This window comes from Lachnospira hominis (ex Hitch et al. 2025) (genome assembly GCF_040096395.1).
In the GTDB taxonomy this organism is placed as follows: domain Bacteria; phylum Bacillota; class Clostridia; order Lachnospirales; family Lachnospiraceae; genus Lachnospira; species Lachnospira hominis.
Window position 1 is genome coordinate 1 of the sequence record NZ_JBBMES010000001.1, and the last position, 115,343, is coordinate 115,343.

The 115,343-nt window shown below is 36.5% G+C and carries 100 protein-coding genes, 3 pseudogenes and 1 other annotated feature (1 of these 104 running past the window's edge); of the genes and pseudogenes, 87 read left to right on the top strand and 16 right to left on the bottom strand.

Annotation, left to right across the window (positions count from 1 at the left end):
- The 7 genes from WMO38_RS00005 to WMO38_RS00035 form a co-directional block, all read left to right on the top strand.
- A partial coding sequence (locus WMO38_RS00005; protein ID WP_349160846.1) for a DUF2651 family protein occupies positions 1–219 on the top strand: 219 nt, incomplete at its 5' end.
- Between the two features lie 115 nt (positions 220–334).
- Positions 335–772, top strand: a complete 438-nt coding sequence (locus WMO38_RS00010) for a radical SAM mobile pair system MarR family transcriptional regulator (protein ID WP_015567822.1) — start codon at positions 335–337, stop codon at positions 770–772.
- Entirely contained in the window at positions 769–1,458 is a 690-nt protein-coding gene (locus tag WMO38_RS00015) for a radical SAM mobile pair protein A (protein ID WP_186837509.1), read from the top strand. The genes WMO38_RS00010 and WMO38_RS00015 overlap by 4 nt, the downstream gene beginning before the upstream one ends.
- A complete protein-coding gene (locus tag WMO38_RS00020; RefSeq protein WP_186837510.1) occupies positions 1,446–2,354 on the top strand; it encodes a radical SAM mobile pair protein B in 909 nt (302 codons plus the stop codon). The genes WMO38_RS00015 and WMO38_RS00020 overlap by 13 nt, the downstream gene beginning before the upstream one ends.
- Before the next feature lie 25 nt (positions 2,355–2,379).
- Positions 2,380–2,823 (top strand): GNAT family N-acetyltransferase, encoded by a 444-nt coding sequence (locus WMO38_RS00025; RefSeq protein ID WP_349160848.1) that lies wholly within the window; start codon positions 2,380–2,382, stop codon positions 2,821–2,823.
- 309 nt (positions 2,824–3,132) lie between these two features.
- On the top strand, positions 3,133–3,948 hold the full coding sequence (locus tag WMO38_RS00030; protein ID WP_349160850.1) for a class I SAM-dependent methyltransferase: 816 nt from the start codon (positions 3,133–3,135) through the stop codon (positions 3,946–3,948).
- A 49-nt stretch (positions 3,949–3,997) separates the two neighbouring features.
- Positions 3,998–4,891, top strand: coding sequence for an AraC family transcriptional regulator (locus WMO38_RS00035; protein WP_186837512.1), 894 nt, complete (start codon positions 3,998–4,000; stop codon positions 4,889–4,891).
- Positions 4,892–4,915: 24 nt separating this feature from the next.
- Here the strand turns inward: WMO38_RS00035 and WMO38_RS15270 are convergent, their stop codons facing one another.
- Positions 4,916–5,341: a hypothetical protein gene (locus WMO38_RS15270; RefSeq protein ID WP_435390966.1), complete on the bottom strand. Its 426-nt coding sequence runs from the start codon at positions 5,339–5,341 to the stop codon at positions 4,916–4,918.
- A 53-nt stretch (positions 5,342–5,394) separates the two neighbouring features.
- Positions 5,395–5,469: pseudogene (locus WMO38_RS00045) on the bottom strand (GyrI-like domain-containing protein); the annotation flags it as partial.
- A gap of 134 nt (positions 5,470–5,603) precedes the next feature.
- Between WMO38_RS00045 and WMO38_RS00050 the strand changes: the two are divergent.
- Both WMO38_RS00050 and WMO38_RS00055 read left to right on the top strand, forming a co-directional pair.
- Positions 5,604–5,825, top strand: coding sequence for a hypothetical protein (locus WMO38_RS00050; protein WP_117963126.1), 222 nt, complete (start codon positions 5,604–5,606; stop codon positions 5,823–5,825).
- A complete protein-coding gene (locus WMO38_RS00055; protein WP_186837513.1) occupies positions 5,825–7,015 on the top strand; it encodes an MFS transporter in 1,191 nt (396 codons plus the stop codon). The genes WMO38_RS00050 and WMO38_RS00055 overlap by 1 nt, the downstream gene beginning before the upstream one ends.
- Before the next feature lie 75 nt (positions 7,016–7,090).
- On the opposite strand, the gene WMO38_RS00060 is transcribed toward WMO38_RS00055, so the two are convergent.
- Complete coding sequence (locus tag WMO38_RS00060; protein ID WP_349160852.1) at positions 7,091–7,330, bottom strand: DUF6061 family protein; 240 nt, start codon at positions 7,328–7,330, stop codon at positions 7,091–7,093.
- A 305-nt stretch (positions 7,331–7,635) separates the two neighbouring features.
- Here WMO38_RS00060 and WMO38_RS00065 point away from each other — a divergent pair, with 305 nt between their 5' ends.
- From WMO38_RS00065 to WMO38_RS00090, 6 genes are all read left to right on the top strand, one after another.
- Positions 7,636–7,974 (top strand): hypothetical protein, encoded by a 339-nt coding sequence (locus WMO38_RS00065; protein ID WP_117684373.1) that lies wholly within the window; start codon positions 7,636–7,638, stop codon positions 7,972–7,974.
- 516 nt (positions 7,975–8,490) lie between these two features.
- Complete coding sequence (locus WMO38_RS00070; RefSeq protein WP_349160854.1) at positions 8,491–9,765, top strand: ABC transporter permease; 1,275 nt, start codon at positions 8,491–8,493, stop codon at positions 9,763–9,765.
- 9 nt (positions 9,766–9,774) lie between these two features.
- Positions 9,775–10,431 (top strand): ABC transporter ATP-binding protein, encoded by a 657-nt coding sequence (locus tag WMO38_RS00075; protein ID WP_118265486.1) that lies wholly within the window; start codon positions 9,775–9,777, stop codon positions 10,429–10,431.
- Positions 10,431–11,807, top strand: coding sequence for an ABC transporter permease (locus tag WMO38_RS00080; RefSeq protein ID WP_349160856.1), 1,377 nt, complete (start codon positions 10,431–10,433; stop codon positions 11,805–11,807). The genes WMO38_RS00075 and WMO38_RS00080 overlap by 1 nt, the downstream gene beginning before the upstream one ends.
- Before the next feature lie 97 nt (positions 11,808–11,904).
- Positions 11,905–12,558, top strand: coding sequence for a response regulator transcription factor (locus WMO38_RS00085; RefSeq protein WP_349160857.1), 654 nt, complete (start codon positions 11,905–11,907; stop codon positions 12,556–12,558).
- Entirely contained in the window at positions 12,555–13,874 is a 1,320-nt protein-coding gene (locus WMO38_RS00090; RefSeq protein ID WP_349160859.1) for a sensor histidine kinase, read from the top strand. The genes WMO38_RS00085 and WMO38_RS00090 overlap by 4 nt, the downstream gene beginning before the upstream one ends.
- A gap of 166 nt (positions 13,875–14,040) precedes the next feature.
- Here the strand turns inward: WMO38_RS00090 and WMO38_RS00095 are convergent, their stop codons facing one another.
- Positions 14,041–15,189 (bottom strand): helix-turn-helix transcriptional regulator, encoded by a 1,149-nt coding sequence (locus tag WMO38_RS00095; RefSeq protein WP_349160861.1) that lies wholly within the window; start codon positions 15,187–15,189, stop codon positions 14,041–14,043.
- A gap of 274 nt (positions 15,190–15,463) precedes the next feature.
- Here WMO38_RS00095 and WMO38_RS00100 point away from each other — a divergent pair, with 274 nt between their 5' ends.
- The 4 genes from WMO38_RS00100 (at position 15,464) to WMO38_RS00115 (ending at position 25,343) form a co-directional block, all read left to right on the top strand.
- Positions 15,464–21,901, top strand: a complete 6,438-nt coding sequence (locus tag WMO38_RS00100) for a pectinesterase family protein (protein WP_349160863.1) — start codon at positions 15,464–15,466, stop codon at positions 21,899–21,901.
- 1,106 nt (positions 21,902–23,007) lie between these two features.
- The gene (locus WMO38_RS00105) at positions 23,008–23,442 is read left to right on the top strand and encodes a hypothetical protein (protein WP_349160864.1); all 435 of its coding nucleotides are present in this window, start codon (positions 23,008–23,010) and stop codon (positions 23,440–23,442) included.
- A gap of 443 nt (positions 23,443–23,885) precedes the next feature.
- A complete protein-coding gene (locus tag WMO38_RS00110; protein WP_021867154.1) occupies positions 23,886–24,134 on the top strand; it encodes a hypothetical protein in 249 nt (82 codons plus the stop codon).
- Between the two features lie 12 nt (positions 24,135–24,146).
- The gene (locus WMO38_RS00115; RefSeq protein WP_349160865.1) at positions 24,147–25,343 is read left to right on the top strand and encodes an SLC13 family permease; all 1,197 of its coding nucleotides are present in this window, start codon (positions 24,147–24,149) and stop codon (positions 25,341–25,343) included.
- A gap of 187 nt (positions 25,344–25,530) precedes the next feature.
- Here the strand turns inward: WMO38_RS00115 and WMO38_RS00120 are convergent, their stop codons facing one another.
- Both WMO38_RS00120 and WMO38_RS00125 read right to left on the bottom strand, forming a co-directional pair.
- On the bottom strand, positions 25,531–25,908 hold the full coding sequence (locus tag WMO38_RS00120) for a pe-pgrs family protein (protein WP_349160867.1): 378 nt from the start codon (positions 25,906–25,908) through the stop codon (positions 25,531–25,533).
- A gap of 166 nt (positions 25,909–26,074) precedes the next feature.
- Positions 26,075–27,496: an MATE family efflux transporter gene (locus tag WMO38_RS00125; protein WP_186836329.1), complete on the bottom strand. Its 1,422-nt coding sequence runs from the start codon at positions 27,494–27,496 to the stop codon at positions 26,075–26,077.
- Positions 27,497–27,711: 215 nt separating this feature from the next.
- Here WMO38_RS00125 and WMO38_RS00130 point away from each other — a divergent pair, with 215 nt between their 5' ends.
- The 8 genes and pseudogenes from WMO38_RS00130 (at position 27,712) to WMO38_RS00160 (ending at position 39,266) form a co-directional block, all read left to right on the top strand.
- Positions 27,712–28,275, top strand: coding sequence for a TetR/AcrR family transcriptional regulator (locus WMO38_RS00130; RefSeq protein ID WP_349160868.1), 564 nt, complete (start codon positions 27,712–27,714; stop codon positions 28,273–28,275).
- A gap of 138 nt (positions 28,276–28,413) precedes the next feature.
- Positions 28,414–29,811, top strand: coding sequence for a radical SAM/SPASM domain-containing protein (locus WMO38_RS00135; protein ID WP_186836327.1), 1,398 nt, complete (start codon positions 28,414–28,416; stop codon positions 29,809–29,811).
- Between the two features lie 131 nt (positions 29,812–29,942).
- Positions 29,943–34,295: a right-handed parallel beta-helix repeat-containing protein gene (locus WMO38_RS00140; protein WP_349160869.1), complete on the top strand. Its 4,353-nt coding sequence runs from the start codon at positions 29,943–29,945 to the stop codon at positions 34,293–34,295.
- Positions 34,296–34,411: 116 nt separating this feature from the next.
- Positions 34,412–34,683: a binding site (T-box leader), on the top strand.
- Between the two features lie 124 nt (positions 34,684–34,807).
- Positions 34,808–36,523, top strand: a complete 1,716-nt coding sequence (locus WMO38_RS00145) for a carbon starvation CstA family protein (RefSeq protein WP_349160870.1) — start codon at positions 34,808–34,810, stop codon at positions 36,521–36,523.
- 177 nt (positions 36,524–36,700) lie between these two features.
- Positions 36,701–36,949: pseudogene (locus tag WMO38_RS15195) on the top strand (glycerol-3-phosphate acyltransferase); the annotation flags it as partial.
- A 104-nt stretch (positions 36,950–37,053) separates the two neighbouring features.
- Positions 37,054–37,362 (top strand): glycerol-3-phosphate acyltransferase, encoded by a 309-nt coding sequence (locus WMO38_RS00150; protein ID WP_349160871.1) that lies wholly within the window; start codon positions 37,054–37,056, stop codon positions 37,360–37,362.
- Positions 37,350–38,459: an MGDG synthase family glycosyltransferase gene (locus WMO38_RS00155; RefSeq protein ID WP_349160873.1), complete on the top strand. Its 1,110-nt coding sequence runs from the start codon at positions 37,350–37,352 to the stop codon at positions 38,457–38,459. The genes WMO38_RS00150 and WMO38_RS00155 overlap by 13 nt, the downstream gene beginning before the upstream one ends.
- A gap of 9 nt (positions 38,460–38,468) precedes the next feature.
- Positions 38,469–39,266, top strand: a complete 798-nt coding sequence (locus WMO38_RS00160; RefSeq protein ID WP_186836323.1) for a ZIP family metal transporter — start codon at positions 38,469–38,471, stop codon at positions 39,264–39,266.
- Between the two features lie 3 nt (positions 39,267–39,269).
- On the opposite strand, the gene WMO38_RS00165 is transcribed toward WMO38_RS00160, so the two are convergent.
- Positions 39,270–40,247 (bottom strand): stealth family protein, encoded by a 978-nt coding sequence (locus tag WMO38_RS00165; protein ID WP_349160875.1) that lies wholly within the window; start codon positions 40,245–40,247, stop codon positions 39,270–39,272.
- Between the two features lie 76 nt (positions 40,248–40,323).
- Between WMO38_RS00165 and WMO38_RS00170 the strand changes: the two genes are divergently transcribed.
- Positions 40,324–41,406, top strand: coding sequence for a glycosyltransferase family 2 protein (locus tag WMO38_RS00170; RefSeq protein WP_349160877.1), 1,083 nt, complete (start codon positions 40,324–40,326; stop codon positions 41,404–41,406).
- On the opposite strand, the gene WMO38_RS00175 is transcribed toward WMO38_RS00170, so the two are convergent.
- Positions 41,403–42,680 (bottom strand): EAL domain-containing protein, encoded by a 1,278-nt coding sequence (locus tag WMO38_RS00175; protein WP_349160879.1) that lies wholly within the window; start codon positions 42,678–42,680, stop codon positions 41,403–41,405. The two genes, WMO38_RS00170 and WMO38_RS00175, sit on opposite strands and share 4 nt — an antisense overlap.
- Before the next feature lie 276 nt (positions 42,681–42,956).
- On the opposite strand from WMO38_RS00175, the gene WMO38_RS00180 reads away from it, so the two are divergent.
- The 4 genes from WMO38_RS00180 to WMO38_RS00195 are packed head-to-tail and all read left to right on the top strand — an operon-like array spanning position 42,957 to position 46,838.
- On the top strand, positions 42,957–44,420 hold the full coding sequence (locus WMO38_RS00180) for a 4Fe-4S dicluster domain-containing protein (protein WP_349160881.1): 1,464 nt from the start codon (positions 42,957–42,959) through the stop codon (positions 44,418–44,420).
- A gap of 38 nt (positions 44,421–44,458) precedes the next feature.
- On the top strand, positions 44,459–45,022 hold the full coding sequence (locus tag WMO38_RS00185; RefSeq protein WP_021867169.1) for an NUDIX hydrolase: 564 nt from the start codon (positions 44,459–44,461) through the stop codon (positions 45,020–45,022).
- A gap of 14 nt (positions 45,023–45,036) precedes the next feature.
- Positions 45,037–45,876 (top strand): leucine-rich repeat domain-containing protein, encoded by an 840-nt coding sequence (locus WMO38_RS00190; RefSeq protein ID WP_349160882.1) that lies wholly within the window; start codon positions 45,037–45,039, stop codon positions 45,874–45,876.
- Complete coding sequence (locus tag WMO38_RS00195; protein WP_349160884.1) at positions 45,873–46,838, top strand: alpha/beta fold hydrolase; 966 nt, start codon at positions 45,873–45,875, stop codon at positions 46,836–46,838. Before WMO38_RS00190 ends, WMO38_RS00195 begins: the two co-directional genes overlap by 4 nt.
- Before the next feature lie 139 nt (positions 46,839–46,977).
- Here the strand turns inward: WMO38_RS00195 and WMO38_RS00200 are convergent, their stop codons facing one another.
- Positions 46,978–47,874 carry a DegV family protein gene (locus WMO38_RS00200; protein ID WP_349160885.1) on the bottom strand — a complete coding sequence of 299 codons (897 nt, stop codon included), beginning with the start codon at positions 47,872–47,874 and terminating at the stop codon, positions 46,978–46,980.
- 318 nt (positions 47,875–48,192) lie between these two features.
- On the opposite strand from WMO38_RS00200, the gene WMO38_RS00205 reads away from it, so the two are divergent.
- The 5 genes from WMO38_RS00205 (at position 48,193) to WMO38_RS00225 (ending at position 53,664) form a co-directional block, all read left to right on the top strand.
- The gene (locus WMO38_RS00205; RefSeq protein ID WP_349160886.1) at positions 48,193–50,373 is read left to right on the top strand and encodes a sodium-translocating pyrophosphatase; all 2,181 of its coding nucleotides are present in this window, start codon (positions 48,193–48,195) and stop codon (positions 50,371–50,373) included.
- A 187-nt stretch (positions 50,374–50,560) separates the two neighbouring features.
- Entirely contained in the window at positions 50,561–51,544 is a 984-nt protein-coding gene (locus WMO38_RS00210; protein WP_186836314.1) for an alpha/beta hydrolase, read from the top strand.
- 123 nt (positions 51,545–51,667) lie between these two features.
- Positions 51,668–52,219: a DJ-1 family glyoxalase III gene (locus WMO38_RS00215; protein ID WP_021867180.1), complete on the top strand. Its 552-nt coding sequence runs from the start codon at positions 51,668–51,670 to the stop codon at positions 52,217–52,219.
- Between the two features lie 25 nt (positions 52,220–52,244).
- Positions 52,245–53,354, top strand: a complete 1,110-nt coding sequence (locus WMO38_RS00220) for a D-alanyl-D-alanine carboxypeptidase family protein (protein WP_021867181.1) — start codon at positions 52,245–52,247, stop codon at positions 53,352–53,354.
- 100 nt (positions 53,355–53,454) lie between these two features.
- The gene (locus tag WMO38_RS00225) at positions 53,455–53,664 is read left to right on the top strand and encodes an alpha/beta-type small acid-soluble spore protein (protein ID WP_021867182.1); all 210 of its coding nucleotides are present in this window, start codon (positions 53,455–53,457) and stop codon (positions 53,662–53,664) included.
- 87 nt (positions 53,665–53,751) lie between these two features.
- On the opposite strand, the gene WMO38_RS00230 is transcribed toward WMO38_RS00225, so the two are convergent.
- A complete protein-coding gene (locus tag WMO38_RS00230) occupies positions 53,752–54,231 on the bottom strand; it encodes an acyl-CoA thioesterase (protein WP_021867183.1) in 480 nt (159 codons plus the stop codon).
- A 210-nt stretch (positions 54,232–54,441) separates the two neighbouring features.
- On the opposite strand from WMO38_RS00230, the gene tig reads away from it, so the two are divergent.
- The 5 genes from tig to yihA are packed head-to-tail and all read left to right on the top strand — an operon-like array spanning position 54,442 to position 60,609.
- Entirely contained in the window at positions 54,442–55,731 is a 1,290-nt protein-coding gene (tig, locus tag WMO38_RS00235) for a trigger factor (protein WP_186836312.1), read from the top strand.
- A 52-nt stretch (positions 55,732–55,783) separates the two neighbouring features.
- Positions 55,784–56,365, top strand: a complete 582-nt coding sequence (clpP, locus tag WMO38_RS00240) for an ATP-dependent Clp endopeptidase proteolytic subunit ClpP (RefSeq protein ID WP_021867185.1) — start codon at positions 55,784–55,786, stop codon at positions 56,363–56,365.
- Between the two features lie 55 nt (positions 56,366–56,420).
- Positions 56,421–57,689, top strand: coding sequence for an ATP-dependent Clp protease ATP-binding subunit ClpX (clpX, locus tag WMO38_RS00245; protein WP_021867186.1), 1,269 nt, complete (start codon positions 56,421–56,423; stop codon positions 57,687–57,689).
- A gap of 19 nt (positions 57,690–57,708) precedes the next feature.
- Positions 57,709–60,018 carry an endopeptidase La gene (gene lon / locus WMO38_RS00250; protein WP_349160888.1) on the top strand — a complete coding sequence of 770 codons (2,310 nt, stop codon included), beginning with the start codon at positions 57,709–57,711 and terminating at the stop codon, positions 60,016–60,018.
- Between the two features lie 9 nt (positions 60,019–60,027).
- Complete coding sequence (gene yihA / locus WMO38_RS00255; protein ID WP_021867188.1) at positions 60,028–60,609, top strand: ribosome biogenesis GTP-binding protein YihA/YsxC; 582 nt, start codon at positions 60,028–60,030, stop codon at positions 60,607–60,609.
- Here the strand turns inward: yihA and WMO38_RS00260 are convergent, their stop codons facing one another.
- Genes WMO38_RS00260 through WMO38_RS00270 form a run of 3 tightly spaced genes read right to left on the bottom strand, consistent with a single transcriptional unit; the run spans position 60,610 to position 63,166 of the window.
- Positions 60,610–61,125 carry a DUF4364 family protein gene (locus WMO38_RS00260; protein ID WP_021867189.1) on the bottom strand — a complete coding sequence of 172 codons (516 nt, stop codon included), beginning with the start codon at positions 61,123–61,125 and terminating at the stop codon, positions 60,610–60,612.
- Positions 61,122–62,012, bottom strand: a complete 891-nt coding sequence (gene mnmL, locus WMO38_RS00265) for a tRNA modification radical SAM protein MnmL/YtqA (protein WP_349160890.1) — start codon at positions 62,010–62,012, stop codon at positions 61,122–61,124. The genes WMO38_RS00260 and mnmL overlap by 4 nt, the downstream gene beginning before the upstream one ends.
- Before the next feature lie 2 nt (positions 62,013–62,014).
- Positions 62,015–63,166, bottom strand: a complete 1,152-nt coding sequence (locus WMO38_RS00270; protein ID WP_021867191.1) for an NAD(P)-dependent malic enzyme — start codon at positions 63,164–63,166, stop codon at positions 62,015–62,017.
- Between the two features lie 236 nt (positions 63,167–63,402).
- On the opposite strand from WMO38_RS00270, the gene rho reads away from it, so the two are divergent.
- The 14 genes from rho to WMO38_RS00340 all read left to right on the top strand — a co-directional run bounded on the left by rho (position 63,403) and on the right by WMO38_RS00340 (position 76,776).
- Entirely contained in the window at positions 63,403–64,833 is a 1,431-nt protein-coding gene (rho, locus tag WMO38_RS00275; RefSeq protein ID WP_021867192.1) for a transcription termination factor Rho, read from the top strand.
- Between the two features lie 174 nt (positions 64,834–65,007).
- Positions 65,008–65,214, top strand: coding sequence for a 50S ribosomal protein L31 (rpmE, locus tag WMO38_RS00280; protein ID WP_021867193.1), 207 nt, complete (start codon positions 65,008–65,010; stop codon positions 65,212–65,214).
- Between the two features lie 62 nt (positions 65,215–65,276).
- Positions 65,277–66,704, top strand: a complete 1,428-nt coding sequence (locus tag WMO38_RS00285; protein ID WP_349160893.1) for a DUF1385 domain-containing protein — start codon at positions 65,277–65,279, stop codon at positions 66,702–66,704.
- Positions 66,701–67,543, top strand: coding sequence for a peptide chain release factor N(5)-glutamine methyltransferase (gene prmC, locus WMO38_RS00290; RefSeq protein WP_349160895.1), 843 nt, complete (start codon positions 66,701–66,703; stop codon positions 67,541–67,543). Before WMO38_RS00285 ends, prmC begins: the two co-directional genes overlap by 4 nt.
- 28 nt (positions 67,544–67,571) lie before the next feature.
- Positions 67,572–68,645, top strand: coding sequence for a peptide chain release factor 1 (gene prfA / locus WMO38_RS00295; RefSeq protein WP_186836350.1), 1,074 nt, complete (start codon positions 67,572–67,574; stop codon positions 68,643–68,645).
- Positions 68,646–68,770: 125 nt separating this feature from the next.
- Complete coding sequence (locus tag WMO38_RS00300) at positions 68,771–69,169, top strand: DUF3783 domain-containing protein (protein WP_349160897.1); 399 nt, start codon at positions 68,771–68,773, stop codon at positions 69,167–69,169.
- A 57-nt stretch (positions 69,170–69,226) separates the two neighbouring features.
- Positions 69,227–70,501 (top strand): glycoside hydrolase family 140 protein, encoded by a 1,275-nt coding sequence (locus WMO38_RS00305; RefSeq protein ID WP_349160899.1) that lies wholly within the window; start codon positions 69,227–69,229, stop codon positions 70,499–70,501.
- Between the two features lie 37 nt (positions 70,502–70,538).
- On the top strand, positions 70,539–70,766 hold the full coding sequence (locus WMO38_RS00310; RefSeq protein WP_243204208.1) for a hypothetical protein: 228 nt from the start codon (positions 70,539–70,541) through the stop codon (positions 70,764–70,766).
- A gap of 2 nt (positions 70,767–70,768) precedes the next feature.
- Positions 70,769–71,560 carry an AAC(3) family N-acetyltransferase gene (locus WMO38_RS00315; RefSeq protein WP_349160901.1) on the top strand — a complete coding sequence of 264 codons (792 nt, stop codon included), beginning with the start codon at positions 70,769–70,771 and terminating at the stop codon, positions 71,558–71,560.
- On the top strand, positions 71,557–72,879 hold the full coding sequence (locus tag WMO38_RS00320; RefSeq protein ID WP_349160903.1) for a Na+/H+ antiporter NhaC family protein: 1,323 nt from the start codon (positions 71,557–71,559) through the stop codon (positions 72,877–72,879). The genes WMO38_RS00315 and WMO38_RS00320 overlap by 4 nt, the downstream gene beginning before the upstream one ends.
- Before the next feature lie 2 nt (positions 72,880–72,881).
- Complete coding sequence (locus WMO38_RS00325; RefSeq protein ID WP_349160905.1) at positions 72,882–73,361, top strand: N-acetyltransferase; 480 nt, start codon at positions 72,882–72,884, stop codon at positions 73,359–73,361.
- A 139-nt stretch (positions 73,362–73,500) separates the two neighbouring features.
- Entirely contained in the window at positions 73,501–74,868 is a 1,368-nt protein-coding gene (locus WMO38_RS00330) for an MATE family efflux transporter (protein WP_349160907.1), read from the top strand.
- Between the two features lie 259 nt (positions 74,869–75,127).
- Positions 75,128–75,649, top strand: a complete 522-nt coding sequence (locus tag WMO38_RS00335) for an RNA polymerase sigma factor (protein WP_349160909.1) — start codon at positions 75,128–75,130, stop codon at positions 75,647–75,649.
- 2 nt (positions 75,650–75,651) lie between these two features.
- Positions 75,652–76,776, top strand: a complete 1,125-nt coding sequence (locus WMO38_RS00340; RefSeq protein WP_349160911.1) for a hypothetical protein — start codon at positions 75,652–75,654, stop codon at positions 76,774–76,776.
- Between the two features lie 126 nt (positions 76,777–76,902).
- Here the strand turns inward: WMO38_RS00340 and hcp are convergent.
- A pseudogene (hcp, locus tag WMO38_RS00345) lies at positions 76,903–78,575 on the bottom strand (hydroxylamine reductase).
- Between the two features lie 473 nt (positions 78,576–79,048).
- Between hcp and WMO38_RS00350 the strand changes: the two are divergent.
- The 12 genes from WMO38_RS00350 to atpC all read left to right on the top strand — a co-directional run bounded on the left by WMO38_RS00350 (position 79,049) and on the right by atpC (position 90,383).
- A complete protein-coding gene (locus WMO38_RS00350; RefSeq protein ID WP_349160913.1) occupies positions 79,049–80,047 on the top strand; it encodes a hypothetical protein in 999 nt (332 codons plus the stop codon).
- A gap of 208 nt (positions 80,048–80,255) precedes the next feature.
- A complete protein-coding gene (locus tag WMO38_RS00355) occupies positions 80,256–80,627 on the top strand; it encodes a hypothetical protein (RefSeq protein WP_349160915.1) in 372 nt (123 codons plus the stop codon).
- Positions 80,628–80,698: 71 nt separating this feature from the next.
- Positions 80,699–80,848, top strand: coding sequence for an ATP-binding cassette domain-containing protein (locus tag WMO38_RS00360; RefSeq protein WP_349160916.1), 150 nt, complete (start codon positions 80,699–80,701; stop codon positions 80,846–80,848).
- A gap of 53 nt (positions 80,849–80,901) precedes the next feature.
- Positions 80,902–81,102 carry an ATP-binding cassette domain-containing protein gene (locus WMO38_RS00365; RefSeq protein WP_349160918.1) on the top strand — a complete coding sequence of 67 codons (201 nt, stop codon included), beginning with the start codon at positions 80,902–80,904 and terminating at the stop codon, positions 81,100–81,102.
- A gap of 298 nt (positions 81,103–81,400) precedes the next feature.
- Positions 81,401–83,677, top strand: coding sequence for a 5-methyltetrahydropteroyltriglutamate--homocysteine S-methyltransferase (metE, locus tag WMO38_RS00370; RefSeq protein ID WP_349160920.1), 2,277 nt, complete (start codon positions 81,401–81,403; stop codon positions 83,675–83,677).
- A gap of 286 nt (positions 83,678–83,963) precedes the next feature.
- On the top strand, positions 83,964–84,650 hold the full coding sequence (locus WMO38_RS00375) for a F0F1 ATP synthase subunit A (protein ID WP_021866393.1): 687 nt from the start codon (positions 83,964–83,966) through the stop codon (positions 84,648–84,650).
- A 92-nt stretch (positions 84,651–84,742) separates the two neighbouring features.
- The gene (atpE, locus tag WMO38_RS00380) at positions 84,743–84,967 is read left to right on the top strand and encodes an ATP synthase F0 subunit C (protein ID WP_021866394.1); all 225 of its coding nucleotides are present in this window, start codon (positions 84,743–84,745) and stop codon (positions 84,965–84,967) included.
- Between the two features lie 21 nt (positions 84,968–84,988).
- On the top strand, positions 84,989–85,474 hold the full coding sequence (locus tag WMO38_RS00385) for a F0F1 ATP synthase subunit B (protein WP_021866395.1): 486 nt from the start codon (positions 84,989–84,991) through the stop codon (positions 85,472–85,474).
- Positions 85,471–87,531, top strand: a complete 2,061-nt coding sequence (gene atpA, locus WMO38_RS00390) for a F0F1 ATP synthase subunit alpha (protein ID WP_349160922.1) — start codon at positions 85,471–85,473, stop codon at positions 87,529–87,531. The genes WMO38_RS00385 and atpA overlap by 4 nt, the downstream gene beginning before the upstream one ends.
- Before the next feature lie 16 nt (positions 87,532–87,547).
- On the top strand, positions 87,548–88,552 hold the full coding sequence (atpG, locus tag WMO38_RS00395) for an ATP synthase F1 subunit gamma (RefSeq protein WP_349160924.1): 1,005 nt from the start codon (positions 87,548–87,550) through the stop codon (positions 88,550–88,552).
- A gap of 11 nt (positions 88,553–88,563) precedes the next feature.
- Positions 88,564–89,961 (top strand): F0F1 ATP synthase subunit beta, encoded by a 1,398-nt coding sequence (atpD, locus tag WMO38_RS00400; protein ID WP_021866398.1) that lies wholly within the window; start codon positions 88,564–88,566, stop codon positions 89,959–89,961.
- Positions 89,962–89,975: 14 nt separating this feature from the next.
- Positions 89,976–90,383 (top strand): ATP synthase F1 subunit epsilon, encoded by a 408-nt coding sequence (atpC, locus tag WMO38_RS00405; protein WP_021866399.1) that lies wholly within the window; start codon positions 89,976–89,978, stop codon positions 90,381–90,383.
- Between the two features lie 56 nt (positions 90,384–90,439).
- Here atpC and WMO38_RS00410 read toward each other — a convergent pair whose 3' ends face one another.
- Entirely contained in the window at positions 90,440–91,231 is a 792-nt protein-coding gene (locus WMO38_RS00410; protein WP_349160926.1) for a TIGR03915 family putative DNA repair protein, read from the bottom strand.
- A gap of 4 nt (positions 91,232–91,235) precedes the next feature.
- Complete coding sequence (locus WMO38_RS00415; protein ID WP_349161187.1) at positions 91,236–92,705, bottom strand: putative DNA modification/repair radical SAM protein; 1,470 nt, start codon at positions 92,703–92,705, stop codon at positions 91,236–91,238.
- Between the two features lie 164 nt (positions 92,706–92,869).
- Between WMO38_RS00415 and WMO38_RS00420 the strand changes: the two genes are divergently transcribed.
- From WMO38_RS00420 to WMO38_RS00510, 19 genes are all read left to right on the top strand, one after another.
- Positions 92,870–93,052 (top strand): hypothetical protein, encoded by a 183-nt coding sequence (locus WMO38_RS00420; RefSeq protein WP_021866402.1) that lies wholly within the window; start codon positions 92,870–92,872, stop codon positions 93,050–93,052.
- A 20-nt stretch (positions 93,053–93,072) separates the two neighbouring features.
- Positions 93,073–93,342 carry a spore coat protein gene (locus WMO38_RS00425; RefSeq protein ID WP_021866403.1) on the top strand — a complete coding sequence of 90 codons (270 nt, stop codon included), beginning with the start codon at positions 93,073–93,075 and terminating at the stop codon, positions 93,340–93,342.
- Positions 93,343–93,511: 169 nt separating this feature from the next.
- Entirely contained in the window at positions 93,512–94,396 is an 885-nt protein-coding gene (locus WMO38_RS00430) for a DegV family protein (protein WP_349160927.1), read from the top strand.
- A gap of 119 nt (positions 94,397–94,515) precedes the next feature.
- Entirely contained in the window at positions 94,516–95,502 is a 987-nt protein-coding gene (locus WMO38_RS00435; protein ID WP_021866405.1) for a transglutaminase domain-containing protein, read from the top strand.
- Positions 95,503–95,543: 41 nt separating this feature from the next.
- Positions 95,544–97,103 (top strand): MBOAT family O-acyltransferase, encoded by a 1,560-nt coding sequence (locus WMO38_RS00440; protein WP_349160929.1) that lies wholly within the window; start codon positions 95,544–95,546, stop codon positions 97,101–97,103.
- Positions 97,104–97,115: 12 nt separating this feature from the next.
- Positions 97,116–98,168, top strand: coding sequence for an SGNH/GDSL hydrolase family protein (locus WMO38_RS00445; RefSeq protein ID WP_349160931.1), 1,053 nt, complete (start codon positions 97,116–97,118; stop codon positions 98,166–98,168).
- The gene (locus WMO38_RS00450) at positions 98,165–98,683 is read left to right on the top strand and encodes a hypothetical protein (protein ID WP_349160933.1); all 519 of its coding nucleotides are present in this window, start codon (positions 98,165–98,167) and stop codon (positions 98,681–98,683) included. Before WMO38_RS00445 ends, WMO38_RS00450 begins: the two co-directional genes overlap by 4 nt.
- A 66-nt stretch (positions 98,684–98,749) precedes the next feature.
- Positions 98,750–100,183: a GDSL-type esterase/lipase family protein gene (locus WMO38_RS00455; protein WP_349160934.1), complete on the top strand. Its 1,434-nt coding sequence runs from the start codon at positions 98,750–98,752 to the stop codon at positions 100,181–100,183.
- Positions 100,184–100,235: 52 nt separating this feature from the next.
- Positions 100,236–101,282, top strand: a complete 1,047-nt coding sequence (locus WMO38_RS00460) for a PTS sugar transporter subunit IIC (RefSeq protein ID WP_349160936.1) — start codon at positions 100,236–100,238, stop codon at positions 101,280–101,282.
- A gap of 12 nt (positions 101,283–101,294) precedes the next feature.
- The gene (locus tag WMO38_RS00465; protein ID WP_349160938.1) at positions 101,295–102,635 is read left to right on the top strand and encodes a M18 family aminopeptidase; all 1,341 of its coding nucleotides are present in this window, start codon (positions 101,295–101,297) and stop codon (positions 102,633–102,635) included.
- Positions 102,632–103,192, top strand: a complete 561-nt coding sequence (locus WMO38_RS00470) for a nitroreductase family protein (protein WP_021866412.1) — start codon at positions 102,632–102,634, stop codon at positions 103,190–103,192. Before WMO38_RS00465 ends, WMO38_RS00470 begins: the two co-directional genes overlap by 4 nt.
- 249 nt (positions 103,193–103,441) lie before the next feature.
- Positions 103,442–103,999, top strand: coding sequence for a manganese efflux pump MntP (locus WMO38_RS00475; RefSeq protein WP_349160940.1), 558 nt, complete (start codon positions 103,442–103,444; stop codon positions 103,997–103,999).
- A gap of 86 nt (positions 104,000–104,085) precedes the next feature.
- Positions 104,086–105,684 (top strand): MBL fold metallo-hydrolase RNA specificity domain-containing protein, encoded by a 1,599-nt coding sequence (locus tag WMO38_RS00480; protein WP_021866414.1) that lies wholly within the window; start codon positions 104,086–104,088, stop codon positions 105,682–105,684.
- Between the two features lie 20 nt (positions 105,685–105,704).
- Positions 105,705–106,613, top strand: a complete 909-nt coding sequence (locus WMO38_RS00485) for a diacylglycerol/lipid kinase family protein (protein ID WP_021866415.1) — start codon at positions 105,705–105,707, stop codon at positions 106,611–106,613.
- Between the two features lie 439 nt (positions 106,614–107,052).
- Complete coding sequence (gene gltB / locus WMO38_RS00490; RefSeq protein ID WP_349160942.1) at positions 107,053–111,591, top strand: glutamate synthase large subunit; 4,539 nt, start codon at positions 107,053–107,055, stop codon at positions 111,589–111,591.
- A gap of 55 nt (positions 111,592–111,646) precedes the next feature.
- Positions 111,647–113,131 carry a glutamate synthase subunit beta gene (locus WMO38_RS00495; RefSeq protein WP_186836285.1) on the top strand — a complete coding sequence of 495 codons (1,485 nt, stop codon included), beginning with the start codon at positions 111,647–111,649 and terminating at the stop codon, positions 113,129–113,131.
- Between the two features lie 171 nt (positions 113,132–113,302).
- Entirely contained in the window at positions 113,303–114,901 is a 1,599-nt protein-coding gene (gene cls, locus WMO38_RS00500; RefSeq protein ID WP_349160944.1) for a cardiolipin synthase, read from the top strand.
- 151 nt (positions 114,902–115,052) lie between these two features.
- Entirely contained in the window at positions 115,053–115,289 is a 237-nt protein-coding gene (locus WMO38_RS00505; protein ID WP_021866419.1) for an HPr family phosphocarrier protein, read from the top strand.
- Between the two features lie 41 nt (positions 115,290–115,330).
- Positions 115,331–115,343, top strand: the start of a protein-coding gene (locus tag WMO38_RS00510) for a DUF1538 domain-containing protein (protein ID WP_349160945.1). The gene runs 1,511 nt beyond the window's last position; the window shows 13 of its 1,524 coding nt (coding positions 1–13); its start codon is at positions 115,331–115,333; the stop codon falls past the right edge of the window.

The window sequence follows — 115,343 nt, forward strand, 5'->3', positions numbered from 1 at the left end:
ATTGTTATGTTAGTAATTATTCCTCTAATATGTTTAATAACCTCTGTTTTTTATGGGATTAGGAATGGTTTTAACTTTTGGTATATTTTGATTGTAGCAATAATGTTTGTACCATCTATATTTATATTTTATAACTCAAGTGCATGGGTTTATGTAGTTGGATATGCTGTTATTGCATTATTGGGAAATTTAATAGCATTGCCATTAGGAAAAAGATAACTTCCAATTTGGAGAATTGAAAAAAACGGAATTTACCTATTAAGACATATAAACTCTTGACAATAAAGCTCCTATATAGTATGTTTTTAATAAACTACTATATAGGAGCTTTTGTATGGAAATGAATGGAGGATTTCTTGTCACCAAAATAAAACAGCTTGGAGACCGGATTTTTGAGAAGATTCTCAGTGAAAAGAATATTGATGCGTTTAATGGAGCCCAGGGACGTATTCTTTATGTGCTGTGGCAAGAGGATGGTATCTCAATCAGGTCACTCTCGACTAAATGCGGATTAGCGATAACATCTCTTACTACGATGCTGGAAAGAATGGAAAATCAAGGGCTGATAAGCCGTGTTCAGTCTAAAACGGACAAAAGGAAAACACTTCTGTTTCTGACTGAGAAAGCACATGCCTTAAAGGGCGAGTACGATTCTGTATCTGATGAGATGGGCAGTATTTACTACAAAGGTTTTTCGGAGGAAGAAATTACCCGGTTTGAGGAATGCCTCGACCGCATCAGAAAGAATCTTGAGGAGTGGCAGAAGTCATGAGTATTTGTATCAAAGATCAGATTCAGAACATGAATATTGTCATCGGCTGCACAGTGGGGTGTACATATTGCTATGCCCGCAACAACGTGAAACGCTGGCATATGATTGATGACTTCGCTGACCCTGAATTCTTTCCGGGTAAGCTCAAGATGATGGAAAAGAAACGTCCGCAGAACTTTCTTCTTACCGGGATGAGCGATCTCTCCGGATGGAAGCCGGAATGGAGAGACGAGGTACTTGCAAAGATCCGTGAAAATCCGCAGCATCAGTTCCTGTTCCTTACCAAGCGACCTGATTTGCTGGATTTTGATACCGATCTGGAAAACGCATGGTTTGGCGTTACGGTGACGAGGAAAGCAGAACTGTGGCGTATCGACGCCCTTCGGAAAAACGTCAGAGCAAAACATTACCATGTTACCTTTGAGCCGTTATTCGACGATCCCGGCACAGTTGACCTTTCCGGAATCAATTGGATCGTTGTCGGCACCATGACCGGAGCTCAGAACAGGAAGATTCATACGGAGCCGGAATGGGCATGGTCTCTGGCGGACCAGGCACATAAGCTCGGCATTCCGGTGTTTATGAAGGAAGACCTTGTCCCTATCATAGGGGATGAAAATATGATTCAGGAAATGCCGGAAGAATTTAATAAAGTGTTAGAGGTACAGAAATCATGGAAGAAGTAATAAATGGAATCCTCATTCGTGAGGTGGAAACAAAGAACATCATGACTAAGTCTAGTCTGCCGGTAGGCGGTTACTCGGTCAATCCCTATGTGGGCTGTACACATGCCTGCAAGTATTGCTATGCTTCTTTTATGAAGCGCTTTACCGGGCACAAGGAGGAATGGGGCACTTTCCTTGATGTGAAGCATTGGCCGGAAATTAAAAATCCGAAGAAATATGCCGGACAGCGGGTGGTCATCGGTTCTGTGACAGATGGCTACAATCCACAGGAGGAGCAATTCGGGAATACCAGAAAACTTCTGGAGCAGCTGATCGGCAGTGACGCAGATATTCTGATCTGCACAAAGTCTGATCTTGTGGTACGGGATATTGATCTGCTGAAAAAGCTTGGACGAGTGACCGTTTCATGGTCGATCAACACGCTGGATGAAAATTTCAAGAACGATATGGACTCTGCCTCAAGCATTGAGCGTCGTATCGCTGCTATGAAGCAGGTATATGAAGCAGGGATCCGTACAGTCTGTTTCGTATCCCCGGTATTTCCCGGTATCACGGACTTTGAAGCGATCTTTGAGCGGGTAAAGGATCAGTGCGATCTGTTCTGGCTCGAAAATCTCAATCTTCGAGGCGGTTTCAAAAAGACAATTATGGATTATATCGCCGGACAATATCCTGATCTTGTACCACTTTACGACGAGATCTATAACAAGCATAACCGCAGCTACTTTGAAGCACTTGAAGTAAAAGCTGAGAAAATGGCTAAGAAGTATGATTGTGCCTTTGTGGATAATGAAATGCCTTATGGCAGAGTCCCGCAGGGGCATCCGGTGATCGTAGATTATTTCTATCATGAGGAAATCCGTGGGACAGAGAATACCGGAAAAAGAAATCGATAAATTCCAATTTGACGGAGTAATGGATATGAAAATACGAGAAGTGAATGAGAATAAAAAGCAGTTTATATCCTTATTGCTATTAGCTGATGAGCAGGAAAATATGATTGATCGCTATCTTGAAAAAGGTACTATGTATGTGCTTGAAGATAATGATGTAAAAGCTGAATGTGTTGTCACCGATGAAGGTAACGAAATACTTGAAATCAAGAATATCGCAGTTGATCCGGAAAATCAGGGAAAGGGCTATGGCAAAGCATTAATTGACTTCCTTGCAAGTAAATATGCAGATGAATATTCTATTTTGCAGGTTGGAACAGGTGACAGCCCGTTGACCGTACCGTTTTATGAAAAATGCGGATTTGTCCGTTCGCACAATATTCCGAATTTCTTTACGGACAATTATGACCACCCAATTTATGAGTGTGGTGTACAGTTAATAGATATGGTATATTTGCAAAGATGTTTATAACTTCCAGTTTAAGAAGTTTATGGGGACTGTCCCAAAGGTGACATCATATTGAATTAAGAAGAAAAACAGTAAGAAGGGACAGAGAGTAAATATGAGCTTTCTGTCTTTCTTTTGCCTTGCATATCAATAATTGATCCAGTAGACCAATTTTGATTCGTGTGGAATTATGTTTTGTTCAGTTGCATCTGGCTCAGTTGAGACCGGACAAAATGATTGAGGACAGACACGTCAATTTGAATTGTTTATTTTCATAAAATGTGTTACAATCAAGTTAGCTGAAACTAATTATATTGCAAAAAAGGTAAATGTATGAGTGAAAGAATAAAACCTACTATCAGTGGCAGTGCTGAGACAATGCTCCAGAGCTTTTATGCCAGAGCCCGATATTCCAAAAGTAAACATAATAAATTCTATGATGCAAAGGCGGTAGAATTAGTCGACAAAATTGATTATGATTTTTCTACAGCGGCTAGGGATTCTACGATGAGGAAAGGGGTAATTGCCAGAACGGTAGTTTTTGATGAATTAGTAAAGAATTTTATAGAGAAAAATCCTTATTGTACGGTGGTTAATATTGCCTGTGGTCTGGATACGAGATTTTATCGCATGGATAATGGTAAAATCACCTGGTACAATCTGGACCTGCCAGAAACGATAGCAATCCGCAATCAGATTTTCGAGGAATCAGGACGTGTTTCTACGATAGGAATTTTTGCACTTGACCCTGCATGGTCAAAAGAAGTAAAAGTGAGGGGGAAAATGCTTTTTATCATTGAAGGATTATCAATGTATCTGACAGCAGAAGGAAACGGTAAGATATTAAAAATAATAAAGGACAACTTTGATAATGCCTGTATTCTTATGGAGTGTCTGGCAAAGGCATGGGTAAAGAAAGAAGGAATAGAAAAATCCATACAGCAAACAGGCTCAAAATTTGTCTTCGGTGCAGATCATTTTGAAGACCTTGGGAATATGACAACAGGGTATCATAAAATAAAAGATGATAATATTCTTCGTGGCATGGAGTTATTTTCATCTGCATACAGACTTTTGGCATTATTACCGATTGCAAAAAAGGTTACGCAGAAGATTCTGATATTTGAAAAGGACGAACAAAGCATGTGAAAGAGTCTTTATACGTGAATGAAAACAGATTGTTCAGGAGGGGACTGCCATGTCGCAGAAAGAAAAGAAAAAGCTTGTAAGTATAAAAACCGATGATACACTGATGGAAACTGCTTTACATGGGATTCATCTTTTTCCATACAAACTCTATGATGAAAACATAACCGATTATGATTTTAACTGTATTGACTGGCATTGGCATACCGAATTTGAATTTGTATATATCGAATCCGGTATAGTTCACTTTAATGTAGGAGAAGATAATTTTGACATGTCCGAGGGACAGGGAATATTTATTAATTCCAAAGTTGTTCATAAAATGCATTCCGAAAATGACGCTGTAATTCCAAATTTTCTCTTTCTTCCGTCCCTGATTGCTCCGAAAGAAAGTTTAATCTATCAGAAATTTGTGTTACCCTTTCTGAACTCATCTTTGGGTTATTACATTTTTTCTTCCTCACAGGAATGGCAGAAAGAAATTTTGTCTGAAATGCAAAAGCTTATACAGTTTAGCAGAGGTGAAATAAATGAACTACAAATATCTGTTCAATTACAAAAGATATGGGCACTCATAACTACAAATGTTATTTGTTACCCAGAAACGCAAAATGTGAATTCTTCCTCACTTGCACGGTTACAAATGATGATGCAGTTTATACATTCGAATTACCCTGAAAGCATTTCTCTTTTGGATATTGCCAAAGTTGGGGAAGTGAGTATCAGTACTGCTTTGAATTTGTTTCGTAATGTACTGAATACATCTCCTGTCAACTATCTGATATGCTACAGGTTAAGGAAGGCAGCATTACTTCTTACCAATACAGAAAAAAAAGTAAGTGCCATTTCAATAGAAACTGGATTCAGTAATACAGATTATTTCTGTAAAACATTTAAGAGAATGTATTCATTAACTCCTACAGAGTATAGAAACGTAAAAAAATGAATTATCCGACGAAAAAAGGGCGACTTATCTCGCCCCTTTATCTCTGCTATGGTAATTCCTTTGTGTATGCTGCTGGTCAGCTTCTCTTTGATATATCCGTAATCTTTCTTCAAAGGTTGCTTTTGGTGGTATCTGCGGTTTGTGCGGTTCTGTAACCTCTTTATTTTCAACAGTTGGAACAATCGCAATGCCTGGCGTCGATACTACTATGAGAAGATTAATAAGGTCAGTATAGAAGAGTTTTGCCTCATCCAGAAAATTTTCCTGCTTAATCAGCTTGTTCTTGGCAGTAAATAAGGTACGCTCATAGGCTTCTCCTTTTTTAACTATCTTACAACCTTTGCGGATATTCCCACTATCATCCAGTATCTCTTTTTTAGTGCGAACATGTTTTCCATGTTCATTGTAGAACATATTACGTGTCGCAATCTTTTCTATGGATTCCGGCAACAGTTCCCTCTCGGAAAAATGAGATGGGTATGATAGTTGGTTTTGCGTTTGTTAGGTACATTTACAATCTCTGGTTTATTCTTAGGCATATAAAATTCTTTAAATTCTTTCTTAAAATCAAAAGCCATAATAATCTCCAAAATTTCAATTTTAACATCAGACGTGTGGTTTTTACGATATTATACAGCATAATTGCGATATTATATAGTGAAAAATAAACAAAATTGCTATATAGTTCTATTTAGCCGTAAGGAGAAGATAAATGTATGCACAGGTTGAATTTGGTTTATGTGATGAAAAAGAATGTATTTCTATCATTTTAGATAATGAGGAACAGGTAAATGAATTTATGTTAATGCTTATTGAAAAGTCATTTATAGTGAATTGTGAACCAAGATACTTAGGTGCGTTCTATGAGGGAAGTGTTTGGTGTGGAGATGAGCATTATCTAAGAATAACAACAAAGAGAGTTGAGGAAAAATGATGAAGAATTATAAAAAGACAAAATTGGCGTGTTATTTGGGATTTATTACGCAGGCAGTTGCTGCGAATTTTGCACCTTTACTATTTCTAAAATTTCATACAGATTACAATATTTCACTTGGAAACATTGCTATGATATCAACATCCTTTTTCTTTACACAGCTTTTGGTAGATTTGTTTTGTGCCAAGTACGTGGACAAAATTGGATATAGAGTATGCATTGTTGCTTCTGAAGTATGTTCGGCTGCAGGCCTTGTAGGTTTGGCATTTTTACCGGAAATAATTCCATCTCCGTTTATTGGTATTATTATAAGTGTCATTTTGTATGCGATTGGAAGTGGCTTAATCGAGGTTTTAGGAAGTCCTATTGTGGAAGCATGTCCGTTTGAGAACAAGGAGGCTACTATGAGCCTTCTGCATTCCTTTTACTGTTGGGGAGCAGTTGGAACTATACTTGTTTCGACCGTTTTCTTTCTGCTATTTGGAATTGGCAGCTGGAAATGGCTTGCTGTTATTTTTGCATTAATTCCTGCTATCAATATTATTAATTTTGCAACTTGTCCGATTGAATCATTAGTAGAGGAAGGACAGGGAATGGGAATCAGAAAATTATTTTCAAATTCCATGTTCCTGATTGCCATTGTGATGATGGTCTGTTCCGGGGCATCGGAGCTTGCAATGGCACAATGGGCATCTGCGTACGCAGAATCAGCCCTAGGCTTTTCAAAGGCAGTGGGAGATATTGCCGGACCTTGTATGTTTGCTGTGACGATGGGAATTTCACGAGTGTTGTTTGGAAAAGCCGGTGATAAAATGAAACTAAACAGATTTATGATTGGTTCCGGTATCTTATGTTTTGTATGTTATTTATTAGCGTCATTTTCAGAAAATCCGATCATTGGACTTGCTGGATGTATTGTATGTGGGTTTTCTGTAGGAATCATGTGGCCCGGTACAATCAGCATCTCTTCCAAGGCATTTCCAACAGGAGGAACTGCAATGTTTGCACTTTTAGCAATGGCAGGTGATCTTGGAGGAAGCATAGGTCCAGCCATTGTAGGAAGGGTTGCGGACATGTTTGGAGGTAGTATTCATGTGGGCATGCGCATTGGACTCCTGTTTCCGATTACGTTGTGTTTTATGCTATTTTTATTCAATATAATGAACCACAATGCGAATAAGCAGAAATAGCTGTTATGGAATCTATAAAACAAGCACCAAATGACTTGTAATGTCATTTGGTGCTTGTTTTGACTTAAGAATTATTTACCATAGTTCCAACGAATCTTCCACATCTATCCACATCTGCATAGTGCCGTCAAGATAAAGTCGAGCATACTTCACAGGATTGTCTATTGCCAAAGCATTCAAGGCACACTCTGAATTAGGTGTTGTCTTTAATCCTTCCTCTGCCTTTGCACAATCAATCCGAAGAATATATCCGGCATAAGTGCATATATCAATGCTGTTATGATAAATGTTGTAATCTGCATATATTATGTTCATTAAACCAATCCTCTTTTCTGTAAAATTCAAAAAGCATTTCAAGCAGTTCACACAGTCCGTTCATATTATGCTATAATGTGTTATGCGATTTTGCTTCCCTTATTTTTTCCCTTACGAGGGTTCGTAAAGCCTTGTGAAACGATATAACACAAGGGAATACCTAAGGGAAAGCTCACCTACAGAAAAGTTAGTGTTTATAAGGGTTAGCGGGGAGTTTATTAATAAAATATAACAGCTAATGAAACCCTTAAATTAAGTGATTATACAATCGGAATTTACAGAACTACAAAGAAAGGATACATATTATGGAAGGAAGATTAATAGCATTTGTTATTTGGGTAATAATCGGCGTATTATTTATTGTAATGGGCATTTATGATTTTAATTCCAAGAAAGCAAAACCTTTCGGTTTTTGGGCAAATGCTGAGGTAGCACCCATAGAAGATGTGAAAGGCTATAATCGTGCTTTGGGCATATTGTGGTGCGTGTATGGTGTTTTGTTTACGTTAATTGGATTGCCTTTATTAGATGGGCAGAATTCGGGTTTGATTATTATACCTATATTGGGTGCAATGCTTATTAGTATTGCGGCTATGGTAGCGTATGTAGTAGGTATTGAACCCAAATACCGCAAAAAGAAATAAATGGAAACTTCAAGTTTGTCTGACTCATAAATAATTTAATAACAGGATTACAAGCACTTTAGCTACTGATTTATTTCTAGATGTAGCTAAAGCGGCCCTTGTAATTAGAAATCATCTTTTTGCAAGGAGGACACCGCATGGATAGAAAATCTCAAGAATGTTCCTGTAGTTATCACAAACAAACATGTAGTATCTACAGCAATAAAAAAAGAAGCAGATCCCGAAGTGCTGCTTCATCAATTTTTTCGTAAGTGTCCGTACACTTACTGTGCTTGTTCATATACTAATCGTGTAAGAACAATTTTAAACATAATGCTTATATTATTATACCATAGTTTGGAAAAATAAAAAATTATATTTCATCAACGTTTCATAAAAGGTGTGTAGAATGTTATTGAAAGTAGCTATAAAATGCTATTGTGTAAAAAATAAAGGAGGAATAATTTATGTAAAAATGCTTGTCCAGTAGATGCAATTAGTTATGGAGTAAGAAAATAGAAAGGAGTAGTTAGGAAAGTGATAAAAAATGCTATAGCATATATTACAAGAAAGAGAAATAGAACTTTAATAATTTTTATCATATTAACTATAGTTCTTTCTTGCTTGTATTCTTGTTTAACAATAATGAAATCAAGCGATGAAATAGAAAAGGCTTTATATGAAAGTTCTAATTCTTCAATATCAATAACAAGAAAAGATGGTAACTATTTTAATGTTAATGAATTTAAAGATATTGAAAAAATAAAAGAAATTGAAGAAAAAATAATTCAATATGATGGATTAGCAAAACTAAAAGATGCTAAAGTAGTTAGCGGAGAACAAAGAATAAATAGAGAAGACTTATCTGACGAATTTAAGAATGTTGTTTCACTCGAAGCTACAAATAATACTAAAAGAAATATTTTATTTAGTAGTGGAGTATTTACAATTAAAGAAGGTAAAAATATAGGAGAAAATGATAAGGATTCAATTATTGTTCATGAAGAATTTGCTAAACAAAACAATCTAAAATTAGGTGATGAAGTTGATCTTGAATTATTAGATATTGAAAAAAGTGGAAAAATGAAAAGTCATAAATTTAAAATTATAGGGATCTTTTCTGGTAAAAAACATGAAACATATACAGGGCTATCTTCTGATTTTAGCGAAAATATGGTGTTTGTAGATTATTCAACAAGCCAAGAGATATTAAATAAATCAGATAATAATAAAATTGCAAATAAAATTTTAATGTATTCTGGTAGTGCAGAATCTACAGACTTAGCCTTAAACAAATTGAAAGAGCTTAAAATTGATGAGTCAAAGTATTTTGTTGAAAAAGATTCTAATGCGTTTGAAGAGTCTTTGGAGTCAGTGAGTGGAATAAAACACATAATAAAAATAATGACTTATTCTATTATGTTAGGTGGGATGGTTGTTCTTTCATTAATCTTGATTCTATGGTTAAGAGAAAGAATTTATGAAATAGGTATATTTTTATCTATTGGAACATCTAAGATACATATTATAATGCAATTTATATTCGAGTTATTATTCATATCGATACCAAGTATAATATCTTCCTTATTTTTAGGAAATGTATTACTAAAAGTAATTGCAGGTGGAATTGTTAACTCAGAGGACTCAATGATTTCTGGTGGAAGTTTAATAAATGATAGTTTTATGTTAAATATTACAACACTTGGACAAAGTTATTTAATATTAATAAGTATTATTGTTTTATCAGTTGTATTTGCTTCTTCATTAATATTAATCAAGAAGCCTAAAGAAATATTATCAAAAATAAGTTAGGAGAAAATGATGGAAATATTAGAAATAAAGAATGTATCATATAGTTATGCCAATTCTAAAGAAAAAGTTTTGTCAGGAGTAAATCAAAAATTTGAACTTGGGAAGTTTTATGCGATAGTAGGAAAGTCAGGAGCAGGAAAATCTACACTTCTTTCCTTACTTGCTGGACTCGATAAACCTCAAACAGGACAAATATTGTTTAAGAATGAAGATATACAAAAGAAAGGATATAGTAATCATAGAAAAAATAATATATCTTTAGTATTTCAAAACTATAATTTAATAGATTATTTATCGCCGATTGAAAATATTAGATTAGTGAATAAATCAGCAGATGAAAGTATCTTGTTTGAACTAGGCTTAGATAAAAAACAAATAAAAAGAAATGTTATGAAATTATCTGGTGGACAGCAACAAAGAGTAGCTATTGCTAGAGCATTGGTATCAGATGCTCCAATAATACTAGCTGATGAGCCTACTGGTAATCTGGATAGTGTTACTGCCGGAGAAATAATTAATATATTAAAGACATTAGCTAAAGATAGAAATAAATGTGTAATAGTTGTAACACACAGTAAGGAAGTATCAGATTCTGCGGATATCATTTTAGAACTAAGTGGTAAAAAGTTAAAAAAAGTAAATAAAATGAATTTGGAGGTTGAATAATGATAAAAAATGCATTTGCTTATGTAACTAGAAAAAGCTTAAAATCAATAATTATTATGTTAGTTATTTTGGCTATGTCAACTTTAAGTCTTATAAGTTTATCTATTAAAGATGCTACGGACAGAGCTTCAAAAGAAACATTTGCTAATATAACAAATAGTTTTTCTATGGAGATAAATAGACAAGTAAATCCAGGAACACCTAGAGGTGGAGGAAATGTAAAAGGTGAAGATATTAAAAAGATAGCTCAAACAGATAGTATAGACTCCTATGTAAAAAGAATAAACAGTGTTGCAGATTTAGTTGATTATGATATTATTGAAACTAAAGAGACTCTTGCGAATCAATCACCTAAAAGAGCGAAGAATTTCAAAAGAACAGTTATGTTAACTGGGGTTAACGACTCATCAAAAGAAACAAAATTTGTATCAGGAGCATATAAATTAGTAGAAGGAAAGCATTTAGAAAATGAAGATAAAAATAAAATCTTAATGCATAAAGATTTAGCTGAAAAAAATAATCTTAAAGTTGGAGATAAGATAAAAATAAAATCTAATTTATTTGATGCTGATAATGAGAAAGGTGCAGATGAAACAGTAGAAGTAGAAATTAAAGGTCTATTCGATGGGCATAATAGCGGTGGAGTAAGTGCAGCACAAGAACTATACGAAAATACATTAATCACTGATGTTCATACAGCTGCTAAAGTTTATGGTAATACAGAAGATACAGCTGTATACCAGGATGCAACATTCTTTGTAAAAGGTGATAAGAATCTTGATAGTGTAATAAAAGATCTTGGGAAATTAGATATAAATTGGAGAGAATATAATTTGATTAAAAGTTCATCAAATTACCCTGCATTACAACAATCTATATCAGGTATCTACTCAATTTCAAATAAATTATTTGTTGGCTCATTAATATTTGCAGGAGTTGTAGTTTCATTATTATTATTATTATGGATGAATGCCAGAAAGAAAGAAATAGCAGTATTATTATCATTAGGTATATCAAAATTAGAAATTTTTGGTCAATTCCTAATTGAGATGGTATTTATATCAATCCCTGCGTACGTTGGTTCTTATTTCTTAGCTAGGTATACAGCTGATAAGCTTGGGAATAATATATTGAATAAGGTTACTGGTGATATAGCTAAACAAATAGCTAGACAATCTGCATCTAGCCAATTAGGTGGTGGGGCAGAAGCTGAAGGATTTAACAAGACATTATCAAGTTTAGATATAAATGTATTACCTAAATTCATAATTTATGTAGTTATATTTATGAGTTTAGTACTTCTTGTATCATTGATTATTTCTTCATTCAATATATTAAGAAGGAATCCAAAAGAATTATTAATTGACAATAATTAAAATTTTTGGTGCTTTTTAGCACCAAAAATTTTTTGGCTTTTAAATATCAAATAATATGCTGTATAATATAAGTGTATAGGCTTAAGTGGAGGTATATATGAAAATATTAACTGTTGAAGATGATAATATGATAAGAGAGGGAATAAGTGAATATCTTTCAGAATTTGGATATACTGTTATTCAAGCTAAAGATGGAAGAGAAGCCTTGACAAAATTTAATAGCGATATAAATTTGGTTATCTTAGACATACAGATACCTTTTATAAATGGTTTAGAAGTGTTGAAAGAAATTAGAAAGAAAAGCAATTTACCAATTCTAATCTTGACGGCATTTAGTGATGAAGAATATAAAATTGATGCATTTTCTAATTTAGCAGATGGATATGTAGAAAAGCCATTTTCATTGCCGGTCTTAAAGGCTAGAATAGATTCTTTAATTAAGAAGAATTATGGACATTTAGAGAAGTTTGAATATAAGAATCTAACGGTTAATTTTAATAGCTATACAGCTAAAATAAATGGTGAAGAAATAGATGTAAATGCAAAAGAACTAGAAGTATTAAAATGTTTATTGGATAATAATGGACAAGTGTTAACAAGAATGCAAATTATTGATTATGTATGGAAAGATAGTGAAGAAACTCCTTATGATCGAGTAATAGATGTATATATAAAAGAACTTAGAAAAAAATTACAATTAGACTGCATAACTACTGTAAGAAATGTAGGATATAAATTGGAGAGAAAATGAAAAAATTAAAGATATTTCCCAAAATGTTCATACAAATATTTTCTGTTCTTGGAATAATAATTATATTAGTTCATTCATTAGTTTTTTTTATCTTTCCTAAAACATATTTGGAGACGAGAAAAGAAAAGATTCATAATATTGCAAATGAAATTTCTAGTAATATGAATGGAAAAGAAATAAAATATATAGAACAAACGTTGGAACTATATTCTAAAAGTAGTGAAATAAAAGCATTTATAAAAGAAGAAAATAATAAGAATGAAATACAAATCAAAGATAATATAAATGTTAATTTAGAAAGTGATAGTAATTCTTTGATAATTGAAGAAAGAGAAATAAAGCTTGATGATGGAAAAAAAATAAATCTACAATTTGTTTCTACAGCTGATATGCAAAAAGATGCGAAAAATTTAAGCCTTAAATTTTTACCATATTCATTATTAATATCAATTTTATTTTCTGCTATTATTTCTTTAATTTATGCAAAATCAATAAAAAATAATTTACAAGAAATAAAAATTGTTACTGATAAAATGATGAAACTGGATAAAAAAACGCGTTTAAAAGTTAGCTCTAATGATGAGGTTGGAGAATTAAAACAACAAATTAATGATTTGTATTCTACTTTATTAAGAACAATTGACGATTTGGAATTTAAAAATAAAGAAATTTTAAAATTAGAAAAGTTAAAATATGACTTTTTTAAAGGTGCATCCCATGAACTTAAAACTCCTCTTGCTAGTCTTAAAATAATACTGGAAAACATGAAATACAATATTGGAAAATATAAACAAAGAGATATTTATATTAATGAATGTATTGAAATCGTTGACAGTTTAACAAAAAACATTTCTCAAATATTATCAGTTCATTCTATAGAAAATTTGAATAATGATGAAGAATATTTGAAAATAAATGATACATTAGAAGACGTATTAAAAAAGTATGAAATATTAGCAAATCAAAAGAAAATAACTGTCAATAATTATATATTAGATGAGAATATTTATATAGGAAAAACAGCTTTAAAGATCATTCTATCTAATTTGATTAGTAATGCGGTAAAATATACTGATGTAAATGGGGTAATTAATATTGGGATAGTTAATGATTGGTTATATATAGAGAATTCATACGGTAACAATAAAATTTCGAATATGGATAAAATATTTGATGTTAAATTTGATTTAAATAAGGAAAATAGTAATGGATTAGGTTTATATATTGTAAGTAATATCCTGAATAATTACAATATAGAATATAAAGCATTGCAGGATGAAGAATTTTTTATCTTTAAAATTAAAATATTTTCTTAAACAACATATAATTTTGCAATAGTTATTGAAAAATATCACAGTGGCAGATGGGATGGAGAAATTCATTACTATATTGATGGCTCGGTCTATAAAGGCGGGAAATTATTGCTGTTGGCATACAATGAAGAGAATGGGAAGTATTATCAAATAGAATTTGAATTATATTTTATTTTCCCCTGTAATCCGATGGGCTTTTGTGCATCATACGTTTGAAAGCACGCCTGAAAGAATACACGCTGTTGTAGCCTGTTTTTTCCGCAATTTCGACAATGGTTTTATCGGAAGAGGCAAGAAGTTCGCATGCTTTTTTAATGCGGATATTTTCAAGGTGGTCCGCAAAGCATATGCCTGCCGCTTCCTTAAAACATGACGAGAGGTATCCTTCAGAAACGTCAAACTGTCTTGCTGTACAAGCGAGATTAAGATTCGGGTTGCTGAAATTCTCCGCCATGTAAATTTTAACTTCATTAATAGGAAGTTTTTTTCGCAAAATTCTGTGAGAATTCAATGCAAGGCTTATTTGGCGGCATGTCTCTGTAAGAAGGGCAAAATACTGTTTTGGATTGTTTTGCAGTTCTGACATATCCTGACTGAATTTTAATATAATATCCTGAAAATTGTTTTTTGCCGGATTAAGTGTCATAAGGCTTGCCATTATGCTGTGGTGCAGTTTTAACATTTCTGATGTGTCAAGAGAACGGATTATTACATTTTCATCAAAAAGAATCTGCATGACAAATTCCAAAGCCGAATTATTATTGTATTTGACTGCATTTATAAGCAGATTTGCAGCAGTATCGGGATAGTAATGTGTAAATGAATCCGATTCTGTGAATGAAATGTAATCGTCATACTGCATAATATATAAATCTTTTTCCTGCATTGTATTAAAAAGGCATGTAAGTGCCTCTTTTTTTGCAAATATAAATTCCGAAAAATTTCCGCATGGGCGGCTTATTCCCCACAGAGTACGGCAGTTGTATCTTTTTGAAAAATAATTGTATATGCCGGTGATACAATTTTTAATATTAAAATTTTCATTGTGATTAAAAATCAGCAGAAGTTCGTGATTTTCGGTGCGGTAAAACCATACGAAACAATCACGGCAGCCGGATGCATATTCGGGAATAAAGGAGATTACGTCGTGCTGGTACGAGCAGTTATTGTTTTTGGTATCGGGAGCGAAAGCTGCAATCGTATAAAGCGGCAGCTTGAAATATGTATGCAGAATATCAAGACATTCTGCGTCTGTGAAGATTTCATTTTTTGTAAAAAGCTGATGAATAAATCCGTTGATAATTACACTGTTGTCCATAAGCAGACCTCCCTGATTCTGTGCGTGAAGATACATTTGTCAAGATGAAAAAATGTATCATGCTCTTTTATCATAAGCCATTAACAGTCTGAATGCAAGGTTTTATAAAGCACTTTTATAAAAAAGAATTATATAAGGGTACTTTTTACATTAAATTCTATTGTATCTTTAAAATAAAATGTGAAAATATTATGATTATTTTGTAAATTAAGGGAAGTTTTTACACTCTTTTTACAACAATTCACAAGGGTAATATTTTCAGGAGGTAAAAATAGTGGGTAACGAATTTGAAAATCGTGAGCAGCGGAGAAAAATGAAAAAATCACGTGCAAAGTCAGGAAAAGCCAAAGCTACAAGAGCAACAGCGGTAATGATGGCGGCTCTTATGGCAACATCGGGAATGTCACTTCCGACGGGGATTTTTGCATATGGAGCAGAAAATAACAAACTTCTTGCATTTGCGGGAGCAGAAGGCGGTGGAAGATATGCAACAGGTGGACGAGGATATGACGTTTATGTCGTAACAAATCTTGAAGATTACGGAAGAAATGATAAGCCTGTAGAGGGTTCATTAAGATATGGAATAGAGGAAGCAGCCAAGAATAACGGCGGTACAATGATTGTATTTAATGTGGGCGGTACAATTGCACTTAAACAGAGGCTTACATTTGCAGGCAGAAAGAACATAACACTTGCGGGACAGACAGCTCCTGGAGACGGAATTACACTGTCAGGTTATGACACGGATATAAGCAATTCGGAAAATCTTATCATAAGATACATGAGATTCAGACCGGGTGCTGCCAATGTACATACAGGCGGTGATTCTATGGATGCACTCTGGGGCAGGGACAATAAAACATTTATTATCGACCACTGTTCATTCAGTTGGAATACAGATGAGACGGTTTCAACTTACAGAGGTAAAGACGGTACGGTTCAGTGGTGTATTATTTCCGAGAGTCTTACTGTTTCCGGACACTCAAAGGGACGTCACGGATACGGCGGTATTTTCGGCGGCGATAATGTGTTATTCAGCAATAACCTTATGGCTAACCATACATCAAGAAATCCGCGAGTTGGCGGCGGCTGCATGGGTGACCCTACAAAGGACGGCGGAAGCACAGCAACATTGCAGATTAGCAACAATGTGCTTTATAACTGGGGATATAATACATGCTATGGCGGCGGATATGCGTATACCAATTACATAAATAATTATCTCAAAGCCGGAATCGGTACAAGAGAAACAGTATTTAACCAGCTCATAGATATGGGTGAGTCAACAAAACCGGGCGGTTTCTACGTAAACGGCAATTATATGGAAGGAAATGCAGCCGTAACGGCAGACAATTCCAAGGGGGAAAAGATGTCAGGTGCAACATCGGGGGCAAATAAGACAGAAGTTGCCAATACGCCATATACAGCCGAAGGTTTTGCAAGTGCAACTGTAGTTGACGCAAAGGATTGTTATGAATCTGTGCTTACAAAAGCGGGTGCAACATATCCTTACCGTGACGCAATCGATGCAAGGGTTGTTGCAGAGACACGAAATGACACAGGCAGATATATCAATACAGAAGATGAAGTTGGCGGTTATCCTGCACAGACGATTTCAAGAGCAGAGGATTTTGATACTGATATGGATGGTATTCCAGATACATGGGAGACGGCACATGGACTTAATCCTAATGATGCAGCAGATTCAAAGAAAATAAATCCGTCAACGGGATATGCTTATGTTGAGGAATATTTTAACGGTCTTGTTGAAAATGTTGAAAAATCGGATTATACTGCACCAAACCCTGATGTTGAAACAGATATTGCGGAAAACACACAGTATAATGAGGGTGACACAGTAAAAGTAACTGCTACAGCTAAGGCAAATAACGGCGGAAATATCGCAAAAGTAGAATTTTATAATGGTGACAAGCTTGTCGGAACATCGACAGAGGCACCTTACACATGCGAATATAAAGGACTTACTGATGGAACATATAGCATTACTGTAAGAGCTTATGATAATGACGGAAACCAGACACAGTCATCTGTAAAAAAGATTCATGTCAACAGCACTGCAGGAAGCGGAGAATGGACAAGTAAAGACATCGGACGCCCGGAAGTAGCCGGAAGTGCAAGCCTTACGGACGGAGTTCTTACGGTAAAAGGTTCAGGAAAACTAGGCTCAAGTGAGGGAAGCGTATCAGGAAGCAAATATGCGAACGATGCAACAGATGATTTCCAGTATACATATATTAAAACAAACGGAGACTGCGAAATCGTTGCCAAAATGGATTCTTCAACACTTGTTGACAATCATGTATTTACAGGTGTAATGTTCAGGGAAACTCTTGACACTGGCTCTAAGACAGCCGCACTTGGTATGTCTATGGTTAAGATAAGCAATGAGACAACATGGTCAACATATCTTGCCAGCCGTGAGAAGACCAACGGAAAGATTACAAAGATTTCCGAGACAATAGATACACCTGCAGCAGCACAGAAAGCAGGAATTCCACTTGTAAGAGACCTGCATTATAAAACAGGTGCAACATTTAACGGAACATGGTTTAAGCTTGTAAGAATAGGAAATACATTTACAGGTTATGCATCAGATGACGGAAATACATGGATAACAGTCGGTTCAAAGACTATTGACATGGCAGATGAGATTTATGTGGGATTTGCGGTTGATGGAAATAAGGCAGCAAATAAAATAAACAATCTCAGCACGGCAAAGTTTTCTAATATTCAGATAAATAAGGAATTTACATATGTAAATTACGAGCTTACACATATTACAACAAAGGGTGAAGGTTATGCGGCAGCAGGTCAGGATTTCACTGCAAAACTTGTGAGTGATGACGGATATAATCTTCCTGAGAGCATTAAGATAACGGCAGCAGGCAAAGAACTTGCACAGTCAGATTACACATATGACAAAGAAACAGGAAATGTTGTAATACCTGCTGAAAAAATACCTGCATCAGGCACTGTTGTAATTAATGCAGCAGCAGATAAAAAGGAAAATATAGAGTATACATTACAGACTTATGGTGACACAGCAAATCTTACTGTTAAGGAAGATGGCACATCAATGACAATAAGCCAGACAGCGGAATCAAGCAGTATGGTTTCAAAGAAAGGCAATGAGGGAAGCAATGTATCATATTTGTTATTCCCTTCATCAGATGGTGCATCTAAGATGACACTTAAATTGAAAGTGAACTCATTTAAAAATGGTAAGAGTTCAGGTGCGTATGTCGGAGCATTCCAGACAAAGGGAGATTATCTGTATAATTCAATCGGATTCAGGGGAACAGGTGATAATAATGCGGTTTCTCCGTATTGGATTAAAGCAAATTCGTCAGATTCCACAAAGGATGGAAATGCCGGAAACGGAGGTCCTAAGAATACTTTAAATGAAAATGCAACATATGAAGTTACAATAGAAAAACGAAGCGGCGTATACTATGCTTCTTATAAAGAAGAAGGCGGCAGTACGGTATATGAAAAGACATTTAAGTCATCAGAGGCGTATCTTACAACCGATAAGGCAGCACAGTTTGGTATTGCGATTAACAGTGCTGATATTACAGTATCGGATATTATGCTTACGGACAGTGAAGGCAATACATTATACGACCAGAACAATGTTAATACGTTCAAACCAACTGTTGTCGGCTCTGATATGCTAAAAGTTACAGGTGTCGGTTCTGTTATGAAAGCAAATCAGAGTGCAAAAGAGGGTTATATTTCCAAAACAAAGGATACAGAGGGCCTTAACACAAGTTATCTTGTTTTACCTCAGGATGATTCGCTCACATCAATGTCTATGACTTTGAAAGTGACAAATTATTCAATAACAGGAGAGGCAGGTAAGACAGCAGGCGTATTTGTCGGAGCATTTAAGACAAGCGGAAGTTATGCGTTTGCATCACTCGGTTTCAGGGGATATGATTCAAGTGTCGGAACAGATGCACTTTCAGGTTACTGGATGAAATCAACTGGAAATGCCGGAAACGGTTCACCTAAGTATGAAGTTATTACTAATAATAAATATAATGTGACATTTACAAGAACAGCAAAAGGATACAAGGCAGAATTTGAAAGTCTTCAGAAACCGCTTCTTGTAGATGCGACAGGAAAAGAAACATACAAGGCTTCAAAAGAATTTAAGTGGGCTGACATGACTCTTACTGCAGATGATGCCGTACAGTACGGACTTGCGATAGTCGGTGCCGATGTGGAAATTACGAACTGGGTTGCAAAAGACGCAAGTGGAAAGGTTTTGTATGACCAGAAAGATTTCTATAAAGACGCAGGAACAGCACCTACGGTTACGGGAGTTGAAACGCCTGTTGTATCAGATGACCGTTCATCTATAAGTGTATCATGGACAGGTGAGGGTGCACAGATTGACGGTAAATACCGTGTTGAAGTTTCAGAAAATGACGGTGCATATACAGAACTTGACACAACAGCAGATACATCATACACATATAAGCCTTCAAAATCAGGTTCGTATAAGTTCAGAATTACAGGTGTCTGCGGAGAAACTGTTACTAATTCAATAGAATCACAAAGCGTTAAATATGTTCTTCCTATGCAGTCACCTACGATTGGTGCAAAATCGGGAGATGCTTCAAACACAATTACGTGGAAAGCAGTTACAGAAGCCGTAAGTTATAAGGTTTACCGCTCAGAGAGCAGAAATGATGGCTATACACAGATTGGAACAGCTACAGGTCTTTCATATACGGATACTACGGCAGAAAACGAAGTACCTTATTTCTACAAGGTTACGGCTGTTGGAGCAGATAATGAGAGTAATCCATCATCACCTGTTTCTATTATGGCAACAAAGGGCCATACGGGTGAGTATATGTTTGGCTCAAAGGCAGCAGCTATTAAGGTTGCGGAAAAGTCAAATGATACTGTTACGGAAGGAAACGCAAATATTAAGTTCTCATATAATGAGGCAGGAAATGTCAGCATTACAGTAAACGGCAGTGAACTTACATCAAAGAAAACGGCTGCAAACGAAAGCGTATCAGCTGAAATTCCGCTTGCAGACGGAAGAAATGAAGTAAAGGTTGTATTTACAAGCGAATCAGGCGTTAAGACATATAAGAACTTTAATTTTGTGAAACTTACTGATTATGACATTCTTGTTGATGCCAATGCAGCAGCAAAAGCATCTGCACAGGCTGATGACGGACAGACAAAACCTGTATATGCTACAATAGCTGAAGCAGTTGCGTCAGTACCTGCGGATAACAAAGAAAATGTTGTTATTTTTGTAAAGAATGGAAAGTACCATGAAAAGATAACTGTTACTACTCCGTATATTACTATAATTGGTGAAGACAGCGAGAAGACAGTGCTTGAATATAATGTTGCGGCAGGAACGGTAAATCCTGATACAGGAAAGACATACGGAACATCAGGAAGTGCTTCTCTTACTATTGAAAAAACAGCAAATAATGTAAGTCTTGAAAATATAACAGTTGCCAATACATTTGATTATCCGAATGAAACAATCGAGGGAAAAATGGCTGTTGCAATGCTTACAAGAGCAGATAAGCTTATATTTAACAATGTAAGACTTACAGGATGGCAGGATACATTGCAGGCAGATGGCGGCAACCGTCAGTATTTCAGAAATTGTTATATTGAAGGAAATGTAGACTGGATATTCGGAAGTGCACAGGCTGTATTTGATGATTGTGATATAGTTGCAAACGGAGAAGGTCATGTAACGGCAGCAAGTACGGAAAGTACACGTTCAACAGGATATGTATTTATTAATTCAAGGTTATTAAAAAAGAATTCGTCTGTTGCCGACAATAAGGTGACACTTGGAAGACCATGGAGATCAAACGCCTGCGTTACATATGTAAACTGCTTTATGGACAGTCATATAAAAACAGCAGGATATACAGACATGGGTGATAATTCATACAAAGCAGCACAGTTCTATGAATATCAGTCATATGGTCCGGGATTTGCAGTAAATACAGACAGAAGACAGTTGAGCAAAGCACAGGGTGAAGCTCTTACGGTAAACGGAGTATTTGCAAGAGAGTCAGGTGCGGGTTCAGCATTTGCCACAGCATGGGATGCACTTGCAACATATGCTGATTTGTCTAAGAATTATATAGCTGAAAATGTAGTTGAACAGGTAGATTTCAAAAAGCTTGATGCGGCTATAAGCCGTGCGGAAGCACTCAGGGAAGCTGATAATAAAGATTTCAGAGCGGTTAAGGCTGCACTTTTAGCAGCAAAAGCACTTGACAGAGAAAATGCAACTCAGGCAGATGCAGATAAGCTTGAAGCAGATATCACCACAGCGATTGCAAATCTTGAGGCAGCAACACCAGACCCAACACCAGGCCCAACGCCGACACCAACACCGACACCGGACCCGACGCCGACACCGGATCCAACGCCGACACCGGCTCCAACTCCGACACCGGCTCCAACTCCAACACCGGGAACAGGTGATTCAAACGGAAACGGCGGAAACAGCCAGGGAACAACAGGAGATAATAATAATGATGAATCTGATAATGAGCAGTCTAAGACAGAAGAATCTGTTGCAACAGGTGAAAGAGGCTTCTCATTATGGTATGCATTAAGTGCAGCTATAGCATCACTTGGTGCAGGCTTAGCACTTACAGGCAAAAAACGCAGAAAAGACGAAGAGTAATTAATAATTATACGAAAAAATTATTTGTGTAATCAGCTCTGATGAATAAAAACAATATGCTCCTTTTCGGGCAGGTAAGTGAGGCAACGAAATCACTTAATGCACGGAAAGGGGCATTTATGTTGTGATGAGCATAAATTTATAATTTCAAAAAAGTCTGAAAATAATACAATTTAAACACAATTAAAAAATAAAAGTGTGCAATGAGATAAAAAATAAAAAAATATGAAAAATATTTTAAAAAAGTGTTGACAAATGCACAAAGGGGTGTTACTATACAATTACAAAAAGGAAACAACATAAAACACAATACAAAGTGTCACAGTTGTTAAAAGGAGGTTGATTCCGTTGGAAACAAAAGAATCTAATCCTCAATATGAAAGTGGTAATGCATAGCAGTTCCCCGCAAGAAAGACCTTTACAACATATTGAATAATTAACATCATAATGATAGAGATGATGAACAAGTTAAAGGTTACATAAGCTGGCATTTCATATTGAACATTTACCACACAGTTAATACATAAGGTTTTCTTATTTGTGTAAAGAAACATATAAGAAAAGAATCTATGATTAATACAACTTGAAAGTTTATGATATTAAGCTGATATATTTCTTGAGATATACAAGACGTATATATGAAATATGAATCACATATAATACATAGATTGAGAGAAAATAGTAATCATACTTTTTGAAGATGTAAGGAATGTGAAGAATCCAAGCATACTGAAACTTAGTATTATCACCATTTACAAAGAGTAGTAACTTTCTAAGTATTTATTACGAGGCAGGGAATAAAAAAATTAAGCTGTTATATACAGCAAAAAAGTTACATTAAGTAACAAAAGTCGATTAGGTTGGAACATAATGAATTCAATCATTTATCGAAAAGGAGAAAAAATTGAATACAGAAGAACAGTGTTAGAAAGGCCGTTATGTAAGAATTTATATAGCGGTCTTTCTTTTTGTTTATTCTTTTTGTTTATCCGATATATGGAAAAAATTTGAGCATGTAAAATTGTGATGTTGAGTGTTTATGAATAAAATTTATTGCACCAGGGAATAATTAAAAAAATAATTATAATAAATGTGAGGGCAGAGAAATGATAGAATCCGATACAATAAAACTTTTACGTGAATGTGATGCAGGTATAAAAATGGGAATAGAATCTATAAATGAGGTGCTTAAATATGTGGATGACAGCAGGCTGCATGATGTATTGACAAAATGCAGAGATGACCATTTAGGGTTACAGGCACAAATACAGGAAATGCTGGATGAATTTCATGATAATGGAAAAGAGCCAAACTCTATTGCAAAAAGTATGTCATGGATAAAGACAAATACAAAACTTATGATGAACGAATCAGATTCAACGATTGCGGAGCTTATGACAGACGGTGGCAATATGGGAGTGAAGTCTCTCAATAAATATCTTAATGAGTATAAGGCGGCAGACGAAAAGACAAAGGATATAGCTAAAAAACTGATAAAACAGGAAGAAAGATTGGTATTTCAAGTTAAAGATTTTTTATAGGTACTATTAAAATATAAACATACTTACTAACAAAAAAATACAGAGAGAGTAAAATAGATTGTGTATTAAGTAATGTTTTCTAAAGTAGAGTAGAATACAGAAGGAAAGAACATGTTTAGGTTTGGTAGAATTATGGAATAAAAAATATGAAAGAAGAGAGCTTAATAAAAGATAAAAAAATAATACTTTAGAAAATTTATAATTATTTTTATCCCCCATTGGTCAATAAGTGGCTGGTGGGGAATTTTTATTGTGGAGAATAATTATGTACTATACAACACAAAAATATATAATGTATTAAATAAACTATCAGGCAAAAGAGTTGCACCTGTAATTACAATGGTGCTATACTTTGGAATAGATAAAGAAACAGTGGAAGTGGCATTGACATGCTTATAAATTATTGTTTGTATATGAATATGTAATATAAAAGGAAATTACAAATGTCATTATTTAAAAAAGATATATCAAAGAAAGAGCTTGAAAAAGCATTTAATGAGATTCAGATGAATCTGGAAAATAATTATAAAGATTTGGCGATAAAAGCATATAAAGACGCTGATTTAATGCTGAATAATTACCATAAAGAATCAAAGATTGATGAGAAAACATATACCAAATTCAAAGCAAGACTTGATATTTTTGCCAAGAGAATGGAAGGTTACAGTCATCGTCTAAATGTTAAGTATTAGAAGGCGGTTAAAATGAAGATATATGTGAAAAAGATATGTAAATTTGTTAAAACAGATACAGTGCTTGTTGTATCAATTGTATTAGCAGTGATTTCAATGCTTGCAGTTAAACCTGACAAACAGTATTTAACATATATAGATTTCAGGACACTTGCAATACTTTTTTGTCTTATGACGATAGTGGCGGTATTCAGACAGGAGGGGATTTTTGATTTTATTGCAGATAAAGTATTAAACAAAGTAAAAAATACATCTTCGATTGTACTGACATTGGTTCTGTTGTGCTTTTTTATGTCTATGATTATTACGAATGATGTTGCACTTATTACTTTTGTTCCGTTAGCGATTATAATACTTAATAAAACAGAGGAATGTGTGCGTGAAAAATGGATTCTTAATTGTGTAGCAATGCAGACGGTAGCGGCAAATCTTGGAAGTATGCTAACGCCAATAGGCAATCCTCAGAATCTTTTTTTATATGGTAAACTTAATAGTGAATCATCTAATACAGGTGTATTGGGTTTTGTGGAATTAATGCTGCCATATTGTGTTGTTTCGCTGATTCTGCTTATTGTATGGGTAGCAGCTTTAAAAATTATATTGGAAAAAAGAAGTGACGACAGAAATGTAAAAAATCAGTCTGATACGGGAAATATAAGAAAAGTATATGGTAAAACATTGAAAAATGTTAATAAGGCATATTTAATAAATTATTCAGCTTTATTTTTGATAAGTATTCTTGCTGTTGCACATAAAGTACATTATATAATTCCGCTTATACTTGTATTATTGTATTCAGTTATAAGGAACAGAAAAGTATTAACGAAAGTTGATTATTCTTTACTGGCTACATTTGTTGCATTGTTTATATTTATAGGAAATGTGGGAAGAATTCCGTTTTTCAGTCATGCACTTATGAGAATTATAGGCGGTAGGGAAACTATTACTGCTATAATTGCAAGTCAGGTTATAAGTAATGTTCCGGCTGCTATTTTACTTGCTGGTTTTACAGATAATATTTCCGCATTAATTGTAGGTACAAATATTGGAGGACTGGGAACATTAATTGCATCTATGGCAAGTCTTATCAGTTTTAAATATATATCAAGAGATAAACCTGATTTGAAAAAGAAATATTTTGTTGCATTTACTATATCGAATATTGTATTTTTGATAATTCTCGTTGTATTATATTATCTGAGTTTATAAATTAAATCTAAGGATGAATGGTTCTTGACAGATGGGGACATGGTGGAGAGATTCATCCTTTATGTATTAAGAAGCGTATGAAACCACAGACCTAAATAAAAGAGTAAACAAAAACAAAAGGTTACACATATTTTTCCGGAGAGAAATATGCGTAACCTTTTTAGATTAAGATAAAATTGGCTGCTTGTTAAGTTACAGAATAATCATAACCTGTTACAGCCAATGCATCAATGTTGGAACCGTTATTAACATGAACGCCTATTGTACATGAGGAAGCTTCGGATGCATTGAATGTTATTGTTGCAGAACTTCCGGAAACACGGCTGTTAGCTGATACACCATCAACTTCTACCTGATCAATAGTATTATTAAAATTGATTGTAAGAGAAACTGTTCCATTGATTCCTGACCACGAAACAGAGATAAGCCCTTTTCCACCGCCATTCCATCTGTCCCAGACATTGAGAGAACTAACAGTCATATTTCCAGAACCGCTTGCGGCATAGATGCCTTCTGCTGATTCAGGTATAACAAAGGCAACAGGTCTTTCATAATTATTATTCATAAGACAAACCTCCTGTCATAAAAAGCAAATTAAAAGGATATAGTTGAATGTTACTCATTCTGTAATATATCATACATGAGAATCAATCAACTCGATACAAATATATTATATAGTTATAATGCACAAAAAATCAATAGTAAATTTATGACATTTTTTATTTAATATTTTATATCATTTCTTTGTAATCTTTTTTAATGTTTCGTATTACAAAGAATGCAACGATGCAAGATAAAATAGTTGTAAGTATATTACTTAAACACATTACGATTCCGACACTTTCACTTCCGAGAGTTGTAAAGTTCTGTAATGCCCAAAGAATAGGGATTCTGAAAACAAAAACACGGCAGAAATTACAAAAAAGAGTGAGCTTTGTTTTTCCAAATCCAAATAAAAGTGCCATGACTGCTGCATTTATTCCGAGAGGAACACATCCGCCGAGTGAATCGTAACGGAAAACTTTAATAATCATATTCTGGAATTCCACATTATATCCATCCTGGCTGTTGGCAAAAAGGTATGTTATTGGACCGGCAAAGATATTTAATATGATATACATAATTAATCCAAGTGATGCTTCAATAATCACAAGTCTCCAGAATGTTCCAAGAGCCCGTTTGATGTTTCCGGCACCACGGTTCTGGCTTATTATTGAAGCACCGCCATCCTGAAAACCATTTTGCATCTGGGTTGTAATTCCGTTGATGTTATTTGATATTCCAAGTGCACCGACAGTTACAGAACCATAGTTTTTACTCATAGAATTAATTACTGTTTTTCCCATTGCAAATGCAACTTTTTCCACAATGACAGGGAAAGAAAGATTAAGCATAGGATTAACAACGTTTTTCTTAAAGCGGATACTTTTAAAGCTGAATGTAAATGCATCGTTTCCTGAACATAAATTATGTATTGCCATTACAAAAAGAAATGCCTGTGAAATAACACTTGCAACGGCAATCATTGTAATATCGGCGTTGAGTCCATAGATAAAATATGCTGTGATTGAAAGCTTTAATATGATTACAAACATATTAAGGCGGAGGATTCTTTTAGAGTTGCCGCGTGAACGTTCAATGGCTATGTATACATTATTAAAGAAACTAAGTACTGTTGAAAAAAGTGTAATTATAAAATACTTTGTTCCTACATTAATAAAATCCTCGGGTGTTCCACATAAACGCAGAAGCACAGGAGTAAAAGGAAGTATACAAAGAACAACTGCTGAGCATATGCCACAGATTGTAATTAACGTACTTAACCGTTTTTTAACCATGTCATAATCACCGGCACCATATGCCTCACTGATTTTTAAGGAGCTTCCTACTGCAAGACCTGTACCAACGGCACTAATCATATTTTGGAGCTGTGAAAGATATGCAACTGCCGAAACAGCTATAGCACTTACATGTGATGCCATCATAGTGTCAAGAATGTTAAAAAGGTGGTTTATAAGCTGAAAAACGGACAGTGGTATACATACGTAAAATATTACTTTCCATAAATTACCATTTAATGCAAAGTCCCTGAATTTTTTGTCTTTTTCAGATAATTCAGAACCGGATGAATTGATATTGTTTTCTGCAGCCATTAAAAAAGTCCTCCATTTAATTAGTAATCAGGTATTAGTTTAAAAAAATAATGCTGTAAATGCAATGATAAAAGTTACTTTTATTTAATAAAATACAGAAAAAAAGCATTACTTCAATTTATTATGATGGAAAATGCAACTGCAATATGGTAAAATAATTAACATTAATTACAGAAGTTAATAATAAATTAAAGATGAAAGAGAGGCAATACCACGTGTCTAAATTTACACAACAGGCTATTATTGATACTTTTTTGAAAATGCTTGCATGCAAATCTCTTGACAAGATAACTGTAAAAGAAATTGTGAATGAATGTGGAATTAATAGAAACACATTTTATTATTATTATAAAGATATATATGATTTGCTTGAAGATGTAGTAAGCACAGAAAGCAAGAAAATAATAGAAGAAGATGGAAACAGCAAGACATTTTATGATGAATGTATGAGAGCATTTGATGTAATGATGAAATATAAAAACGCATTGCTTCATATATATAATTCACGAAGCAGAAGTGTAATTGAAAAGTATTTAATGGCTGTTACACCTAATTTTATAAGGCGTTTTGTTACGCTTAATTCTGAAAATATTGAAATAAATGAAAAAAATATTATATTTATCTGTGATTTTTATAAGTATGCTGTAACTGGATGTACTATAGAATGGATTCGGAGTGGCATGCCTGAAGAACGGGAAGAATTTGTAAAGAAAATTGCAGATATATTTGAGGCGACTGTGTCCGATGCGGTTAAAGCATTTGAAATAAAAAAGAATTAAATATATTTGTTAAAAATTAGACATTTTCAGACAAGTGACTGAAAATCAGACATAATAATCTATCTGACTGTGTGAAGCTGTATTTCATAAATATATAATGCATTTAAGTTTAAGAATTTAAACGCAGGAGGAATATTTATGGGTACAATGACACATATAGCAGGAAGAGCTGCATTTTCAAAGGCTGTTGATATTGTTTTAAAGAATGCTGATAAGGACAGAGAGAAAGAAATTACAAAACTCGTTGACCTTATGGAAAAATATATGGGCTCAGAAAAGATAGATGTTGATTATAATAAAGTAAAAGAACTTATTTGTGATAAAGACAAAACTTTAAATAAATATATTAACAGACTTCTCGATGAAATTAATCCGCATGTCTTGAAGACAACGGCACTTAATCTTGGTTACGAAGCATTTTTCCATGGAACTAAGACTATAAGAAAGATGAGAGAAGTACATGACTGTAATGTGCCATGGCTTATTCTTATGGATCCTACAAGTGCATGTAATCTGCATTGTACAGGATGCTGGGCGGCAGAGTACGGCAATAAACTTAATCTTACATTCGATGAGATGGATAGTGTTATAACTCAGGGAAAAGAACTTGGTATATATCTTTATATGTTTACAGGTGGAGAACCGCTTGTACGCAAGGAAGATATTATAAAATTGTGTAAAAAACATAGTGATTGTGCATTTCTTGCATATACAAACGGTACTCTTGTGGATGAAAAGCTGTGTGAGCAGATGGTTGAAGTCGGCAATTTCTATCTTGCAATAAGTCTTGAAGGCTTTGAAGCAGTTAATGATCTGAGACGCGGTAATGGTGTTTACGGAAAAGTAATGCATGCAATGGAGCTTTTAAAGCAGTATGGACTTATATTTGGTACATCAATATGTTATACATCAAAGAATATTGAAACAGTTACAAGTGATGAATTTGTTGATTTGATGGTCGAAAAAGGATGCCGTTATGCATTTTATTTCCATTATATGCCGGTTGGCAATGATGCAGCAGTTGAACTTCTGCCAACAATGCAGCAGCGTATATATATGAAAGACCGTGTAAGACAGATTCGTAATATGAAAGACGGCAAAGGAATATTTACAATGGATTTCCAGAATGATGGTGAATATGTTGGCGGATGTATTGCCGGTGGAAGAAATTATTTCCATATTAATGCAAATGGTGATGCAGAACCTTGTGTATTTATACATTATTCAGGTGCTAATATACGTACGCATTCATTGCTTGAAATATTGAAACAGCCATTATTTATGGCATATCGTGACAGACAGCCGTTTAATGAAAATCATCTCCGCCCATGTCCGATGCTTGAAAATCCGGAGATTTTGCAGCAGATGGTAAAAGAAACAGGTGCGAAGTCAACAGATTTGCAGTCTCCGGAGGATGTAACGCATCTATGCGGTAAATGTGAGGAATATGCAAGAAAATGGAAGCCTTGTGCAGAACGTCTCTGGGCAGAAGAAAAACATAAAAAACATTCTTACGAAAATTATAAAAAGAAATAATGTATGTGAAAATGCACAAAAATAGCTGTGAACATCTGTTGAATATATAAATATTGACTATTTTCATAGATATGATAAAATACAAAATAGAGTTTGATAAAACTCATATTATGTAAAAAGGGAGTAAATTTATGAAGAAGGGTATTTTATTTAGATGCAGGAAGACTGCGGCTGTAGTGATGGCGTTTGCAATGACGCTTTCATATCTGCCACAGCAGGGGATTTCTGCATATGCAAAAGACGGTTCTGTGGCATCACAGTCACAGGTAACTGTGAGCAGCAGAGAATGCATCGGATGGTACGAGAGTGCCTATGTTGAATGGCAGCCTGTAGACGGAGCAAAGTCTTATAACGTCTATATCAAGGGCGAAACAGAAGCAGATTCAGCTTACAAAAAGCTTGACGATGAGCTTATAAGACAGTATCCGGATTACTGGAGAGCTGATGCACCCGGCCTTAAAGCGGGAAAATATATGTTCAAGGTTGAAGCTGTTACTGACAGCACAACGGCAAGCATGATAACACCTGCTGTTGAAGTAATGGCATATGACAGAAGCGGTTACGGATTTGTCAACGGAACATCATCAGGTGCATATAACGAGGACGGAACATTAAAAGACAACGCAGTTGTTTTATATATTACAGAGGATACAAAGGATACAGTGTCCCTTGATGTTGTGACAGGCTCAAAAGGGGCAGTTACTTCATGCACAGGACTTCAGGCAATACTTTACGGATTCAAGAAAGGCAAGGACAGCAGACCACTTGATGTAAGACTTGTCGGCAATATCACTGATTTAAAAAGCATGGATAAGGGTGATATTGTAATAGACGGATGCAAAAACGGTATCACATTTGAAGGTATCGGCGAGGATGCAACGGCAAACGGCTGGGGACTCCGCGTTAAAGGATCTTCAAATGTTGAAATCAGAAACCTTGCATACATGAACTGCGACAGTAACGAGGGTGATGACGTAGGCCTCCAGCAGGACAATGACCATGTATGGGTACATAACTGTGATTTCTTCTATGGACATGCAGGTTCAGACGCAGACCAGAAGAAGGGTGACGGAGCACTTGATACAAAGACATCAACATATGTCACACACTCATATAATCATTTCTATGATACAGGAAAGAGCAATCTTCAGGGAATGAAGAGTGAGACAACATCAAATTACATAACATACCACCACAACTGGTATGACCATGCAGATTCAAGATGCCCGAGAATCAGGACATGTACGGTGCATGTATACAACAACTATTATGATGGTAATTCAAAGTATGGAATCGGTGCAACAATGGGAAGTTCCGTATTTTCAGAAAATAATTATTACAGAAACTGCAAGTTCCCTATGCTTATGGCAGGACAGGGCTCAGACATAAAGTATGCCGAGTCTTCAGATGGAATCTTTTCAGGTGAAAACGGCGGCGTGATCAAAGCATACGGCAACCACATCGAGGGAGCAAAGGCGGCGGTCACATATCAGAAGGATGCAGCAGGATTTGATTTCTATGAGGCATCATCAAGAGACGAAGTTATTGACTGTTCTGCATTAAAGGGCGGTTCAAAGTACAGCAATTTCGATACGGCAGCTGATTTTTACAAATACAGTGTACAGTCAGCAGAGGATGCGAAAGATACAGTCGTAAAATATGCAGGACGCATGAACGGCGGGGATTTCAAGTGGACATTTGACAATTCAGTTGATGACGAATCATATGCGGTTAATGAACCATTAAAAGCAAAACTTATGTCATACAAGACAACCCTTGTATCTGTAGGCGGCAGTGTTTCAGGCACAGACAGGCCCGGCACAGGAGAAAAACCGGGAACGGGTGAGGATAAACCTGGCACAGGAGAAGATAAGCCTGGCACAGGAGAAAAACCGGGAACGGGTGAAGACAAGCCGTCAACGGGTGAGACAGCAGCTTCAGCTGTACATAATTTCACAACAGATTACACAACAGCAGACAGTTTCTTTACTATTTCAGGAAATCTTGCGGATAAGAAGGGAACAAATAAATATAACGGACTCAATCTTACAAAGTGCCTTAAAATTGAAAGTTCAACATCAGTCACATTTAAGGCAGCATCAAAAGGAAAGCTTGTGCTTGTAACAGAAGCGTCAAAAAGAATTAAGATTGATGGAAAAGATGTCAAGGCAGACGCAGATGGTGTAATTTCAATGGATGTTGAAGCAGGTGAACATAAGATAGCAAAGAAAGATTCAACAATTCTTTTCTATATTTCATTCACGGGAGATGGCAGCCAGACACCGGGAACAGGAGAAGATAAGCCGGGAACGGGCGAAGACAAGCCGGGAACGGGCGAAGACAAACCGGGAACAGGCGGCGATACAGACAAAGGTGACAAACCCGGTGAAAGGGTTGACAATGAAGTGCGTGAACAGGCACCGGGCTTCAAGGATGGAGATATATATGTATCTGCAAAGGGAAGCAGCGAGGGTGACGGTTCATATGAGAAACCGATGGATTTTGTAACAGCCCTTAACACGGTAAAGCCGGGAAATACAATCTGGATGTTTTCTGCAACATACTATGTATATGACATGTATAAGGCACCTGTTATCATTTCAGAGGATAACAGCGGCACAGCAGATGCTTACAAGACAGTAAGCAGCATCAATGGAAAGCCTGTAACAATCAACTTTGACGGAATGGCAGAAGAAGGTTCCAACAGGGGAATAACACTTGACGGTTCATACTGGCATTTTTATGACATTGACATCTGCAATGCAGGTGACAACGGAATGCTTCTTTCAGGTGACCATAATGTGATTGAACTCTGCAGGTTCTATGCAAACCATGATTCAGGTCTGCAGATAAGCAGATACAATACATCATATAATTCAATAGAACAGTGGCCGTCATACAATACAATCCTTAACTGTACGGCATATGACAACAAGGATATCAAAACATGTGAGAATGCGGACGGATTCGCAGCAAAGCTTACATGCGGCGAGGGAAATGTATTTGACGGATGTATTTCATACTGCAACAGTGATGACGGATGGGATCTGTATGCAAAGCCTGCAACAGGCCCAATCGGGGTAGTAACAATAAAGAACTGTATAGCATTCGGCAACGGCAAGCTTACGGATGGTTCAGGTTCAGCAAACGGCGACATGAACGGTTTCAAGCTTGGCGGAAGCAACGGGGCATGCCCTACACCGCACGTTGTGGAGAACTGTCTTGCATTCAATAACGGTGCGACAGGATTTACGGATAACGGCAACGGCGGAGCCATAAAGATGAGCAACTGTATTGCCGTAAACAATGGCATGTACGATAAGAATAAGGCAAATTTCATGTGCTACAGGACATCAGCAGATGCAGAATATACGAATATCGTATCGGCAGCAACATCAAAGAATGCAGCAACAGACCAGTTCAAGGGCAAGTTAAGCCATGTGCTTTACAATTACAAGGGTGTGGGAACATACTGGGTAAATGAATGGACCTGCAAGGACGGAGCAAAGACAAAGTACACAGGCTCTGAGGCAAAAGATTATACAGTTGCACTTAGTGATTTTGTGAATACAACTATTCCTGGATACAATGCATCAAATGGATCATATGCAGCAGATTACCATGAGGTATTCAGAAATGCAGACGGAAGCATTAACGTAAACAAGCTTTATGAATTAAAGAGCGACAGCAGGATTTATGAAGCAGGAGTAAACGGTTCCAAGATTGGATGCTCATTTGAAAAACAGGTTGAACCGGGCAAGACAGAAGGTAATGTTGAAAGCAAGGGTGATGCACCAAAGATTGATAATGCAGAGGATACAGCAAAGGAAATTGAAGCATCAGTTGAACTTACTGATGAAGAAAAAGCTGCAATTGCTGCAGGAAGCAATATTTCTGTAAGTCTTGTTATTAATGATGAAGTTAAGACCGAAGAGAAAGAACTTGTAGAAAAGAATCTTTCATCACTTGTTGAAAATGGTAATATCGGACAGATTTTTGATATAAGCATTATTAAGAAGATTGGTGATGGTGAAGCAGTAAGTGCACAGGTTAATAAAGAAGTGACATTACAGATTGCAGTTCCTGAGAAGCTCCTTAATAAAGATAGCAATATCGAAAGAACATATAAGATTATAAGAGTGCATAATGGCGAAGTTACTGTTTTGGACAGTGATAAGTGTCAGTTTAATGAAAAAACAGGCGTTATTACATTTAAAACAGATAAGTTTTCAACATATGCCATTGTATACACAGATAAGGCTAAAGAAGTAATATCTGGCGGTTCTGAAGCGGGCAGTAAAGATAACACAGATAATGGAAACAATGCCAATATTGATGTTAAAGAAGAGCCGGTTTTGGGAAGTACAGCGGACGATTCAGTAAATACAGGTGATAATTTCAACCTTTACATGTATCTTATGCTTCTTGCAGTATCAGGTGCGGCATTATTTTTATCAAAAAAGAAAAAATATAAAAATAATTAATTAAAATAAGTTTGTTCACTGCATTACTTTTGATAATAATCAAAAAATTAAAATTTTTATTAAAAAAGTGTTGACATCTTATAAACGGAGTGCTATAAATACACGTAAACAGAAAGTTAAATGCAGTGAACAGAACAGTTTATCCAAGATGTTTGCATTGCAGAGAGTCATCGGCTGGTGTGAGATGATATGTGATTTTGGATAACATCATCTGCGAGCAGTGCACTGAAATTAGTCAATATTGATTAAGATTAAGTGTCACCGGTATTCTACCGTTATATAGAAGCTTATTAAACGGACGATTTAAAGTATCCGTCAGATGAGGCAGAGTGGTCACGTAAGTGGCAATCAAAGTGGTATCGCGGAAGTTTTAGCTTTCGTCTTTGAGTATGCTGTAAGGCATATTTTAAGACGAAAGCTTTTTTTTATAAATAGGAAATTGCGTAGAACTTTCTGAATAAACATTTATACATAGACGGTTATAGATATTCCGTCAGGGAAGGAGAAACAAAATGAATGGTTTAGTTATTGTTTTAATCGGAATCGTTTGTTTAGGTGCAGGTTATCTTTTATATGGTCGTTGGCTTGCTAATAAGTGGGGACTTGACCCAAAAGCAAAGACACCTGCATTCACTCATGAAGATGGTGAGGATTATGTTCCATCATCTAAGTTTACAGTATTTTCACATCAGTTTTCATCTATCGCAGGTGCAGGTCCTGTAACAGGTCCTATTCTTGCTTCGGTATTCGGCTGGGTACCTGTTTTACTCTGGCTGATTGTCGGCGGACTTTTCTTCGGTGCCGTTCAGGATTTTGGTGCTTTATATGCATCAGTTAAGAATGAAGGCAAGTCAATGGGTATGATTATTGAGAAGTACATAGGTAAGACAGGTAGAAAGTTATTCATGCTTTTCTGCTGGTTATTTACACTCCTTGTTATTGCAGCTTTCACAGATATGGTTGCCGGTACATTCGTAGCAAAGGGTGTTGAAGGAATGACAGAAAAGACTGCTAATGCAGATGCTTCTGCTGCTTCAATTTCTATGTTATTTATCGTTGTTGCTATTATCTTTGGACTTGTTCAGAAGTCAATTGTAAAAGCTGGTAAGAAGATGAACGAATGGGTTAAGGCTATCGTTGCAATCGTGCTTTTGGTTGCTATGTTCGCTGTAGGTATGGCACTTCCAATTTATGCTACAAAGTCAGCATGGATTTACATCATCATGGCTTACCTTTTCCTTGCATCAGTTATGCCAATGTGGTTATTAATGCAGCCTAGAGATTATATGACAACATTCATGCTTCTCGGTATGATTATCGGTGCTGTGCTTGGTGTTGTTGTTGCACATCCAAGCATGAACTTAAATGCGTTTAACGGATTTACATTAGGAAGCGGTGCTTCAAAACAGATGCTCTTCCCTACATTATTTGTAACAATTGCATGTGGTGCTGTTTCAGGTTTCCACAGTCTTGTATCTTCAGGTACATCATCAAAGACAATCAGCAATGAGAAAGATATGCCTATGGTTGGTTACGGTGCAATGGTTGTTGAATCATTACTTGGTATCGTTGCACTTGTAGTAGTTGGTGCTGTTGCTGTTAATGGTACAAAACCAGCTGGTACTCCATTTGCTATTTTCTCAACAGGTGTTGCCGGATTCCTTGAAAAATTAGGTGTTCCTGTTCATGTAGCAACAGTATTTATGACAATGTGCGTTTCAGCTCTTGCTTTAACATCACTTGACTCAGTAGCAAGAATCGGACGTATGTCTTTCCAGGAGTTATTTTATGGAGACAGCACAGACCCGGCTACAATGACTCCTGTACAGAGAGTTCTTACAAATAAGTATTTTGCAACAGTTATCACATTGTTCTTTGGTTACCTTTTAACACTTGGTGGATACAACAATGTATGGCCATTATTTGGTTCTGCAAACCAGTTGCTTGCAGCTATGGTTCTTATTGCTATAGCAGTATTCTTAAAGACAACAGGAAGAACAGGCTGGACATTATATGCTCCTATGTTCATCATGCTTGCGGTAACATTTACAGCTCTTGTTCAGAAAGTAATCGCTCTTGTAAGCAATGTTGTAAATGGTAAAGCTACATTCCTTGTTGATGGTTTACAGCTTATCGTTGCAGCAGCACTTATGGTACTTGGTGTATGTGTTGCATACAGCTGCTTAAAGAAACTCTTCACAACAAAGAAGAATACAGAGCAGGCTTAATTAGAATGTTAAATTAATAAAATATATTTAAAATAAAAACGTTTTCTGTTATGATTATTATATAAACATAGTAGAAAACGTTTTTTATTTATGCTGGCAAAATACAATGTCCCGGTGCAGAAATGCATTTAGGGTGAATCTGCCCAAATTACGTAAATATGAGAAGGGACGGAGTGTATGAAAAATTTATATTATTGGCTTGCAATATGCATCGGATATTGTTTTGGAAGTGTTCTTTATGGATACGAAATTCCGCGTATTTTTAAAAAGATTAACATATGCGAATTGTCGGATGATGGTAATCCCGGAACATATAACGCATTTAGATACGGCGGATTTATCTGTGGTATAAGCGTCCTTATTGCTGAACTATTAAAAGGATTTATACCTGTATTTTTCAGTGCAAAGTATATTGGCAGAGAGTCAGTTTTGTTTGCATTTGTTATGGCAGCTCCCGTTATGGGGCATGCATTCAGCGTTTATTATTTTTATATGAAATTCCGCATGAAATATATTAATAGAGAAAAAACATGCCACGGGTATTTGCAGACGGAAATACAGGCGGCAAGGCAATTGCGGTTTCATTTGGTGTCATGTTGGGGCTTTATCCTGACACAATGCCGCTTACGATTCTTATTGCATGTTATCTGTTCTTTTCTTTGATATTAAGAATAAAGAGTCATGCAAGAAGAACTATTATAACATTTGGAAGTGTAATAGCATTGTCTTTATTTTTTGTCAAAGAAAAAAGCGTAATATTTGGAATAATAATAATTTCTTTTATTGTAATTTATAAACATGTAATATGTACAGAAAAGGAGAAAGTATGCGAATCTTGATTTTATCGTGTAATACCGGTGGGGGTCACAATGCTGCCGGCAGGGCAGTTAAAGAGATTTTTGAAAAAAACGGGGATGAAGCAGTCGTGCTTGATTATCTTTGCCTTGCGGGAAATAAAGTTTCAAAGACGGTCGGAAATGTATATATAGAAACTGTAAAAAATGTTCCGGGACTTTTTGGTGCAGTATATAAACTCGGGATGGGAGTCAGCAGAATATGCCACAGGTCTCCGGTTTATTATGTGAATTCAGTTATGGCAAAATATATAAAACAATATCTCAAAGAAAATCCTGCAGATGCAGTTATTATGCCTCATCTGTATCCGGCGGAGACGATAACTTACATGAAAAGACGTGGTATGAAGCTTCCGCTTACAATAGCTGTGATGACAGATTATACATGTATTCCGTTTTGGGAAGAGACTAACTGCGATTATTACATAACACCGCATGAAAGTTTGAACGGTGAGATTATAAAACGTGGAATTAAGAAAGAAAAGCTTAGAAGTTTTGGTATTCCGGTTTCGCTTTCATGTAATGATAATATAGAAAAAAAAGAGGCAAAAAATATCCTTTCGCTTGACAAAAATAAAAAATATATACTTGTGTCAGGCGGAAGCATGGGTGCCGGTGATATTTCAAAACTTGTAAAAAAACTTTCATATGCTTTAAATGATGATGAGGGGATAATAGTAATATGTGGAACTAATAAAAAACTGTATAAACAGCTTATAGATGAAAATATACCGCATGTAATAATAAAAGGACAGGTTAACAATATGCCTGTTTATATGAAAGCATGTGATGTCATATATACAAAGCCGGGAGGTCTTACATCAACAGAGGCGGCTGTCTGCAATATTCCGATTATACATACAAAGCCTATTCCGGGATGTGAGACACAAAACAGCAGGTTCTTTGTGAAAAATGGCATGAGCATAAGTGCAAAAACAACGGACGGACTTATAAAACAGGGAATAAAATTGTTTCGTGACGATAAGCAGAAAGATATAATGATAAAAAATCAGTCAGATATAATATCAAAAAACAGTTCAATGAATATATATAATTTAGTGAAAAATAATATGGAAAAGTGAGGCTGACATATGGGTGATAATTTTTTGAATTGTTCTATAGGCCTGCTGATACCATTTGTGGGAACGTCACTCGGTGCAGCATGTGTGTTTTTTATGAAAAATAATATGAAGGAAATGACAACAAGAGCATTGACAGGATTTGCTGCGGGAGTTATGGTTGCAGCATCAATATGGAGCCTGTTAATTCCGGCAATGGAGCAGACACAATCACAGGGAATGGGAAAAATGTCATTCTTTCCGGCATTTATAGGATTCTGGATTGGAATATTATTTCTTTTGTTTCTTGATAATGCAGTTCCGCATCTTCATATGAACAGCAGTAAATCAGAAGGACCAAATAGCAGTCTTGGGAAAACACAGATGATGGTACTTGCAGTCACTATACACAATATACCTGAAGGAATGGCAGTTGGCGTAGTATATGCAGGTTATCTTTTGGGAAATTCGCAGATTACGCTTATGGGTGCACTGGCACTGTCTATCGGAATAGCCATACAGAATTTTCCAGAGGGAGCGATTATTTCAATGCCGCTTCATGCACAGGGAGAGAAAAAAGGAAAAGCATGCTGGTACGGTATACTTTCAGGAGCAGTAGAGCCGGTGGCAGCAGCTTTTACCATACTTTTATCAAAATTCATAGTTCCTGCGATGCCTTATCTTTTAAGCTTTGCCGCGGGAGCAATGATATATGTTGTGATTGAAGAACTTATACCGGAGATGTCAGAGGGTAAACATTCAAACATTGGAACAATAGCATTTGCTGTGGGATTTTCGATTATGATGACACTTGATGTAGTTCTTGGATAATTATTATTTTTCATATGGGCATGGATTAGGAAAGAGTGATTCCATAACTTTGATTTCATGGCGGCGGGCCTCGGTGCTTCCGCCATCGGCACCGGTATTAAGGCAGAATAAATCATAATTTCCAATTTCGGCAGTGCATCTTTGTATACTTGAAATTCCGTATGAAAGTGAACTGTTGATTTTTCTGTTTTTTGCGTTGACAAAGTAAAAGCCGTAAAGATTCTGAAAAGAAGGCTGTACTGTCTCATTTGTTGTGCTAGAAAGACAGACATCTGCATATCGGTAATATTTTTTTACTATATTATAGCATGTCTTTATCTCGGATAATTTCAAAGGAATTGCATTGTGCAGTGTGTTTAAAGGACGTTTCGGAAATGTTAATTTTTTTTCTTGTAAAGCCGCACATGTTATGCTGTGGGCAGAAAGCACCCTGTAATAAAAACCATACATTGTATTTGGATTTGCTTTTTTAAGAAATTTGTCGGCGATAAAATATTTTGTCATTATAGAATGACGCATATCAGAGCCTGTCTTGTCCTTATATAATGTATAAGGATACACGATTCCCGCATCTTCGTAGAAAAAATCTTCTTTTTTCAGAGGATTTCCGAAAAAGTTATCGTCGTTAGCGTATATAATGTGCTCTGAGCAGCCAAAGTCTTTCAGACGCCAGAGATTGTATTCAAAAGTTGTCGAAGACGAGCTGTCAAATCCGAGTAAATCATTGTCTTTAATATATTTGATACGCTGTGAAATCAAATCGGCAGATTTTAGAAAACTTACACGCTCATTAGGCATAATGATATAAATGTACCGAATCCATGGAATATTTTTCAATGCTGAGCGGATAGAATACTGAAGTTCGTTATTGTCAAAATCTTTGCGGACTGAATCTGTGCGGTTAAGAGCCGGATCGCTCAAATCAATATATTTATAAACTAAATCAACAGGTGTATTATTTAAAAGAGATAATTTATTCACGATAACCCTCCGGGGACTTAAATTACTATATTTAATTATATTATAATGTTGAAAAATGTGCAAGAATGGAGAAAAAATGAAAAAGGTATCAATTATTGTTCCTGTATACAATGCTGCTGAGTATGTCGGAAAATGTCTTGAAAGTGTTGCTTTGCAGGATTATAAAAATATTGAAATTATCGTTGTGGAGGATGGTTCGGATGATGAAAGTCCGGATGTATGTAAGGAGTATGCCCGCAGATATGACAATATAAAAGTATATCATGATAAATGTGGTACTGCAGGAGCTGCAAGAAATTACGGAATGAGTAAAGCGGATGGCGATTATGTTATGTTTGTTGATGCCGATGATTATCTTACTGATAATTGTGTTGTATCTGAACTTACAAAAAAGATGGAGAATGTGGATATAGTAGTTGGAAACTACCAGAGATTGTGGAAGAACAGGCTTCTGGATGCTTCAAAAAACAGTGGATTTGCAGGATTAGATATGAATTCAGTGGATTTTACTTTTGGTGGATTTTTTTCAATAGGAACATTGTCGTATGCATGGGCAAAGTTGTATAGAAAGAGCTTTCTTGACAGCAATAAGATTGAATTTGGTGATTACAGATATGCTGAGGATAAGATATACAATTATTTTTGCTATATTGCAGGTGCAAGATATGCATTTATAGATAAAAAAATTTATGTATACAGGAGAAATGAACAGTCAGTTTCCAATACATACCGCAAAGATGGTGATAAAGACTGGATGAGGATTGCACAGGATCTGCAGGATAAAATTGACAGCTTGAATTATGAAAAAAAACAGTACAGTCAAGATGAAATTGAAAATTATGAAAGTATTGTTGCATGGACAATATATTTTGCTGCCTTTTTTGATGGAAAAATGGAGTATGAGTACAGTACAGGAAAGATAAGTGCTGTAATAAATCTTTTAAAAAGGTATGCATCATATGATTTGACTAAAAAATATTTAAAAAATCCATTAAGATATACAAAAAAAATACCAGCATTATCATATAAAATAATGCTGGGTGGATTTGCTTTTTTGATGAAATGTAATATGTATCTACTTCTTTCATTAGGAATAAAGCTTCTTGTTGACTGCCATATTGACGAAAGGCTGTCTGATACGGGCAGAAAAGAAGATTAATTCAGACACATATATTTATTTTCAAAATCACTGACAGGAATAGGGCGGCTGTAATAAAAGCCCTGAATCAGGTCACATCCGTATGACTCGACAAGCTGCTTTTGCTCAAGCGTTTCTATGCCTTCAAAGACAACATTATAATCAATCTGGTGAAGCAGATTGATTAAAGTGCGGATTAAAATACGGCCTTTGTCAGTGCACAGTGATTTGCTGGCAAATATATGATCAAGTTTAATTGTATCAGCAGGCATATTGGCAATCTGGTTAAGTGATGAATATCCGGATCCAAAATCATCGACACTTACAAGAAAACCATATGAACGCAGCTGATTTGTCGTGTTGACAATAGTGTCGGTATTTTCAATAAAAACAGATTCAACAATCTCAAATTCAATAAGGAATGGTGGGATATTATATTTTTTCTGAAGAGCAATTGCCATATCAGTGAAATCACCTTTTGTAAAACGCTGCCGTGATACATTGACTGAAATTGTAAAGACTTCCCGCCCTTCGTTAATCCAACGTCTTTGAAGTTCAAAGACTTTTTCAATCATTATGTTATCAAGCGTGTCTATAACACCTGTACTTTCAAGCACAGGGATAATCTGGGCGGGCGGAATAATATTACTATGGTCATCCAGAATACGAACAAGGGCTTCAGCACCGACGATTTTATTTTTGGAAATTGAAAACTTGGGCTGCAGATACATTAATAAACGACCTTGTCTGCAAGCATGGATAAACATGTTGGACATACGCATGTTATTGAGCATGGTTGTCATATCATTCTGGTTATATACCTGAAACTTTACATCAAACTTCCCTTTTGCCTGCTTTTTTGCAATATGAGCACGGTCAAGAGCAGTGTCAGTATCTTCTGATGAATCGGAGATAAAGTAAACGCCTGTGTATACATGTATGTATACATTAGGATACTTTTTATTCATCATATCTTCAAAGGCTGTATTCATATCAACAATCCGTTCGAGCTCCCTGTCATGGGAAAAATTTCCCAGATCGTAAAGACCACGAAATTGGTCACTTCCTTTGCGGCAGGCAGCAAGACAATGTGGATTTTCTTTATAAAAGTAATCAGCCATTGTTTTTATAAATTCATCACCTGTATCGCGTCCGTAAAACTCATTGATATACTTGAAATTACTCACATCACTGGCTATTAAAACGAGTTTTTTAGAACCCTCTTTTATATATTTCTCGCATGTATCATGGAAATCTTTGCTAGAAAGAAGACCCGTCAATGTATCATATTGCATAAACCCAGTACCTTCCCTGTTCTGCCTTACAGAAAGAACTTCGTAAGACGAATTAAAATTAATCACGAAATAAACTATATTTATTATATTACAAAATAACTATATATGCAACTGATTTACAATTTTTAATATCATTTTTTTACAAAAGAATAATTCTACGAGGCTGATAAATAGGTTGAAGTGAGGAGGTATAAATGGTATATTTTAATAAATAAATCTAAAGGTCTGTGAGGCATTTATGCTGTAAAGAAACAAGCAGACAGACAGGAGTACAATATGCTGACAAATGACGCAACAATTTTAAAAATCAAGCATGAAGTATTATATGAAGTAGCAAAACTAGCTTATTCGGGTGAGTTTGATGAGAAAAAAGAAGATTTACCATATAAAATGATTCCTGGGCTGAAGCCTAAGTTTCGCTGCTGTGTATACAAGGAAAGAGAAATCGTACGACAGAGAGTAAGGCTTGCAGAAGGACTTTGTCCTAACGATAATGGCCAGCAGGAATCAGATAATGTAATTCAGGTAATAGAATCTGCCTGTGCAGACTGTCCGCTTTCACACTATATTGTAACTGACAACTGCCGTAAATGTATGGCAAGAGCATGTCAGCAGTCATGCAAATTTGGTGCGATTTCGATGGGGCGTGACAGGGCATATATTGATCCTGATAAATGTAAGGAATGTGGAATGTGTGCAAGAAACTGCCCATATAATGCGATTGCAGACCTTATAAGACCATGTAAAAAAGCCTGTCCTGTGGGTGCAATTACTATGGATGAAGAGACGGGAATCTGTCTTATTGATGATAGTAAGTGCATCCGCTGCGGTAAATGTATACATAGATGCCCATTCGGTGCAATTGGTTCAAAGACAGCAATAGTTGATGTTATTAAATCTATTATTTCAGGAAAACAGGTATTTGCAATGTTTGCACCGGCTATGGAAGGACAGTTCGGAGCAGATATCACGATGGCAAGTATCCGTACAGCATGTAAGAAACTTGGTTTTACTGATATGTATGAGGTAGGACTTGGAGCTGATATGACAGCAGCATCTGAGGCAGCAGAGTGGGCAGAAGCATATGATGAAGGCAGAAAAAAGACTACATCATGCTGTCCGGCATTTGTTAATATGATTAAAAAATGCTATCCTGAACTTATTGAGTGTATATCAGATACTGTTTCGCCGATGTGCGGAATATCAAGAATGATAAAGAAAAAATATCCTGACGCCATCACGGTGTTTGTAGGACCTTGTATTGCCAAGAAAGATGAAATCAAGGATAAGTCAATTGAAGGAAATGCAGATTATGTTCTTACAATAGGTGAGTTCCGTGCAATGATGCGTGCTAAAGAAATAGTTTTTGAACCTGAGGAAAATACAGCACAGCAGTCAAGTGTTTATGGCAAGCGTTTTGGTAACGGCGGAGGTGTTACGGCAGCTGTTTTAAAGAGTATGGAAGAATCAGGAGTTGATACATCAGATTTCAAGATTGAAAAGTGTGCCGGGGCTGATGAATGTAAGAAAGCACTTCTTCTTATGAAAGCAGGAAAGCTTGATGTTGATTTTATAGAGGGAATGATGTGCGAGGGCGGATGCGTAGGCGGTCCGAGCAGACACAAGAATGAACAGTTCTTTAAGAAAGACAGAGATAAGCTTATACAGGCAGCTGATGCACGTGGAGTTCATGAAAATCTTGATAAATTTGATGCTTCAAAGGTTGGCATGCACAAATAAATCGTATGCTGATACTAAAAATAAGGCAGGTAGCAGATGTGGAATTTAATGGAATAGAAAAGGTGCATGAAGGTGCATTTATAAACAGGTATAATCTTACATATACAACAAAAGATAATAAGAAAAAAGTATATGAGATGATAAGCAGAAACCGCAATATTGACAGTGAAGATCAGATTAGAAATCCAAAGACTGACGGAGTTGTCATTATTATGACTGATGAAGATGACGAACATATATTGTTAAACAGGGAATTCAGAATGGCTGTTGATGATTATGTATACAATTTTCCGGCAGGGCTTGTAGATGCAGGGGAGACGCCGGAACAGGCAGCGGCAAGGGAATTAAGAGAAGAGACGGGACTTGAACTTGTAAAGGTTGAAGACAAACTTATTAACAGTTACAGTGCAATAGGTTTTTCTAATGAAACTAATGTTGTAGTAATCGGAAAAGCAAAAGGAAGATTTGCACCAAGTTCATCAACACTTGAAGAAATACAGGCAGCATGGTATACAAGACAACAGATAAGGGAACTTCTTAAAAACCAGCCATTTGCCGCGAGAAGCCAGGCATATTGTTATATGTGGTCAAAGCAGAAGTAAAATGGAGGAAATTAATGTATACATTTATAAGTAAAGTTGGCAGAAAAGTATGTGTTATGTTTAAAAGAAATATGTCAACTGCGGTTTTGTGTTACCTTGTAATGATGTGTGGGCTTGTTTTGGCAGGCTGTGGAAAAAAGCCGGGAACACAGATGTTTACATATGTGAAAAAAGATGATGCGACAATAGAAATTACCGGATTTACAGATGCGGCAAAAGAGCAGTCATCATTTATCATACCAACGGAAATTGATGGTATTAAAGTTACATCAGTTGCAAGAGAATCGTTCAGGGATTGTGCAAATATTAAAGAGATTTCGATTGCTGAAGGTGTTGAAACGATAGGTGAAAATGCCTTTTTAGGATGTTATAATCTTGAAACTATTAATTTTCCTTCAACAATAGAGTCGGTTGGGACTAATGTTGTAAAAAATACAATATGGGAAAAGAATGAATATGAGCAGTATGGAGCTGTAATAATTAATAACATTCTTTCTTCTGTGCAGAATGTACCATCAGAATATAAGCTGCCTGATGGTATTAGAAAAATAGCTTCGGGTGTATTTTATGGCAATACACAGCTTACAAAGATTGATATGGGCTCATCACTTGAAGAAATAGGAACCTATGCATTTGCAGGATGTACAGGTATTACAGAATTAAGCATTCCGTCAAGTGTAAAAAATATCGGATATGGAGCTTTCAGCCAATGCATCAATCTTACTGTAAGTGTTCCTGACACAGTTGGACAGATAGGACAGGAAGCTTTTTATAAAGTTAAATTTGTAGAATATAAAGGAAAGCTTGGCGGTGCTTATTGGGGAGCTGCCGCAGGCGGAATGGAGAAGCAATGACAGAGACATCAGCTGGAAAAATAAATAAAGAAGAACATTTATTTAAATCAACAAGCGGCGTGTGTGATATACATACTGTACTATGGTATCCTGATAAAGAAAAATATGAAAATCCTGTAGGTGTGGTTCAGATTGCACATGGAATGATTGACCATATAGAAAGATTTGAAGGACTTGCATTATATCTTGCTGAACGTGGATTTGTTGTAGCTGGAAATGACCATCTGGGACATGGAGATTCAGTTAATGATAAAAATGACTGGGGATATTTTGCAAAAGGAAATAACAGCGGACTTTATCTTGTTAAAGATATGCACAAGCTGACAATTATAATGAAAAAGCGTTTTCCTGAACTGCCATATATTCTTATAGGACACAGCATGGGCTCATTTATGACAAGACGTTATCTTATGATGTATGGTAATGAACTTGATGCGGCTGTTATATTAGGAACTGGCAACCAGCCAAAGATTATGGTTGACGGAGGTCTTTTAGCTGTAAAGTTTACAAAGCTGTTTCACGGTGACCGTTACAGAAGTGAGACGCTCAATAAAATGATGTTCGGCACATACAACAACCGTATAGAAAATCCCGTGACGGATTCCGACTGGCTTACAAGAAATCCCGATATAGTTGACAACTATGTAAATGATGAAAAATGCAGTTTCCTTTTTACGGTTAATGCGTATGAAGGTATGTTAAAAATCATCAGATATGTAATTAATGATGCAAATATCGAAAAGACACCAAAGGAGCTTCCGCTGCTTATCGCATCGGGAAATGCAGACCCTGTAGGTGAGTATGGAAAGGCAGTAGAGCATATTTATAATAAATATAAAAAACATATGGATGATGTTGAACTGAAGTTATATGATGGCTGCCGTCATGAGCTTCACAGTGAAATAAACGCACAGGAAGTGTTTGAGGACATTTATAACTGGATAGTTGAGAGAGTAGGATAAAATAACACTAAGTAAAAAACGGTATTTTTTGATTCAGACACTTCGTGTCAATATTCAAAAAATACCGTTTTTTTAATTTTATAATGTGTTAAATATATAATGCATACTTCATATTGTAAATTTAATACTGTATAATTTCCTACATCAGCGTCTCATACTTAGGCATAATACCGATGCCGATTGTTGTAGGACCAGTGTGTACGCCTGTTATTGAGCTTACGCGTAAGTCAAAGCGTTCACGGCTCTCAACACATTTGATTTTGAAATCTGTTTCAACCTGACGGCGGAGCTCATCACATTCGTCCGGCGTAGTTGCCGATGCAACCGAAATATCGTAAGTATTCGGGTCAATGTTTCTGCTTGTGAAATATTTTTTGCAGCTTTCAAATACGTTTGCAACCGATTTTTTGCGTGTACGGCAGAGACCGCTTACGTTTACCTCACCGTTTTTAAGGAAAAGACTTGGCCTGATATTTAAAATTCCTGTTACCATAGATGCGAGTTTTCCAAGACGGCCCCCTTTTTTGATGTAATCAAGAGAGCCGATTGTAAAGTAAACTGTTCCGATGTCTGTCATTTTCTGAAGAATAGATACTGCTTTTTCATAAGGAATGTTATCGCGGTTCATACGGATTGCTTCATATACTAAAAGACCTTCGGCAGCAGATATGAACTGAGAATTGATTACTGTGATTTTTGCATCCGGATAATCTTCCATAACCTGCTGTGCTGCCATTCTGGCAGAGTTGACTGCACCACTTAAAGCAGTAGAAAGGCATATTGTAACAATTGGAATGTTTTCCTTTACGGCAGGAAGATATGCGTCTATATAATCCTGGACACTTGGAAGAGATGTTCTTGGATATATCTTTTCCTCTGTTATGCGTCTGTAGAATTCATCAGTTGAAAGCTCAGTTCTGTCTTTGTAATAAGTTTCACCGTCAAATGTTATATAAAGCGGAATGAGTGTGACATCTACGGAAGCTGCATAATCCATAAGAAAATCGCATGCTGTGTCTGTAATTATTTTAAACATAAAATTAAATCTCCATTTTCTATTACTTATAATATTTTTTTCTATTACCTTTATGAGTGGTTACTTTAAATGTTTATTACGGAACATAAAGACGCAATAAAATATTTACATTAATATATCACATAGTATTAAAAACTACAAGACATAACACTGGGAATTGCAAGTTAAAATATAAATGTATGCAAAAATGAACAATTTGAAGTAAAATTGCATAAAATAATTGACGTATATATAAAAAAATAGTAAAATTTATATAAATAATTCAGTGCAATGTGTGTAAGCCTGATTGTTAATTAAACAAAAAAGAGGAGAAGATTAATGGCAGCTTTATTAATTTTAGTCATTGTGGCAGCACTGCTGGCACTTGGATATGCGGCATTTAACTTTATCGGCGTCAAAAAGCTTGATGAAGGAACAGATCGTATGTCAGAGATCGCGGAAGCTATCAGAGTTGGAGCTAACGCATTTATTACTTATGAGTATAAGATTATAGGTATTGTAGTGGTTATTATTGCAATTATATTTGCAGCAATTTTTTCAGTCCAGTATGGAAAATTCAGCTGGGAGCCATCAGTATGTTTCATCATCGGAGTTGTGATGAGTGCATCAGCAGGATGGGTAGGAATGAAGATTGCAACTTATGCAAATGTCAGAGTATCTAATACAGCAAGAAAGACTAAGAATATCGGTTCAACACTCAAGGTAGCATTAAAGGGTGGTTCTGTAATGGGATTATGTGTAGGTGGTTTCGCACTTCTTGGTTTATTCCTTGTATACATAATTTTCGGTTACGGTCTTAATATGATTTCAATCAGTGCACTTCGTGATGGACAGCACATTTTCACACAGTGTCTTTCATGTTATGCATTGGGATGTTCTATCGTAGCTATGTTTAATCGTGTCGGTGGTGGTATTTATACAAAGGCGGCAGATATGGGTGCCGACCTTGTAGGTAAGACGGAAGCACACATTCCGGAAGATGACCCTCGTAACCCGGCAACAATAGCAGATAACGTAGGTGATAATGTAGGTGATGTTGCAGGACTTGGTTCAGACCTGCTCGAATCGTTTGTAGGAGCTATATCATCTGCAATTATTCTTGCAGTAAGCTTATTCCTTTCAAATATCGCAAATAAACTTACGGTTTCAGATACACTTCTTATGAAGATGATGTATTTTCCACTTGTTTTTGCGGCAATTGGCCTTATTGCTTCGTGTCTTGGTATCGCATATGTTCTTATTAAGAAAGGCTCAGATAGTCCTCACAGGGATTTGAATATTTCAACATGGAGTGCAGCCGTAATCACAATCATAGGCGGCTTTGTTGCGACATATTTTATGTTTAAGCCTGAAACTAAAGCGGTACTTGATGTTGCAGGATTTAAGACAGGATATACATCACCTTGGATAGCAGCATCACTTGGTGTTATTAGTGGTGTTATTATCGGTGCAATAGCAGAATATTATACAAGTTATGATTATAATCCGACTAAGAAGATTGCTGAGAGTGCAAAAGAAGGAGCAGCACTTACAATTACACAGGGTCTTGCAGTGGGCATGAAGTCTTGTATGCTTCCACTCATTATCCTTGGTATAACAACATACGTTTCATATGCTGTGTCCGGAATGTTTGGTATTGCTATGGCGGCTGTTGGCATGCTTTCATTTGTATCCGCAACAGTTTCTGTTGATACATATGGACCTATTTCAGATAATGCAGGCGGAATTGCTGAGATGTCAGAACTTGAGCCTGAGGTTCGTGAGATTACAGATAAACTTGATTCAGTAGGTAATACAACAGCAGCAATCGGCAAAGGTTTTGCCATTGGTTCTGCTTCATTTGCCGCACTTTCACTTATGGTTAGTTTCCTTTATGCATTCCAGCCTGAAGGTTCACAGCTTGAACTTAACTTTACAAATCCGCTTATTCTTGCTGGTGCCTTAATCGGTGGTGCACTTCCTTTCCTTTTCTCAGGAATGCTTATTGAAGCTGTTGCCAATGCGGCACGTAAGATGGTTGATGAAGTAAGAAGACAGTTTAAAGAAATTCCTGGAATTCTTGAAGGTAAAGCAAAACCTGATTATAAGACATGTATAGAGATTTCTTCACAGGGAGCTTTAAAAGAGATGAGAATGCCGGCTGTTCTTTCAATTATTTTCCCTGTAATTTCAGGTTTCCTTTTCGGACCTTACTTTGTAGGCGGACTTCTTATCGGTGCAACACTTTCAGCTATTATGCTTGCAATATTTACAGGTAATGCAGGTGGTGCATGGGATAATGCAAAGAAGTATATTGAATCAGGTGTTTTTGAGGGACAGGGCAAAGGTTCTCCGGCACACGATGCGGCAGTTGTAGGTGATACGGTAGGTGACCCGCTTAAAGATACAGTTGGACCATCACTTGATATTCTTATCAAGATTATGTCAACGGTTTCACTTGTTGCAGCGGTTCTTTTCTACAACTACAACCTGTTATATCTCATTTTCGGAATCAGATAAAATATTTTTGTTTTAAATACACATATTTATAAAATTTAATAGGTACAGAGCGTGGAAAAGCGTTCTGTACCTTTTTGTTATAGATATCTATTAAGAACAGGTATTGGACATAATAGATATCATAATTTAAAATAAAAATTGTAAATAATAAAATTATAATTTTTATTTGAAAGGACTGATTTTGATTATGAAAATAAAAAATGCAGCGGCAAAAATATTACTGCCTGTAATGATATTATCATTTCTTGTGTCATGTGCATCAAAAAAGTCAGGAAATACTGATATAAAACAAGATACAGCACAAGGTACAGCACAAAATTCAGATGCCATGGATGATGATATTCCAAGAAATCCATATGGTGACACGGATTTTTCAAGACCTCAGGGATTTGATGAAAAAAGAGATGGTGTTGATTATGGATACATGAATGACAGGGTTATTTATTACAGTTCAACGATAGGAAAAGACAAGATGTGCGGCGTGCTTTTGCCGGCAGGATATGATGAAAAAAAGAAATATCCGGTTGTTTATGTGCTTCATGGATTTGGAGGAGACCATTTTGACTGGAGCCGTGATGACAGTTATCTTGATATTGTTTATGGAAATATGCTCGTTGACGGTACTGCAAAGCCTATGATAATAGTCACTGTTGATATGTATACATCGGAAATTGCATCAAAGGAGACAGCTACAGGAGAACAGTCAAGAACAGCTTATGATAATTTTGTCAATGATTTGCAAAATGATTTGATGCCGTTTATAGAAAGAACATATTCTGTAAAAACAGGGCGTGAAAATACCGGAATAATAGGAACATCACAGGGTGGAACAGAGTGCCTTGCAATAGGATTTATAATGCAGGATAAAATAGGATATATAAGCTCTCTTGCACCATGTCCGGGCGTTATACCGACACAGTTTAATGCAGGCTCATTCTGGAACAAGCCGATTCTTGAAGATTTTGAGATAAAAAGTGAAGAGACAAAGCCGGTTTATCTGTCACTTATGGTAGGCAGCCGTGACCCATGGTGTCTTGATTCTACCAGATATTATCATCAGAAACTTACGGAAGAAGGAATAAAACATGATTATTTTGAAGTCGAAGGCAGCGGGCATGACGATGATGTCTGGAAAGCAGGATTATATAATTTATTCAAGAGATGTTTTTAAAAATTATGTTATTAAAAATAACGTAACATTTATGTAACATTTACCATAAAACATATTGAAAAATCTACGTGATTAGCGTACTATAAATATATGGTGTTATATGACCACAGAATGGAGATTAGTATGAAAGTTACAGCTTTTTTGACAGACGGATTTGAGACAGTTGAAGCACTTGCTGTTATAGATATTTGCAGGCGTGCAGGAATAGATACAGATACAGTTTCAATTACAGGTGATAAAAATGTTATAAGTGCACAAAATATACCTGTAAAAGCAGATTATTTTTTTGATGAAGTTAATCTTGAAGAGTCAGATTTATTATTTCTTCCGGGAGGACCTGGACATAAATCATATATGGAAAATGAAAAACTTCTTAATGCATTAAAGGAGCATGATAAAAAGGGAAAAAGGATTGCTGCGATATGTGCAGCTCCAAGCATACTCGGAAGAATAGGGCTTTTAAAAGGAAAGAAAGCAACATGTTTTCCTGGATTTGAAAAATATCTCGATGGAGCACAGGTACTTTTAGCACCTGTGAGAGTTGTAACTGATGGAAATATTACAACCTCAAGAGGAATGGGGACTTCTGTTGACCTGGGACTTGAGATAGTAAAGCTGCTTATAAGTGAAGAAAAAGCCAAAGAACTTGCTGCTTCAACACAGTATGCAGACTGATTATTTGTTATGAATGGGGAATATAATGGGAAGTTTATATGATAACTCTGGTGAAGATATATATGCAAGGCGTGATATTGAGAAAAGAAGAAAGCATGCCATGGCAATGAAGAAAAAAAGAAAACGTCAGATATTGAAAAGAAAAATTATGCTTTTTACTGGAGCTGCAGCAATACTTGTGGCATCATTGGGGCTGACGGCTGCTGTGCGAAAGAATAATACAGCATCCGGAAGCAGTCTCAATCCCAAAGAGACACAGCAGGTTGCCATAGATGCCAATGCTGATGCGGCAAATGATGATAATATTGATAAAAAAGATGAAAAAAAATTTGTATATGCACAAAAGAGCAGCGATTATAAAGAGATAACAGATGCAGCAGTAAGAACGCCTTATGTTGCACTGCTTGATGTAAATAATAATAAAATTATAGCAGGACGTGAAGCAGAATCACGTATTTATCCGGCATCGATGACAAAAGTAATGTCACTTATTGTTGCAGTTGAGAATGTTAAAGATGTGACGAAGATGTATCAGTTTACTAATAAACTTTTATATCCGCTTTATAATGCACAGGCTTCAGTTGCTGGATTTGGAACAAATGAGATTGTGCCTGTATCTGACCTCTTTTACGGAATGATTCTGCCTTCAGGAGCTGATGCAGCAGCGGCACTTGCAGAGATAGTTGCAGGTTCAGAAGAACAGTTTGCGGTTCTTATGAATAAAAAATGTGAAGAACTTGGATTGAAAAATACACATTTTGTCAATTCGACAGGTTTATATGATGATGAGCAGTATACGACACCATCAGAGATGGCAATGATTATGAAGTATGCAATGGATAATTCCGAATGTGCAAAGGTTTTATCGACATTCCAGTATACAACAGAAAAGACAACACAGCATCCGGATGGAATACTTCTTACAAATACTATGTTCAGCCGCATGTATGGAACAGAGGTTGAAGGTGTGACAATTACAGCTGGTAAGACAGGTTATACGGATGAAGCATTAAACTGCCTTGTAAGTTATGCTGTAAAAGGTGACAAGAGTTATATTTGTGTTACTTCGCATGCACACAACAAATGGCATTGCGTTTTTGATTCTTTTGAAATTTACGGGAATTATTTGCCATAATATTTTTTGTGAATGTTGAACATAATAACATCAGGATAGCAGTGAGAGCTGTTATTCAAATTCAAAACAGATTATAAATGTTTGCTATGGAGGTGTTTTTATGAACAATTCAACAGCGTCAAGCAAGACAAAGAAAGAAGCACAGAGTGCATTAGACAGATTTAAGATGGAAGTAGCTTCAGAAATCGGTGTAAACTTAAAAGAGGGTTACAATGGTGACCTCACATCAGCAGAAGCCGGTTCTGTAGGCGGTAACATGGTTAAAAAGATGATTAAGAGACAGGAAGAGCAGATGTCACAGGGCAACTAATCTGACTGCCTTATGACGGCATTGAAGACAGAAAAATGAGTCGGGGCTGCTGTCATTAAGTATAAGAGAAAAGAAGAGACGGGAGGTTTAAAACCCCTCGTCTCTTCTTTGCTTTCTTAATTCAATTCTTTTTTCAGCAGCATCCCATTTGGCCTGTTCATCGATAGTCTGTATTTTAAGACGTGGAACTTCGACAGGTTTATTGTTTGCATCAAGTGCAACCATAACAAAAAATGCTCTGTTTACAGGATGTCTTGAACCATCAGGACGCTCAACGTATGTGTCAATTCGTATTTCCATAGAACTGCGTCCTACATGTGTCACATAACCGATTATTACAATTACGTCATTTTCATAGCAGGGCTCTTTAAATTGAAGATTATCAATACATGCAGTTGTAAGATTGCCTTCACAATGTCTTCTTGCAACAATGCCGGCAACTTCATCTATCCACATGAGAAGCTGTCCACCGAATAATCTTCCGGCACTGTTCATGTGTTTGCTGAAAAGAAGGTGTGAAACCTCAGTTTTTGAATCTTCAACTGTTTTTATTTTTAATTCTGACATAAATCCTCCTTACGTCTCCACTTTGTGATTATACAGGTGGGGCAGATGTTCTGACAACAAATATAATTATAAAATATTATGCCAATTTAATAAAGTTTTGTAAAGTGAAAAATTTTGCTGGTAATATCAAAATATCTATGATATAATCCATTAGTATGTACGTTGTACGATTGAAATATTTTACATATATTTAAGGAGGAAATTTATAAAATGAGTTTCAAAGTTGAACAGTTAGAAGAAAAGAATATGGTTAAACTTGTGATTGAAGCTTCTGCCGAAGAATTTGAGGCCGGCTTGAACGCAGCATACAATAAGAACAAGAACAAGATTAGTGTACCTGGTTTCAGAAAAGGTAAAGCACCTCGTAAGATGATTGAACAGCTTTATGGTTCACAGATTTTCTTTGAAGATGCAGCTAATGAGATTATTCCTGATGCATATGCAGACGCAGCTAAGGAAAGTGGTCTTGACATCGTTTCACAGCCAAAGGTAAGCATTGAGCAGCTTGAAGCTGGAAAGCCATTTATCTTTGCAGCAGAAGTGGCAGTAAGACCAGAAGTAGAACTTGGCGAGTACAAGGGTGTTGAAGTAACTAAGGCTGATGCGGAAGTTACAGATGCTGATGTTGAAGAAGAATTAAAGAAGGTTCAGGATCAGAACTCAAGAACAGTAAGTGTTGAAGACAGAGCTGTTAAAGATGGTGATATGACTGTTATTGATTTTGAAGGATTTATTGATGGAGAAGCTTTTGAAGGTGGTAAGGGTGAGAATTATCCTCTTACAATCGGTTCACATTCATTCATCGATACATTTGAAGAGCAGATGATTGGAATGAATATTGGTGAAGAAAAAGAACTTAATGTTACATTCCCAGAGGATTATCATGCTGAGAACTTAAAGGGTAAGCCAGCTACATTCAAGGTTACTGTAAAGGAAATTAAAGAAAAGCAGCTTCCTGAACTTGATGACGATTTCGCTCAGGATGTATCAGATTTCGATACACTTGCTGAATACAAGGATGATTTAAAGAAGAAGATTGCAGAACGCAAAGAATCAGAAGCTAAGGCTAAGAAAGAATCAGAAGCTATTGAAAAAGTAGTTGAAGCAGCTAAGATGGATATTCCACAGGCTATGATTGATACACAGGTAAACAGAATGCTTGAAGATTTTGCTATGAGACTTCAGCAGCAGGGTCTTTCTGTTGAGCAGTATTTCCAGTATACAGGAATGACAGCAGATAAGATTATGGAAGAGATGAAACCTGAAGCAGTTAAGAGAATTAAGAACAGCCTTGTTCTTGAAGCTGTTGCTAAGGCAGAGAATATTGAAGTATCAGAAGAAGAATTTGAAGCAGAACTTCAGAAGATGGCTGATATGTACAAGATGGAAATTGAAAAGATTAAAGAGTTTATGCAGGATGCAGAAGCTAAGCAGATGAAAGATGATATTGCTATCCAGAAGGCAGTTGAATTAATCGTTTCTTCAGCAGTTGAAAAGTAATAAACTGAATTGATTTTTATTGGCATAATGCACAAAGAAATGGAGGGAAATTATGAGTTTAGTACCTTACGTCATAGAGCAGAACAGCCGTGGTGAAAGATCATATGATATTTATTCACGACTTTTAAAGGACAGAATCATTTTTCTTGGAGAAGAAGTTACAGATGTTTCAGCAAATATAATTGTTGCACAGATGTTATTCCTTGAAGCAGAAGATCCAAGCAAAGATATTCATTTGTATATTAACAGCCCTGGTGGTTCAGTATCAGCAGGTTTTGCTATTTATGATACAATGCAGTACATCAAATGCGATGTTTCAACCATTTGTATGGGTATGGCAGCAAGTATGGGTGCATTTCTTCTTTCCGGCGGTGCTAAAGGCAAGAGAATGGCTCTTCCTAATGCGGAAATTATGATTCACCAGCCATCCGGCGGTGCAAGAGGTCAGGAAACTGAGATTCGTATTGTGGCAGAGAATATTTTAAAGACAAGAAACAAATTAAATGAGATTCTTGCTGCTAACACGGGCAAGTCTGTCGAAGAGATTGCAAGAGATACGGAACGTGATAATTATATGACAGCACAGGAAGCACTTGCATATGGACTTATTGACAGTATAGTTGAAAAGAGATAATATGTGCGAAGGGCTGTCACTTATGTGGCAGTCCTTTGTTGTTTAAGGAGGAGTTATGGCAGGCAAAAATGTAGACGATAAGCTTAGATGTTCATTTTGTAATAAAACGCAGAATCAGGTTAAAAAACTTATTGCAGGTCCAAACGGAGCATATATATGCGATGAATGTGTTGGCATATGCAGCGAGATTCTTGATGAAGAATTTCTTGATGATGATAAGATGGACGAATCAGATGCCGGTCTTGATATAAATCTTTTAAAACCTAAGGAAATTAAAGAATTTCTTGATGATTATGTAATTGGACAGGATGATGCAAAAAAAGTTCTTTCAGTTGCAGTTTATAACCACTACAAACGTATTTTGTCAGGAAAAGATCTGGATGTTGAACTTCAGAAGAGTAATATTCTTATGCTTGGACCTACAGGTTCAGGTAAAACTTTTCTTGCACAGAATCTTGCAAGGCTTCTCAATGTTCCATTTGCAATTGCAGATGCAACAACACTTACAGAAGCTGGTTACGTAGGTGAAGACGTTGAGAATATTCTTTTGAAAATAATACAGGCGGCTGATTATGATATAGATAAGGCCCAATATGGTATTATTTATATAGATGAAATAGATAAAATAACTAAAAAGTCTGAAAATGTTTCAATAACAAGAGATGTTTCGGGTGAAGGTGTACAGCAGGCACTCTTAAAGATTCTTGAGGGTACAGTTGCTTCAGTTCCGCCTCAGGGGGGAAGAAAGCATCCTCAGCAGGAGCTTATTCCTATAGATACTACAAATATATTGTTTATTTGTGGTGGTGCATTTGACGGACTTGAAAAAATTATTGAATCAAGAATGGACAAGAGCTCAATCGGATTCAATGCAGAGATAAAAGAGAAGACAGATGCGGATGTAGGAGAGATGTTTCATAAAGTTCTCCCTCAGGATTTAATTAAGTTTGGTCTTATACCTGAGTTTGTAGGTCGTGTACCGGTTGTTGTTGCACTTGACTCGCTTGATGAGGAGGCACTTGTAAGAATTCTTCGTGAGCCAAAGAATGCTATTATCAGGCAGTATCAGGCATTGTTCTCGCTTGATGAAGTAGAACTTGAATTTACTGAAGATGCAGTGCGTGAAGTGGCAAAGAAGAGTTTTGAGAGAAAGACAGGAGCAAGAGGACTCCGCTCAATACTTGAATCTGTTATGAATGAAGTTATGTTTGAAATCCCTTCTGATGATACAATTTCAAAATGTATTATTACAAAGGAAGCTGTAGATGGAACAGGAAAGCCTGTTATCGAATATAGAACTGAGCAGGTAAATAAAGCACAATAATATGGAGAGTTGTTGGATTATGAAAAAGATGGTATTACCAACAATTGCATTAAGAGGTATGACCGTGTTACCGGACATGGTCATACATTTTGATATAAACAGGAAAAAATCAATTCATGCTGTAGAAAAAGCCATGCAGACGAATGAAACAATCTTTCTTCTCACACAGAAAGATATAGATACTGCAAATCCTGTGCAGGATGATTTATATTCTGTAGGAACTGTTGCGAAGGTTAAAGAGCTGATAAAACTTCCAAAGGGCATTGTAAGAGTTCTTGTGGCAGGTAAGTATAAAGGAATGGTTAATACAGTTAGTGAATCTGATGGAATGCTTATATCTGATATAGTTACTGACAGAGACTGGTTTTTAGCACCTGATAATCTGACACAAATAGCTATGATAAGATCACTTAATGAGCTTATATGCAGATATGCAGCAGTTAACCAGAGATTCAGCAAAGATATTTTAAAAGAATGGCTTATTGCCAAAAATCTTCAGGAAAAAGTCAAAAAAATTCTTGCGGATTATCCGGTTGATTATACTGTAAAACAGAAGTTCCTTGAGATGAGTGATGTTAATGAAATTTATGAACAACTTGCAAGGATGTTTATTGAGGATATCAATATTTTTGACATAAAAAAAGAACTCGAAGATGGCATAAAAGAAAAAGTAGAGAAAAACCAGAAAGAATATTATCTTAGAGAACAGCTCAAATATATCAACGAGGAGCTTGACGGCACAGATGGCTCATCTGAAATAGATGAGTATATGGAAAAACTTGAGAGTCTTAATGCAGCTGATGAAATAAAAGAGCAGATTGAAAAAGAAATACGGCGTTATAAAGTGCTTTCACAGGGTTCGTCAGAAGCAAATGTTGAACGCAGCTATATAGAAACGCTTCTTTCACTTCCATGGGAAAACAGTTCTCAGGACAGCGATGATATAGAAAATGCGGCAAAAATTCTTGATGAAAATCATTATGGAATGAAAAAAGTTAAAGAGAGAATACTTGAGACGCTTGCAGTGAGAAAAGTATCACATAATGCTGATGCACCGATAATCTGTCTTGTAGGACCTCCGGGAACAGGAAAGACAAGTATTGCACGTTCGGTTGCACAGTCACTTAATAAAGAATATGTACGTATATGTCTTGGTGGTGTAAAAGATGAAGCAGAAATCCGTGGACACAGAAGAACATACGTCGGTGCAATGCCTGGTAGAATCATTGACGGTCTTAGAAAAGCAAAAGTTAAAAATCCGCTCATGCTTCTTGATGAGATAGATAAAGTAAGTAATGACTATCGTTCTGATACATCATCGGCACTTCTTGAAGTACTTGATGGAGAGCAGAATTCGCATTTTGTTGATCATTATATTGATATGCCTGTAGATTTGTCGGAGATTCTTTTTATTGCTACAGCGAATGATTTGTCAGAGGTGTCAAGACCTCTTCTTGACCGCATGGAAATTATAGAAGTAAGCAGTTATACAAAAAATGAAAAACTGCATATTGCAAAAGAGCATCTTGTGGCAAAACAGTTAAAAAAGAATGGACTTACAAAGAAGTCAGTCAGATTTACCGATAAGGCACTTGCAAAAATAATAGATGGCTATACAATGGAGGCCGGTGTAAGAGAGCTTGAGAGAATGATAGCTGCTGTTCTTAGAAAAGTTGTAAGAAAGAATTACACGGTTGGTGGCGTAAATATTGAAAAGCAGATAGTCATTACAGATAAAAATCTCAGTGAATATCTTGGAAAAGTTAAGTTCATTAAGGAAAAGGCATCAAGAAAAAATGAGGTTGGCATTGTACGTGGACTTGCATGGACAGCAGCTGGCGGTGATACTCTTGAAATAGAAGTAAATGTTCTTGGTGGTAAGCCTGAACTTATTCTTACAGGAAATATGGGAGATGTAATGCGGGAATCTGCACAGATAGCACTCTCATATGTCCGCTCTGTTGTAAGAAAAAACCAGATTTTTGAAGAGAATGCAATACATATACATATACCTGAAGGTGCAGTTCCCAAAGATGGACCATCAGCCGGAATAACAATGGCGACAGCCATTTATTCCGCAGTTACAGGAAAGCCTGTAGATGCCTCAACAGCAATGACAGGAGAAGTTACATTAAGAGGCAGAGTAATGCCTATAGGCGGTCTTAAAGAAAAACTGCTTGCAGCAAAGACAGCCGGATTAAAGAGAGTGTTAGTGCCGTTGGAAAATAAATCTGATGTAGAAGAGCTTGAAGAAGAAATTGTACAGGGACTTGAGATTGTATATGTAAGCGATATGAAAGAAGTCCTTAAACTTGCCATTGTAAAATAGGAGAAAACTATGGTTATTAAAAAAGTAAATCTTGATATTGTAATTGGTGTTACAAGTCAGGTGCCGGAAACAGACTTACCGGAAGTTGCGTTTGCAGGCAAATCTAATGTAGGTAAATCATCACTTATAAATGCCCTGATGAACAGAAAGTCATATGCAAGGACATCATCACAGCCTGGAAAGACACAGACAATTAACTATTATAATATTAATGATGCAATGCTCCTTGTTGATTTGCCAGGTTACGGATATGCTAATGTAAGCCAGTCCGTAAAGGAAAAATGGGGCAAGATGGTAGAGAAATATCTGAAGAAATCAAGTCAGTTAAAACAGGTCTTTCTTCTTATTGATATAAGACATGACCCATCTGCAAATGATAAGATGATGTATGACTGGATAGTTTCTAATGGATATCATCCTGTCATAGTTGCAACAAAACTTGATAAAATAAAAAGAAGCCAGCATGCCAAACAGATTAAAGCTGTAAGGACAGGGCTGGGTCTTTCTGCTGATGATATTCTTATCCCTGTTTCATCACAGACAAAACAGGGAATCCCTGAATTATGGGACGTTATAGAACAATTTATATAATTACATAAGTTTATTCATTACAAAATCATATATATCCTGGCTGGCGTCACGCCATCTGGCACACATTGCGTCAGCCTGTGATTCGAGAGGAACGGCAACATTTAATTCTATAAGATTAGTGTTGCCTTCTTTTACCTGACAGTGAACAATAAAATCACCGTTTGTCGATTTATAATAATCAGAAGTTGTTCCCACTTCACATTTTAAATCATATTTATTATCTTTGAGATATTTGTCAATATCATCACGTATAGCTTGAGAAATTTTATTATAGAAAAAAGAAATTGTATCAATTCCTTCTTTAGTAAGCTTATATTGCGTGCTGCTTCTGTATGTGAGAATCTGCACAAAACCGTCGCTTGCAAGCGAACTTAATACTTCCTGAAGCGTAAAATAATTGGTATATTGTCTGTCTAACATAAAATCAGCAATCTGGCTGTTAGACAGAGGAAAATTAACTTTATCTAACATATATAAAACCATCAGTTTATAGAGGGTTGTTGCATCCGTACTCATTCGTAGTTCCGTCCTTGAATAATATTGTTGTTTGTAAAATATTGCATCAAACTGTTATGGACACGCTTTTTATCTGCACTCCATAAAGGTGCAATGAGAATTTTTTTTGGACCGTCTCCTGTAAGACGGTGTATAACCATATCGGGTGGCAGGAGTTCAATGATTCTTCCGATAAGCCTGATATAATTGTCCATAGTCATAGTTTCAAACAGGTGATTGTTATAATCATCAGCCAGATCAGTTCCTTTAAGGACATGAAGCAGCTGCAGTTTTATTCCCCAGGCACCGCTGTTTGCGATAAAACGTGCGGTATCAAGCATCATTTCATCACTTTCGCCCGGAAGACCAAGTATCATGTGGACAATTACTTTTATATCTGAATTGTTAAGGCGTTTAACGGCATCGGTAAAAATGTCAAGTTCATAGCCACGCCTTATATAATCAGAAGTTTTTTTGTGGATGGTCTGTAATCCGAGTTCAATCCATACAGGTTTAATTTTATTGAGTTCGCCAAGCAGAGTTATAACACTGTCGTCAAGGCAGTCGGGTCTTGTTGCGATTGACAGTATCTTAACATCAGGATTATTAATAACTGGCATAAATAAATTTCTTAAATAGCTGACATCTGCATATGTATTGGTATAGGACTGGAAGTATGCAATAAAATTATTTCCTGTATATTTATTTGATATAAGTTTTTTTGCATCGTCAACATTAGTGCATGCAAAATCACCGGAACCTCCGGCACTGCAAAAAATACATCCCCTTGTGTCAATAAGCCCGTCACGGTTGGGACAATTCATCCCACCGTTCAGGGCCAGTTTATACATTTTGACACCATAAGTGCCTTTTAAATATTCATTTACCGAGTAGAAATGTGGAAGCATAATTATTTAATAAGAGCCTTTATAGCCTGGCTTACAACGTCAGCAACGCGTGGGTCGAAAGCTTCCGGAAGAATATTTGTGTCACTGAGTTCATCATCAGGAACAAGATTTGCGATGGCAAGAGCTGCAGCAAGTTTCATTTCTTCTGTAATCTGTGTTGCACGTCCTTCAAGGGCACCCTTGAATATGCCAGGGAAAGCAATAACATTATTTACCTGGTTAGGGAAATCAGAACGACCTGTACCGACGACCTTTGCACCTGCTGCTTTTGCAACATCTGGCATGATTTCAGGAACCGGGTTAGCCATTGCAAAAAGAATGGCGTCTTTGTTCATTGATGAAACCATTTCTGCTGTAACGATGTTAGGTGCAGAAACACCTACAAAGATATCAGCACCTTTAAGTGCATCAGCAAGTGAACCGTGTTTTTGTTCAAGATTAGTAACATTCATCATAGATTCCTGCATCCAGTTAAGTCCTTCGCTGTCTTTTGCAAGAATGCCTGACTTATCACACATTGTAACATTTTTAAAACCATATGTAAGAAGGAGCTTTGTTATGGCAATGCCGGCAGAACCTGCACCATTTACAACAACACGACATTCTTCTTTAGTTTTTCCTGTAACCTTTAAACCATTGATAATACCTGCAAGCACTACAATAGCTGTTCCATGCTGGTCGTCATGGAAAACAGGAATGTCGAGGAGTTCCTTTAATCTTTCTTCAATTTCAAAGCATCTTGGTGCAGAAATATCTTCAAGGTTAATACCGCCAAATGCAGGAGCAATGTTTACTACAGTTTTGATGATTTCTTCTGTATCCTGTGTGTCAAGACAGATAGGAACAGCATTGACGCCACCAAAAGACTTAAAAAGAACAGCCTTGCCTTCCATAACAGGCATAGCTGCATGTGCACCGATATTTCCAAGTCCGAGAACGGCACTTCCGTCAGAAACTACAGCGATAGTGTTGGCTTTTATAGTATACTTGTATGCGGCTTCCTTGTCTTTTGCAATAACCTTGCAAGGTTCAGCAACGCCGGGTGTATATGCGAGAGCGAGATCCTCTCTTGTTGAAATATCCATCTTTGGAGTGGTTTCAAACTTTCCATTCCATTTTTCATGTAAAGCAAGTGCTTTTTCTGCATTTGTCATGGTAGAGTCCATCCTTTCAAAAAAACATATTTAATTAATAATAACACATTACAGCGTTAGCGGCAAGGATTGAAATTATAACAAAATGTTTGAAATAATTTTAAAATAGTGTATAATAAATATATGTTAATTCTAAATTCTTGGATGAATCAAGATTCTTATCCGCGATTTATATACATTTGTTATCTGCGGTATAATTCCAGAACATTAATTAAAAAAATAGGAGTGAATAATTTATGAGAGAAAAATTACAGACATTGCCACTTACTGTTTTACGAGAGTTTGCAAAGGACAAACATATTAAAAATATTACTGTAATGAGAAAAGCGGACCTTATTGAGGCGATTATCAAGGCAGATGAGGAAGAAAAGGCAGCTAAGGACGAACAGGAAAAAACAGTTAAGGCAGAACCGGAACAGCCAATAAAAAACGTGCAGCCTGTAAAAAACGAACATGAGCATGCTAATATAAATCATAATGACGGATATGTGCCAAGAAACAGACAGAACGTAAATAATGATAATGTTCAGGACAGACCTGAAAAACAGGAGATGGCAGATGGTATTCTTGAAGTTATGCAGGAGGGATATGGATTTATAAGATGTGAGAATTTCCTTCCGGGAGACAATGATGTGTATGTGTCACCATCACAGATAAGAAGGTTTAATTTAAAAACAGGTGATATCATAAGAGGACCTAAAAAAGCAAAGACACAGGGGGAAAAGTTCTCTGCACTTGTTTATCTTGAATCAGTCAATGATGAGGAGCCTGCAAAAGCGGCAAAAAGACCTTCATTTGAAAGTCTTACACCTATATTTCCAAATGAGAGAATTCATCTTGAAAAAAACAGCAATACAGTTGCAATGAGAATGGTAGATTTAATTTCTCCAATCGGTAAAGGCCAGCGTGGAATGATTGTTTCACAGCCAAAATCAGGTAAGACAACTCTTTTAAAGCAGATAGCCAATGCCATAACAAAAAATAATCCTGAGATGCATCTTATAATACTTCTTATTGATGAACGTCCTGAGGAAGTAACTGATATAAAGGAATCAATAGTAGGTGATAATGTTGAGGTTATTTATTCAACATTCGACGAACTTCCGGAGAGACATAAAAGAGTATCTGAGATGGTTATAGAGCGTGCAAAAAGACTTGTTGAACATAAGAAAGATGTTATAATTCTTCTTGACAGTATCACAAGACTTGCAAGAGCTTATAATCTCACTGTCCAGGCAAGCGGACGTACATTATCCGGTGGTCTTGACCCTGCGGCACTGCATATGCCAAAAAGATTTTTTGGTGCTGCAAGAAATATGCGTGAAGGAGGAAGCCTTACAATACTTGCAACTGCACTCGTTGAGACAGGAAGCAAGATGGATGATGTTGTATTTGAGGAATTCAAAGGAACAGGTAATATGGAACTTGTACTTGACAGAAAGCTTTCTGAAAAGAGAGTATTTCCTGCAATTGATATTGCAAAATCAGGAACCAGAAGAGAAGACCTTCTTTTAGACCCTCAGGAACTTCAGGCAGTTGATATAATGAGAAAGGCACTTAATTCGCTTAAAAACGATGATGCGGCAGAAAGAATTCTTGAATTGTTTGTAAAGACAAAAAATAATAAAGAGCTTGTTGAGACAGTGTGCAAGAACAGATATATCTGATATATACTGTAAAAATATAAAAAAGTTTTAAAATATTGTTATAATTTTGAAAAAACACTTGCATTGGTATAACCGGTATGTTACAATATCAAAGCTGCTTATCAAAGACAAAGAAACACTTTGTGAGTTTAAGTCTTGCAATTATAATAAAGATTATATAAAGAGGTGAAAATCATGAGAGAAGGAATCCATCCAGCATATTATCAGGCAAAGGTTGTCTGCAACTGTGGAAATGAATTTGTTACAGGTTCAACAAAGGAAGAAATCCATGTTGAAATTTGTTCAAAGTGCCATCCTTTTTATACAGGACAGCAGAAGGCAACTTCAGCACGTGGACGTATTGATAAGTTCAACAAGAAATACGGCGTACAGAACAATTAATTTTAGCTATTTACAAAGGTTGAGGCTGTATGCCTCAGCCTTTTTTGTTATGGAGAGAATATATGAAGACTTCCGGTATTGGTGGCCAGGCTGTTATTGAAGGAATAATGATGCGTAATAAAGATAAATACGCAATAGCAGTGAGAAAGCCTGACAATGAAATTGAGCTTTCTGTAAGAGAGAGCAGACTTTTAACTGAAAAATACAAATGGCTTAATTTTCCTGTTATCAGGGGTGTATTTAACTTTGTTGATTCACTTGTAACAGGAGTTTCTACAATTACATATTCAGCATCATTTTATGATGATCCGGCAGAACAGAAAAAGACAAAGGCTGATGAAATAGGAAAAGCCATTTTTAAAGATAAACTTGAATCAGTGCTTATGGCAGTTACAATTATTATATCTGTAGCATTGGCAGTAGGTCTTTTTATGGTTGTTCCTTATTTTGTATCAAGGCTTCTTGCCGGAGTTGTTACATCACAGTTTCTGCTTAACTTTTTGGAAGGTATTGTGAGAGTGGTTATTTTTCTTTTGTATCTTGTTGCAATTTCGCATATGAATGATATAAAAAGAACATTTATGTATCATGGGGCAGAACACAAATGCATTAACTGTATAGAGCATGGTGCTCCGCTTACTGTTGATAATGTTATGAACAGTTCAAGACTGCATAAAAGATGCGGAACAAGTTTTATGTTTCTTGTAATGTTTATAAGTATTATATTTTTTATTTTCATCCGTGTAGATAATACGATATTACAGCTTGTTATACGACTTCTTCTTATTCCTGTGATTGCAGGTGTATCTTATGAGGTATTAAGATGGGCAGGAAGAAGTGATAATGCATTCATTAATGTAATAAGCAAGCCGGGTTTATGGATGCAGAAACTTACAACAAGAGAGCCTGACCGTGATATGGCAGAAGTTGCAATTGCAGCGGTTGAAGCTGTCTTTGACTGGAGAGCATTTCTTGATGAATATTATGCAGATTTAGAGGGCGAAGAAGCAAGAAATGAAGCTGTAAAGGCATCTGAACAGGCTCTTGCTGATGAAGCAGCAGCAAGAGGATATAATAAAATTAAAGAACAGGTTGAACTTAATGCAACTTCAGCAGACTCAGAAACAAGAAAGATTAAGCCGTCAGAGCAGACAGAAGCTGTAGCAAAGACAGCAGCACAGGTATCATCTGATGAAGGAATTAAAATAGAGGAACCTGAAATTCCATACGAGGTGTCATCTGTAAATGTGTCTGATGCAGGCATTAATGAATCAGAAGATGGTATAGAGTTAGAAGACGATATAGAATCAGAAGACGGCGAGCAGATTGAGGATGATACACAGACAGAAGACAGCCTGCCTGATGAAGATGTGCAGGATACAGAAGAAGATGAACTTGGTGGAATAGAGATTGAAGAGCCTCAGGAAAGTGGCGAAGAAATAGAAAATGCTGATGATGTTCCGATATTTAAGAAAAGAGATTCAGAATGACCAACAAAGAAGCAATAGACAGTGCAGCTGTCAGGTTAAATCTTAATAATATTGAAAATTCACTTTATGACAGCAAACAGATGTTTATGGAAGCTTCTGGCATGAGCACAACGGATTATCTTATGCATATGACTGATGATATAAGTAACGAAGTTCATGAAAAATTTGAGAACATGGTTCAAAGAAGATGCAGCCATGAGCCGCTTCAGCATATATTGGGAAAGGCATATTTTTATGGACACGAATTTATTGTAAATAAAAATGTGCTTGTTCCCAGACCAGATACAGAAATTCTTGTTGAAGAATCATTAAAAAGGCTTAAAGGTGTCAATAATGCACATGTGCTTGATATGTGCACAGGTTCAGGATGCATTATAATAAGCATATTCCTGTCAGGTATGGCAGACAGGGCTGTAGCTGTTGATTATTCGGAAAAGGCACTTTCGGTGGCAAAACAGAATGCATCATTAAATAACGCTGATATAGAATTTATTTACAGTGATTTGTTTGAAAATGTAAGTGATGATGAGACATTTGATATGATAGTATCAAATCCACCTTATATTGAGACTGATGAGATTGAGACATTATCAGATGAAGTGCGTCTTTTTGACCCAATGATGGCATTGGATGGCGATAAAGATGGTTTGAAATTTTACAGAAATATTACTGAACAGGCTGCCGGATATCTTAAACGTGGTGGATGGCTCATGTATGAGATTGGATGCTCTCAGGCGGTGGCAGTAAGCGAAATTATGCACAAAAATGGGTTTGCTGAAGTGACGGTTATTAAAGATTTGTCCGGACTTGACCGTGTTGTGTGTGGAAAACTGATGTAATATAGAAATGGAGAGATAATATATGGAAATGTTTGATAAACTAGAAGATATAGTAAACAGATATGAAGATATTACAGCTGAATTAAGCAATCCTGATGTTGTTAATGATCAGGACAGATTCAGAAAGCTTATGAAAGAACAGAATAATATTCTTCCGATTGTTACTGCATTTACTGAATACAAGGACTGTAAGAAAAATATTGAGGACAGTCTTGCAATGCTTAGTGAAGAGAGCGATGAGGAACTTCTTGAACTTGCAAAAGAAGAGCTCAATGAATCAAAAAAACGAGTTGAAGAACTTGAAAATGAATTAAAGATATTACTTCTTCCTAAAGACCCTAATGATGATAAAGATATTATTGTTGAAATCCGTGCCGGTGCGGGCGGAGACGAAGCAGCATTGTTTGCAGCTGAACTTTTCAGAATGTATACACATTATGTTGAGTCGAGAGGCTGGAAAATCGAAGTAGTCAATGCTGATGAAACAGGAATTGGCGGCATGAAGGAAGTAGAATTCATGGTTAAAGGACAGGGTGCATATTCTGTTATGAAATATGAGAGTGGTGTTCACAGAGTGCAGAGAGTTCCTGAGACTGAATCAGGCGGACGTATCCATACATCGACAGCATCAGTTGCTGTTATGCCTGAAGCAGAAGAAGTTGATATAAAGATTGATGAAAAAGATATACGTATTGATGTAATGCGTGCATCAGGAAATGGTGGACAGTGTGTCAATACAACAGACTCAGCGGTTCGTCTTACTCATTATCCTACAGGAATTGTTATTTATTCACAGACTGAAAAATCACAGATTCAGAACAAAGAAAAAGCTTTCGCGTTACTGCGTGCAAAATTATATGATATGGAATGTCAGAAAGCACATGATGCTGAAGCTGATGCAAGAAGAAGCCAGATTGGTACAGGTGACCGTTCAGAGAAAATCAGAACATACAACTTCCCACAGGGACGTGTTACAGACCACAGAATCGGTCTTACATTGTACAAACTCGATAAAATTATGGATGGTGACATTCAGGAGATTATCGATGCATGTATTATAGCAGACCAAAATGCAAAGCTTGCAAAGATGAATGAGAATTAACAATAATAAAATTGAGAAGGACTTGTTTTTATGGCAGGTCCTTTTTTATATAAAAATAAATGATTGAAAAAGTATATAAATATGATATAATATAATTTACAATTATGAATGTGAGGTAGCGATGTATGGATAATTTAAATAATATAGTTTCACAGCCAAAGCTTCTTTTATTTGATGTGAATATTTTTAAGGCGGATAATATTAAAAAAGTGTGTGAAAGTCTTGGCATAAGTATAATTTGTGTGGATAGATGCGATTATGCCCAAAAACTTGGGGCAATTGCAGGAATTGTAGGCTTTGGAATGGTAAACATAATATATCTTGGAAGAGGTCTTTCAGACGAGATGATGGTATTTTCTGGAATAGATTCTGAGCTTCTTGATAAATTCCTTTCTGAATACAAGAAAAATGGTATTGAGCCTATTAATTATAAAGCGGTTTTAACAGTGAATAATATTTTCTGGACTCCAGAAGAGTTATTTGCTGAGCTTAAAAAAGAACACAGAAAGTTTGCAGGAAGATAATATTAAAAATGAATACCATAAATATAAAAAATTAAAAATCAATCTAGGAGACATGTTATGGAAAATTTACATGTAAGTGATAATAAAAGGTATCTTATGAAAGGCAGTGAGACTTTTTTCTGGCTTGCTGACACAGGCTGGCTTATATTTGGAAATATAAGCGAAGAAGAAGCGTATAATTATCTTAAAAACAGGGCAGATAAAGGCTTTAATGTTATACAGGCAGTTCTTGTATATTCAACTAAAGAACTTGAATCTGTTAATAAAATGTATTGGGGCGGAGCTGACAGGATTAATGATGAAGAATACTGGCAGCATGTTGAAAGAATTATTAAAATGGCAGATAAACTCGGACTATATATGGCACTGCTTCCTTCATGGGGAAGTCTTTTAAAGAATAACCTGATAACTTCAGAAAATGTGCTTGTGTATGGCAGGTTTCTTGCTGAAAGATTAGAAAAATACAGTAATATTATATGGGTTCTTGGCGGAGATATTAAAGCTGACAATTATGTTGAAATTTACAGAAAACTAGGCAGATATTTTAAGGAAAAAATGCCAGATAAGCTTATAACTTTTCATCCGTTTGGCAGGTGTGCTTCAAGCATGTGGTTTGCAGATGATTCATGGCTTGATTTTAATATGTTCCAGTCGGGTCACAGGAGATATGACCAATGCAATCTGGGAGCGTGGGATGATACAGATAATCCATCGTATTACGGTGAGGATAATTGGAAATATGTAAAAAATGATTATCTTGTAAGCAATAAGCCGACACTTGATGCTGAACCATCATATGAATGGATATTGCAGGGACTTCATGATAATACACAACCATACTGGAAGGCAAAGCAGGTAAGACGGTATGCTTACTGGTCTGTTTTTCAGGGAGCCTGTGGACATACATATGGTGATAATGCTGTAATGCAGTTTTATAAAGAAGGCTGTAACGGCGTCAACTACGGAGTAGTATGTGAATGGGAAGAAGCACTTCACCATGAGGGTTCGGGACAGATGCAATATCTTAAAAAGCTTATGGAATCAGTTGATTTTATTAACGGCAAAGCATCTGATTCACTTGTTGTCGGTGGACAACGTGAGAAACATGCAAGAATTGCAGTTTTTGCAGGACAGAATTTTGTATTTGCATATGATTATCTAGGAGAAGAATTTGAGCTTGATACATCAGATTATGAAGGCAGGGATATGTGGTGGATGAGCCCTGTTACGGGAGCTATGAGTTACATTGGCAGATGTAAAAATGTATTTACAGCAGAGAAATTCAAACGAATAGAAGAAGATAATACGGACAGGGTTCTGGTTATAAAATAAAAAGAGAAAATATAGAAAAGAGGATAAGAAAATGGGAATGAATCCGGCAGCGATAATGAAATTAATGAGTGCGAAAAATAAATTTACTTCAAATCACCCAAAGTTTTCTGCATTTTTAAATGCAGTGTTTTCAAGAGGAATTGAAGAGGGAACAATTATAGAGATAACAGTTCAAAGACCGGGAGAACAGCCGCTTACATCAAATATAAAAGTGCAGCAGAGTGACATCGAACTGCTTGAAAGTTTAAAACAGATGGGAAATTAGTTATGTATACAAAGAATGATTTAAAAGAACATTTGAAAACTATGGGACTTACTGGAGAGGAGACTATTCTTATCCATTCGTCAATGAAATCAATTGGTGATGTACAAGACCGGGCGGAAGGCGTACTTGATGTATTGATTGACTATTTTAAAAATGGATTGTTGCTTTTTCCTACACATACATGGAAAACAGTAAACAGTGAGAATCCTGTATATAATCCATATGAAACGCCGTCGTGCGTCGGAATTCTTACGAATTTATTTATGAAAAGAGATGGTGTAATACGTTCACTTCATCCAACTCACAGTATGGCAGGAATCGGAAAAGATGCAGCTTTGCACCTTGCAGGCGAAGAAAACTGTAATACACCTTGCACACCTAGTGGATGCTATGACAGATTAAGGCAGCGTAATGCAAAAATACTGCTTGTCGGTGTAGGACATGAAAGAAATACTTTTATTCACAGTGTTGAAGAAGTTTTAAATATTCCTAACAGACTTGAAGACAAACCGATGGAGCTTTATATTGTAATGCCGGATGGCAGTAAGAAAAAAGTATATGTAAGAAAACATTTTAATCCGGATCAGCCACATATATCTGAGGATTTTGTAAAATTAAATCAGGCTTACATCGACTGCAATGCGGCAAAAGAAGTGAAATTCGGTGACGCAGATTGTATTTTGTGTGATGCAGCAAAGATATTTGAAGTAACAAGACATGTTCTTGCACCGAATCCTGAATGTATAATTACAGAGCAGTTTATAGATAAGAGCAGATGGGAGGGTTTTGTTTGAAAAAGGGAAGAATATCGGCTTTACTGCCTATATTGGTTTTTTTGGCGTTTTATCTGGGGTTTGGTATAACATTTGAATATATAATGAAAATCCCTATGGGATTCTATAATGTTCCTATTATAGTTGCATTTCTTGCATCAATTTTTGTTGCATGTATACAGAACAGAGCTGTGTCTTTTGACGAAAAACTTGAGATTATGGCTGGAGGACTGGCAGATAAAAATATTATCACGATGCTTCTTATATTTCTTACAGCAGGAGTATTTGTCGGAGTTGTAGGAAGAAGCAGTGCCGAGAGTGTTGCATATTTTATGCTTTCGATTATTCCGGCACGATTTTCGGTTGTAGTGCTTTTTATAGTTGCATGTTTTGTATCTACAGCTATGGGAACGAGCGTAGGAACTATCACGCTTATTACGCCTATTGCGGCAGCAGTTTCTTCTGCGTCAGGATTTGGACTTCCGTTATGTGTTGCATCTGTTATGGGAGGTGCAATGTTTGGTGACAATCTTTCATTTATATCTGATACTACGATTGCTGCATGCAACGGACAAGGCTGCAGGATGAAAGATAAATTCAGGGAAAATTTCCTGATAGCATTTCCGGCAGCAGTTGTAACGCTTGTTATTATTCTTATTATGTCATTTAATACAGAAATTAACGGACTGGTGTATAATGATTATAATCTTGTTCAGATAATACCTTATCTACTTGTACTTATCGGAGGTATAGCAGGATTTAATGTTTTTCTTGTTCTTATAACAGGTATTGTTTCAGGAATGGTTATTATGACATTCACCGGACAGATAACTGCCATAGGACTTATAACTAATATAGGTTCGGGAGTATCGGGAATGTTTGAGACATGCATGGTTGCTGTGCTCGTATCGGCGATGTGTGCCCTGATAAGAGAATACGGCGGTTTTGATGCACTTTTGTATGGAATAAAAAAAGTATTTAAAGGTAAAAAAGCCGGACAGCTTGGAATGGGACTTCTTGTGGGAACTATGGACATTGCAACTGCCAATAATACGGTTGCGATTGTCATGGCGAATCCTATAGCAAAGGAAATGGCAGAAAATTATGGAATAACACCGAGAAAAACGGCGTCATTGCTTGATACTTTTTCATGTATATTCCAGGGAATTATACCATATGGTGCACAGATGCTTGTTGCAATATCGGCAGTATCGGAACTTGGATATAGTATATCGGCATTTCAGATATTGCCAAAGCTTTTTTATCCGATGATGCTTATGTTAAGTTCACTAATCTGGATATTTTTAATTCCTGAAAAACGAGATGGTAAGGAGAAATAATAATGATACGTCTTGCAAAGACTGAAGATTTGAATAATATAACAGATGTTTATTCATATGCCAGAAAATTTATGGCTGAAAACGGAAATCCGACACAGTGGGGAACAAACTATCCTTCCGAACAGCTGATTGAAAATGACATAAACAATAAGAAAATGTATGTAATTGAAGAGGAAAATCAAATTCATGCGGTATTTATGTTTGACATCTGTGAGGATGAGACATACGAGGTGATAAAAAACGGGCAGTGGCTCTCGGATGAGGAGTACGGTGTCATACACAGGGTTGCAAGCGACGGAAAAATCAAAGGAGTATTAAATAAAGCTGTTGATTTCTGTTCAGCAAAAAAAGCACATCTTCGCATTGATACGCATAAAGATAATAAAATAATGCAACATCAGATTGAAAAAAACGGATTTAAAAAATGTGGTATTATTAAGCTTTTAAATGGTGATGAGAGAATTGCATACGAGAAGATATAGTTGACAGACATTATAAAATAAATATATTACAGACAATTTTTCTGTATTCCATGCTATTAATCGCTAGAAAATACAATTTTATTGCAGTAAAATTCTAAATAATAGATATGGAAATTTTATTTTATAAAAGGAGCAAAAGATGTCAGGTACACAAAAAAGTAAGATTGATATGACAACAGGTCATATAATGAAAAATATTATACTGTTTGCGATACCAATTATTATTGGAAATGTTTTACAGCAGTTATATACTACGGTTGATGCACTTGTAATAGGTAAATACTGTGGCGATACATCTTTGGCTGCGGTAGGAACAAGTTCACAGCCGGTTGAAGTATTATTATGTGTTTTTTTAGGAATAGGAACAGGTGTGTCTATTCTTATTTCACAATATACTGGGGCTAAGGAATCGGAAAAGGTTGTTTCAGTATGTGGAACTTCAATAACATTTATATATATTATAGGTATTCCGATTGGAATTCTTGGATGGTTTGCAGCACCGTATATTCTGGAATTTATGAAAGTGCCGCAGGATGTGTGGAATGCCGCATTAATCTACACGAGGGTTGTATTCTTAGGTACACTTGGTAATCTGGGTTATAATATGAATGCCGGAATTTTAAGAGGACTTGGAGACAGTAAGGCTTCGCTATGGTTTCTGGTTGTGTCATGTGTTTCTAATATAGTATTTGATTTATTGTTTGTTGCAGGGTTTGGAATGGATGTAGCTGGAGCTGCACTTTCTACAAGTATTGCCATGTTTATTTCATGGATTGTAAGTATTGTTTATATAAGAAAGAAGTTTCCGGAGATGCAGTTTACATTTTTGCCGAGAAGATTCTCTGGTACAATGATGAAAGATATTCTGGCTATTGGTTTGCCTGTTGGACTTAACAATTCGCTTTATTCATTAGGGCATGTTGCATTACAGACATTTAATAATTCACAGGGTGCTATATTTATGGCTGGAGGTGCAGTAGCAGGAAGAATTACAGGATGCTCTAACATAGCAATTACAGGATTGTCTTCGGCAGCTACTACATTTTCAGGACAGAATTATGGTGCGAAGAAATATGCAAGAATTAAAGAGGGACACTGGAGGATTCCATTGTGTTCAGGGCTGATTACATTAGGTTTTGGATTGTTTTTTATAATGATACATAAACCTATAATCCGTTTCTTTTCATCGGATGAAATGGTATTGATGTATGCGAGCAGACATATAGTTGTCATGTTGCTTTCACAGTGGTTTTTTGCTATTTTTAACTGTATAATATCTATTGTAAACGGAACTGGAAAGGTGCGTTATACTACAATTGTCAACATTCTTATGCTTTGGGCAGTCAGAATTCCAAGTGCCTATATTATTAACAGATATTTTGATGGAACATGGGTAATGTTGTGTTTCCCAATATCTTTCAGCTTTGGAATGTTTGCAATGATAGGTTATTATCTGTTCTCGCCGGCATGGAAGGAAGTTATGAGAATGGCGGAAAAAAATTCATAATGCAAGTATAATATAAGGGGCTGCCGCACTAACGATTTGAAATTTCATTTCATTAGTGCGACAGCCCTTTTAATATAACAAAAAGTTATTTCAGAATAATTACTGAAGGAAGGTAAAAAAGTATTTCATAAAGCTGTCATGTAAAATTTTGTATAAATAAAATTAAAATGTGTTACATTTTGCGGGTGTGGATTGTATTTATTATGAAAGGAAAATGATATAATAAATTACATTTCAATGAATATATGGAGCACTGCATATGGAAAACGAAAGTAAAACTGAAAATGAAAGTCAGGCGGCACGTCTGCTCGAAAAACATGGCGACAGAGTTTTTCGCACTGCATTCATGTATTTGAAAAATTATCAGGATGCGGAAGATGTGTTGCAGATGACATTTGAAAAGTATCTGATTGCAAAACCGCTGTTTAAAAGTGAGGAACATGAAAAAGCATGGTTTTTGCGGGTCGCGATTAATATAAGTAAAAATCTTGTTACAAGCGGCTGGAAGAGAAAGGTTATATATGATGATGAGCAGTTGAGATTGTTTGCAGATGAGGCTGTCGCACAGGATAATACAGGTGACAGTGATGATAACAGTGAGGCTGTATTAAAAGCAGTGCTTGCACTGCCAAAGAACCTTTCGGTTGTAATACAATTATTTTATTATGAAGAATATTCGGTTGCACAGATTGCTGATTTACTTGAAATAAGTGTCGGCAATGTGACAACAAGGCTGAACCGGGCGAGAAAAAAATTAGAAAAGTCTTTAAGGGAGGTCTGATTATGGATATTGAAAAGTATTTAAAAAAAGAAAAACTCGAAAAATCTGTTTCCAATCTTAAAGCAAATGACTGGGTAAAGCAGAAAATACTTGATGAGAGTAAAGATACAGATTATGAAAAATGGCTTTTTTCATTGGAACGTAAGTCACTTGTTAAAAAGAATATAAAGATTGTAATTGCGATGAGTATTGTTGTGGCATTTTTAATATTATTGATGCTGTATACAGTTTTGAGTAACAGGTTTATGGACAAACTTGTCCAGTCTGATAATTATATTACACTTGAATATAATCCTGATACGAAAATATATTCTTTTAACGGAATTATCAATCATAAAAACATAAATTTAACATGCGGAAAGAAATGGTATTATGTTACAGGACGTGATTTTATGAGAATGTATTATACAGATGGAAATGAATGTGATGCGATACCGGAATTTGTATATGAATACTGGCTGATAAGATATATATTTATTGCGGCGGCACTTTTGGCGGCAATATTTATAATATACAGGTCTTTAATAAAAATTTTAAATATAAGGAGGATATATTATATGCCATTTGGAGATTATGACAGTTCAAACAACAGTATGGATTTGCTGGGAATGCAGGCAAATAAGGATATGTATGAGGACATGGGAACAAACAGCAAAAACTCAGACAGAGAGTTTAAGAAGTCAAAAACTAAGAAAAAAGTTGATGTAAAGAAAATTGTGATTGTTGTTATTATTGTTGCTGCATGCCTCGCAGCATTTTTTGCCAGAAAAGTGTATACAAGAAATTATTATACACAGGAGTATACGGCAGGCACAAAGGGAATCAAAGGTAATGTCAATGTCAGCAAATTTACCGATGTAAGTGAAGATTTTGCGATTGGTGCAAATTCAAACGGATATGCAGTATTCAAAAATCCGTCGAAAGCATTCAAGACATTTGAAAAAATGTATGCTGATGATATCCAGAGTCTGAAAGATGAATTCGGATTAAAAGACTTCAACAAAAAAACATATCATGATTATATGACATATGGCTGGCAGTCTAATGTAGGAACAGATGAAAAAAAGCAGAATAAGAAATTTATTTCAAGTTTTCTTGATATTTATGAAAATTCGGAGTGGAGATGAAATCAGATAGATATATGGTGAATTAGTAAGTAAGGTTCCCCACGGGCACAATTTTCACATTGGGATTATAAATCCAATATGTGAAAATTGCACTTATGGGGGAATATATAAATTAAAATAAATTTTTTATACAGCCTGACGCAGGCATGTTTTTATATCATCTTCGGCATTGCTTATAAGCCTGAGGTTAAAAGTGTCGGTAAGATATTGAAGAACATTCGGGCTTATGAAAGCCGGAAGCGTCGGACCAAGATATATATTTTTGAAACCCAGACTTAATAATGCCAGCAGGTCGGCAACGGCTTTCTGTTCATACCATGATATGATGAGTGACAGGGGAAGACCGTTTATGTCTGTTTCAAAAGCATCGGCGAGTGCAGTTGCAATCCGGACAGCAGAATATGCATCGTTACACTGACCAATATCAAGCAGACGAGGGATTCCTGCAGCTTCACCGAAATCAAGCTTGTTAAAACGGTATTTTCCGCATGCAAGAGTCATGATAATACAGTCATTGGGAACAAGTTTTGCAAATTCTGTATAATAATTACGTCCGGGTCTTGCACCGTCACAGCCTCCGATAAGGAAAAAGTGTCTTATATGACCTGATTTTACGGCATCTACGATTGACTGGGCGTTGCTTAATACCGCCTCATGTCCAAACCGACAAGTATATTATGAGGTTCAATATCTTCTTTAAACCCTCCAAGTTCAAGTGCCTGTCTTATAACGGGAGAAAAGTCCTTTTCACCGTCAGATTTTTTCTCAATGTGTTTTACGCCTTCCCAGCCGACAACATTAGTTGAATAAATTCTGTCCTTATATGAGTCTCTCGGACGCATAAGGCAGTTGGTTGTCATTATGATACATCCGGGTAAGTTGTCAAATTCTTTTTGCTGGTCCTGCCATGCACCACCAAAATTGCCAATAAGATGAGGATATTTTTTTAATCCTGCATATCCGTGGCTTGGAAGCATTTCACCGTGAGTATATATATTTATTCCTGTGCCTTCGGTCTGTTTTAATAACATTTCAAGGTCTTTTAAATCATGACCGGAGATAATTATAAATGGTCCTTTTTTGATATTCACATTAACGGTGTGAGGAGAGGGGTTATCATAAACAGATGTGTTGGCATCGTCAAGCTGCTTTATTATTTCAACAGCCATTTCACCTGTACGCATAGTAAGTCGTATAAGGTCTTCAACTGTAAGCCTGTCATCTGTTACGGCTTCAAGAGCTGTAATATAAAAATCGTCAACTTCATCGCTGTAAAATCCGAGTTCGCGTGCCTGATGTCCGTATGCACTGATACCTTTAAGACCATATACAACAGTCTGTCTCAGTGAACGTATATCGGGGTCAAGCGATGAATCATACATAATGCCTGCGATATAGGCATCTTTTAGCATCTCATTTTTATCGTTTGGAAGTTTGTAAGTGGCATGATATGTCGGATTGTTTATTTCACCGACACTGCTTTTTAAAGTTTCTTTGATTTCCTGTGACTGACGCAGCAATTTTACATGAGCATCTGCATCGAAATTGACATTTGTAAGAGTAGTAAAAAGAGCGTTTTCGATAAATGTTACGATTGATTTATCTACGTGTTGTTCTTGTTCAATAAATGTTTTGGCATAACAGCTTATGCCCTTTATCTGAAAAATAAGTAAATCCTGCAAACCAGCTATTTCGGGAGTTTTACCGCATACGCCAAGTTTAGTGCAGCCTTTGCCTCCGGCTGTCTGTTCACACTGATAGCAGAACATTTCATATCCGAGTTCCATATTATTCCCCATAAGTTCTCCTTCTTGAATGAAAGATGTATCATCCATTTGATATTGTGCATTCAGAAAGCACTGTCTTTATGATTGACATAAAATCCTGGAATAATACGGCTTTTTGTTAATTTTGTCCTTTGGAAATTATAATTTTGATTTCTTCTATACTTTTTTGATTCCGTTATAATCAGATCCTTTAAATTCACGTTCTAATTCGGAAGCTATAATAAATACAGCTTGGTATTATTATATAAAAAATACATTTGTAGTATTGACAAACATGTTATATTGTGATATTAATATATTAAAAGAATTGAAAAGACGATTCTTTTATCTTGGGCTGAATGTTCATTCAGTTTTACCCATGTGACACACATTTATATAAAGCAGGCTTGTATTTGATTTTTTTTAATGCTAATATACTCTTATAAAAACATAAAAATAGTATATGTGCACACGGATATCAGCCTGCTAAGAAGAGGAGGATATCTATGGCAGAGAAGAAAGACAATGTAGCAGTTAAGTTTAAGGATAATGTATTCTGTATGATTTACAGGGATAAGAAAAATCTTCTTGAATTGTATAATGCACTCAACAATTCAAATTATGAAGATGTGGATGCTTTGGAAGTTACAACATTAAACGGCGGCTCATATATGAAATATAAAAATGATGCGTCATTTTTACTTAGTATGAATTTATATATGTTTGAACAGCAGTCAAGCAAAAACCCCAATATGCCATTAAGATTTTTGCATTATTTATCAGACGTATACAGGGAAATGTATAGTAATGATTTGCTTCATAGAAGGAGTATGATAAAGCTTCCGGTTCCACATTTTATAACATTTTATAATGGCAGAGAAAAGTGGATTGATAATGAGGAAATAATACGATTATCTGATATGTTTGAAAATTATGTAAATAATCCACAAATAGAACTTAAAGTACGTGTTATAAATATTAATGGAGATGCAGCGATTCTTGACAGATGTAAGAGTCTTCGTGATTACATGACATTCGTTGAAAAGGTAAGATATAAGACTGATTTTGAAAATATAGATATTAGGACTGCAGTAATGACAGCAATGGATGAATGTATGAAAGATGATATACTTGTCGATTTCTTTGAGGAGCACAGAGCGGAGGTAATTGAAGTGAGTATATATGATTATGATGAAGAAAAGGTAAGAAAAATATTGGCTGAAGAAGCAAAAGAAGAAGGAAGAGAAAAAGGAAGACAAGAAGGAAGGGAAGAAGGAAGACAAGAAGGAAGACAAGAAGGAAGACAAGAAGGAAAAAAAGAAGGGGAAAAATTGGCTAAGATTAATCTTGTTATAAAGAAAGTTAAAAGGGGCAAGCCATTATCAATAATAGCATCTGAGCTTGAGGAAGAAGAGGATGACATGAAGCCAATGTATGATGCGGTAACAGCTTCGGCTCCAGAGTATAATATAGATGAGATTAAAGAAAAACTTAAAACGAACTGATACAGACAAAGCAATGCCGGCGGGATATACCATTGGCATTGCTTTTTTATAAGCTGTTTTATAAATAGACTGTACAAAATAATGGTGCAATATTGCACGAAAGATATGGAAAGCAGGCAGATACTACATTTAAGTTAGAGATAATTAACAGGAATTAGTCGTAATCTAACAACGCAATAATTAGACATTTAAGGAGGAGAAAGGAATAATGGTAAATGTCAAAGTAACAACAAAAAGATGTGTTTCGGCAGTAATGGCATTTTTGCTGGCTGCTATGCTTGTACTAGGAGTAAGTGCAAGTCCTTTAACAGCATCTGCAACTAAGAAATTAAAAAGTAGTGACGTTACTGTCGAACTGGATAAAAGTTGTGCAGCAACGAATGTTTCTGTAGATATTAAGACCGCAGCAGAAGGACTTCATGATTTTACAGATGGTCCATATGTGCATAATTATCTTGATTATATGTTTGGTGATAACGGCTTGTCGGGAATAATCAACTTAACAGATAAAGATGGAAATAAGGTTGAGTATACAGGAACAATCAAAGTTACATATACATTTCCTGACGATTGGAATTAAGGCATTGACGGTATCTGGATCATCGCTTGGGGATTATAAATTTTTAAGATGAAGAGAAAGTTCGGTGGGCATTGGAAATAACCAATACATATAAACATAAAGATAAAGCTGTAGCCAATCTTTCAGGAGGGCAGAAGCAGCGTGTATTTATAGCGATGGCACTTGCACAGGATACAAAAGTGCTCTTTCTTGACGAGCCGACACCATATCTTGACATATAAGATACCAGCTTCAGATATTAAAGCTTATACGACGGCTTAACAAAGAATTTGGCATGACAATAGTAATGGTTCTTCATGATATTAACCATGCTCTTTATTACAGTGATGAAATTGCGGCAATGAGAGATGGACAAATTGCAGCAAAAGGAAAACCGGATGAGATTATAACATCAGAACTTATAAATAAAGTATACGGTGTTAATCTTGATGTTGAAATCCATAATAATAAGCCGTTTGTAATATCATGGAATTAAGATAATTGCAGGTGTAAAAGATAATGCGTTTGGTATAGTCTGAAACTATGTCAAACGCTTTAATTTATGTATTATACAAATTTGAATTACGATGTTAGCATAAAACCAATGACACAAAACAAGGAGGCTAAAATCCTCTCCTCATCATAGGATTCGGATTTTGCTTCGCAAAACAAGGAGGCTAAAATCCTCTCCTCATCATAGGATTCGGATTTTTGCTTCGCAAAAACAAGGAGGCTAAAATCCTCTCCTCATCATAGGATTCGGATTTTTGCTTCGCAAAAACAAGGAGGATTTTATGAAGACATCGGTAATTGGTTTTCCACGAGTTGGAACATTAAGAGAACTTAAATTTGCAACAGAAAAGTTTTTCAGAGGAGAGATAAATGAAGATGAATTGAAGCTGACATCCGGGAAGATAAGAAAAAACCAATGGCTGTTACAGAGCAGCAAAGGAATTGATTATATTGCGTCAAATGATTTTTCATTTTATGATAACCTGCTTGACACAGCAGTATTATTTAATATTATTCCCGAAAGATATGTTAATCTTGATGTATCACCTATGTGGAGATATTTTGCAATGGCGAGAGGATATCAGGGCGAAGCCGGAGATGTAAAAGCACTTGCAATGAAAAAGTGGTTTAATACCAATTATCATTATATCGTTCCTGAAATTGAGGATGATACACAGATTAAACTTGCAGGAAGCAAGCCGTTTGATGAATATGAAGAGGCAAAAGCGGCAGGGGTTAAGACAAAGCCTGTTATTGCGGGACCATTCACTCTTTTAAAGCTTTTAAAATATACAGGAAGTAAAAAATGTGATGATTATGTAGATGAATTAATTAATGCGTATAAATCGTATGTCAGTGAATTTGAAAAGCTTGGAGCAGAATGGATTCAGTTTGACGAGCCATTTCTTGTACATGATCTGACAAATGATGATGTAGCATTATTTGAAAAAATATATAAAGAACTCCTTAAATGCAAGGGGAGTATAAAAGTTCTTTTACAGACATATTTTGGAGATATAAGAGACTGCTATGAAAATGTAGTAAAACTGGATTTTGACGGAATTGGACTTGATTTTATCGAGGGCAGAAAGACAATAGAACTTGTTGAAAAATATGGTTTTCCAAATGATAAAGTTTTATTTGCCGGTCTGGTTAATGGAAAGAATATATGGAAGAACAATTATAAGAAGACACTTGAAACAGTTTATGGATTAAAAAATGCAGGAATCAATGTTGTTATCGGTACATCTTGTTCACTTCTTCATGTACCGTACACACTTGAAAATGAGAGCAGGCTTTCAGAAGATTATATAAAGCATCTTTCATTTGCAGTTGAAAAACTTACAGAACTTTCACAGTTAAAGAATCTTGCAGATAATAAAAATCCTGCAAGTGAAAAGGCATATAATGATAATATTGAACTTTTTAGCATAAAAAGAGTGAATAGTTTTAATGATAAGGTAAAAAAGAGAGTAGCTGATATTAAGGAATCGGATTTTGTGAGACTTCCGGCATTTAACGAAAGGGAAAAGATACAGAAAGCTGAATTCGGATTTCCGATGTTTCCTACGACAACAATTGGTTCATTTCCACAGACAGCTGATGTAAAAGCTAACAGAAGTGCTTATAAGAAAAATGAGATACCAAAAGAAGAGTACGTTGATTTTAATAAGAAAAAGATTGCAGAATGGGTAAAAATCCAGGAAGATCTTGATATAGATGTACTTGTTCACGGCGAGTTTGAAAGAAATGATATGGTTGAATATTTTGGTGAGCAGCTTGATGGATATGTGTTTACTGAAAAGGCATGGGTACAGTCTTATGGTACACGATGTGTTAAGCCGCCGGTAATCTGGGGAGATGTATCAAGAAATCATCCTATGACGGTTGACTGGTCCGTATATGCACAGAGTCTTACAGACAGACCGATGAAGGGGATGCTTACAGGTCCGGTTACAATTCTTAACTGGTCATTTCCAAGAGAAGATGTTTCAATAAAAGAGAGCACATATCAGATTGCACTTGCGATAAGAGATGAGGTGCTTGACCTTGAAAAAGCAGGAATAAGTGTAATTCAGGTTGATGAGGCAGCACTTCGTGAAAAGCTTCCACTTAGAAAGACTGACTGGTACAGCCAGTATCTTGATTGGGCAATTCCATCATTCAGACTTGTACACAGCGGTGTAAAAGCAGAAACACAGATTCATACACATATGTGTTATTCGGAATTTACAGATATTATAACTGCTATTGATGATATGGATGCAGATGTTATAACTTTTGAGGCATCACGTTCAGATTTACAGATACTTGATTCTCTTAAAGAAAATAATTTTAAGACAGAAGTAGGACCTGGCGTATATGATATTCATTCGCCAAGAGTGCCTTCAACAGATGAGATTAAATCAGCTCTAAAGAAGATGCTTGAAAAAATAGATGCAGATAAATTATGGGTAAATCCGGACTGTGGACTTAAAACAAGAGGGGAAAAAGAAACGCTTGCAAGTCTTTATAATCTTGTAAAAGCAGCAAAAGAATTAAGAGAAGAATATAAGTAGAATTAACGGGTCATGGTAAAGTAGCAATAAAGGACTATATAATATAATGAAAGACTTGCAAATCATTTTTTGTTGACAAAAATTCGTTTTTTGCAAGTCTTTTTTTAACAAAAATGGCACAAAAATACATTTTAATAATCATTAAAATTGTATGAAATGCACAAATCTAATTTCTAATGTGAAAAATTTATCAATATCGCAAAAAAAGGACTTGTAAAACATTTTCGGAGTGATAAAATAACCACGATTGGAGTTAATATATTACAATCTGGAGGTGATAAAACAAATGGGCAATTTGACAGAGTCTCTGATGGAAGAGCTGAATTGTGAAACAGTATTCACTATTCCGATATTTGGAGGTATTGGTGTATCTGAATCTGTTGTTGTAACGTGGATTATCATGGCAGTTATGGTGCTTGTAGCATTCATACTTACGAGAAATCTTCGTATTGACCACATCAGCAAAAGACAGGCAGTGGCTGAGACAATTGTTACCAAGCTGACAGGTATGGTTGAGGACATGACAGGTCCTGAGGGCAAGAGATATGTACCGTATCTTACAACTGTGCTTGTTTATATCGGATTAGCCAATATTATTGGTCTTTTCGGTTTCAAATCCCCAACTAAGGACTTGAATGTAACAGCAGCATTGGCAATTATGAGTATCGTCTTAGTTGAAGGTGCAGGAATATATCAGAGAGGTGTTAAGAAGTGGTTACATAAGTTTACAGAACCGATAGCAATCGTAACACCAATTAATATTCTTGAGGTCTTTACAAGACCATTATCGCTTTGTATGCGACTTTTTGGTAACGTATTAGGTTCTTACGTTATCATGGAACTTTTAAAAATCGTTGTTCCTATCGTGGTTCCGGCAGCATTCTGCCTCTACTTTGATATATTTGACGGTTTGCTTCAGGCATATGTTTTCGTATTCCTGACTTCGCTTTATATTAAAGAAGCAATTGAATAAAGCAAAACAATTTAATTAATGATTTTAAACAAAACAAATTTTTGCATCGGTTACAGATAAGTGATGCATTTGAATGAATGGAGGAAATTATTATGAATACATTAATAGCAATTGGTGCAGGTATTGCAGTTTTAGGCGGTCTCGGTGCTGGTATCGGTATCGGTATTGCAACAGGTAAGGCATCAGAGGCAGTTGCAAGACAGCCGGAGGCAGAAGGTAAGATTAGTAAGACATTGATTCTTGGTTGTGCTCTTGCAGAGGCAACTGCTATTTATGGTTTCGTTATCGCATTGATGATTATTATTATGTTACAGTAATTTGAAAGGCAGGTTGGTAAAATGCTCCGTTTAGATTGGAATTTATTATTTACCGTAATCAATCTTTTACTGCTTTTCGTTTTGATGAAGATATTTTTGTTCAAGCCGGTTCAGAAGATTATAGCTGCAAGACAGGCAGAAGCTGACAAGCAGTTTGATGAAGCTGCTGCAAAACAGGCAGAAGCTGATGGATTAAAGGCTCAGTATGCAAAGTCAATTGCAAGCGTTGAAGAAGAAAAGAGCAAGGCTATGCAGGAGACAATGAAAAAAGCTGATGCTGAATACCAGAGAATTGTTGGTGATGCAGAGAGCAAGGCTAAGCAGATTAAAGAAGATGCGGCTGTTGAGGCTGAGAATCAGAAGACTCAGATATTAAAGAAAGCTGAGAAAGAGATTGCCGATATGGTAGTTGATGCAGCGGTAAAGGTTGTTGGAAAGAACAGTGGAGCTGACGTTGACAGTTCTCTTTATAATGAATTTTTAGATAAAGCAGGTGATAAACAGTGACACAGGCAGCGATTGATTATGCGACAAGTTTACGCAAAACAGAAACTCCTAAGGAATTACTGCAGCAGGTAAAAGATGTTCTCGAGGCTGTGCCGCAGGTACGTTCGGAATTTGAAGATCCAACAGTATCTATTGAGAAAAAACACCTGATTATTGACAGAGTATTTCCTAAGGAAATCAGAGATTTTTTAAAGATATTATGTGATAACATGGATTTCGGGCTGTTTGATGAAATATGCACAGCTTATGATGAACTTGGAAGAAAGCCTGAAGCAAAAGAAAATCAGGCACAGTTAATCTATGTTACAGCTCCAACAGATGAGCAGTTAGAAGGTATTAAGGCATTTCTTGCAAAAGAATTCCACAATCCTGATATGGAACTTACATTAAAAGAAGATAAGTCTATTAAGAGTGGTTTCGTACTGCGTGTCGGAACAAGAGAGTTCGACTGGAGTGAAAAAGGAAGAATTGAGCAGCTTGAGAACAGAATAGCAAAGGCTGTTAATTCTTCAAGAAATACTACATTTAGTGAAGAAAGCATCGTTTCTATACTTAAAAGTTCTATTGATGATTTTGAACTTGAAGCAAAAGACAAGGAAATTGGTGTTGTAAACTGGGTTGGTGATGGTATTGCCAATGTTGATGGTATTGATCATGCATTTTACGGCGAAATTGTTATATTTGACTGCGGCGTAAAAGGAATGGTACAGGATGTAAGAAGAGATGAAATCGGTGTTATCCTTTTTGGACGTGATACAGACATCAAAGAGGGAACAAGAGTTATACGTACAGGTAAGATGGCAGGTATTCCTGTAGGCGAAGCCTTCGAGGGAAGAATTATTGATGCACTCGGTGCACCACTTGACGGACAGGGTGATATCGAATCTGTAGGTTTCAGACCGATAGAGTTTCCGGCACCGAGTATTGTTGACAGAAAGTCAGTTACTGTACCAATGGAAACAGGTATTCTTTCAATTGATTCAATGTTCCCAATTGGACGTGGACAGAGAGAGTTAATTATCGGTGACCGTCAGACAGGTAAGACTTCTATTGCGATGGATACAATTCTTAACCAGAAAGGTAAAGATGTTGTTTGTATTTATGTTGCAATCGGACAGAAAGCATCTACAATAGCAAAGCTTGTTAATACATTAAAGAAAAATGATGCAATGTCCTATACAATTATTGTATCAGCTACAGCATCAGACCCGGCTCCGCTTCAGTATATTGCACCATATTCAGGTACAGCACTTGCAGAGTATTTTATGTATCAGGGCAAAGATGTATTAATCGTATATGATGACCTTTCAAAGCATGCGGTTGCATATCGTGCAATTTCATTATTGCTTGAACGTTCTCCGGGACGTGAGGCTTATCCTGGTGATGTATTCTATCTTCATTCAAGACTTCTTGAACGTTCAAGCCGTCTTACACCGGAAGCAGGCGGTGGCTCAATCACAGCACTTCCTATAATAGAGACACAGGCAGGAGATGTATCAGCATATATTCCTACTAACGTAATTTCTATTACAGATGGACAGATATTCCTTGAAAGTGAGCTTTTCTTTGCAGGTCAGAGACCAGCCGTTAATGTAGGTCTTTCAGTATCACGTGTTGGTGGTGCTGCACAGACTAAGGCTATGAAGAAAGCTGCCGGAAGTATCCGTATCGATTTGGCACAGTACAGAGAGATGGAAGTATTTACACAGTTCTCTTCTGACCTTGATGAAAGTACAAAGAAACAGCTTGCTCACGGCAAAGCTTTGATGGAATTATTAAAACAGCCGCTCGGACATCCAATGAGCATGGCAGAACAGGTTATAACTCTTGTTGCAGCAAATGCACACGTATTCAGTGATTTGGAAGCAGCACAGGTTAAGCCTTTCCAGAAAGAAATGCTTGCAGATTTCAATATGAATCACACTGATATTATTAATCAGCTTGAGACAACAAAGTCATTATCAGATGATATCAAAGATTCTATTGTAAAAGCTGCAGAGAACTTCAAGGCTGTAAAAATGCCTAAGAGTGTGGAAAGTGAAACAATGACAGAGTAATACGGAGTGATGTGTTATGGCTAGTGCAAAGGAAATTCAAAACAGAATAAGAAGCATTCAGGACACAATGAAAATCACAAGAGCAATGTATATGATGTCTTCAATGAAACTTAGAAAAGCAAAACAGCAGCTTGAAGATACAGAACCGTATTTCTTCGGTTTGCAGGAACAGATTTCAAGTATACTTTATCACTTTCCGGATATGGAACATATATACTTTGATAACAGAAGCAAAGACCAGCATGAAGTTGTCAAGAAAAAGGCATTTATAGTGCTTACAGGCGATAAGGGTATGGCAGGTGCTTATAACCATAATGTTATAAAAGAAGCACAGAGATTGTGTGATGAGTCGGATGAATATAAATTATATGTTGTCGGTGAATTGGGAAGACAGTATTTTGCAGGACAGGGTTATCCTGTGGATGCCGATTTCCGGTATACGGCAACTAATCCGTCAGTTCATCGTGCGAGAGTTATATCTGAACTTATTGTTGAGCTTTATAAAGAAGAAGTATTTGATGAGGTATACGTTATCTATACAAAAATGGTGAGCAGCATCAGCGAGGAAGTTGAAATACAACAGCTTCTTCCGTTAAAATCTCACCAGTTTATTAAGCAGGAAATGCTTGATAGTGCAATGAAGAAACGTGGTAACAGTTATAACAGTAATGAAAATCCAGATGGTAAATCATCAGAAGATGACAGCGATGATTATAAAAAAGGAACTTATGAAAATGATGGCGATTTCTTTATATATCCATCACCTAAAAAAGTCCTTAAAAAACTGGTATATAACTATGTTACAGGATTTATGTATGGTGCTTTAGTTGAGGCTTCAGCCAGTGAGGAGAATGCCCGAATGATGGCGATGCAGTCCGCCACAAACAATGCCGAGGAAATGTTAAAAGAATTATCGGTTGAGTATAACAGAGTAAGACAGGCTGCAATTACACAGGAAATCACTGAGGTAATCGGTGGTGCCAAGGCTTTGAAAAAGAAAAAGAAGAAGCAAGTGAGGTGAGACTTACAACTATGGAAAATATAGGTAAGATTGTACAGGTTTCAGGACCTGTAGTTGACGTAGAGTTTAGTGATAACAATCTTCCGTCTATCAAGGATGCACTTTATGTTATTAACAATGGTAAAAAGTGCGTTATGGAGGTATCACAGCATATAGGACATAATACTGTCCGCTGTATTATGCTTGCAGCCAGTGAAGGTCTTTGCCGTGATATGAAGGTAGTAGCTACTGGTTCTGCAATTGAAGTCCCTGTAGGTGAGAAAACACTTGGAAGACTTTTTAATGTTCTCGGTGATACTATTGATGGTGGTGAGAGTCTCGAAAATGAGACACATTGGTCAATCCACAGAGAACCACCTACATTTGAGGACCAGAGTCCGGTAGTAGAGATGCTTGAGACAGGTATTAAAGTTATCGATTTGCTTGCCCCTTATGCAAAAGGTGGTAAGATTGGTTTGTTCGGCGGTGCCGGTGTTGGTAAGACAGTTCTTATTCAGGAGCTTATTCATAATATAGCAACTGAGAGAGGTGGATATTCTATATTTACCGGTGTTGGTGAACGTTCAAGAGAGGGTAATGACCTCTGGACAGAAATGAAAGAGTCAGGAGTTCTTGATAAAACAGCGTTAGTGTTTGGTCAGATGAATGAACCACCTGGAGCTCGTATGAGAGTTGCAGAGACAGGTCTTACAATGGCTGAATACTTCAGAGATGTTAAGAAGCAGGATGTGCTTTTGTTTATTGATAACATCTTCCGTTTTGTTCAGGCTGGTTCGGAAGTTTCAGCGCTTCTCGGACGTATGCCTTCAGCCGTTGGTTATCAGCCTACACTTGCTAATGATGTAGGTGAACTTCAGGAGAGAATCGCTTCTACAAAGGATGGTTCTGTTACATCAGTACAGGCTGTCTATGTACCTGCCGATGACCTTACTGACCCGGCTCCTGCAACAACATTTGCACATCTTGATGCAACAACAGTTCTTTCAAGAAAGATTGTAGAACAGGGTATTTATCCTGCTGTTGATCCACTTGAATCATCATCAAGAATTCTTGAAGCTGATGTTGTCGGTGAAGAACATTACAATGTTGCAAGACGTGTTCAGGAGATATTACAGAAGTATAGAGAACTTCAGGATATTATTGCAATTCTTGGTATGGAAGAGCTTTCAGATGAAGATAAGCTTACTGTATACAGAGCAAGAAAGGTTCAGAGATTCCTTTCTCAGCCATTCTTTGTAGCAGAAAACTTCACAGGTACTCCGGGACGTTTCGTTCCTGTTAAAGAGACAATTGAAGGATTCAAAGCTATTCTTGATGGTGAGATGGATGACTATCCCGAGGCAGCATTCTTTAACGTAGGTAATATTGATGACGTTAAGGCAAAAGCTGAACAGATGGCTAAGAATTAAGAGAGGTGTCATGTATGAGCACTTTTTCATTGAAAATAGTAGCCTGCAATAAGGTTTTTTATGACGGAGAATGTGAGATACTTATATATCCTGCTTATGATGGTCAGATGGCAATCATGGCAAATCATGAGCAGATGACATCTACAGTTGAAATTGGTGAAATCAAATTTAAGCTTCCTGACGGAACATGGATGAATGCTATTGTTTCAGATGGACTTGTTGAGGTTGACCATAACAAAGTCGATGTTTTGGTATATTCGGCAGAAAAGCCGGAAGAAATTGATAAATTCCGTGCCGAAGCAGCGTTGGAAAGAGCTAAGGAACAGCTTAGAACAAAGCAAAGCATAATGGAATATCATATTTCGCAGGCATCGTTATCAAGAGCTATGGCACGATTAAAAGGTGCACGCGGCTACAAGTAAAATCAGATTAAACAGACTGTAGCAGGCTGTTTGTGAGAATAATCGGGGACATGTGTTTATACATGTCCCCCCTTGTTTTCTGCTTTCATATATTTTCTGTAGCGAAGCGGCATGTTACTCTGTTGAAGTTTTGGATTGCATCGCTCTTTTATAGCTATAGTGTCAAAAAATGTTTTCCAAAGATTCTGGAAGCCTTTTTCTGTGTCTGATAATACAGAAAAATTTGCAAGTTCACTTTCTGTGAGATAAGAAAAAAACACAGGCTTTGAAGCTTCATGTATGGCAGCGAAGTTTCGTCCGGTATCAAGTATTATCCAGTTTTCACAGTGTAATCTGTCAGCAAAGTGCTCACTTATAAGAGGGATTATATTACTCTTTGGTTCTATGCGGCTTACAAGTACACTGTTGGCAAGTTCTTCAAATCGTACAAATTCCAAAAAGCTATGTGACTCACGTCCGACCTGTTTATCAATATTAAATATCTTTAGTACATCATCATCGTGGAGCATATTTATAATAGCCGGCCCCGTTTTAAAAGCCTTTTTTAAAAATGAGTATATATATGAGGCACGTTCTTCTTCATATGAGAGTGCGGTTCTGTATATATAAAAATAAATATCCCACGACAGCTTTCTGATTATAGTATTATATACTTTTAATGCAAGTTCATAGTCAGTGTCTGTCTCTATATAGCTTTCAAAAAAAGATAATGAAGATGAACTGCTGCGGATTCTTACATCTGTTGTTTTGGGGTTATTATCCCATGCCTTGTAAATTGCAGTGAAAATGCCTTCTATAGTGTCATCACAAAGATAAATAGTTTTATTGGTAATATCTGTATTATTCATAAGATTAAACCCCGCTTTTTATATTATAATCATCAAATAAAGACATCTGTCTGTAAGTATCATGGCTGCTTATCTCATAATTCTTACGTTGTTCAGAACTTATAAGATTGTTGGTGATAAAGTTCTGCTCAATATGCATATTTGTATACATCATGTGTCCTTGACAAGTTATAAAATATATGGCACGTTTAAGCACAACACCGATTTTTTTCAAATCTCTAAAATCAAGCTTTGCACTGCGTCTTGCACGTACAATACGTCTTGCGGAATTGACGCCGATACCGGGAACACGCAGAAGTGTATAGTAATCAGCACGGTTAATCTCGACAGGAAATTGTTCCAGATGCCGTATTGCCCAGTCACACTTAGGGTCAATGAAAATATTAAAATTAGGCTTTTCGGGGCTTAAAAGTTCAGCTGACTTAAACCCATAAAAACGCATAAGCCAGTCAGCCTGATAGAGGCGGTGTTCGCGAAGCAGCGGAACGTCTGACGAATCATTCTGGATTGGAAGAGTGTCATCATTATTGACATTGACAAAGGCAGAGTAATATACACGCTTTAAATCATATTGTTTATATAATGCTTCTGCTATAGTGACTATATGATAATCGCTCTCAGGTGTTGCACCTATAATCATCTGTGTGCTTTGTCCGGCGGGAACAAATGAATTGTTTACCGGTCGGACTGTAGAAAGATTGTGTGTGCTGCTGCCTGATATGATGCCTGGAGCATGAAAACGGTCTGCTGTGCTTATGTGGTTATTATAAAAATTACTGTCAGAATTATCAGGAGTGTTATCGGTAGTGCTGCCGGGAAGAGAGGCAGTCTTATTATCAATAAGAGGAAGCTCACGGCTCTTATATATGCCATTCTGAATCTGACGCATAGGAGTGAGAATAGTTTTGCGGCTCTTGTGCGGTGCAAGTAAGGCAAGTCCGTCAGCAGTCGGAAGCTCAAGATTAACACTCATTCTGTCAGCATACATACCAGCAGCTTCAATAAGGTCAGCCGCTGCACCTGGTATGGCCTTCAGGTGTATATATCCGCCAAAATGGTACTTCTCGCGTAAAAGATAAACAGTCTCTACAAGCTGGCTCATAGTATAGTTGGGATTGTGCGTTATGCCGGAACTTAAAAAAAGACCTTCGATATAGTTGCGGCGGTAAAACTGCATTGTGAGAGTGCATACTTCATCAGGCGTAAAACTGGTGCGTACAGTATCGTTATCAGAGCGGTTGATACAATAGCGGCAGTTAAAAATACACTCATTAGTAAAAAGGATCTTCAAAAGAGAGATACAACGTCCATCAGCAGCAAAACTGTGACATATGCCGCATGCTTTGGAATTGCCTATTCCTTTGCCGTTATTCTTACGGTCAACGCCGCTTGAACTGCATGATACATCAAACTTTGCGGCGTCTCCGAGAATTCTTAACTTTTCTGTCAAATCCATATTATATTGAATAATCATCATGCTGCCTCCGGTAAAATAAAAATAAAACGAACATTTGTTTGATATAATAATATCATACGAACATATGTTTGTAAATATGCAAATTAAAAATTAAGTATAAAAATTTTATTTTGGAACAATACTGTAATTGTTCGTGATAATAAATTATTGGGGAGGCATATATGGCAGAGTTATCAGAAAAAGAACTTTCGGCAATAAATGATTGCCTTAAAGAAGAAGAACTTCTTGTAAAAAAATTTAAAATGCTTGCAGAGCACGCGGAAGATGACAAAGTAAAAAATTGTTTTAAAGAAATTTCCGATAAGCATCAGGGACATTTCAATATGCTTTACAATCAACTTTAATAAAAAGGAGGCAATTTGACATGGAGACAGTTTACGGCGAAAAAGAAGCTCTTGATGATGCACTTACATCAGTAAAAACAGCGACAGGTAATTACAACACATTTTCTAATGAATGTGTGCATGAAAATGTAAGAAACGTAATGTTAAAGATATTAGAGCAGGAGCATGAAATTCAGGATGATGTTTTTAAGATTATGCATGATAAAGGTTTATATCCTACTCCAGAGGCGGAGAGCAAGAAGGTAGAACAGGCAAAACAGAAATTTGCATGCTCTTATAAAGAGATATAGGAATGGAATAATAAGTTCTATTAAAAATTTATTAATTACCCTATAAAAATATTGAGATTTTCAAAATATTTGATATAATTAACTTTATTGTTTAAGCGGCAGTCCCGAACCAATGAATGAGCTTTGGCTGGCTGCCGCAATAATAGTTTATGAAAATGGAGAATATTTTATGAAACCAATAGGAGTAGTTACAGACAGTCATAGCGGAATATCACCGGAAGAAGCTGAGCAATTGGGAGTAAAAGTGCTTCCAATGCCTTTTTATGTGGATAACCGGTGTTGTTATGAGGGGGTGACATTCACAAGGGAAGAATTTCTTGAAAAACTGAAAAATGGAGCAAAGGTGAGTACATCGCAGCCGTCACCGCTTGAAGTGATGAAGTTCTGGGATGAGGCATTGATGGAATTTGAGCAGATTATTTACATACCGATAAGCAGCGGACTCAGCGGTTCGTGTTCGACAGCATCAATGCTTGCTTCAGACGAAAAATATGAGAACAAGGTGTTTGTAGTAGATAATGGCAGGGTTTCAGCACCGCTTCGCCGCTCTGTTCTTGATGCACTTGAGCTTATAGAAAAGGGATATGTAGCACCATGGATAAAAAAGATGCTGGAATCATCAAGGTCAGATATGGTCATATATGTCGGTGTTGAAACGCTGGAAAATCTTAAACGCGGTGGAAGAATATCAGCTGCTTCAGCGGCACTTGGCACAGTTCTGAATATTAAGCCTGTCCTGAAATTTGATGTAAGTACGCTTGATGTGTATCAGAAGTGCAGAGGTTTTAATAAGGCAAGAAAAGTCATGATAGAAGCAATGAAAAATGACTTGAATACAAAGTTTGAAAAATGGTATAAAGCAGGTAAAGTCAATCTTCTTGCAGCATCAAGTGCATCGCCGGAAGTTACAAAAGAGTGGGAGGCACAGATTCGTGAAGAATTTCCGGGAATGGATGTAAGATGTGATGATTTATCAATGGGAGTTGCATGCCACATTGGATATGGCGGACTCGGGATAGGATGTTCATGCTGTCCTGATGCAGCATTGGACTAAATTAAATACTAATGTTAAAAATGCCTTAAAAGAGTTGAAAATGTAAAGTATTTGCTTTATAATTTAACGGAAAATGCAATTAAATTTATAAATTATACTTTGCGAAAGAAGGCTAAAATATGGCAAATAGAAAAGGCGTTAAAGTAAAACGCAGACGTGATGTTCAGATTAAAAAAGTGAAAAAATATATATCAAAGCATATATATTCATTTGTATGCGGAGGTGCTTTGCTTCTTGTACTGCTTATTGTGATAGCAGTTGCAATAGGAATTAGTCTTCATAAGACAGTCAATGCTAATTCTGATTCGGCAAATAATGCAGGAACACAGAAGACAGAGACAAAAAAGGATAGTAAAAAAGAAGATAAACGTGATTTGACAGCTCCTGTTATAAGTGGAACTGCAGATAAAACATTCACCCTCGGAGATAAGATAGCATATCTTTCGGGTATTACAGCAACAGATGATGTTGACGGTGAAGTAGATGTAGAAGTTGACAAGTCAGCGGTTGACACAGATACTCCGGGAACATACGAAGTAACATATAAGGCGGTTGATGCGGCAGGCAATGTTGCAACTAAGACTGCAAATATTACAATAGAAAAACCGGCACCCGTTGCTGGCACATATCAGGCACTTGCAGAGGAAATACTTGGAAATATTACCACATCTTCCATGTCTACAGGACAGAAGTTAAGAGCTATATTTGATTATGCACATAACAAAATCGGTTATACAGGAACACCCTATGACGGTTCTAACTGGGAAAATGAAGCATTGCTTGCACTTACAGAACTTAAAAAGTCTGATTATACAGGAGGCGACTGCTTTACTTACACATCAGTAGACAAAGCACTTCTTGAAGCATTAGGTGTTAAGACAATGTGGCTTGAAAATGAAAATTCACCTACAGGTGATCATGCATGGCTTTTAGTTGATGCCGGTACAGGCTGGTATCATTTTGATTCTACAAGAATGCGTTCGGGATTTTCATGCTTTATGAAGACAGATGCAGAGATTCAGGCATATCTTGATCAAGGCAATTATAATTATGTACGTACAGTATCAAAATATCCGGCGACACCTACGACGCCGTATACTTATTAATATGTGCACATTAAAAAGAAAATGATAGGAATGGAGAATATATGTTATTTACATCTGTTAGTTTTGTGATATTTGTGGCTGCAGTACTCCTCATGTATTACATTGTGCCTAAAAAGTGGCAGTGGATAATGCTTCTGTGTGCGAATGTCTGTTTTTATCTTCAGGCAGGAGTGCGTGGTGCGATATTTATGATTGCCACAATTATTTCAACATATTTTTGCTCACGAATGATAGAAAAGGCTTCTGACAGACAGAAGCTTGCGATGGAAAAATTAAAAGACCTTATGACAAAAGAGCAGAAGAAGGCTTATAAGGCAAAAACAAAAAAGAACCAGAGAATGTGGATGGTTTTATGTATACTTTTTAACTTTGGAATTCTTGCGGTATTAAAGTATACTAATCTTTTTATCAGTTTTACATCATTAAAGCCGGTTAATTTCATATTGCCGATGGGTATCTCATTTTACACATTTCAGTCAATGGGATATATAATTGATGTATACAGAGGCGTTACAGAAGCAGAAAACAATATTTTTAAATTTACTTTATTTGTTTCATTCTTCCCGCAGCTTATGCAGGGACCTATCAGCCGCTGGAAAGATTTAAAAGAGACGTTGTTTGAGGAACACTCATTTTCGTGGGAGAGATTTGAGTCGGGAATCCAGAGAATCATCTGGGGTTACTTCAAAAAAATGGTAATTGCGGACAGGGCTGCAATCGGTCTTGCGACAATTACAAGTGATTTTTCAAAATATACAGGAGCATATGCATTTCTTGGAATGTTAATATATGCTGTTGAGCTTTATGCGGATTTTACAGGTGGTATTGATATAACAATAGGTATCGCTGAACTTTTTGGAATAAGACTTCCGGAGAACTTCAGACAGCCATTTTTCTCAAAGAGTCTTGCAGAATATTGGAGAAGATGGCATATTACACTTTGTGCATGGTTTAAGGATTATGTATTCTATCCGATTTCCATGTCAAAGAAGATGAACAAAGCTTCAAAGTGGCTTAAAAAGCATGTTTCAACAGGAATAGGACAGAGATTTCCTATATATACAGCAACAATAGTTGTATGGTTTGTTACAGGTATGTGGCATGGTGCAAGCTGGAACTTTATTGTATGGGGTCTTTTAAACGGCATAATAATGCTTGCATCACAGGAACTTGAACCTGTATATGCAAAAGTTGACGGAAAGCTTCATCTTAAAAAGCATACAGCATATAAAGTATTTGAGATTATAAGAACAACAGCTATTGTCTGTGTGCTCCAGATGCTTGATTATCACAGGAATATAGCAGATGCGTTCAGACAGTTTATATCAATGTTTACAACAGCTAATTACGCAAGTGTTTTTGGCAGTGGAATGTTTAATATAGGACTTTCTTTGCCGGATTATATTCTTTTACTTGCAGGTGTTATAATTATGTATATTGTAAGCTTTGCAGGACGTGAAGAATCTGTAAGAGAACGTCTTTCAAAGAAAAGCTTTGCATTAAGATTTACTATATTCCTTGCGTTATTCCTTGGAATAGCAGTGTTTGGTGTGTATGGAATAGGATATGAATCAAGTCAGTTTATTTATAATCAGTTTTAGGAGGACGTATTTATGGGAAAGAAAATTATACGTGTAATAGCAGTCGTCCTGATACCGGTTGTATGCCTTTATCTTCTGACACTGCTTCTTACACCGAAGTATGTTAATGATATACCTGAAGGCTCTATGATAGCAGAATATTATAAGAGTGAAAAAAATAATGATGTGCTTATTCTTGGTGACTGTGAAGTGTATGAAAATATTTCAACAGTCAAGATGTGGGAAGAGTATGGAATTACAAGTTACATAAGAGGAAGCTCTGAGCAGCTTATATGGCAGTCATATTACCTGCTTGAAGATACATTAAAACATGAGACACCAAAGGTCGTTGTTCTCAGTATGCTTGCGATGTCTGAAGCTGATGCGAAGAGTGAAGCGTATAACAGAATGACACTTGATGGAATGCGTTGGTCAAAGTCAAAGTGGAATTCAATAAAAGAATCAATGACAGAAAAAGAGACGATGGGGAGTTACATTTTTCCGCTTTTGCGTTATCATTCAAGATGGAGTGAATTGTCATCTGATGATATAAAATATATGTTTAACAAACCTAAAGTCACAAGCAACGGTTATCTTATGCAGGTTGGTGTACGTCCGGTGACTACAGTTCCGAAGGTTTCGCCGCTTGCCAATTATACATTTTCAGACAGAAATTACGAATATCTTGATAAGATTAAAGATTTATGCAATGAAAAGGGTATAAAACTTGTTCTTATAAAAGCACCGAGTATTTTCCCACACTGGTATGATGAATGGGAAAGTCAGATTCAGGACTATGCAAATGAAAATAATCTGTTATACTTAAACATGGTCGATAAGGCAGATGAAATAGGACTGGATTATACAACGGATACATTCGACTACGGTCAGCATCTCAATGTTGACGGAGCGGAAAAGACAGCGGTTTATCTTGGAAATATTTTAAAAGACCAATACAGGCTTACTGATCACAGAGGCGAGAGTGAAACTGCATTACAGTGGAACACAATTGTATCGGATTACAACAGCCTCAAGACAAAAAAACAGGAAGCATGGAATAACAGCTTAAATGGAGGTTCACAATGAGAAAGAGAAGTTTAATAGCAGCAGGATTAATGATTTTATGCGTAGGCCTTACAGCCTGCGGCGGTTCTAAAGGATCAGACAATGGCAGCACAACACAGCAGCAGAGCCAGAATACATCCACAGGTTATGTGTTCACTACAAATGGTGTTAATATTGCAATAGATGAAAAAATTGAAGATATTACATCAAAGCTTGGCGATCCAAAGGGTGGTTATTATGAAGCTAAGAGCTGTGCATTTGATGGAATGGACAAGTTTTGGTATTATGACAGCTTTACACTTCAGGGATATCAGAAAAATGGCGTAGATGTTGTATATTCAGTAACATTTATGGATGATACAGTAAAGACAAAAGAAGGAATCAAGATTGGTGATTCAAAGGATAAAGTAACATCTGCTTATGGTTCTTCATATAAGGAAGAAAACGGACAGATTAAGTATGAATCCGGAAATATGGTTCTTAGTTTTGCAATAAAGGATAACGCAGTAACAAGCATTGTATATTCAGTAAAATAATTATTTTATGAAAGGCGGAACATTAAAAAGTGTTTCGCCTTTTGAAAAAATATAGAGGTGATATCTATGAGTAAAAATTTATGGGTTGTCGGAGATTCGACACTTAGCAGCTTTGAGGATAAGTATTATTTGCCAAGATATGGTTACGGTACAAAGCTTCAGGAATATCTTGATGATGAAATTATAGTTAAAAATATTGCACTTTCAGGAAGAAGCAGCAAGAGTTATACAACAGAACCTGAATATCAGACATTACTTTCAGGAATGAAAAAAGATGATTATCTGATTATAGGATTCGGACATAATGATGAAAAGACTGAAAATGACAGATACACACAGGGTGAGGGTGATTACCTTACACAGGGAACATTTGCTTTTTCACTTTATAATAATTATATCAAAAAGGCTCAGGAGGCAGGCTGCATACCGATTCTCTGCACACCGATAGTAAGGAGAAGTCCTGACGGAAAATGGAACGGACAGATGCTTCATGTAACTGCACCTGTAGGTGAATATAAGGGTGGAGATTACACGAAAGCGATAAGGGACCTTGCAAGGCAACTTAACATTGCACTTGTCGATATGACTATGATGACAAAAGAAATGTATGACAGGCTTGGTGCAGATGAAACACTATATCTTCATGCGTGGCCGTCAGATAAGGCAATAAGTGTTGATAACACACATACAAATGTGTGGGGAGCAAGAGTTAATGCATATCTTTGCCTTTCAGAGATAAAAAATATCGGTGTTGAGGGGCTTTCAAACCATATTACAGGACTTGAAAATGATGCTCCGATGCCTTCAAAGAAAAAGTATTTTAAACCATCTGAAACTTATAAACCTACTGTTTTTGATTCAAATCTTAGTGACAGTAAAATATGGGAAAAATCAGGAATATGGAAACCATCAGTATTTGGAGATATTATGGATATGCCGACAAAAGACACATTTACGCTGGAAGCTCTTTCTGATAACAGTTTCCATATTGCAGTCTGTGGAAATGCGGGAAAAATATCAGCTGTATCTGATGGTATAGCAGTATACTATACAAAAGTACCTGTAAAAGATGATTTTATATTTTCAGCTTCAATGAAAATAAACAATTATTTCCTGAATGACCAGGTATCGTTTGGACTTATGGTAAGAGATGACATGTATATTGACAAAGTAACACCTGATATATTGGGAGATTATGTTGCAGCTGCACCTCTTCTTTTAACGCACGAAAATGCACCTGTGAATTGTTTTGCAAGAAAGAGCGGAAAACTTGTATATGGAGGCACATGTACAAGAGGTTATAAACCGGGTGAGACAGTAAAAGTGTCGATAGAAAGTACATCTGACGGATATGCGTGTACATTTGGAGATGAGACAACAATTACAGGTGGATTTGATTTCAAACTTACCGCGTTAGACCCTGAAAATGTATATCTTTGTATGTTTGCGGCAAGAAATGCAGATGTGACATTTTCTGATGTCAGATTAGATATAAAGTAAGATAATCAGGCAAATATTTACAGGTCTGCCGATGGGATATGTGAGGAGAAAAATGGAAAAAATAAAGAAAATTTTGAACAGAATATTCATTGACGGTCTTGGTGGAATGGCACTTGGATTGTTTTCAACATTGATTATTGGAACGATAATCGCACAAATCGGAACGTTTATTGGTGGTGACATAGGAAGCTATATCAATGGTGCTGCCAATGTTGCCAAAACACTTACAGGTGCCGGCATCGGCGTTGGAGTTGCAGTTAAGCTTGGCTCAAGTCCTCTTGTTACGATAGCAGCAGCTGTTTCCGGCATGATAGGAGCATTTCCGACAGTAAATTCAATGTCTGCATTTGCACTTGGAAAGCCTGGCGAGCCACTTGGTGCATTTGTTGCGGCATATGTTGCGATTGAAATTGGAAGACTTGTATCGGGAAAAACAAAAGTTGATATTATTGTGACACCATTTGCGTGTATAGCATCGGGAGCAGCAGTTGGATATGTAATCGGACCACCGATATCAGCATTTATGATGTGGCTCGGTAATCTTGTTAATATTAATGTCGAACAGCATCCGGTAATTGGCGGAATACTTATATCGGTTCTTATGGGAATGATTCTTACTCTTCCTATAAGTTCAGCGGCAATAGGTGTTTCCATGGGAATAACAGGTGTTGCCGCCGGAGCAGCGACAATTGGATGCTGTTGTCAGATGGTTGGATTTGCGGTTGCAAGTTACAGGGAAAATAAAATGGGTGGTCTTATTGCACAGGGAATCGGAACATCAATGCTTCAGGTTCCTAATATTGTAAAAAAACCGCTTATCTGGATACCGCCAATCGTGTCAAGTGCGATACTTGGACCTGTATCAAGTGCAATTCTTAGAATGACAAGCACTCCGACAGGTTCTGGTATGGGTTCAGCCGGATTTGTGGGACAGATTATGGCATGGCAGTCAATGACACAGACAATGTCAGTTCCTGTTGCTGCAATAGAAATCATACTTATGCATTTTGTCCTTCCTGCACTTATAACACTTGCTGTTTCAGAGTGGATGAGAAAGATGAAATGGATAAAAGACGGAGATATGCTTTTAAGGTTGTAAAGGAAAATATATATGAAGATAACGAAAGAGCAGTCATTTGAAGAAAATAGAAAATTTCTTGGATTTATAAAAGAATGTCCAACATCATACCAGACAGTAAATACATTGAAGAAAATATTTGATGAAGCAGGTTTTGTCCAGAAAGAAGAGTGGGAATACGGCTTCTGGAACAAGGATGATGCATTTGGAAGCCATGATGGAGAATATAAGGGGTATGTTATAAGAAATGACTCATCAATTATTGCTTTCCGTGTACCGGCATGCAAAAGCCCGAAAGGATTTAAAATTGTATGTTCACACACTGACTCACCGATGTTTAAATTCAAAGATAATGGTGAATACGGAAATAGTGATACATGTTTAAAACTTGATGTGGAAAAATATGGTGGAATGATTACACAGTCATGGTTTGACAGACCTCTTGGTGCTGCCGGAAGAATAGTATGTGACGTTGATGGCATATTGGACAGTATACTTGTCAATATATCTGAGCCGTCTTTTATAATTCCGTCACTGGCAATACACATGACAAGAGGAAATGATGCTTCAAAGACGGGTATATCTGTGCAGAAAGAAATGCAGCCGGTTGCAGCAGACAAAGGTTTATATGAACTGATACGAAAAGAGTTTGGAATAAAGCAGAGTGACATTCTAGGAACGGATTTATATTTGTATAATACTCAGGAAGGTTGTATTATGGGTGAGAATGCCTCTTTGATATCAGCACCGAGAATAGATGACCTTCAATGTGTTTACAGCACTATGACAGGCTTTATACAGACCAGATGTCAGGATAAACCGGAGAGAGATGAGTATATAAAAGTATATGCTGCCTTTGATAATGAAGAAGTAGGAAGTCTTTCAAGACAGGGGGCAAGCTCTGATTTTCTGCCTGTCGTTTTAAGAGAACTCGCATCAGTTAAAGATATTACAGGAAGCGGATTTAACCGTATGCTTTCAAAAAGTTTTATGCTAAGTGCAGATAATGCACATGCCATGCATCCAAATTATTCTGAAAAAGCGGATGTTGTCCACAGACCGGATATGAATGGTGGAGTTGTAATTAAGTATCACGGTGGACAGAAATATACAACAGATGCATTCACAGGTGCATTTGTAAAACAGATTTGTAAGAAAGCAGATATTCCATATCAGACATATTATAATAATTCAGATGTTGCCGGAGGTTCCACACTTGGAAATCTTGTAATGGCTAATTTGTCAGTAAAGGCGGCAGATATAGGTATTGCACAGCTTGCAATGCATTCTTCATATGAGACATCAGGAGCATATGATACAATTTATATGAGTGAGTTTGTAAAAGAATTTTATGGAAAGGAAACACAGATATGATAAAGGAACTTGCAAAGAAAAACCGTTCATACAGAAGATTTTATGAAAATAAAAAGATAACAGAAGATGAACTTAAAGAACTTGTCGATACAGGAAGAAATACGCCGTCAGCAGCTAACAGACAGCCGGTAAGATATAAACTTGTATGTGATGAGGTAATGAATGAAAAAGTATTTGAATGTCTTGGCTGGGCAGGATATTTAAAGGATTGGGCAGGACCTGTTAAAGGGGAAAGACCATCGGCATACATAATTATGGCTACAGATAAAAATGCAAAAGCGGAATGTGATGAGGGAATTATCGGACAGACAATTCTTCTGGCAGCAGTTGAAAAAGGAATGGGCGGATGTTTTCTTGGCAATGTCAACAGGGCAAAGCTGGCTGGTGTTATTGGTCTTTCGGATGATATGAAGATTGATTACTGCATCGCACTTGGATATCCGAAAGAAGAAGTTGTGCTTGAGGATATTCCGGATGGAGGAGATATAAAATATTACAGGGATGCGAATCAGGTACACCATGTTCCTAAGATTAAACTTGATGATTTGATATTATAAAAATATCTGAAAATCTACTTGATATATTTTATCATTAATGATATTATTTAGAGACGTAATTAATTCCCTGAGGGAGTAATCGGCATAACATAAGTTGTGTAGTTATATCGACATAATGGTTTAATACCCGGTATTACTGTAAATGATGAGACTCGTGGATAGCTTTTAATACAAAGCTGTCCGGAGTCTCTTTTTTGTTATGCCGGCGAGGAAAATATATAAAAATTACAAAAAGAAATGGAGATTAATATGAGTTTAATTGAATTGTTTATTCTGGCAGTTGGTTTGTCAATGGATGCTTTTGCTGTTTCAGTCTGTAAGGGGTTGTCACTTGGAAAGATAAAGCCTAAGCATATGTGCATTGCAGGTGCATGGTTTGGTGGTTTTCAGGCACTTATGCCTCTTATAGGTTATTTCCTTGGCAGCTTTTTTGCTGATAAAATAACTAAATATTCGCATTGGATAGCATTTATTCTTCTTGTGATTATCGGTGCTAATATGGTGAGAGAAGCATTTGGCGAAGAAGAAAGATTAGATGCCAATATGAATCCGGCATCAATGTTTCTGCTTGCAATAGCAACAAGTATAGATGCACTTGCGGTAGGCGTTACGTTTGCATTTCTTCAGGTTAATATAATATATGCTGTAATATTTATCGGATGTGTCACATTTGTCTGTTCGTCAGCAGGTGTAAAAATTGGAAGTGTTTTCGGTGAAAAATATAAGTCCAAAGCAGAGATATGCGGTGGGATTATACTTATTCTCATAGGTATTAAAATTCTTTTCGACGGATTAAGAATTTTATAGGAATTTTAGTTGAAAATTATCCCTGTTTATCATAAAATTGTATTATAAATATACGTTAAAAATATAAACTGAAAAGAGGGATAGTTATGAGACTTAATTTTTTAGGTGCTGACCATGAAGTAACAGGAAGCTGTCATTTTCTTCAGGCGTGTGGTGTGAATATACTTGTTGACTGCGGTATGGAACAGGGGAATGATGTTTATGAGAATCAGGAACTGCCAATCCCGGCATCGGAAGTTGATTATGTATTGCTTACACATGCACATATTGACCATTCCGGATTGATTCCGCTTTTGTATACAAATGGATTCAGAGGCAAAGTTTACACAACAAGACCAACTGTGGATTTGTGTGAGATAATGCTTAAAGACAGTGCTCATATTCAGGAATTTGAGGCTGAATGGCGTAACCGTAAAGCAAAACGTTCCAACGGGACGTTGAAAGAATTCGTGCCGCTGTATGATATGGATGCGGCTGTTAATGTTATGAAACAGTTTGTTGGCTGTCCATATTCAGAAAAGATTGATTTATGCGACGGAATTACAATAAGATTTATAGATGCCGGACATCTTCTTGGTTCAGCAAGTATTGAAGTCTGGATTGATGAAGATGGCATTTCAAAGAAAATTGTATTTTCGGGAGATATAGGTAATGTTAATAAGCCTATTATAAAAGACCCGGAATATATAAAAGATGCAGATTATGTTGTTATGGAATCTACATATGGCGACAGAAGCCATGGTGGAACGCCTGATTATGCGGCAGAACTTGTAAAGGTGTTTACAAGAACATTTGAACGTGGAGGTAATGTTGTAATTCCTTCATTTGCAGTCGGAAGAACACAGGAACTTTTATATTTTATACGCGAAATTAAAGAAAAGAAGCTTATTGACAGACCATTTGATGTATATCTTGACAGTCCGCTGGCAATTGAATCTACTAACATATTTGGTAAAAATACACATGAATGTTTTGATGAAGAAGCAATGAAATTTATAGATGCAGGAATCAACCCGCTTGTATTTGAAGGGTTGAAGTTTGCCACAACAAGTGAAGCCTCAAAGATGATTAATTTTGATAATAAGCCAAAAGTAATTATATCTGCATCAGGTATGTGCGAGGCCGGACGTGTAAGGCATCATCTGAAACATAACCTTTGGAGACCGGAGTGTACGATACTTTTTGTGGGATATCAGGCAGTCGGAACAACAGGCCGTGCTATTGTTGAGGGAGCCAAAGAAATTAAGCTTTTTGGTGAACCGATACAGGTAAGTGCTGAGATTGCACAGCTTCCTGGAACAAGCGGACACGCAGACAGGGAAGGTCTGGTAAAGTGGATTAATTCATTTGAAAAGAAGCCACAGAAGGTATTTATAGTTCATGGTGAAGATTCAGTATGTGATAGTTTTGCGGCATTACTTCACGATGCGTACGGATATGATACACTTGCACCTTACACCGGAGCTGTTTATGATCTTGCCGGTAATGTTGAGATTTCACATGGTAATGAACAGAAGAAGTCAAGAAGGACAGTTGTTAAGCGTAATCAGGGCGTATTTGCAAGACTTGTTGCAGCCGGACAGAGACTTATGACTGTTATAACCCACAATGAAGGAGGGGCAAATAAGGATCTTGCAAAATTTGCTGACCAGATAAATGCTTTGTGTGATAAGTGGGACAGATGATAATAAGCACAGGAGAGTTTATGAAGAAGTTATTATTTGTATTTAATCCCAATTCGGGTAAGGCACAATTAAAGAATAAACTTATGCAGATAGTACAGATATTTTCAGAAGGCGGATATGATGTTACGGTATATCCTACAAAAGCTGCCATGGATGGATATAATTATATTATAGAAAATGGCTTGTCACATGATGTCATAGTGTGCAGCGGTGGCGATGGAACGCTTAATGAGACTGTCGGTGCGGTATTGCATCTTGATGAAAGAATTCCTATAGGATATATTCCAAGCGGTACAACTAACGATTTTGCCAGGAGTCTCGGAATTCCCAAAGATATGATTGAAGCAGCTAAGGTTATTGTAAAAGGAAGAACATTCAACTGTGATATAGGAATGGTTGATGGACAGAGAAGTTTTAATTATGTTGCTGCATTCGGGGCTTTTACAGAGGTTTCATATAATACTCCGCAGCAACTGAAAAATGTACTTGGACATCAGGCATATATAATTGAAGCTGCTAAGCAGTTTATGACATTAAAGCCATGTTATGTAAGAGTAAAAAGCGATATAAAGAATGTTGAAGGAAACTTTGTATATGGAATGGTAAGTAATACAAAATCAGTCGGTGGCATGAAGTTTCTTGTAGGTGGTTCTACTGATTTGCAGGATGGTCTGTTTGAAGTGACACTCATACGTGAAATAAAGAATCCTATGGACCTGCAGCAGCTTGTCAATGCTTTTATGACACAGAAGTTTGATGAGTCGGATATGGTATGTTCATTTAAGACCAATCATGTTGAATTTGAATCTCCAAATGAAATAGCATGGACTCTTGATGGAGAGTTTGGGGGTTCGCTTAAAAAGACAGTATTTGATGTAATGCCCAAAGCAGTGGATTTCATTGTCAGAGGAAAAAAGAAGAAAAGTTAGATGTGTATAACTTTATAAATTTAAGAAAAAATAGAAATTAGTTTATAATTTTAGGCTGGTTCGCTGAATTTTAAAATAAAATTTTGCGAATCAGCCTTTATTTTTTAGATTCAAACATAATATCGGACAAAAAACAAGCGATTTGCAAAACAAACAGTAAAAAAGATATGAACAATTCAGACACAATTTAATGATTGATACATGTATAATATAAATTATGAAAAATAAAATTTAAATTGATTTCGTGAAAAACTAATAAAATTACATCTAAACTGTAATAAATACTAAGAAAAATAAGTAAAATTACAGATAATATAATAAAATTAAGCGAAATGACAAATAATCAGATAAATGTTTAAAAAAAGATATTTACACGCATATAAAAATAGCGTATATTATAGGACAAGAAAAAACCATTGCGAAAGGATGATAACGACTTATGGAAAAACAGAGCAGACAGCCGGGACTGTACAGTCCGAGCTTTGAACATGATAACTGCGGTATCGGTGCCGTTGTAAGCATCAAGGGAATTAAGACACACCAGACAGTTTCAGATGCATTAAGTATTGTTGAGAATCTGGAACACAGAGCCGGAAAAGATGCAGAGGGAAAGACAGGTGATGGTGTTGGTATTCTTCTTCAGATTTCACACAAGTTTTTCAAGAAAGCGGTAAAACCACTTGGAATCCAGATTGGTGATGAGAGAGAATATGGCGTTGGTATGTTTTTCTTTCCACAGGATGAACTGAAGAGAAATCAGGCTAAAAAAATGTTTGAAATCATTGTTGAAAAAGAAGGTCTTGAATTCTTAGGCTGGAGAGAAGTGCCTACTTATCCTCAGATACTTGGTAAGAAAGCAGTGGATTGTATGCCTTACATTATGCAGGCTTTTGTGAAGAAACCGGCAGATGTGGCTAAGGGAATAGATTTTGACAGAAAACTGTATGTCGCAAGACGTGTTTTTGAACAGACTAATGAAGATACATATGTAGTTTCACTTTCAAGCAGAACTATTGTATACAAGGGTATGTTCCTTGTAGGACAGCTCCGTCAGTTCTTTGGTGATTTGGAGGATGCAGATTATGAATCAGCAATCGCAATTGTCCATTCAAGATTCTCTACTAATACAAATCCTAGCTGGGAACGTGCTCATCCTAACAGATTTATTGTTCATAATGGTGAAATTAACACAATTAAGGGTAATGCAGACAGAATGCTTTCAAGAGAAGAGACAATGTATTCAGAATATCTTGAATCAGAGATGGCAAAGATTACACCTGTTGTAAATACCAATGGTTCGGATTCAGCTATGCTTGATAACACACTGGAATTCCTTGTTATGAATGGCATGCCGCTTCCTCTTGCTGTAATGATTACAATTCCTGAACCATGGAGCAATAACAAAGCAATGGCACAGGAAAAGAAAGATTTTTATCAGTATTATGCAACTATGATGGAACCATGGGATGGACCTGCATCAATTCTTTTCTCTGATGGTGATATAATGGGTGCGGTTCTTGACCGTAATGGCCTTCGTCCTTCCCGCTATTATGTAACTAATGACGGTTATCTTATTCTTTCTTCAGAAGTCGGAGTCCTTCCGATTGCTGAGAGCAGAATCAAGGTAAAGGACAGATTAAGACCTGGTAAAATGCTTCTTGTTGATACAGTAAAGGGCGAACTTATAGATGATGATGAGTTAAAAGAAAAATATGCAACAAAGCAGCCTTATGGCGAATGGCTTGATAACAACCTTGTACAGCTTCATGATTTAAAGATTCCAAATCAGAAAGTGCCAATGCATACAAAGGAAGAGAGAGCAAGACTCCAGAAAGCATTCGGATATACATATGAAGATTTGAAGACATCTATTCTTCCTATGGCACTTAACGGTTCAGAGTCAATTGGTGCGATGGGTATTGATACACCGCTTGCAGTGCTTTCTAATAAACATCAGCCATTATTTAATTATTTTAAACAGCTTTTTGCACAGGTAACAAATCCACCTATAGATTCAATCCGTGAAAAAGTCGTAACATCAACAACTGTTTATCTCGGAACAGATGGAAATGTTCTTGAAGAAAAAGCAGAAAACTGTAAACAGTTAAAGATTAATGACCCAATCCTTACAAATACAGACCTTTTGAAGATTAAAAATATGAAGGTTGACGGATTTAAGGTAGAGACAATTCCTATTATTTATTATAAGAATACATCTCTTGAAAAAGCAATTGACCATCTCTTTGTAGAGGTTGACAGAGCACACAGAGAGGGTGCAAATATTATAATTCTTTCTGACCGCGGTGTTGACGAAAATCATGTTGCAATTCCTTCGCTTCTTGCTGTATCTGCACTTCAGCAGTACCTTGTACAGACAAAGAAAAGAACTGCAATGGCTGTTATTCTTGAGAGCGGTGAGCCAAGAGATGTCCATCATTTTGCAACACTGTTAGGATATGGTGCATCAGCAATTAATCCATATCTTGCACAGGAGAGCATTCAGGAATTAATAGACCTTAATATGCTTGATAAAGATTATTATGCTGCTGTAGATGATTATAACAATGCGATACTTGGTGGAATTGTTAAAATTGCTGCAAAGATGGGTATTTCAACAATACAGTCATATCAGGGTGCTAAGATTTTTGAGGCAATAGGTATTGATTCAGATGTTATTAATAAATATTTCAAGGGTACAGTGAGCAGAATTGAAGGTATAAGCCTTAAAGATATCCAGGAGGATGTTGAAACACTTCATTCTAAGGCATTTGACCCATTGGGACTTCCTACTGATACAACACTTGACAGCAATGGTGCACATAAGTTAAGAAGCGGAAAAGAAGAGCATCTTTACAATCCGCAGACAATTCACCTTTTACAGCTTGCAACAAGAACAGGTGATTATAAGATTTTCAAGGAATATACAAAGCTTGTAAATAAAGATACAGGTGCCATGAATCTTCGTGGACTTATGGACATCAGATTTCCTAAGAAAGGAATTAATATTGATGAAGTTGAAAGTGTTGATTCGATTGTAAGAAGATTTAAGACAGGTGCTATGTCTTACGGTTCTATTTCAAAAGAAGCACATGAGACAATGGCAATTGCAATGAATATGCTTCACGGCAAGTCAAATTCAGGCGAGGGCGGTGAAGATGAGGACAGACTTACTGTAGGACCTGACGGATTAAACAGATGTTCAGCAATCAAGCAGGTTGCGTCAGGACGTTTCGGTGTAACATCTAAGTATCTTGTAAGTGCACAGGAAATTCAGATTAAGATGGCACAGGGTGCAAAGCCTGGTGAAGGCGGCCATTTACCTGGAAAGAAGGTATATCCATGGATTGCAAAGACACGTCTTTCAACACCGGGTGTATCACTTATTTCACCTCCACCACATCACGATATTTACTCTATCGAGGACTTGGCACAGCTTATATATGATTTGAAAAATGCGAACAAAAATGCACGTATTTCAGTTAAGCTTGTATCAGAGGCAGGCGTTGGTACAGTTGCTTCTGGTGTTGCAAAAGCAGGTGCACAGGTAATTCTTATATCAGGTTATGACGGCGGTACAGGTGCGGCTCCGAGAAGTTCTATCCACAATGCCGGACTTCCATGGGAACTCGGACTTGCAGAGGCACATCAGACACTTACTATGAACGGACTTCGTAATAAGGTAATTATTGAGACAGATGGTAAGCTTATGAGTGGCCGTGATGTTGCGATTGCAGCTATGCTTGGTGCTGAAGAATTTGGTTTTGCAACAGCACCGCTTGTAACAATGGGTTGTGTAATGATGAGAGTATGTAATCTTGATACATGTCCTGTAGGTGTTGCAACACAGAATCCTGAACTTCGTAAGAGATTTACAGGAAAACCTGAATACGTTGTCAACTTTATGAGATTTATAGCAGAAGAACTTCGTGAATACATGGCAAAACTTGGTGTGAAGACAGTTGATGAACTTGTCGGAAGAACAGATTTACTCGAACAGAGAGATGTTCCTGGCAGCGGACGTTCAAAGAATGTTGATCTTTCACAGATTCTTGATAATCCATATATTAAGGAAGCTGCAAAGATTCATTACGATAAGAAAAATGTATATGATTTCCAGCTTGAAAAGACAGTTGATGAGAAAGTTCTCTTGAAGAAATTTGCAACGGCACTTGATGAAAAACAGAAGAGAAGTGTTGAGGTAGATGTAACTAATACAGACCGTGCAGTCGGTACTCTTCTCGGTGCTGAGATTACAAGAAGATTTGGTGAGACACTTGATGAAGATACATTTACAGTAAAATGTAATGGTGCCGGCGGACAGAGCTTTGGTGCATTCATACCTAAGGGACTTACGCTTGAACTTGTCGGCGACAGCAACGATTACTTCGGAAAAGGCCTTTCAGGCGGTAAACTTATTGTATATCCGCCTACAGGATGTGCTTATAAAGAAGATGAAAATATCATCATAGGTAATGTTGCACTTTATGGAGCTACAAGCGGTAAAGCATTTATCAATGGTGTTGCCGGAGAGCGTTTCTGCGTAAGAAATTCAGGTGCTACAGCGGTTGTAGAGGGGTGTGGTGACCATGGATGTGAATACATGACAGGCGGCCGTGTGGTTGTACTTGGCAGAACAGGAAAGAACTTTGCAGCAGGTATGAGCGGCGGTATCGCATACGTTCTTGATGAAGATACAAGCCTTTATAAGAGAATGAATAAACAGCTTGTATCAATTGAACCTGTAACAGATAAGTATGATGTACTTGAATTAAAAGATTTGATTACAGAACATGTTGCATATACAAATTCAAAGAAAGGCAAAGAAGTTCTTGATAATTTTGGTGAATACCTTCCAAAGTTCAAGAGAATCATACCTCACGATTATAAGAAGATGTTAAATACAATAGTCCAGATGGAAGAAAAAGGACTTAGCAGTGAGCAGGCTCAGATAGAAGCATTTTATGCGGCTACAAAGTGATGTGCATAGCCGAGGCACACATCACATCGGTTCGTTTGATGGAAAGGAGATACGTATGGGAAAGCCAACAGGATTTTTAGAATATGAGCGAAAAGAAGCAAAAGCTGTTTCGCCAAAGGAGAGAATAAAGAATTTTAATGAGTTTCATACACCACTTTCAGAGGCAGAGCAGAGATGTCAGAGTGCAAGATGCATGGACTGCGGTGTTCCGTTCTGCCAGTCAGGAATGAATATTAAAGGAATGACGTCAGGATGTCCTTTAAACAATCTTATTCCTGAATGGAATGACCTTGTATACACAGGAAACTGGGAGCAGGCATATAACAGGCTTCATAAGACAAGTAATTTCCCTGAATTTACAAGCCGCGTGTGTCCTGCACTCTGTGAGAAAGCATGTACATGTGGTCTTAATGGTGATGCAGTCTGCACGAAAGAAAATGAAATGGCTATTATTGAACATGCCTATGCTAATGGATGGGCAGGTCCAAAGCCTCCAAAGGTAAGAACCGGCAAAAGAATAGCGGTTGTAGGTTCAGGTCCTGCCGGACTTGCAGTTGCAGACCAGCTAAATACGAGAGGACATAATGTTACAGTATTTGAAAGGGCTGACAGAATCGGCGGACTTTTAAGATATGGCATTCCTAATATGAAGCTTGAAAAACATATTATAGACAGAAAACTTGAAGTTATGAAAGCTGAAGGAATTGAGTTCGTAACAGAAGCAAATGTCGGAGAAAAAATAAAGGCAAAAAAGCTTGTTGATGAGTATGATGCAGTTGTACTTGCATGCGGAGCTTCTAATCCAAGAGATATCAATGCTCCGGGAAGGGATGCCAATGGAATTTATTTTGCCGTAGATTTTCTTAAAGCAACTACAAAGAGCCTTCTCGATTCTGATTTGAGCGATGGCAAATTTATATCAGCAAAAGATAAAAATGTTATTGTAATAGGTGGCGGTGATACAGGCAATGACTGTGTCGGAACATGTATAAGACATGGCTGCAAATCAGTTACACAGCTTGAGATGATGCCTAAGGCACCTGATACAAGAAGAGAGAGTAATCCATGGCCACAGTGGCCGCTTGTATGCAAGACTGATTACGGTCAGGAAGAGGCAATAGCGGTATTTGGACATGATCCACGAATTTATACAACAACAGTAAAAGAATTCAAGAAAGATAAAAAAGGAAATCTTGAGAAAGTTGTTGTTATAAGCCTCGAGTCCAAAGTTGACGAGAAAACTGGAAGAAGAATGATGGTTCCTGTAGAGGGAACAGAGAAGGAACTTCCTTGTGAGCTTGTTCTTATTGCCGCTGGATTTCTTGGAACACAGAAATATGTCACGGATGCATTTGGTGTTGAACTTACTGAACGTACAAATATCAAGACAGAAGAAGGAAAGTTTGCAACAAATGCAGCCGGCGTATTTACTGCCGGAGACTGCCATACAGGTCAGTCTCTTGTTGTAAAGGCTATCCGTCAGGGCCGTGATTGTGCAAGAGAAGTAGATAAATATCTGATGGGATATACAAATCTTTAAAAATTAATATAACAAAACAGATGCTGCCGCTTTGATAAAAAGTGGCGGCATTTTTGGATTAATAATATAAAAATCTGCTGGGGAGTGGAAATAAAATAGAAAAAATGATATTATAAATATTAATCAGAGCAATTAGTCAGATAGAGAGTTATAGTGCAAGAGGTATTGAATATGAAGAAATCGACACAGAAACTAAAAAAAATAACAAGAGTTCTTTTTGGACGTACAGCATTTGTAATAATTGCAATTCTTATGCAGTTTGCATTTTTCTTCATACTTATCAACTGGCTGTACAGATATTCTGTGCTTATACATTTATTATTTGTACTTCTTGGTATGTTTGTTGTCATACATATTTTTAATGAGGATACCAATTCGGCTTTTAAGATGGCATGGATTATACCGGTGCTTATAATACCTATATTCGGAACCATGATATATGTATTTGTTAATCTGCAGCTTGGCACTAAGATTATGAGGTCTAGACTTGCATCGATTGATAAACAGCTGCATGAGAAAGCCAAAACAAGTGATGCAGTGCTTGAAAAGCTTGAAAGTGAGCTGCATGGAGAACGAGGGCTGGCTTCTTATTTACATAATGCCGGTGACTTTCCGGCATATTATGATAATGATATTGAGTTCTTTCCGCTTGGCGAGTTCAAGTTTGAAGAGATGAAAAAGCAGCTCATGGCTGCAGAAAAGTTTATTTTTATGGAATATTTCATAGTGACTGACAGCTATATGTGGAGAAGCATTCTTGATATATTAAAGTTAAAGGCGTCACAGGGTGTAGAAGTCCGTTTTATGTATGATGGAATGTGCTCGCTTGCATTGCTTCCATATGGATATTACAAAGAACTTGAAAATATGGGAATAAAATCAAGACCGTTTTCACAGATAAAGCCGGTCCTTTCTACAGTACAGAATAACCGTGACCACAGAAAAATACTTATAGTTGACGGCAAGACTGCGTTTACAGGCGGAATTAATCTGGCTGATGAGTATATTGATAAACTTGACAGATTCGGACATTGGAAAGATACAGCAGTTATGGTAAAAGGCGATGCTGTAAAAAGTTTCACGTACATGTTTTTGAAAATGTGGAATGTAGCCGGTAAGAAGGACAGAATTGAACAGGAAGAAATTGATAATTATATTATTAATTTTGATAAGGATGAATGTCTGAATGATTTTGATTTGAAAAATGAACTTATCCGCAGTAATGGATATGTCATTCCATATGGTGACAGCCCATTTTCATCTGAGAGAATAGGAAAACGTGTATACATTGACATATTAAACAGGGCACAGCGATATGTTCATATTATGACACCATATCTTATATTGGATGATGAGATGATTGCCGCTTTGAGATATTGTGCAGCAAGGGGCGTTGAGACAACTATAATCATGCCGCATATCCCTGATAAGGTTTATGCATATCTTCTGGCAAGAACATATTATCCGGAACTTATAAAACATGGCGTTAATATATATGAATACACACCTGGATTTGTCCATGCAAAGGAATTCATAAGTGATGACTGCCGTGCGACTGTTGGAACTGTTAATCTTGATTTCAGAAGTTTATATCTTCATTTTGAGTGCGGAGCATATATTTATAAAAATGATGTTGTGACAGATATCGAAAATGATTATCAGAAAACACTTGAAAAATGTCAGAAGATTACAGAAGAAGATTGTAAAAAATATCCGTGGCATAAAAAACTAATAGGACAGATATTAAGACTGCTTGCACCGCTTATGTAATATATTTTACAATTTTGCGTGAAATTTAAGGCGTTTCGGTTGTTTTTAATTTTTAAATGTAGTATTATCGGATTATCACAAACTAAAGTAAAAAACAGAAGGTACATATTTAAAGGATAAAAGTTCTTATGGTACCTGGAGGAGGATGAATATGTTTACAGTGACAGTAATGTTGGATTCAGTTGAAAAGGTGCAGAGATTTGTTAGTGTAATAAGCAAGTATTCTTGCTCGTTTGATATTGAGTCTGAACACAGTTGTGTTGATGCTAAGTCAATTGTAGGTTTATTCAGCCTTGATATCAGTAAACCTCTTCATCTTACAATACAGGATGAAGGAGCAGAACTTGAAGATATTTTGAGAGATATCCAGGAATTTATGGAATATTAATTGTAAATGTAAATTGTATATAAATAGACAGGAGTGAATTATTGAAGGTTTTAA

Excerpts from the sequence above, each read along its gene's own strand:
- gltB (WP_349160942.1), top strand. The coding sequence starts at position 107,053 with ATGGAAAAACAGAGCAGACAGCCGGGACTGTACAGTCCGAGCTTTGAA.
- WMO38_RS00050 (WP_117963126.1), top strand. The coding sequence starts at position 5,604 with ATGTATGCACAGGTTGAATTTGGTTTATGTGATGAAAAAGAATGTATT.
- WMO38_RS00495 (WP_186836285.1), top strand. The coding sequence starts at position 111,647 with ATGGGAAAGCCAACAGGATTTTTAGAATATGAGCGAAAAGAAGCAAAA.
- WMO38_RS00110 (WP_021867154.1), top strand. The coding sequence starts at position 23,886 with ATGTCATTATTTAAAAAAGATATATCAAAGAAAGAGCTTGAAAAAGCA.
- WMO38_RS00010 (WP_015567822.1), top strand. The coding sequence starts at position 335 with ATGGAAATGAATGGAGGATTTCTTGTCACCAAAATAAAACAGCTTGGA.
- atpD (WP_021866398.1), top strand. The coding sequence starts at position 88,564 with ATGGAAAATATAGGTAAGATTGTACAGGTTTCAGGACCTGTAGTTGAC.
- WMO38_RS00140 (WP_349160869.1), top strand. The coding sequence starts at position 29,943 with ATGAAGAAGGGTATTTTATTTAGATGCAGGAAGACTGCGGCTGTAGTG.
- WMO38_RS00215 (WP_021867180.1), top strand. The coding sequence starts at position 51,668 with ATGAAAGTTACAGCTTTTTTGACAGACGGATTTGAGACAGTTGAAGCA.
- WMO38_RS00365 (WP_349160918.1), top strand. The coding sequence starts at position 80,902 with ATGACAATAGTAATGGTTCTTCATGATATTAACCATGCTCTTTATTAC.
- WMO38_RS00445 (WP_349160931.1), top strand. The coding sequence starts at position 97,116 with ATGGGAAAGAAAATTATACGTGTAATAGCAGTCGTCCTGATACCGGTT.
- WMO38_RS00425 (WP_021866403.1), top strand. The coding sequence starts at position 93,073 with ATGGAGACAGTTTACGGCGAAAAAGAAGCTCTTGATGATGCACTTACA.
- WMO38_RS00195 (WP_349160884.1), top strand. The coding sequence starts at position 45,873 with ATGACAGAGACATCAGCTGGAAAAATAAATAAAGAAGAACATTTATTT.
- WMO38_RS00190 (WP_349160882.1), top strand. The coding sequence starts at position 45,037 with ATGTATACATTTATAAGTAAAGTTGGCAGAAAAGTATGTGTTATGTTT.
- tig (WP_186836312.1), top strand. The coding sequence starts at position 54,442 with ATGAGTTTCAAAGTTGAACAGTTAGAAGAAAAGAATATGGTTAAACTT.
- WMO38_RS00085 (WP_349160857.1), top strand. The coding sequence starts at position 11,905 with ATGAAAATATTAACTGTTGAAGATGATAATATGATAAGAGAGGGAATA.
- WMO38_RS00225 (WP_021867182.1), top strand. The coding sequence starts at position 53,455 with ATGAACAATTCAACAGCGTCAAGCAAGACAAAGAAAGAAGCACAGAGT.
- WMO38_RS00485 (WP_021866415.1), top strand. The coding sequence starts at position 105,705 with ATGAAGAAGTTATTATTTGTATTTAATCCCAATTCGGGTAAGGCACAA.
- WMO38_RS00095 (WP_349160861.1), bottom strand. The coding sequence starts at position 15,189 with ATGGACAACAGTGTAATTATCAACGGATTTATTCATCAGCTTTTTACA.
- WMO38_RS00410 (WP_349160926.1), bottom strand. The coding sequence starts at position 91,231 with ATGAATAATACAGATATTACCAATAAAACTATTTATCTTTGTGATGAC.
- WMO38_RS00205 (WP_349160886.1), top strand. The coding sequence starts at position 48,193 with ATGGCAGCTTTATTAATTTTAGTCATTGTGGCAGCACTGCTGGCACTT.
- WMO38_RS00080 (WP_349160856.1), top strand. The coding sequence starts at position 10,431 with ATGATAAAAAATGCATTTGCTTATGTAACTAGAAAAAGCTTAAAATCA.
- WMO38_RS00220 (WP_021867181.1), top strand. The coding sequence starts at position 52,245 with ATGGGAAGTTTATATGATAACTCTGGTGAAGATATATATGCAAGGCGT.
- WMO38_RS00420 (WP_021866402.1), top strand. The coding sequence starts at position 92,870 with ATGGCAGAGTTATCAGAAAAAGAACTTTCGGCAATAAATGATTGCCTT.
- WMO38_RS00455 (WP_349160934.1), top strand. The coding sequence starts at position 98,750 with ATGAGTAAAAATTTATGGGTTGTCGGAGATTCGACACTTAGCAGCTTT.
- WMO38_RS00170 (WP_349160877.1), top strand. The coding sequence starts at position 40,324 with ATGAAAAAGGTATCAATTATTGTTCCTGTATACAATGCTGCTGAGTAT.
- yihA (WP_021867188.1), top strand. The coding sequence starts at position 60,028 with ATGGTTATTAAAAAAGTAAATCTTGATATTGTAATTGGTGTTACAAGT.
- atpC (WP_021866399.1), top strand. The coding sequence starts at position 89,976 with ATGAGCACTTTTTCATTGAAAATAGTAGCCTGCAATAAGGTTTTTTAT.
- cls (WP_349160944.1), top strand. The coding sequence starts at position 113,303 with ATGAAGAAATCGACACAGAAACTAAAAAAAATAACAAGAGTTCTTTTT.
- WMO38_RS00090 (WP_349160859.1), top strand. The coding sequence starts at position 12,555 with ATGAAAAAATTAAAGATATTTCCCAAAATGTTCATACAAATATTTTCT.
- WMO38_RS00025 (WP_349160848.1), top strand. The coding sequence starts at position 2,380 with ATGAAAATACGAGAAGTGAATGAGAATAAAAAGCAGTTTATATCCTTA.
- WMO38_RS00415 (WP_349161187.1), bottom strand. The coding sequence starts at position 92,705 with ATGATTATTCAATATAATATGGATTTGACAGAAAAGTTAAGAATTCTC.
- WMO38_RS00210 (WP_186836314.1), top strand. The coding sequence starts at position 50,561 with ATGAAAATAAAAAATGCAGCGGCAAAAATATTACTGCCTGTAATGATA.
- rpmE (WP_021867193.1), top strand. The coding sequence starts at position 65,008 with ATGAGAGAAGGAATCCATCCAGCATATTATCAGGCAAAGGTTGTCTGC.
- WMO38_RS00075 (WP_118265486.1), top strand. The coding sequence starts at position 9,775 with ATGGAAATATTAGAAATAAAGAATGTATCATATAGTTATGCCAATTCT.
- WMO38_RS00325 (WP_349160905.1), top strand. The coding sequence starts at position 72,882 with ATGATACGTCTTGCAAAGACTGAAGATTTGAATAATATAACAGATGTT.
- WMO38_RS00435 (WP_021866405.1), top strand. The coding sequence starts at position 94,516 with ATGGCAAATAGAAAAGGCGTTAAAGTAAAACGCAGACGTGATGTTCAG.
- WMO38_RS00055 (WP_186837513.1), top strand. The coding sequence starts at position 5,825 with ATGAAGAATTATAAAAAGACAAAATTGGCGTGTTATTTGGGATTTATT.
- WMO38_RS00230 (WP_021867183.1), bottom strand. The coding sequence starts at position 54,231 with ATGTCAGAATTAAAAATAAAAACAGTTGAAGATTCAAAAACTGAGGTT.
- WMO38_RS00340 (WP_349160911.1), top strand. The coding sequence starts at position 75,652 with ATGGATATTGAAAAGTATTTAAAAAAAGAAAAACTCGAAAAATCTGTT.
- WMO38_RS00330 (WP_349160907.1), top strand. The coding sequence starts at position 73,501 with ATGTCAGGTACACAAAAAAGTAAGATTGATATGACAACAGGTCATATA.
- WMO38_RS00120 (WP_349160867.1), bottom strand. The coding sequence starts at position 25,908 with ATGAATAATAATTATGAAAGACCTGTTGCCTTTGTTATACCTGAATCA.
- atpG (WP_349160924.1), top strand. The coding sequence starts at position 87,548 with ATGGCTAGTGCAAAGGAAATTCAAAACAGAATAAGAAGCATTCAGGAC.
- WMO38_RS00030 (WP_349160850.1), top strand. The coding sequence starts at position 3,133 with ATGAGTGAAAGAATAAAACCTACTATCAGTGGCAGTGCTGAGACAATG.
- clpX (WP_021867186.1), top strand. The coding sequence starts at position 56,421 with ATGGCAGGCAAAAATGTAGACGATAAGCTTAGATGTTCATTTTGTAAT.
- WMO38_RS00065 (WP_117684373.1), top strand. The coding sequence starts at position 7,636 with ATGGAAGGAAGATTAATAGCATTTGTTATTTGGGTAATAATCGGCGTA.
- WMO38_RS00160 (WP_186836323.1), top strand. The coding sequence starts at position 38,469 with ATGGGTGATAATTTTTTGAATTGTTCTATAGGCCTGCTGATACCATTT.
- WMO38_RS00305 (WP_349160899.1), top strand. The coding sequence starts at position 69,227 with ATGGAAAATTTACATGTAAGTGATAATAAAAGGTATCTTATGAAAGGC.
- WMO38_RS00150 (WP_349160871.1), top strand. The coding sequence starts at position 37,054 with ATGCCACGGGTATTTGCAGACGGAAATACAGGCGGCAAGGCAATTGCG.
- WMO38_RS00060 (WP_349160852.1), bottom strand. The coding sequence starts at position 7,330 with ATGAACATAATATATGCAGATTACAACATTTATCATAACAGCATTGAT.
- WMO38_RS00300 (WP_349160897.1), top strand. The coding sequence starts at position 68,771 with ATGGATAATTTAAATAATATAGTTTCACAGCCAAAGCTTCTTTTATTT.
- WMO38_RS00015 (WP_186837509.1), top strand. The coding sequence starts at position 769 with ATGAGTATTTGTATCAAAGATCAGATTCAGAACATGAATATTGTCATC.
- WMO38_RS00155 (WP_349160873.1), top strand. The coding sequence starts at position 37,350 with ATGCGAATCTTGATTTTATCGTGTAATACCGGTGGGGGTCACAATGCT.
- atpE (WP_021866394.1), top strand. The coding sequence starts at position 84,743 with ATGAATACATTAATAGCAATTGGTGCAGGTATTGCAGTTTTAGGCGGT.
- mnmL (WP_349160890.1), bottom strand. The coding sequence starts at position 62,012 with ATGCTTCCACATTTCTACTCGGTAAATGAATATTTAAAAGGCACTTAT.
- WMO38_RS00355 (WP_349160915.1), top strand. The coding sequence starts at position 80,256 with ATGGTAAATGTCAAAGTAACAACAAAAAGATGTGTTTCGGCAGTAATG.
- WMO38_RS00035 (WP_186837512.1), top strand. The coding sequence starts at position 3,998 with ATGTCGCAGAAAGAAAAGAAAAAGCTTGTAAGTATAAAAACCGATGAT.
- prmC (WP_349160895.1), top strand. The coding sequence starts at position 66,701 with ATGACCAACAAAGAAGCAATAGACAGTGCAGCTGTCAGGTTAAATCTT.
- WMO38_RS00385 (WP_021866395.1), top strand. The coding sequence starts at position 84,989 with ATGCTCCGTTTAGATTGGAATTTATTATTTACCGTAATCAATCTTTTA.
- WMO38_RS00310 (WP_243204208.1), top strand. The coding sequence starts at position 70,539 with ATGAATCCGGCAGCGATAATGAAATTAATGAGTGCGAAAAATAAATTT.
- WMO38_RS00175 (WP_349160879.1), bottom strand. The coding sequence starts at position 42,680 with ATGCAATATGATACATTGACGGGTCTTCTTTCTAGCAAAGATTTCCAT.
- WMO38_RS00105 (WP_349160864.1), top strand. The coding sequence starts at position 23,008 with ATGATAGAATCCGATACAATAAAACTTTTACGTGAATGTGATGCAGGT.
- WMO38_RS00285 (WP_349160893.1), top strand. The coding sequence starts at position 65,277 with ATGAAGACTTCCGGTATTGGTGGCCAGGCTGTTATTGAAGGAATAATG.
- WMO38_RS00465 (WP_349160938.1), top strand. The coding sequence starts at position 101,295 with ATGAAGATAACGAAAGAGCAGTCATTTGAAGAAAATAGAAAATTTCTT.
- WMO38_RS00260 (WP_021867189.1), bottom strand. The coding sequence starts at position 61,125 with ATGAGTACGGATGCAACAACCCTCTATAAACTGATGGTTTTATATATG.
- WMO38_RS00115 (WP_349160865.1), top strand. The coding sequence starts at position 24,147 with ATGAAGATATATGTGAAAAAGATATGTAAATTTGTTAAAACAGATACA.
- WMO38_RS00350 (WP_349160913.1), top strand. The coding sequence starts at position 79,049 with ATGGCAGAGAAGAAAGACAATGTAGCAGTTAAGTTTAAGGATAATGTA.
- clpP (WP_021867185.1), top strand. The coding sequence starts at position 55,784 with ATGAGTTTAGTACCTTACGTCATAGAGCAGAACAGCCGTGGTGAAAGA.
- WMO38_RS00180 (WP_349160881.1), top strand. The coding sequence starts at position 42,957 with ATGCTGACAAATGACGCAACAATTTTAAAAATCAAGCATGAAGTATTA.
- WMO38_RS00270 (WP_021867191.1), bottom strand. The coding sequence starts at position 63,166 with ATGACAAATGCAGAAAAAGCACTTGCTTTACATGAAAAATGGAATGGA.
- WMO38_RS00315 (WP_349160901.1), top strand. The coding sequence starts at position 70,769 with ATGTATACAAAGAATGATTTAAAAGAACATTTGAAAACTATGGGACTT.
- WMO38_RS00460 (WP_349160936.1), top strand. The coding sequence starts at position 100,236 with ATGGAAAAAATAAAGAAAATTTTGAACAGAATATTCATTGACGGTCTT.
- WMO38_RS00450 (WP_349160933.1), top strand. The coding sequence starts at position 98,165 with ATGAGAAAGAGAAGTTTAATAGCAGCAGGATTAATGATTTTATGCGTA.
- WMO38_RS00145 (WP_349160870.1), top strand. The coding sequence starts at position 34,808 with ATGAATGGTTTAGTTATTGTTTTAATCGGAATCGTTTGTTTAGGTGCA.
- WMO38_RS00505 (WP_021866419.1), top strand. The coding sequence starts at position 115,053 with ATGTTTACAGTGACAGTAATGTTGGATTCAGTTGAAAAGGTGCAGAGA.
- WMO38_RS00020 (WP_186837510.1), top strand. The coding sequence starts at position 1,446 with ATGGAAGAAGTAATAAATGGAATCCTCATTCGTGAGGTGGAAACAAAG.
- WMO38_RS00480 (WP_021866414.1), top strand. The coding sequence starts at position 104,086 with ATGAGACTTAATTTTTTAGGTGCTGACCATGAAGTAACAGGAAGCTGT.
- lon (WP_349160888.1), top strand. The coding sequence starts at position 57,709 with ATGAAAAAGATGGTATTACCAACAATTGCATTAAGAGGTATGACCGTG.
- WMO38_RS00430 (WP_349160927.1), top strand. The coding sequence starts at position 93,512 with ATGAAACCAATAGGAGTAGTTACAGACAGTCATAGCGGAATATCACCG.
- WMO38_RS00335 (WP_349160909.1), top strand. The coding sequence starts at position 75,128 with ATGGAAAACGAAAGTAAAACTGAAAATGAAAGTCAGGCGGCACGTCTG.
- WMO38_RS00200 (WP_349160885.1), bottom strand. The coding sequence starts at position 47,874 with ATGTTTAAAATAATTACAGACACAGCATGCGATTTTCTTATGGATTAT.
- WMO38_RS00440 (WP_349160929.1), top strand. The coding sequence starts at position 95,544 with ATGTTATTTACATCTGTTAGTTTTGTGATATTTGTGGCTGCAGTACTC.
- WMO38_RS00470 (WP_021866412.1), top strand. The coding sequence starts at position 102,632 with ATGATAAAGGAACTTGCAAAGAAAAACCGTTCATACAGAAGATTTTAT.
- rho (WP_021867192.1), top strand. The coding sequence starts at position 63,403 with ATGAGAGAAAAATTACAGACATTGCCACTTACTGTTTTACGAGAGTTT.
- metE (WP_349160920.1), top strand. The coding sequence starts at position 81,401 with ATGAAGACATCGGTAATTGGTTTTCCACGAGTTGGAACATTAAGAGAA.
- WMO38_RS00125 (WP_186836329.1), bottom strand. The coding sequence starts at position 27,496 with ATGGCTGCAGAAAACAATATCAATTCATCCGGTTCTGAATTATCTGAA.
- WMO38_RS00135 (WP_186836327.1), top strand. The coding sequence starts at position 28,414 with ATGGGTACAATGACACATATAGCAGGAAGAGCTGCATTTTCAAAGGCT.
- WMO38_RS00475 (WP_349160940.1), top strand. The coding sequence starts at position 103,442 with ATGAGTTTAATTGAATTGTTTATTCTGGCAGTTGGTTTGTCAATGGAT.
- prfA (WP_186836350.1), top strand. The coding sequence starts at position 67,572 with ATGTTTGATAAACTAGAAGATATAGTAAACAGATATGAAGATATTACA.
- WMO38_RS00375 (WP_021866393.1), top strand. The coding sequence starts at position 83,964 with ATGGGCAATTTGACAGAGTCTCTGATGGAAGAGCTGAATTGTGAAACA.